Origin of the sequence: Dysgonomonas sp. (assembly GCF_035323175.1) — a bacterium.
Lineage (GTDB): Bacteria > Bacteroidota > Bacteroidia > Bacteroidales > Dysgonomonadaceae > Dysgonomonas.
On record NZ_DAOKYH010000001.1, the window covers coordinates 634,386 to 747,032 of the forward strand.

General features: G+C 36.9%; 90 protein-coding genes, 1 tRNA gene and 1 riboswitch (1 of these 92 cut by a window edge). Of the genes, 45 read left to right on the forward strand and 46 right to left on the reverse strand.

Annotated elements, in window-relative coordinates; all coding sequences use genetic code 11:
* A protein-coding gene (locus PKC55_RS02680) for an alpha-L-fucosidase (RefSeq protein WP_324371734.1) crosses the window boundary here: on the forward strand, positions 1-1,405 show its 3' portion. 23 nt of this gene lie to the left of the window's left edge; 1,405 of the gene's 1,428 nt are visible here — the last part of the coding sequence; the start codon falls outside the window, past its left edge; the stop codon is at positions 1,403-1,405.
* A gap of 37 nt (positions 1,406-1,442) precedes the next feature.
* Here PKC55_RS02680 and PKC55_RS02685 read toward each other — a convergent pair whose 3' ends face one another.
* The 8 genes from PKC55_RS02685 to PKC55_RS02720 form a co-directional block, all read right to left on the reverse strand.
* The gene (locus PKC55_RS02685) at positions 1,443-3,044 is read right to left on the reverse strand and encodes an ABC-F family ATP-binding cassette domain-containing protein (protein WP_291130901.1); all 1,602 of its coding nucleotides are present in this window, start codon (positions 3,042-3,044) and stop codon (positions 1,443-1,445) included.
* Between the two features lie 488 nt (positions 3,045-3,532).
* Positions 3,533-4,036 (reverse strand): thiol peroxidase, encoded by a 504-nt coding sequence (gene tpx / locus PKC55_RS02690; RefSeq protein ID WP_135105168.1) that lies wholly within the window; start codon positions 4,034-4,036, stop codon positions 3,533-3,535.
* 32 nt (positions 4,037-4,068) lie between these two features.
* A complete protein-coding gene (locus tag PKC55_RS02695; protein ID WP_291130896.1) occupies positions 4,069-4,704 on the reverse strand; it encodes a nitroreductase family protein in 636 nt (211 codons plus the stop codon).
* Between the two features lie 36 nt (positions 4,705-4,740).
* Positions 4,741-5,187, reverse strand: coding sequence for a MarR family winged helix-turn-helix transcriptional regulator (locus PKC55_RS02700; RefSeq protein WP_006842889.1), 447 nt, complete (start codon positions 5,185-5,187; stop codon positions 4,741-4,743).
* Positions 5,188-5,316: 129 nt separating this feature from the next.
* Positions 5,317-5,919 carry a DUF4230 domain-containing protein gene (locus PKC55_RS02705; protein ID WP_291130893.1) on the reverse strand — a complete coding sequence of 201 codons (603 nt, stop codon included), beginning with the start codon at positions 5,917-5,919 and terminating at the stop codon, positions 5,317-5,319.
* Positions 5,920-5,942: 23 nt separating this feature from the next.
* The gene (locus PKC55_RS02710; RefSeq protein ID WP_291130890.1) at positions 5,943-6,710 is read right to left on the reverse strand and encodes a TPM domain-containing protein; all 768 of its coding nucleotides are present in this window, start codon (positions 6,708-6,710) and stop codon (positions 5,943-5,945) included.
* 14 nt (positions 6,711-6,724) lie between these two features.
* Positions 6,725-7,321, reverse strand: coding sequence for a LemA family protein (locus PKC55_RS02715; RefSeq protein ID WP_291130887.1), 597 nt, complete (start codon positions 7,319-7,321; stop codon positions 6,725-6,727).
* 53 nt (positions 7,322-7,374) lie between these two features.
* Entirely contained in the window at positions 7,375-7,974 is a 600-nt protein-coding gene (locus PKC55_RS02720; protein WP_291130884.1) for a hypothetical protein, read from the reverse strand.
* 275 nt (positions 7,975-8,249) lie between these two features.
* On the opposite strand from PKC55_RS02720, the gene PKC55_RS02725 reads away from it, so the two are divergent.
* Positions 8,250-8,528: a hypothetical protein gene (locus tag PKC55_RS02725; protein WP_324371740.1), complete on the forward strand. Its 279-nt coding sequence runs from the start codon at positions 8,250-8,252 to the stop codon at positions 8,526-8,528.
* Between the two features lie 155 nt (positions 8,529-8,683).
* Positions 8,684-11,098 (forward strand): TonB-dependent receptor, encoded by a 2,415-nt coding sequence (locus tag PKC55_RS02730; RefSeq protein WP_324371742.1) that lies wholly within the window; start codon positions 8,684-8,686, stop codon positions 11,096-11,098.
* A 357-nt stretch (positions 11,099-11,455) separates the two neighbouring features.
* On the opposite strand, the gene PKC55_RS02735 is transcribed toward PKC55_RS02730, so the two are convergent.
* The 4 genes from PKC55_RS02735 to PKC55_RS02750 all read right to left on the reverse strand — a co-directional run bounded on the left by PKC55_RS02735 (position 11,456) and on the right by PKC55_RS02750 (position 17,748).
* The gene (locus tag PKC55_RS02735; RefSeq protein ID WP_291130875.1) at positions 11,456-12,235 is read right to left on the reverse strand and encodes an acid phosphatase; all 780 of its coding nucleotides are present in this window, start codon (positions 12,233-12,235) and stop codon (positions 11,456-11,458) included.
* A gap of 19 nt (positions 12,236-12,254) precedes the next feature.
* The gene (locus tag PKC55_RS02740) at positions 12,255-14,528 is read right to left on the reverse strand and encodes a TonB-dependent receptor (protein WP_324371744.1); all 2,274 of its coding nucleotides are present in this window, start codon (positions 14,526-14,528) and stop codon (positions 12,255-12,257) included.
* 32 nt (positions 14,529-14,560) lie between these two features.
* A complete protein-coding gene (locus PKC55_RS02745; protein ID WP_324371746.1) occupies positions 14,561-15,346 on the reverse strand; it encodes a histidine phosphatase family protein in 786 nt (261 codons plus the stop codon).
* 68 nt (positions 15,347-15,414) lie between these two features.
* A complete protein-coding gene (locus PKC55_RS02750; RefSeq protein WP_291128184.1) occupies positions 15,415-17,748 on the reverse strand; it encodes a glycoside hydrolase family 3 protein in 2,334 nt (777 codons plus the stop codon).
* Between the two features lie 218 nt (positions 17,749-17,966).
* On the opposite strand from PKC55_RS02750, the gene PKC55_RS02755 reads away from it, so the two are divergent.
* Positions 17,967-18,710, forward strand: coding sequence for an NUDIX hydrolase (locus PKC55_RS02755; RefSeq protein WP_135105180.1), 744 nt, complete (start codon positions 17,967-17,969; stop codon positions 18,708-18,710).
* A gap of 35 nt (positions 18,711-18,745) precedes the next feature.
* Here the strand turns inward: PKC55_RS02755 and PKC55_RS02760 are convergent, their stop codons facing one another.
* The 9 genes from PKC55_RS02760 to PKC55_RS02800 form a co-directional block, all read right to left on the reverse strand.
* Positions 18,746-20,044 (reverse strand): sensor histidine kinase, encoded by a 1,299-nt coding sequence (locus PKC55_RS02760; protein WP_291128182.1) that lies wholly within the window; start codon positions 20,042-20,044, stop codon positions 18,746-18,748.
* Positions 20,045-20,049: 5 nt separating this feature from the next.
* On the reverse strand, positions 20,050-21,417 hold the full coding sequence (locus tag PKC55_RS02765; protein WP_291128179.1) for a sigma-54-dependent transcriptional regulator: 1,368 nt from the start codon (positions 21,415-21,417) through the stop codon (positions 20,050-20,052).
* Positions 21,418-21,458: 41 nt separating this feature from the next.
* A complete protein-coding gene (locus tag PKC55_RS02770; protein WP_291128178.1) occupies positions 21,459-22,940 on the reverse strand; it encodes a TolC family protein in 1,482 nt (493 codons plus the stop codon).
* A gap of 21 nt (positions 22,941-22,961) precedes the next feature.
* Positions 22,962-24,218: an ABC transporter permease gene (locus PKC55_RS02775; RefSeq protein WP_291128176.1), complete on the reverse strand. Its 1,257-nt coding sequence runs from the start codon at positions 24,216-24,218 to the stop codon at positions 22,962-22,964.
* Positions 24,219-24,222: 4 nt separating this feature from the next.
* Positions 24,223-25,482 carry an ABC transporter permease gene (locus PKC55_RS02780; protein WP_291128174.1) on the reverse strand — a complete coding sequence of 420 codons (1,260 nt, stop codon included), beginning with the start codon at positions 25,480-25,482 and terminating at the stop codon, positions 24,223-24,225.
* Positions 25,483-25,508: 26 nt separating this feature from the next.
* A complete protein-coding gene (locus PKC55_RS02785; RefSeq protein WP_291128171.1) occupies positions 25,509-26,762 on the reverse strand; it encodes an ABC transporter permease in 1,254 nt (417 codons plus the stop codon).
* Between the two features lie 4 nt (positions 26,763-26,766).
* On the reverse strand, positions 26,767-28,050 hold the full coding sequence (locus tag PKC55_RS02790) for an ABC transporter permease (protein WP_291128169.1): 1,284 nt from the start codon (positions 28,048-28,050) through the stop codon (positions 26,767-26,769).
* A 34-nt stretch (positions 28,051-28,084) separates the two neighbouring features.
* Positions 28,085-28,753: an ABC transporter ATP-binding protein gene (locus PKC55_RS02795; protein WP_006842871.1), complete on the reverse strand. Its 669-nt coding sequence runs from the start codon at positions 28,751-28,753 to the stop codon at positions 28,085-28,087.
* A gap of 106 nt (positions 28,754-28,859) precedes the next feature.
* On the reverse strand, positions 28,860-30,104 hold the full coding sequence (locus tag PKC55_RS02800) for an efflux RND transporter periplasmic adaptor subunit (protein WP_324371754.1): 1,245 nt from the start codon (positions 30,102-30,104) through the stop codon (positions 28,860-28,862).
* Between the two features lie 259 nt (positions 30,105-30,363).
* Here PKC55_RS02800 and PKC55_RS02805 point away from each other — a divergent pair, with 259 nt between their 5' ends.
* A complete protein-coding gene (locus PKC55_RS02805) occupies positions 30,364-31,500 on the forward strand; it encodes an AAA family ATPase (RefSeq protein ID WP_291128164.1) in 1,137 nt (378 codons plus the stop codon).
* Complete coding sequence (locus PKC55_RS02810) at positions 31,500-32,216, forward strand: DUF4276 family protein (protein ID WP_291128161.1); 717 nt, start codon at positions 31,500-31,502, stop codon at positions 32,214-32,216. The genes PKC55_RS02805 and PKC55_RS02810 overlap by 1 nt, the downstream gene beginning before the upstream one ends.
* Before the next feature lie 19 nt (positions 32,217-32,235).
* Here the strand turns inward: PKC55_RS02810 and PKC55_RS02815 are convergent, their stop codons facing one another.
* Positions 32,236-33,090 carry a metallophosphoesterase gene (locus PKC55_RS02815; protein ID WP_291128158.1) on the reverse strand — a complete coding sequence of 285 codons (855 nt, stop codon included), beginning with the start codon at positions 33,088-33,090 and terminating at the stop codon, positions 32,236-32,238.
* Positions 33,080-33,703 carry an inorganic pyrophosphatase gene (locus PKC55_RS02820; protein ID WP_135105191.1) on the reverse strand — a complete coding sequence of 208 codons (624 nt, stop codon included), beginning with the start codon at positions 33,701-33,703 and terminating at the stop codon, positions 33,080-33,082. The genes PKC55_RS02815 and PKC55_RS02820 overlap by 11 nt, the downstream gene beginning before the upstream one ends.
* Before the next feature lie 574 nt (positions 33,704-34,277).
* Between PKC55_RS02820 and PKC55_RS02825 the strand changes: the two genes are divergently transcribed.
* The 4 genes from PKC55_RS02825 (at position 34,278) to PKC55_RS02840 (ending at position 38,428) form a co-directional block, all read left to right on the forward strand.
* Positions 34,278-34,727: a deoxycytidylate deaminase gene (locus PKC55_RS02825; RefSeq protein WP_006842865.1), complete on the forward strand. Its 450-nt coding sequence runs from the start codon at positions 34,278-34,280 to the stop codon at positions 34,725-34,727.
* A complete protein-coding gene (locus PKC55_RS02830) occupies positions 34,728-36,449 on the forward strand; it encodes a S41 family peptidase (protein ID WP_291128155.1) in 1,722 nt (573 codons plus the stop codon).
* 173 nt (positions 36,450-36,622) lie between these two features.
* Complete coding sequence (locus tag PKC55_RS02835; RefSeq protein ID WP_291128153.1) at positions 36,623-37,180, forward strand: 5-formyltetrahydrofolate cyclo-ligase; 558 nt, start codon at positions 36,623-36,625, stop codon at positions 37,178-37,180.
* Between the two features lie 108 nt (positions 37,181-37,288).
* The gene (locus PKC55_RS02840; protein ID WP_135105194.1) at positions 37,289-38,428 is read left to right on the forward strand and encodes a hypothetical protein; all 1,140 of its coding nucleotides are present in this window, start codon (positions 37,289-37,291) and stop codon (positions 38,426-38,428) included.
* 54 nt (positions 38,429-38,482) lie between these two features.
* Here the strand turns inward: PKC55_RS02840 and tsaD are convergent, their stop codons facing one another.
* Positions 38,483-39,499: a tRNA (adenosine(37)-N6)-threonylcarbamoyltransferase complex transferase subunit TsaD gene (gene tsaD, locus PKC55_RS02845; RefSeq protein ID WP_303888319.1), complete on the reverse strand. Its 1,017-nt coding sequence runs from the start codon at positions 39,497-39,499 to the stop codon at positions 38,483-38,485.
* 174 nt (positions 39,500-39,673) lie between these two features.
* Between tsaD and gldB the strand changes: the two genes are divergently transcribed.
* Positions 39,674-40,663, forward strand: a complete 990-nt coding sequence (gene gldB, locus PKC55_RS02850) for a gliding motility lipoprotein GldB (RefSeq protein WP_291124002.1) — start codon at positions 39,674-39,676, stop codon at positions 40,661-40,663.
* Positions 40,664-40,763: 100 nt separating this feature from the next.
* Positions 40,764-42,281, forward strand: coding sequence for a replicative DNA helicase (dnaB, locus tag PKC55_RS02855; RefSeq protein ID WP_135105203.1), 1,518 nt, complete (start codon positions 40,764-40,766; stop codon positions 42,279-42,281).
* A gap of 193 nt (positions 42,282-42,474) precedes the next feature.
* Here dnaB and secDF read toward each other — a convergent pair whose 3' ends face one another.
* The 4 genes from secDF to PKC55_RS02875 all read right to left on the reverse strand — a co-directional run bounded on the left by secDF (position 42,475) and on the right by PKC55_RS02875 (position 48,933).
* Positions 42,475-45,462: a protein translocase subunit SecDF gene (gene secDF / locus PKC55_RS02860; protein WP_324371763.1), complete on the reverse strand. Its 2,988-nt coding sequence runs from the start codon at positions 45,460-45,462 to the stop codon at positions 42,475-42,477.
* A 264-nt stretch (positions 45,463-45,726) separates the two neighbouring features.
* The gene (locus tag PKC55_RS02865) at positions 45,727-47,382 is read right to left on the reverse strand and encodes an AMP-binding protein (protein ID WP_252638123.1); all 1,656 of its coding nucleotides are present in this window, start codon (positions 47,380-47,382) and stop codon (positions 45,727-45,729) included.
* 42 nt (positions 47,383-47,424) lie between these two features.
* Positions 47,425-47,979, reverse strand: coding sequence for a helix-turn-helix domain-containing protein (locus PKC55_RS02870; RefSeq protein ID WP_006842856.1), 555 nt, complete (start codon positions 47,977-47,979; stop codon positions 47,425-47,427).
* A gap of 12 nt (positions 47,980-47,991) precedes the next feature.
* Positions 47,992-48,933 (reverse strand): RluA family pseudouridine synthase, encoded by a 942-nt coding sequence (locus tag PKC55_RS02875; protein ID WP_252638122.1) that lies wholly within the window; start codon positions 48,931-48,933, stop codon positions 47,992-47,994.
* Between the two features lie 213 nt (positions 48,934-49,146).
* Positions 49,147-49,328, forward strand: a riboswitch (cobalamin riboswitch).
* A 93-nt stretch (positions 49,329-49,421) separates the two neighbouring features.
* Between PKC55_RS02875 and PKC55_RS02880 the strand changes: the two genes are divergently transcribed.
* From PKC55_RS02880 to PKC55_RS02910, 7 genes are all read left to right on the forward strand, one after another.
* The gene (locus tag PKC55_RS02880; RefSeq protein WP_324371769.1) at positions 49,422-51,413 is read left to right on the forward strand and encodes a TonB-dependent receptor plug domain-containing protein; all 1,992 of its coding nucleotides are present in this window, start codon (positions 49,422-49,424) and stop codon (positions 51,411-51,413) included.
* A 12-nt stretch (positions 51,414-51,425) separates the two neighbouring features.
* Entirely contained in the window at positions 51,426-52,544 is a 1,119-nt protein-coding gene (locus PKC55_RS02885; protein ID WP_283687160.1) for an NHL repeat-containing protein, read from the forward strand.
* Between the two features lie 158 nt (positions 52,545-52,702).
* Entirely contained in the window at positions 52,703-52,924 is a 222-nt protein-coding gene (locus tag PKC55_RS02890) for a hypothetical protein (protein WP_291130201.1), read from the forward strand.
* Positions 52,921-54,348, forward strand: coding sequence for an MACPF domain-containing protein (locus PKC55_RS02895; protein ID WP_291130203.1), 1,428 nt, complete (start codon positions 52,921-52,923; stop codon positions 54,346-54,348). The genes PKC55_RS02890 and PKC55_RS02895 overlap by 4 nt, the downstream gene beginning before the upstream one ends.
* Positions 54,349-54,377: 29 nt before the next feature.
* Complete coding sequence (locus PKC55_RS02900; protein WP_291130205.1) at positions 54,378-55,523, forward strand: ABC transporter substrate-binding protein; 1,146 nt, start codon at positions 54,378-54,380, stop codon at positions 55,521-55,523.
* Between the two features lie 263 nt (positions 55,524-55,786).
* On the forward strand, positions 55,787-57,658 hold the full coding sequence (locus PKC55_RS02905) for an alpha-amylase family glycosyl hydrolase (RefSeq protein WP_291130208.1): 1,872 nt from the start codon (positions 55,787-55,789) through the stop codon (positions 57,656-57,658).
* Positions 57,659-57,813: 155 nt separating this feature from the next.
* Complete coding sequence (locus PKC55_RS02910) at positions 57,814-59,967, forward strand: S9 family peptidase (protein WP_291130211.1); 2,154 nt, start codon at positions 57,814-57,816, stop codon at positions 59,965-59,967.
* 80 nt (positions 59,968-60,047) lie between these two features.
* Here the strand turns inward: PKC55_RS02910 and PKC55_RS02915 are convergent, their stop codons facing one another.
* Positions 60,048-60,320: a hypothetical protein gene (locus tag PKC55_RS02915; RefSeq protein WP_006842849.1), complete on the reverse strand. Its 273-nt coding sequence runs from the start codon at positions 60,318-60,320 to the stop codon at positions 60,048-60,050.
* Positions 60,321-60,492: 172 nt separating this feature from the next.
* Between PKC55_RS02915 and PKC55_RS02920 the strand changes: the two genes are divergently transcribed.
* On the forward strand, positions 60,493-60,786 hold the full coding sequence (locus PKC55_RS02920) for a hypothetical protein (protein WP_135105206.1): 294 nt from the start codon (positions 60,493-60,495) through the stop codon (positions 60,784-60,786).
* A gap of 66 nt (positions 60,787-60,852) precedes the next feature.
* On the opposite strand, the gene PKC55_RS02925 is transcribed toward PKC55_RS02920, so the two are convergent.
* Positions 60,853-61,740: a helix-turn-helix domain-containing protein gene (locus PKC55_RS02925; RefSeq protein WP_135105207.1), complete on the reverse strand. Its 888-nt coding sequence runs from the start codon at positions 61,738-61,740 to the stop codon at positions 60,853-60,855.
* 298 nt (positions 61,741-62,038) lie between these two features.
* Between PKC55_RS02925 and PKC55_RS02930 the strand changes: the two genes are divergently transcribed.
* On the forward strand, positions 62,039-62,635 hold the full coding sequence (locus PKC55_RS02930) for an outer membrane beta-barrel protein (protein WP_291027347.1): 597 nt from the start codon (positions 62,039-62,041) through the stop codon (positions 62,633-62,635).
* Positions 62,636-62,724: 89 nt separating this feature from the next.
* On the opposite strand, the gene PKC55_RS02935 is transcribed toward PKC55_RS02930, so the two are convergent.
* Positions 62,725-63,930 (reverse strand): FprA family A-type flavoprotein, encoded by a 1,206-nt coding sequence (locus PKC55_RS02935; protein WP_135105209.1) that lies wholly within the window; start codon positions 63,928-63,930, stop codon positions 62,725-62,727.
* Between the two features lie 12 nt (positions 63,931-63,942).
* Positions 63,943-64,803 carry a prolipoprotein diacylglyceryl transferase gene (gene lgt / locus PKC55_RS02940; RefSeq protein WP_291127265.1) on the reverse strand — a complete coding sequence of 287 codons (861 nt, stop codon included), beginning with the start codon at positions 64,801-64,803 and terminating at the stop codon, positions 63,943-63,945.
* A 377-nt stretch (positions 64,804-65,180) separates the two neighbouring features.
* Between lgt and PKC55_RS02945 the strand changes: the two genes are divergently transcribed.
* From PKC55_RS02945 to PKC55_RS02965, 5 genes are all read left to right on the forward strand, one after another.
* A complete protein-coding gene (locus tag PKC55_RS02945; protein ID WP_291127263.1) occupies positions 65,181-67,154 on the forward strand; it encodes a glycogen debranching enzyme N-terminal domain-containing protein in 1,974 nt (657 codons plus the stop codon).
* A 73-nt stretch (positions 67,155-67,227) separates the two neighbouring features.
* Entirely contained in the window at positions 67,228-68,484 is a 1,257-nt protein-coding gene (locus tag PKC55_RS02950; RefSeq protein WP_135105212.1) for a glycosyltransferase, read from the forward strand.
* A gap of 18 nt (positions 68,485-68,502) precedes the next feature.
* On the forward strand, positions 68,503-69,927 hold the full coding sequence (locus tag PKC55_RS02955; protein WP_283687150.1) for a polysaccharide deacetylase family protein: 1,425 nt from the start codon (positions 68,503-68,505) through the stop codon (positions 69,925-69,927).
* 79 nt (positions 69,928-70,006) lie between these two features.
* Positions 70,007-70,480 carry a radical SAM-associated putative lipoprotein gene (locus PKC55_RS02960; protein WP_291127258.1) on the forward strand — a complete coding sequence of 158 codons (474 nt, stop codon included), beginning with the start codon at positions 70,007-70,009 and terminating at the stop codon, positions 70,478-70,480.
* Positions 70,480-71,583 (forward strand): TIGR04133 family radical SAM/SPASM protein, encoded by a 1,104-nt coding sequence (locus PKC55_RS02965; protein WP_291127256.1) that lies wholly within the window; start codon positions 70,480-70,482, stop codon positions 71,581-71,583. The genes PKC55_RS02960 and PKC55_RS02965 overlap by 1 nt, the downstream gene beginning before the upstream one ends.
* Positions 71,584-71,590: 7 nt before the next feature.
* Here PKC55_RS02965 and PKC55_RS02970 read toward each other — a convergent pair whose 3' ends face one another.
* Positions 71,591-72,340 carry an RDD family protein gene (locus PKC55_RS02970; protein WP_252638101.1) on the reverse strand — a complete coding sequence of 250 codons (750 nt, stop codon included), beginning with the start codon at positions 72,338-72,340 and terminating at the stop codon, positions 71,591-71,593.
* Positions 72,341-72,470: 130 nt separating this feature from the next.
* Between PKC55_RS02970 and PKC55_RS02975 the strand changes: the two genes are divergently transcribed.
* The 6 genes from PKC55_RS02975 to PKC55_RS03000 all read left to right on the forward strand — a co-directional run bounded on the left by PKC55_RS02975 (position 72,471) and on the right by PKC55_RS03000 (position 78,763).
* Entirely contained in the window at positions 72,471-73,460 is a 990-nt protein-coding gene (locus PKC55_RS02975; protein WP_283687147.1) for a stage II sporulation protein M, read from the forward strand.
* Positions 73,420-74,301 (forward strand): DUF7847 domain-containing protein, encoded by an 882-nt coding sequence (locus PKC55_RS02980; protein WP_291127253.1) that lies wholly within the window; start codon positions 73,420-73,422, stop codon positions 74,299-74,301. Before PKC55_RS02975 ends, PKC55_RS02980 begins: the two co-directional genes overlap by 41 nt.
* Positions 74,302-74,391: 90 nt before the next feature.
* Positions 74,392-75,075 carry a hypothetical protein gene (locus PKC55_RS02985; protein ID WP_291127269.1) on the forward strand — a complete coding sequence of 228 codons (684 nt, stop codon included), beginning with the start codon at positions 74,392-74,394 and terminating at the stop codon, positions 75,073-75,075.
* Positions 75,065-76,447: a DUF4350 domain-containing protein gene (locus PKC55_RS02990; RefSeq protein WP_324371784.1), complete on the forward strand. Its 1,383-nt coding sequence runs from the start codon at positions 75,065-75,067 to the stop codon at positions 76,445-76,447. Before PKC55_RS02985 ends, PKC55_RS02990 begins: the two co-directional genes overlap by 11 nt.
* Positions 76,448-76,457: 10 nt before the next feature.
* The gene (locus PKC55_RS02995) at positions 76,458-77,432 is read left to right on the forward strand and encodes an AAA family ATPase (RefSeq protein WP_324371786.1); all 975 of its coding nucleotides are present in this window, start codon (positions 76,458-76,460) and stop codon (positions 77,430-77,432) included.
* Positions 77,396-78,763 carry a DUF58 domain-containing protein gene (locus PKC55_RS03000; RefSeq protein ID WP_324371788.1) on the forward strand — a complete coding sequence of 456 codons (1,368 nt, stop codon included), beginning with the start codon at positions 77,396-77,398 and terminating at the stop codon, positions 78,761-78,763. Before PKC55_RS02995 ends, PKC55_RS03000 begins: the two co-directional genes overlap by 37 nt.
* A 47-nt stretch (positions 78,764-78,810) precedes the next feature.
* Here PKC55_RS03000 and hemW read toward each other — a convergent pair whose 3' ends face one another.
* On the reverse strand, positions 78,811-79,941 hold the full coding sequence (gene hemW / locus PKC55_RS03005) for a radical SAM family heme chaperone HemW (RefSeq protein ID WP_291128456.1): 1,131 nt from the start codon (positions 79,939-79,941) through the stop codon (positions 78,811-78,813).
* A 50-nt stretch (positions 79,942-79,991) separates the two neighbouring features.
* Positions 79,992-81,800 carry an AMP-dependent synthetase/ligase gene (locus tag PKC55_RS03010; protein ID WP_283687140.1) on the reverse strand — a complete coding sequence of 603 codons (1,809 nt, stop codon included), beginning with the start codon at positions 81,798-81,800 and terminating at the stop codon, positions 79,992-79,994.
* Positions 81,801-82,024: 224 nt separating this feature from the next.
* On the opposite strand from PKC55_RS03010, the gene PKC55_RS03015 reads away from it, so the two are divergent.
* The 6 genes from PKC55_RS03015 to PKC55_RS03040 all read left to right on the forward strand — a co-directional run bounded on the left by PKC55_RS03015 (position 82,025) and on the right by PKC55_RS03040 (position 90,440).
* Positions 82,025-83,542 carry an oligosaccharide flippase family protein gene (locus PKC55_RS03015; RefSeq protein WP_291128457.1) on the forward strand — a complete coding sequence of 506 codons (1,518 nt, stop codon included), beginning with the start codon at positions 82,025-82,027 and terminating at the stop codon, positions 83,540-83,542.
* A 223-nt stretch (positions 83,543-83,765) separates the two neighbouring features.
* Positions 83,766-85,895: a S46 family peptidase gene (locus PKC55_RS03020; RefSeq protein WP_291128458.1), complete on the forward strand. Its 2,130-nt coding sequence runs from the start codon at positions 83,766-83,768 to the stop codon at positions 85,893-85,895.
* 246 nt (positions 85,896-86,141) lie between these two features.
* Entirely contained in the window at positions 86,142-87,404 is a 1,263-nt protein-coding gene (locus PKC55_RS03025) for a carboxypeptidase-like regulatory domain-containing protein (RefSeq protein ID WP_135105227.1), read from the forward strand.
* 51 nt (positions 87,405-87,455) lie between these two features.
* Positions 87,456-88,007, forward strand: a complete 552-nt coding sequence (locus PKC55_RS03030; protein WP_303888395.1) for an RNA polymerase sigma-70 factor — start codon at positions 87,456-87,458, stop codon at positions 88,005-88,007.
* On the forward strand, positions 88,004-88,855 hold the full coding sequence (locus PKC55_RS03035; RefSeq protein WP_291128461.1) for a FecR family protein: 852 nt from the start codon (positions 88,004-88,006) through the stop codon (positions 88,853-88,855). Before PKC55_RS03030 ends, PKC55_RS03035 begins: the two co-directional genes overlap by 4 nt.
* A gap of 13 nt (positions 88,856-88,868) precedes the next feature.
* Complete coding sequence (locus PKC55_RS03040) at positions 88,869-90,440, forward strand: carboxypeptidase-like regulatory domain-containing protein (protein ID WP_291128463.1); 1,572 nt, start codon at positions 88,869-88,871, stop codon at positions 90,438-90,440.
* Positions 90,441-90,478: 38 nt separating this feature from the next.
* Here the strand turns inward: PKC55_RS03040 and PKC55_RS03045 are convergent, their stop codons facing one another.
* Positions 90,479-91,627 (reverse strand): iron-containing alcohol dehydrogenase, encoded by a 1,149-nt coding sequence (locus PKC55_RS03045; protein ID WP_291128465.1) that lies wholly within the window; start codon positions 91,625-91,627, stop codon positions 90,479-90,481.
* Positions 91,628-91,702: 75 nt separating this feature from the next.
* The gene (locus tag PKC55_RS03050; RefSeq protein ID WP_291128467.1) at positions 91,703-94,120 is read right to left on the reverse strand and encodes a TonB-dependent receptor; all 2,418 of its coding nucleotides are present in this window, start codon (positions 94,118-94,120) and stop codon (positions 91,703-91,705) included.
* Between the two features lie 556 nt (positions 94,121-94,676).
* Between PKC55_RS03050 and dnaE the strand changes: the two genes are divergently transcribed.
* Together dnaE and trxA are read left to right on the forward strand one after the other, a co-directional pair.
* Complete coding sequence (gene dnaE / locus PKC55_RS03055) at positions 94,677-98,426, forward strand: DNA polymerase III subunit alpha (protein ID WP_296946304.1); 3,750 nt, start codon at positions 94,677-94,679, stop codon at positions 98,424-98,426.
* 93 nt (positions 98,427-98,519) lie between these two features.
* Complete coding sequence (trxA, locus tag PKC55_RS03060; RefSeq protein WP_135105233.1) at positions 98,520-98,837, forward strand: thioredoxin; 318 nt, start codon at positions 98,520-98,522, stop codon at positions 98,835-98,837.
* A gap of 136 nt (positions 98,838-98,973) precedes the next feature.
* Here trxA and PKC55_RS03065 read toward each other — a convergent pair whose 3' ends face one another.
* From PKC55_RS03065 to PKC55_RS03075, 3 genes are read right to left on the reverse strand one after another with little or no spacing between them, the layout of a single operon-like run.
* Positions 98,974-101,778 (reverse strand): M16 family metallopeptidase, encoded by a 2,805-nt coding sequence (locus tag PKC55_RS03065; RefSeq protein WP_291128471.1) that lies wholly within the window; start codon positions 101,776-101,778, stop codon positions 98,974-98,976.
* Positions 101,779-101,797: 19 nt separating this feature from the next.
* Entirely contained in the window at positions 101,798-102,655 is an 858-nt protein-coding gene (locus PKC55_RS03070) for an endonuclease/exonuclease/phosphatase family protein (RefSeq protein WP_291128473.1), read from the reverse strand.
* Between the two features lie 45 nt (positions 102,656-102,700).
* Positions 102,701-103,090 (reverse strand): diacylglycerol kinase family protein, encoded by a 390-nt coding sequence (locus tag PKC55_RS03075; protein ID WP_291027390.1) that lies wholly within the window; start codon positions 103,088-103,090, stop codon positions 102,701-102,703.
* Positions 103,091-103,249: 159 nt separating this feature from the next.
* On the opposite strand from PKC55_RS03075, the gene PKC55_RS03080 reads away from it, so the two are divergent.
* Positions 103,250-103,600: a hypothetical protein gene (locus PKC55_RS03080; protein ID WP_006842816.1), complete on the forward strand. Its 351-nt coding sequence runs from the start codon at positions 103,250-103,252 to the stop codon at positions 103,598-103,600.
* A gap of 142 nt (positions 103,601-103,742) precedes the next feature.
* Positions 103,743-104,831 carry a chorismate synthase gene (aroC, locus tag PKC55_RS03085; RefSeq protein ID WP_291128475.1) on the forward strand — a complete coding sequence of 363 codons (1,089 nt, stop codon included), beginning with the start codon at positions 103,743-103,745 and terminating at the stop codon, positions 104,829-104,831.
* On the opposite strand, the gene PKC55_RS03090 is transcribed toward aroC, so the two are convergent.
* Both PKC55_RS03090 and porT read right to left on the reverse strand, forming a co-directional pair.
* Positions 104,770-105,129 carry a nitrous oxide-stimulated promoter family protein gene (locus PKC55_RS03090; RefSeq protein ID WP_291128478.1) on the reverse strand — a complete coding sequence of 120 codons (360 nt, stop codon included), beginning with the start codon at positions 105,127-105,129 and terminating at the stop codon, positions 104,770-104,772. The genes aroC and PKC55_RS03090 overlap by 62 nt on opposite strands.
* A 61-nt stretch (positions 105,130-105,190) precedes the next feature.
* Complete coding sequence (gene porT / locus PKC55_RS03095; protein WP_462677003.1) at positions 105,191-105,904, reverse strand: type IX secretion/gliding motility protein PorT/SprT; 714 nt, start codon at positions 105,902-105,904, stop codon at positions 105,191-105,193.
* 284 nt (positions 105,905-106,188) lie between these two features.
* Here porT and fdxA point away from each other — a divergent pair, with 284 nt between their 5' ends.
* On the forward strand, positions 106,189-106,356 hold the full coding sequence (fdxA, locus tag PKC55_RS03100) for a 4Fe-4S ferredoxin (RefSeq protein ID WP_006842812.1): 168 nt from the start codon (positions 106,189-106,191) through the stop codon (positions 106,354-106,356).
* A gap of 282 nt (positions 106,357-106,638) precedes the next feature.
* The gene (locus tag PKC55_RS03105) at positions 106,639-107,064 is read left to right on the forward strand and encodes a hypothetical protein (RefSeq protein WP_324371801.1); all 426 of its coding nucleotides are present in this window, start codon (positions 106,639-106,641) and stop codon (positions 107,062-107,064) included.
* Positions 107,065-107,207: 143 nt separating this feature from the next.
* Here PKC55_RS03105 and PKC55_RS03110 read toward each other — a convergent pair.
* Together PKC55_RS03110 and PKC55_RS03115 are read right to left on the reverse strand one after the other, a co-directional pair.
* Positions 107,208-107,279 (reverse strand) — tRNA-Met (locus PKC55_RS03110).
* A gap of 124 nt (positions 107,280-107,403) precedes the next feature.
* A complete protein-coding gene (locus PKC55_RS03115; protein ID WP_291128481.1) occupies positions 107,404-108,888 on the reverse strand; it encodes a DUF3078 domain-containing protein in 1,485 nt (494 codons plus the stop codon).
* A gap of 385 nt (positions 108,889-109,273) precedes the next feature.
* On the opposite strand from PKC55_RS03115, the gene PKC55_RS03120 reads away from it, so the two are divergent.
* Entirely contained in the window at positions 109,274-110,434 is a 1,161-nt protein-coding gene (locus PKC55_RS03120) for a matrixin family metalloprotease (protein ID WP_291128483.1), read from the forward strand.
* A 22-nt stretch (positions 110,435-110,456) separates the two neighbouring features.
* Here PKC55_RS03120 and PKC55_RS03125 read toward each other — a convergent pair whose 3' ends face one another.
* Positions 110,457-111,278, reverse strand: a complete 822-nt coding sequence (locus PKC55_RS03125; RefSeq protein WP_291128485.1) for an alpha/beta hydrolase — start codon at positions 111,276-111,278, stop codon at positions 110,457-110,459.
* Positions 111,279-111,379: 101 nt separating this feature from the next.
* Positions 111,380-112,402 carry an outer membrane beta-barrel protein gene (locus PKC55_RS03130; RefSeq protein WP_291128487.1) on the reverse strand — a complete coding sequence of 341 codons (1,023 nt, stop codon included), beginning with the start codon at positions 112,400-112,402 and terminating at the stop codon, positions 111,380-111,382.
* Positions 112,403-112,647 lie beyond the last annotated feature (245 nt).

The following is a 112,647-nucleotide window of genomic DNA, read 5'->3' on the forward strand; positions in this document are numbered from 1 at the left end:
TTTATTGTTGTCGATATTGATAACGTCAAATACATTTGCCCAAACTTTTGCTCACGGTAGGTCAGAGTCGTACACATGGCCTAAGGATGAAAAAGTATTGGATAAACTCGACAAGTGGCAAGACCAGAAGTTTGGAATGCTTATTCACTACGGATTATATTCTCAGTTGGGAATTGTAGAATCATGGTCTATTTGTGGAGAAGAAGAAGATTGGATTCCTCGTGATTCTACAATTACTTATGATGCCTATAAACGAAATTATTGGAATACGATAAATAGCTTTAAACCCGAAAAACTAGATCCGGCTTCTTGGGCTAAGTATGGAAAAAAGGCAGGGATGAATTATGTTGTTTTCACAACAAAGCACCACGATGGCTTTAACTTGTTCGATACAAAGCAATCCGATTTCTCGGTAACGAAGGGTGCATTTAAGAATGACCCACGTAGTAATATTGCTAAAGAAGTGTTTAATGCATTTCGTAGCGAAGGTTATATGATAGGAGCTTACTATTCAAAACCCGACTGGCATTCTCAATATTATTGGTGGGATAGATACCCGACTCCCAACCGTAATAATAATTACGATATTGAAAAAAATAAGTGGAGATGGAACAAGTTCAAAGAGTTTACCTATAACCAGATAGAGGAACTTATGAACGGCGACTATGGTAATATTGATATATTGTGGCTCGATGGTGGCTGGGTACGTCCTGCACGTAGCGGAGATGCCGAGCGTGCCGGTAAAAATTATAGAGGAGCACAAGATATTGATATGCCTAAAATAGCAGCGATGGCACGTCGTTATCAGCCCGGTATATTGGTGGTAGACCGTACTGTTCCGGGAGAGAATGAAAATTATCAGACACCAGAAAGGGGTATCCCCGAAACACAACTCGATCATCCTTGGGAGAGCTGTATTACCCTTGGTTGGGACTGGGGATATGTACCGACAGATCAGTATAAATCACCGGCAGCTGTAATACATACCCTCGTGGAGATTGTAGCTAAAGGAGGAAATTTATTATTGGGTATCGGTCCAAAACCTGACGGAACATTGCCGGATCAGGTAGTTGAACGATTGGAGAAAATAGGTGATTGGACAATCAAGAATGGAGAAGCGATATATAACACACGCATTACTCCTTTTTATAATGATGGTAAAACGTGGTTCACCCAAAGTAAAGATGGCAAAACGATATATGCTATTGTTTGCTTGGAAGAAGGAAAGCCTCTGCCTACTACTGTTGTATGGAAAGGTAATGAACCCGCAAAAGGAAGTAAAATAAAATTCTTGCAGACTGGGAAAACTGTAAAATGGAAGAAAACAGCACAAGGAATTGAAGTTTCAATCCCGGCAGGACTTCCTAAAGATCAGGCTGCTTTAGCTTTTTCTTTTGTAAAATAATGATTGAACGAATTATTGAGGATAGGAGCTGAAGGATTTAATGATCCTTCAGCTCTATTTCTTTTGTTATACCTATCTCTCTTACAAAGTATGCATCGTGTGATATCACCAGAAGAGTTCCTTTGTAATCTTTTATTGTATCGGTGACAATATCCAAACTTTGAATGTCTAGATTATTAGTCGGTTCATCCAGAATAAACATATAAGGAGCTTTTTTATCAACTTGCATACAGCAAAATACCAACCTCATTTTTTCACCACCACTCAAAATCTTGCATGGCTTGTTCCATGTATTATATGTAAACAAATATCTATGCAGTAAAATGCGTAATTCATCTTCACTCAAATGATATGAATTGAATTTTTGTAATTGTTCAAAAACCGTAAGTTCATTATCTATAATGGAATAATCTTGATCGATGTATAAGTACTGAAAATCCGATCGGATAATATATCCTTGCTTAGGTTCTAAATCTCCAAATATAAGTTTAAGCAGGGTTGTTTTCCCCGTTCCATTTTCTCCTTTTATAACTATCCTATCTCCACTTCTGATTTCGAAATCAAGAGGACTACTCCATAACATCTGACCACTATAGCCAAAATTGATATTTTGGGCGGTTACCAATATTTTCCCGATATGGAGATTCGCATCGTCAAAATTTAATTTGAGATCTTTTTTTTCGGGTAGCTGTTGGCGTAACTGTTTCATTTCATCGGCAATATTCTCCATTTTATTGGCATGAGTCTCTTGCAGCTTTGCTGCACTCGATTCCGCCCTGTTGCGTATAGTATTCAGCATGATACGTGGAATACCTTTATCTCCCAGATCTTTTTTGCCTCGTACATCGCGCTTTTGCTTTCTTTCTGCTGTTTCTTTGGCTATATATCGGGCTTTGCGAAGTTCTTTTTGCTTTTCTTCAAGTTGGGACTGTAATGCTTCCTGCTGTTCAGCTTTTTGGGTTTTATAAAATTCATAGTTTCCTCCGTAAACTTCAATCTGATTATGAGTGAGTTCAAACGTAAGGTCAATCAAATTGAGTAAAGTACGATCATGGCTTACGACGATTACAGTAGCACTACTATTTTTTATAAGATCATACAATTGCGCCCGACCAGCTTTATCTAGATGGTTCGACGGCTCATCCAGTAAAATATTGGCTGGAGAATGGATGTAAGTTCCTGCTAAAAATACTTTTGTTTTTTCTCCTCCGCTAAGGTTTCTCATCATCTCAGATAGCTGAATATGAGGTAAACCCCATTTTGACAGAGCACTATAAGCACGTTCTTCTATATTCCAATCATCTGCGAGGAGTGTAAAGTTAGTCGTGTTTGTATTTCCTTCTAATATTGCATGAAGTGCTCTCAATTTCTCACTGATTTGTAAAGCCTCGGCAACCGTGTGATGATCGTATTGACCAAAGTGTTGAGGTACATAATAGGGGCGTTCATCCTGATAGATAACTTTTCCTTCCGATGGTTGAATACTTCCTGCAATGATACCTAATAGTGTCGACTTTCCAGACCCGTTACTGCCAATCAACGAAACCTTTTGTCCTTTAGGAACAGAAAAATTGATATTATGAAATAAGGGCTCTTTATCAGGATGTATATATGATAATTGTTTTACGATAATACTCATAAACCTATTTTTTTAATAAATAATTAGCTAATTGTGTTTTATGGCATATGCCATGATAGTCGAAGACTTTGTTCAAAAGTTTGAACAAAATGCAACTTACATAAGAGTATCGATTGATACTTTTTATTCTTTAAAAATAGAGGATTACATGATATCTAAGTTTAGCAGACTGTGGATAGTCTGATATATTTGAATACTGATTTAACCAAAATGTGCCGGATAATCCGGATTTGACAAAATGGTTGTTACAACCATCGTATTACTTAGATATTCTCATTGGAGTATTTATTCGTTAATAGTATTGCAAAGGTAAGAATCTTTTAGAGAATTCAATAAAGCAATATTGTATAATCGTAAAACTAGCTCTTTTATATAAAGATTTAATTTACAAGCAATGCAAGTATATACTAAAAGCACAAGGCCTCTGCAAATATTGCAAAAGCCTTGATTGAAAAATACTTCTTATTGCTTTACAGCTATCTAGTTTTTTATTTTTTTAGAACACTTAAGGCTGCCTCATAGTTCGGTTCATTTGTAGTTTCTTCTACTAATTCATTGTATAGCACCTTTCCATCAGCATCAAGGACTACTACCGAACGAGCCAAAAGACCTTTCAATGGGCCGTCAACAGTTAATACTCCATAATCTTTTGCAAATTCAGCATTTCTGAAAACAGAAGCTGGTTCTACATTATCTATACCTTCTGCTGTACAGAAACGTCCAGCAGCAAATGGAAGGTCCGCAGAGATAGCCAATACAACAGTGTTAGGAAGACTTGCAGCTTCTTTATTAAATTTGCGAACTGATGCAGCACAAACTCCGGTGTCGATACTTGGGAAAATATTTAGAATTACATTTTTACCTTTAAGATCTTTCAATGTAACGTCTGATAAATCTTTTTTCACAAGAGTGAAAGCCGGAGCTACTGAACCTACTGTTGGTAATTGTCCACTGGTATTAACCGGAGATCCTTTAAATGTTATTTTTGCCATAATTTTTTGTTTTTAAGCGTTAGTTAATATTATTATTTTATTTCGATAAGAAAATCTTTTTTAGGATGACGCACTTTTTTTAGATTTACGAGCCAGTCATTATTTTCGTCACGATAACCTAATGGTAGTATTGTAACACTTTTGAGGCCACGTTCGTTCAAATTTAATAATTTATCTAGTGCATCATTCTCAAAACCCTCCATTGGAGTGCTGTCTACTTTAAGCTCTGCAGCCATTGCCATTGCGAATGCAAATGCAATATATGACTGACGCGCTGCATGCTCGAAGTTCAGCTCGGCCGGACGCTGTAAATACGCATTTTTTAGTCTATCTGTGTAATCTTTATACTGGTTGGGGTCCTGCTTCCGGCCGTCTGTAGTGTGTTTGTATATTGTGTCTATGCGTTCTGCTGTATAATTGTCCCATGCGGCAAACACCAATAGGTGCGATGCATCGGCTATTTGTTGTTGGTTGAATGCAATCGGAACGATCTTTTCTTTTAATTCTTGATTTGTTATTTCTATTACCTCAAAAGGTTGTAATCCCGATGAAGTAGGTGCAAGCCAAGCTGCATCAATAATATCGTTGACTAATTTTTGATCTACTTTTTTTGAAGAGTCAAACTTTTTTGTTGCATATCTCCATTCCAAAGATTCTATTAAGCTCATATTGTTTTTTGTTGTTTTATTATAATTAGAAAATATTTATAGCAATTTGGCATTGCATTTACTCGTTATATTCAGTATTTTTTTTAGATGCTCCCGAAGTGTTACCAATTCCTCATCTCCAATCTCCAATGCTTTCTTCATTGCCGGAGGGATAGATTCTGCTTCTTTCTCCAAAGCTTCACCTTTCTCTGTGATAAGAATATCAACTACTCTTTCATCTTCCGAAGAACGCTTGCGGATAAGGAATCCATTTGCTTCCATCCTTTTCAAGAGTGGGGTAAGAGTTCCGCTATCGAGCCAAAGTAATTCACCAAGTTGCTTTACTGTTACCGTTTTATATTCCCATAAAACCATGATGACGAGGTACTGTGGATAGGTGAGTCCTATCTTATCGAGATAAGGACGATATATTGCAGTAACTTGTCTCGATAAAGCATATATCGGAAAGCATAATTGATTATTTAATTTTAAACTATCATTCATTGTTTTAGTTTTCCTAAATTTGATTGTGTAAAATTAAATATTATAAAATATAATTGAACGCTTCTAATGTTAAATAAAATAGATATAGAATTAAAGTATGAGATATAGAGGTTGTTGATGAAAAGGGGTTTATCCTTTGCCCGATTTAGACCTGAATGTAATAACCACCTCTTCGAATCCCATCGCTTTTAGGATAGGTTTCAATAGGTTTACGGCATTGTCTCTGCTTTGGCTGAGCATATCCAGTTGTTTGGCCTTTTCGTTGAGCTGTTGTTCTGCAAAGGTGTATGCTTCATCAACTATATCCGTTGATTCCCATAGACCGAATTCCATGTCGTATACTCTCGATTTGGAATGATCAACTTTTACATGGCATATTTCGGGAGAGGGGAGTTGTAGATGTATTGTTTTTTCTGAAACAGTTATATCTTCGGGTTTTAGTTTGGTCAGGTCTACACAGCATATCACTTCTCCATATATAATTAGTCCAGTTTTTGCGTTAGGCAGCCATCTTCGGATTTTTTTATACTCCATCATATCCTGAATACTATACTTGGTTACTTCAAGATTGCCTAGACTTTCTATTTCTTGAAGTAACATATTGTGGGATATCTGTACCGTAGCATTCTTTTTTGTATTAATGAGGTACATCACCATTATACCCAGAATGATTCCTGTAGCAAGTATAAAGATCTGTGATCTTAATGTCTGAGGTCTTATATTGATTGCCATAAGAGTATATTTTATAGGATTTTTCAGAAACCTCTTCCGGCGCCACCGCCTCCGAAGCTTCCGCCTCCACCACCACCAAAGCCACCTCCGCTGCTCCAGCCACCTCCCGATCGTCCGCTACCCCAGCCACCATAGTAGCCACCGCCTCCACGGTTTCGTCCTCCCGAAGATGGACCTCCCTTATTGTTTCGGTAAGAAATATACAAGATAAAGAGGATAAATAATATGATAAAGATTTGTCCGACAAGAGAACCTTTATCTCCGTTATCTTCATCAGCTTGGAACTCTCCCGATAGATATTTTATTATGGCTCCGATAGCTCCTTTGTTTGCATTATAGTAATCCCCATTCTGAAGGTAAGGGACCATGTATTGGTCGATGATGCGCCCTACACGACCATCGGTTAAGATGTGTTCTACCCCATACCCAGTGGCGATAAATACTCTACCTCTTTCATTACCTATTCGAGGCTTGATAAGTATAAGCACCCCATTGTTTTTGTCTTTTTGTCCGATTCCCCATTTTTGTCCCAATCGGGCTGCATAATCAGAGATGTCGTAACCTTTTAGATCATCCACAGTAACCACATAAATCTGAGTAGAAGTAGAATCATTATAGGCGAGGAGTATCCTTTCCAAGTCTTCTCTCTGTTCACTCGTAAATGTATTACTGAAATCGTTTACCAGTCTGGGTGAAGGACTGGTGATGGGGTTTGGTAAATCATCGTCTTGAGCCAATAGTAATACCGGCACAAGCAATAATAAGGACAATATCTTATATGTATATTTCAAGTCTTTATATACTGTTATTTAGAGAAATCTACTTTTGGAGGAGTTTGTGCAGTTTGATCTGCTTCGAAATAAGCTTTCTTTTGGAAGCCGAAAAGTCCTGCAAATATATTTTTAGGAAACATACGGATAGTTGTATTATAATCCTTTACTCTTTCATTAAATTTATTTCTTTCTGTAGAGATACGGTTTTCTGTGCCTGTGAGTTCATCCTGAAGCTGTATGAAATTTGTATTCGCTTTCAGATCTGGATAATTTTCAGTAATCATCATTAATCGTCCCAAAGCAGAACCTAGTTGTCCTTGAGCTTCCTGATATTTTTTTATATTTTCTTCTGTCAACTGATCTGCATTTACTTGCATCTGTGTGGCCTTAGCACGAGCTTCCACTACCTCTGTCAGAGTCTGTTGTTCGTGTGTAGCATACCCTTTCACTGTTGCCACAAGGTTTGGTATAAGATCGGCACGACGTTGATATGCGTTTTGTACCTGAGCCCATTGAGAAGATACCCCTTCTTCTTGAGCTACCATCCCATTATAAGACGATTTACTGAAAAAGTATCCGATCAGAAGAATAAGTACTACTACGATAATTGCAATTACGCTTTTTTTCATTGTGAGTGTATTTTAGTGTTTAAATATTTTACTTCGATTATAAAACAAACAGATTATATATTTTGTTTCTTCCTGATTGAAAGTATTGAGTCTCTGGAAAGAAGCAAAACCTTATAGTATAAACTAGTAGAGTCGACCCTGTTTGCTATATTGCCACACGCAATTTGTACATCGTACAGTCCTTGTTTTGGACTAAAAACAGTATCTAGTCTTGTAATAGTCTCAGGAATTGAAAATAATCTATTACGAATGATTGTAATATCTTTTATTTTATGGCCTTTTGTACTGAAAATGTCTTCTCCAAGAGCCTTAATCTCAAGAGGTTTTTTTGATATAAAATGTTCTTTCGTTTCAAGGTCTACTATCATCTTCACTCTATAACTCGATAAACCAATACTGTCTCTAAAACGCGCATTGAGATAGAGCGTTTTGCCTATAATGAATGTATCTATACGAGGAGAATTTGTTTTAGTAGAATCATTCAAAACTATAACCTCTCCATTTTCAAGAAGTAAGGTATCATTGGCGTTGAATCTGACGTCGGAAACTGTCGGTTTTCCAGCTCCTTCATAGTCATCAATTTTAGCACATGAAGAAAACCATACGGCAGGAACTACAAGTACAATTATCAATGTTATACACAAATTTCTCATTCGTTCTATTATTAAGTTTTCAGATACAAATGTACATGATAAATATTAAATTATTCTATTTATAAGATATCTCTCTGATCTTTTTATTGGTAGAATATCAATATAATGCAGATCTTTTTACCAAATAAAAGTTAACTCTTTTATTTAAAAATAAAAGGACGAGTAATAGTTTGATTTATAATACTACTTTTGCTCCTCACAAGGAATCGAGTTAGATGATATCCCATCGGAAAATAGCAATTGTGTTTGTAAGTATTTTCGTCAGTATGATACTGATGAAGCCTTTTCACTTTATATTTACAGACCACAGCCACTATTGTGCAGAGTCCTCATGCTCATCGCAACAGGAATTATCCGACCAACATCATGATTGTAGTATCTGCCTTTTCTCCTTTTTCAATTTTACCCTTCAGAAGTTTGGAAATATCAGGCAGCTAATTACTGTTTATGTAACAACGCTTATTATTTCAGATCGGGTTATATTCTTACCCCAACTCATCTCCGATATATCCACACGTGGTCCCCCTGCCTATATTTCTTCATATACAAACTAATTTCTTATTTGAGTGTTCTCTAGCTTAGAACATTATTCTCGTATTAGGTAAAGCCTGATACGAAGATCAATTTTATATTATATATTTATTAACTCTATATAACTGCTTATCTGTATTGTGTATACAAGATAAATAGTTCCTATTCGTATATAATTATGAGAACAATATATACATTCATTCTTTTCCTTTTTACTGTTACTTCTATATTTGCAAATGTCCCTATAGATAGTAGGACATTAGCAGGGAAGGTAACTGACGGTATCGATGGCACTCCACTTATCGGAGTTAGCATCTACCTTCCCGAACTGAAAAAGGGAGCAATCAGTGATGAAAACGGAAATTATATTATAGCTAATCTGCCGGCTATAAAAACAACTATACAGGTCAATTATGTCGGACATCAAACAATTGTTGAAACTGTCGACCTTAAAAATACTTCTACTCTTGATTTCGTAATGAAAGAATCAAATGCGGAGATTAACGAAGTGGTCATCACAGCTCTTACGGGTAACTCGCTAATAAAACGTACACCCTCACCGATATCGTATATCTCTAAAAAAGAGCTTATGCAACAATCCTCTTCGAATATTATAGATGCTATAGCGAAACAGCCCGGCATAGCTCAGATAACCACAGGAAATGGGATATCAAAGCCCGTTGTAAGAGGACTTGGGTACAACCGTGTTGTAGTTGTCAATGACGGTATTCGTCAGGAGGGGCAACAGTGGGGAGACGAGCATGGTATAGAGATAGATGCTCAAAGCGTGAACTCTGTTGAAATACTCAAAGGTCCTGCCAGTTTGATTTACGGTTCTGATGCTTTGGCGGGAGTTATTAATTTCCTACCCGAACCTATCCTGCCCGAGGGAACAATAAAAGCCAATCTGATGAGTGAGTATCAGACTAATAACGGACTGTTCAACTATTCGGTAAATGCAGCGGGCAATAATAGCGGGTTCGTATGGAACTGGCGTTATAGTGATAAAATGGCTCATTCATATAAAAATAAGTACGATGGCTATGTCTATAATTCAGGATTTAGAGAACGGGCTGTGTCCGGGCTACTTGGTATTAACCGAAGCTGGGGCTATTCGCATCTTAGCCTGGACTATTATCACTTGACCCCCGGAATAGTAGAAGGTGAGCGAGACGAAGCAACCGGAAGATTCCTGAAACTAGCTATTGTAAACGGAGAAGAAACTGAAGTTGTGGCATCTGATAGTGATAGCAAATCATACGGAAAGCAGATGCCTTATCAGCAGATATATCACTACAAAGCAGTACTGAATAATAGTATTATAGTCGGAGAGGGGAATCTGAAAACAATTATTGGTTATCAACAAAACAGGAGGCAGGAGTTTGAAGAAATAGCAGAACCTGATACTTACGGGTTGTATTTCCAACTTCATACCGTAAACTATGACATTCGCTATACGCTGCCTGATATTGCGGGTTATAAATTTGTAGCAGGCATAAACGGTATGTATCAACGATCGTTAAACAAAGGATCGGAGTTTCTGATACCTGAGTATAATCTGTTTGATATAGGAGCTTTTGCACTGGTAAGTAAAAATATAGGAGCTCTTGATATTAGTGGCGGATTACGTATCGATCGCCGTTATAATAAGGCTAAAGCATTGTTTTTGAATGAACAAGAGGAGGTTGTTACTCCATCAACCCCCGATGCTGAAGAAAAGTTTCATGCCTTTTCCCGAAACTTTACCGGTGTTAGTGCCAGTTTAGGATTGACTTATCAGTTTTCGGACGAATGGAATACAAAGTTGAATGTGTCACATGGATTTCGTGCTCCAAATATGAGCGAGCTTGCATCTAATGGTGTTCACGAAGGTACAATTCGTTATGAAAAAGGAAACAGTGACCTAAAGGCAGAAAATAGCTGGCAGGCTGACTGGGGACTAGGTTACTCCTCTCCGCTTATTTCGGGCGAGTTGTCTTTGTTTGCCAATAGGATAAATAACTATATCTTTTCTCATAAATTATTGGACACTAATGGAGAAGACTTGCTTACCGATGGCTATAAAACATATCAGTTTGTTTCGGGTGATGCTCGTATTATGGGTGGTGAAATCAGTGTTGATATACACCCTGTGGAGCAACTGCATTTTCAGAACTCATTTTCGTATGTAAGTTCTGTACAGCTAAACCAGCCTGATTCTACAAAGTATCTTCCGTTTACACCGGCTCCGAAGCTTATATCTGATATTCGTTACGATCTGATACGTCACGGCAAGAAGTTACTTAACAATACCTATGTCTCTTTTGGTGTAGAAAGTAACTTGAAGCAGAGCAAAGTTTATTCAGCTTTTAGAACCGAGACGCCGACACCAGCCTATACACTTTTCAACGCTGCGATAGGTACTGACTTTATCCACAAGGGGAAAACGATAGCTTCACTTTTCTTCGCTGTGAATAATCTGACAGATAAAGCTTATCAGAACCATTTGAGCAGATTGAAGTATGCCGATGAAAATCCTGTGACAGGCAGGCAAGGGGTGTATAACATGGGGCGAAATTTCAGCTTGAAACTTCTGATCCCTTTGTCTTTCTGAACAGATAGGCTATAACTCCAATTTATAAAGAAGGCAGCTCGAGTGATATTGATTATCATCGGGCTGCTTTTATTATACACTTCGAATAGTTCTGATCTATACATCTTTTAATGAAAAAGGTGACAAAAGTAACAGTTATTTCACTTTTTTTATTTGTAACTTTTCTGTTCCTTTTTTCATCTATCGGTTTGTATATAGATAAATAATAAAATTAATTATAGTTGATTGTTATCTAGTGAGTCAACAAAAAAGAGGCTACTAAAACAGTAGCCTCTCTCCGTAATAAATATTTAATTTTATTTAGTTACACATTTGTATTATTGTCTTTTTACCGAACGTGTACCCAATTCTTTGAACTTACTTCTTGTCGCTAGGCTTTACCTTACCTGCTTTTTGAAGAGTTGCAAATTCATTTTTCGCTTTTTTAAGTTGTCCCATAAATGAATCATTCGCATGTAAGCGTGCTACAACTGCACTCGATACTAATCTGGCAGCATCAACATCACTCTGGAAATGGTATCCACAGATAACTCTGCTTTGTCCCATTTCATATCCACGTTTCAAAATTTCATTTTGTCTATCAACATTTATCTCAGCCAAAACAAGTGCCGTTGCCCAACCGATTGCTGTATGACCTGATGGATATGAGCCATTGGTTGACAGTGCGTGTTGATGTTCGGGTAGGCAAGTTTGTTCATTGTAAAAACTGAAAGGACGAACCCTCATATAATGCACCTTAGCATGACGGGTAGCCAAGTCTCCGGCATCCTCACGCATATTGATAATTAGTTTGTATATTTCAGGGGTCTGTTCTTGGGTGATTTCAATTCCAAAAGCCTCAGAAAAAGCCAATGGTACACCATTGCCACCTATCTGTGCGTCACTCACAGCCTGTTCTCCTCTAGGGGTATTTCTTTGCAGCTTTCCCCAGTCATGTTGAGCTTTATCGTATAAGAAAAGAATGCTATTCGCTTCGGGTGGAGGTGGTAAGAGCTCCAGACTATTTGCAACCTCCGATTCTTCCAAGTAATATAAATCAGGATTTGTTCTCTTATCTCTTATCTTTTTGTCTTGCGCAAATATATTCAGCGAAATTAAAGAACAAACTAAAATGGCTAATGTAATTCTTGCTTTCATAACTTTATAATTTAAATAGTTAGAACTTATACTTTACTCCAAATTCGGCTGTAAAAGGACGGATGTATGTACCCGACATTACAGTACCTTCTTTACTCTTCACATCTGCATCGGTAACGATCAGGTCTGCATCAGGAATAGAGCCCGAAACACCACGTTGATTCAGCAAGTTTACGAAAGTAGCACTTACATCAAAGTTTTTAGAGATTTTGTAATTTACACCTGCAAATGTCTCCCAACGTCCATCAAAGTATAGGGTATTCGGTTTGTTGAAATATTGCTTGCTAAAGTATCTTGCACTAGCCCAAACTCTTAAATCTTTCCAAGTATAACTAGGATCTATCTCTATCAATACCTTTGGAACTCCGGTTACTGTCTTATCTCCAAAATCGTAAGAAGAGACTGTTCCATCGGAGAATTTAAGGTCTCCGTTGAAGTTTTTATATTTTGGTTGTTGCAATGTCAATAGAAAATGTAAATTGAAGCTTTTCGCAGGAGTAAATAATACATCTGTAGTCCATCCTAATGTCTGTACATCGTATTGTGTCATCGCTCTTTCAACATCGGAGCTATTATTCGGATTTGAGAAATTCACAGTGGTACGGTAATTATTCCTGTTGATGTATGTTGCCTTTGATACTAAGCTAACAAACTTGTGATTGTAAAATACTCCTATTGCCGCCTCGGGAACTTTTGAGATTTCTAACTGAGGGTCTTTGCCCGATGAATATTTGTTTAAGTGAGCTCCATCTTCATTGTAAACAGCTTCTCCTAGCAAACCAAATTTGTCTGTCAACTTGATTACAGCATTTACCATTACAGCTTTTGTCAACCAATCATGTTTAATATCTGATTTCGGTGCATCACCAATCAAACGTATATTGCCATTTTGATCTTTTCTGTCGCCGCTTTTTATATAATTACCTCTTAAGTTGAAGTATTGCAGGCGAGCACCAAAGTCTAAAGTAACTACATTCGATACATCCCATTTGTCTAAGAAGAATAGTGCGGTTTTGTTCTCACTGCCATCATAGTACTCATAGTTTGCATTTAACCTCATATCTCCATTTGGATTTGTATTGGTGATTAGTTTTAGTTTCCTAGGATTAGGAGCTACTTCCTGATAATATTGAGATGATTCGGTCAGGAAATTATGAGTCTCAAAATACCACTGATCAATACCAACAGACCATTTGTGGTTACCCGATTTTCTTCCTACTTCTACTGTACCCATTAATGTATTCATCGGAGTTCTTCTCGAAGCCAGATTCATTACACTTTGTACATTTTCTCCGGCATAGGCACTTCCGTCATCTACATAATTTAACTTGCCGGAAAGGTTGGAAACATTCTCAACTCCTGTCATTACAGCAGTATACATACCTGTTTTTGCATAACGATAACGCAGGATGTAGTCAATGTTTAGGCCATTTGAAAGTGTATTTTTACCGATAATATCTAAAGTATGTGAAGCTGTTCCATAATCTTTAACCGGATCTCTTTTTACAGCTTGCCCTGTGTAAGCATCTTTCAACGTAAGTACGCCGCTTTGTTCGATATAAGAGTCTCGACCTAACCTAAAATTATCAAGTTCTGAGACCTTTCCATTTCTATCGAAGCGGAATGGACTATACTTATTGTTAATGTTGTCGATATTCGCATACTTGTAGAATGCAGTTATAGACCCTTTTATATTTTCTCCCTTGTACTCCTGCGTCAAAGCTGCCTTATACAACTGAGCCTTGTCGTTATAATACCTTGTAATACCTTTAGGTTTGAATGTACCCGGGTCGAAACTCCCGTATGCACCGACAGAGAATTTAAGTCCTTTCTGGTTTATGGGCCCGCTAAGATTAATATCTCCGCGCATCAATCCGAAGTGGTTTGAATTCAACGAGCCTTTGCCCTGAAATTTATCAGTACCCAGATTGTTGAAAGTACTTAACGATACTCCCACTTCTCCCACACGAACGGCAGTCTGTCCCAAGTCAAGCATTTTTCTTTTTGCAATTGATGCATCATTACGCCATGCTCGAGGTGGTAGTTCGGGCCAATAAAAGAATACAGTTGGTATACCATTCTCTAACACTGTTGTACCTCCAGTACTAGCCGGTAATCCGATATTAACATCGCGCGGCCCGGTATTGTTTGCTGCATTAAGCATCACATTGCGATCGCCTTCTTTGACCTCGCCGGCAGCTTCTTTTTTCGATTTATTTTTTTCCTGAGCATTCATTCCTACACCTGTAAAGGCAAGAAATAGAGCTAAGAAAAGATATTTATTTGTCTTCATTCTGTTTGTTTTAGTGTTTCGATTTTTTTTTACTAATTGGAGGCAGCTTTGCCCTTTTCTACATAACTCATATCACCTACCGACTCTACAGTGAATTTACCATCTTTGTAGACTACCTTGCTTACAGATGCGTTTCCAAGGTGGGTAGGTTGGATAAATTTACCCGAGCTATCTAAGTCTGATAGAAGTATCCCGATAAACATTCCATGAACGACAACTAATACATTCCCTCCGCCTAATTTTGCTTCTTTTTCTGCAATTGCTTTAAATGCAGCCTGCCCTCTCTTTTTTACGTCGTAATAGTTCTCAGCCATGCCCAATTCATCCAGATCCTTCAACGCCTGCATGGCATTGATGTATACTTGGTTGTCAGTCTTCATAGCTTCAAAAAACTCTTTCATGTTGCGTAGTCCGATTCTAAGAGCAGCGTCTCCCCACATTTTCTCATCTGGTTTGCCCTCGTAACTACCAAAACAAGCTTCCCGCAATCCTTCATCTTCTTGTAAAAGAAGGCCTTTCTGCCCCTTTTTTTCTAAAACGATACGGGCTGTTTGGCGAGCTCTACCCAAGTCGCTGGAATAAGCCGCTTTCAGAGGAACGTCTTTCATTCCGATACCCAAATATTCGGCCACAGCTACTCCGGGTGGAGTCAGAGGGGTGTCTGCCCACCCTTGAGCCTGCACTAAGGTGTTCAGTATAGTTTTACCATGTCTTGTTACATAAAAAGTAACAGTGTTATCTTTACTTGCATCTTGAGCAAACACGTATGGCGTTATGCATAGCAAGATAGCAGCAAAGAGAATTTTCAATTTGCTCATAAAATTTTAAAGGTTAAATAGGTTAATTAATGTGTATATTAAGGTGACTAATAGTTTCTGTGTCTGTATTAATTCTTTATATATTTCTGGTTGCGTGCATCTTTTATTACCCCTTTCCAGTTGAGTCCAAACCCGAAATCATAAGTGTTACCTTCTGTATCTGTGTGGCATTCCATATCGAAAGGAACATCTTCTTTCTGCTTTTCTACTGTAACCATATTAGCCGGCATTTGCACAGGAAGTAAACCCGAAGGTTCTGCTTTACCCGAAACAATATCCATTACCGCTTTGTCTGATACACCAAAACGAATGACTATACCTTCTACTTTGTTTTCGAATTCGTTAAATATCATCGGTCTGGTAGCATTTACAACAACTACAACAGGCTTGTCACCCATCTGTGTTTTTGTATCCAATATTGTATTCAAATCTTTTGTATTAACTACGGTTGTAGACTTTCCTTTGTATGATCTGTCTGTTATAGAAGGATCTACTACTGGGTCTCCTGCGGCGATACTGTGACTTCTGGCTTCTGTAGCTGTATAAGGCCCGTATTGTAGAGAAATAGGAACATATCCATTTCCTCCGGCTTTTCTATCTTCTTTATCATAACCTCCACCATCGCTATTGCTATGCGGAGAGTTTACAAAAACAAGAGCAAAATCTGCATTTTGAGGATTGTCTGTTACATTGTAATACTGTTTTACTAAGTCTAGATTTACAGGTATTGCCTCAGTTTCTGGAGTTATATTGCCCCACCAGTCTCTGACAGAAGGATTTATTTTCTTAGGAATGTATACCGTTTTCTTGTTATCCTTCACCGGTAATACTGTCGATTTATTTTTTAGTAATACGATAGACTTCAGTTGAGCTTCATAACCCGCCTTTATAAATGCTTCGCAACCAACTGTTGCTTCACTTTCTTTAGGATCGAGATACGGATTTTCGAAAAGTCCTACCCGAAAAATATTCTTTAATAAACGAACTGCCGATTGTTCGAAGCGTTTGCGCATAAATTCCTCTCCATGCTCTTTTACACCCATGCGATAAGCTTCTAATACAGGTTCTTTATCATTGTTGCCTCCAAACTGATCAACTCCCGCCATGATGGTTAGGTAATGTCTTTCGGGAATAGAAAGTTTTTCTGCTCCCCATGGTTTTCCAGCAAAATCTCCCGGAGATTTCCCTTCATCTCCTGTAATCAGCCAGTCGGTACAGACTACGCCATCATATCCATACTTGTCGCGCAGAAGGTCTGTTATGATATACTTACTAAATCCATTAGCATAGTTTGTTCCGTCTTTTGCCTGATTGTATGATATTGTATAGTATGGCATAACGGCTGATGCTTTATTCGTTTTGCCTTCCAACTTGAAAGCCCCTTCGAGAAATGGTGTCAGATGTGTTTCGAAATTATTTCCCGGATACACTGCAAATTTTCCGAATGCCCAATGCCCGTCACGGCCTCCTTCTTCGGGTCCTCCACTAGGCCAGTGTTTTACCATTGCATTTACACTGTTGTAGCCCCATCCGTCTTTAATCTCTGCATCTCCTTCCGAAGTTTGGAAGCCATCAATATAAGCGCGAGCCATATCTGTTGCCAATTCCGGACTTTCTCCAAATGTCATGTTGATACGGAACCAGCGAGGCTCGGTTCCTAAATCTATTTGAGGTGAAAGCGCAGTTGCTATACCTAATGCTCTATATTCTTTAGCTGCCACCTCTCCGAACTGTTTCACTATAGAAGGATCAAATGTAGCTGCCATAGCTAACCCATCAGGCCAAATAGATATGCGGTCTCCTCCTGCGTTGAATTCAGGATTCGAAGATCCAACCAATTGTCCTGAATGTCGAGGGTCTGAACTTGTGTTTCCCGGAATACCTAATCCAAGACCTTCGATGTAAGCTTGCATTTGATTGTTCCAGCGAGCTGCTACTTCAGGACTTTGGATACCCATAACTAATACGTGTCGCAAATTATCTTCTTTTAAGAATTTCTTTTGTTGATCCGTCAGATTCCAAGCATTCGCTCCGCTTTCGGTGAAGGACTTTCCATCGTATGTCCCTGCTAAAAACCCACTTTCCTTAGCCGGTAACGATTGGTGTGCACTGTATAGCATCAGGCCAGCTATCTGTTCTATAGACATCAATGAAGCGAGATTCTCTGCTCTTTCTTGTACAGGCAAACGCCAATCTTCATACTTATCCAGCTTTCCGTTTTTGTTGAGGTCTTTAAATTTTAGATCGTCAACCGTAATGATTTTTACACCTGATGCTGCTGAGTACCCCAGTGTGGGTCCACCTTTATTTTCTACAAGGATGTAATCATCGGTTTTAGTTGGCTGTGTACATTGCAAACTCAATATTCCGAGTAGGAATATTGGAATATACTTCTTTTTCATAATATTGATATTTATATTTAGGTGCGTTATGTAAACGCATGTATATTTTGCAAATATATTTATTGATTTTGAAGAAAAAAATTAATGTGCGTACAAAATACGCATATATGTTTTACAACACAATTTGACATTATTAATCATATTTTTATTCGGAATATATTCTCTAATTTTACAGACTCATTAATTTTGAGAGGATATAGATGCCTATTACTTAGATTATGAAAGATTTAACGACGTTGACATATGAAGATCATACCGCAGAGAACTCGCACCCAGGCTTTTCGGTAGATTGTGTTATAATAGCTTTTCACAAGGGGAAAATAAAAGTTCTGCTGAGAGATTTTGGCATAAACAATTATAAGGCTCTATTAGGAGGTTTTGTTTTTAATGACGAAAGTGCTGATCAAGCGGCACATAGGATACTGGAACTTTATACCGGGTTGAGCAATATTTTCCTAAAGCAATTTGCATTGTTTAGTGACCCTAACAGAACTATTATGAAACAAAATCTAGACTATGTAGCTCAATATAGCTCGGTAAGGAATGATGGAAAATGGCTGTTAAGGCGATTTATAACAATGGGCTACTTTGCTTTGGTGAAGTATGATGAGGTAAATGACTTTGTATCAGAAAAAAAGCAATTACATTGGTATGATATAAATAAATTGCCTGCTATGTATTCAGATCATGAGCTTATTATAAAAAAGGCACAAGAGTCAATCAAACTTTTAATGCCAATAATACCTATAGGATATGAGCTGCTTCCCGAGAAATTTATGATGACTGAATTGAGAAAGATTCATGAAATATTTTTAAATAAAAAGCTTGACAGGCGAAACTTTCAACGAAAAATACTTCAGGAAGGATTTGTTATTCAACTGGACGAACGAAAAAAAGGGAAAGAGTATAATGCCCCTATTTTATATAGTTTTATTTCTCCCGATATCAAGGATACGATGTGATCGTATCTCTCAGATATGAATACAAATGCCTGTTGTTAGAAAAAGATCTCGAATTTTGTCCAACCATTTTCAGACTTCAAGTCAAATTTGCAATTATGATTAAGCAAGACTTCACGAACAAACATTAATCCGATTCCCTGACCTGTCTGTTTGGTAGTAAAGAAAGGTGTGAATAGTTTTTGTTTTGTTTCTTCCGGTATATCTGGTCCATTGTCTTCAATAGTTATGGAAAGAGGCTGAGAGGTAGTAATGATATTTATATCTCCATTTTTGTCTATTGCTTCGTAGGCATTTTTTACAATATTGACTAGTACTTGTTCAAATTGTATACTGTCGATGCATGCTAAATCTTTCCCGGTAGTCAGACTCAATTTAAGATTTATATTCCTTTTTAAGCATTCTGCTTGGGAGAGGGATTCGACAGACCGTGCCAACTCATTTATACTTACATCGGATACCGACGGTTCCGGTATTTTTACAACTTCGGCAAAATTGCTGATAAAATGCCCCAAATGCTTACATCTGTCGAAAGATGCGTCTACAGCAGGCAATACATCGATCAATTCGCTGTTTTCATTCTGTTGTAATATATCCGAGATAACATTAAGAGTAGAACTTACTGCACCCACCGAATTGTTTACTTCATGTGCCATCATTCGGATAATGCCTTCGTATGATTTTTTCTCAATCTTTAGCAATTCATGCGTCAACTCTTCGATGAGGATAAAAGGGTGTGCAAAGCCCCTATCTATAAACGAAGAGCGGGAGCAACGATACATTGTTATACCCGAACTGCGTATCACTACATCTTCTCCTTGCTTTAGTTTGCTTAGTTGATCTCCTATATTTATTCCCGATTCATCGAGCTTTTTGTTTTTTACGTCATTGATATTGTTTATACTCAACAGGCGTAGTCCGGATGGGTTAACCTCTGTGATTTTATCGTCAAAATCTAAAATGATTACTCCTTGTGGGGATGCTTGTATAAGCAAATCAAGAAAATGATTTTTCTCTCTCACTTGCAGCCTTTCGTCTTTCAACTGATCCATCATCTTATTGAAAATCTCAATCAGCTTGTTGGCTTCGCTATCGGAAACGGGACGCAGACGCGTAGAAAAATCCTGTTCTTTTAGTAGTTCCATTCCATCGCTAATAATCTGGTATGGTTTTATAAGTCGGTAGTAAAGTGTGATAAAAAATATAATAGCAAGGATAGCTATTCCTTCTATAAGTAGAAACTTGTATAGGTCTGTTCTAAAAAAAACAAACCCTACAGTTAATAAAGAACCAAAAACAAGAACTGCTAATATCCAGAATAAGATTTTTGATTTCATAGCCCCTAATCATTTGTGCTTATTCCATATTTCTCCAGCCTTCTGTATAATGCTTGTCTGCTTACGCCTAGTGCTGTTGCCACCTTCGAGAGATTACCACCATATAGTTCCATTGCTTTTTTTATCATCTTTTTCTCCAACTCATCTAAAGGATAGATAGAGTCGGGGAGTGTAGATGATGAATTGGGGATTGCTGTATATTGATCTTTAAAATCGCTATCGGTAAGTATGTTTTTACCTGAGACGAGAATAACTCTGTCTACCAGATTTTTCAATTCTCTTATATTTCCGGGATATGGTAATCTTTTCAAGAAGCTAATCGCTTCCGATGTAAATTCAATATTTTCTAATCCGTTTATTTCGACTTGTTTTTTTGCGAAATGTTTTACAAGTAGTGGAATGTCATCTATCCGCTCACGCAAAGCCGGAACTCTTATTGTGATAAGGTTGATCCGATAGAACAGGTCTTCTCTGAATGTGCCTTTAGAGACCATGTCGGCAAGATTGCGATTGGTTGCACTAATGACACGTACATCAACTTGCTTTTGCTTGCTGTCACCTAACGATTCAAACGTTTTATCTTGCAACACTCTTAATAATTTCACCTGACATGCCGCATCTAATTCTCCTATTTCATCGAGGAAGATGCTTCCTTTATTTGCTAACTCGAAGCGACCAATTCTATCATAATGAGCATCGGTAAATGCTCCTTTTTTATGACCAAACATTTCACTTTCGAAAAGAGATTGTGAAATACCCCCTAGGTTTACCTTCACAAATGGATTCTTTTTTCTGTCGCTGTTCTCGTGAATAGCTTCTGCTATAAGTTCTTTTCCTGTACCACTTTCGCCTGTAATAAGGATAGAGGCATTGGTTTTGGCTACCCGCGAAATTGTATTGAATACATTTTGTAAGAGGGGAGACTTGCCTATGATTTTATCATTTCGGAAAGTCTCGTCGCTACTGATATGTGAGTTGTTTCCGGTTGCCTCTTTTTCACTTCCCTCTTTCAACTGTATCGCTGTCTGAATGGTGTTCAGTAACGCCATATTGTTCCAAGGCTTGGTGACAAAATCAAAAGCACCGGCTTGTATTCCCCTTACTGCAAGGTTGATCGATCCCCACGCCGTAATAAGTATAACAGGTACGTCAGGGCAATAAATTTTCACTTGCTTCAGTAAAGTAAGTCCTTCTTCTCCGCTTGTCCCTTTGGTATAATTCATATCCATCAGGATCAGGTCGGGAGATGTGGCTTTCACAAAAGCTATTGCCTCTTGAGGAGATGTTACATTCGCTGTTTCATATCCGGCCCTTTTTAATACTAAAGAAAGGGATGAACGTATAGCAGCATCGTCGTCACAGATTAGTATCATAAAAATCTTCGTTCTAGTGGATAAAAATAATGATTTTGAAGTTAATCAACAATCTTATTGTAATCAGCGGATATTTCTTTATTGCCTAAAAAATCGTACAGGGTCAGACTTCTTATCTGATAATAATATGACCATAGCAGATACATCTGTTCGATATAATTACGTCTGGCTTCATCTTTCGAAGATTGGGAATCGTTCAGGTTTAATACATCAATTTTACCTAATACAAACGCTTCGATAGAGGTATTGTAACGTTGCTGGGCAATTATATCTGTTTCTTTTGCCAGTTCCAATTGCTTCGACTGACTATTAAAGTTCTGTACACGAAGATATACATTTTGATTGAAATCTATCTGCTCTTTTTCTATCTTAGAGTTTTCTACTTCACGATTAGCTTCAGCTATTTTTACTTTTCCTTTGCTTTTGCCCCAATCCAAGATCGGTATTTTGATACCAACATTAACGACTTGGTTGTTTCTCCAGTTGTTGCTGTTGAAGGCTTGCGCAAAACGATCTTCCTGTCCCGACATTCCAAATGAAACAAATAATGTCGCATTCCAACGGTCTGCTTTTGCCTGGCTTACATCGCGAGACGCTTCCAGCATTCTTTTCTGGATATTCTGGGTAAAGGGGTTGTTTTCTCGTGCCAATGTTACCACCTGCGGATAAGACAAAACCGGCATTCTACTTAGAAGCCCTTCCGGTATAGCGGGCTTAATGATAATGTCTTCTCCATACCCAAGGAAGGAACGCAACTGAAACATTCGTGAACTTAAAGAGGCTTGTGCATCTGTGAGGTATGACTCCGCTTTTAGTAATGAGACTTTCAGTTGCAATAAATCATTTTCTGAAATTTGTCCTATTTTTCTTCTAGCTTCGGCTATCGTATAGAGCTTCTCTGTGTTTTTTAAATTCTGCTGCGCTATTTCCATATTTATCTGTCCCAAGAGCAAATTGAAGTAGTACTGGATTGCGGTATTAGATACATCTTCCATATCGGCAACCAATTGCTGTTTTGCTCCCTGATACTTTACCGGCTCTATTTTTTGTAACCATTTCACACGGTTGAATCCAAAAATAGGTTGTTGGAGTGTTATCGATCCCGGAATTGCCATGTATCTTGTAGAACCGTTGCCTCCGTATTGCTCTAATCTTTGAAAACTGCTTTCTACGGAGAGTGTAGCACCTGTTAATGGGATATTTTGGGATATGGATATTCCTGCGTCTATTTTACTATAGTCGTTGCTTACAAATGTGTATGTTCCGTCCGAATTCTGAAATGCATTGTATGATTTAGAATAGTAGGGCAGGGTTGTATTTAACGTTACTTCGGGTAACAATTCGGCTTTATATGTTCTATATGCCCAATAACTTGATTTAAATTGGTTGCGGGCTACGACAGCATCGACCGAAATAGAGACACTTCGTTGAATAGCCTCAGGCAGATTTACTGTAATCGTATCTTGTGCTCGCAAACCTGTAAATAAAGCCAGCAATAGGATAGAAGAAAAAATCTGTTTCATACTCTTTGTTTTGTTTCTGTTTTATTCGTCTCGCAGAGCTTCTGCCGGTTGTATCCTTGATGCCCTCCACGATGGATAAAGTACTGCCGATATTGATATTGTAATCAGGATCAAAGCAGTAAATAAATAATTGATAAAATATTGGCTTATCCGTATAGGCTCTTCTCCTCTATCTATGGACGGTACTCCAATATCTCTTAGTATATCCGCCAAAGCGATGTTTATGCATATCGGTGTGGCTATAAGACTGGCTAATAGCAATAAGAAGAGAGTTTCGAGAATAAATAAAGCTTTTATATTTATTCGGGTTGATCCTACAGCTACTCTCAAGCCAATTTCGTTACGTCGGGTCTGTATCCTAAACCAGAATGTGCCTACTACAGCGAGAAAGATATTTATGAAAAGGAATGATGATATAGAAAAAATACTCTTGAAGTTATTATCGTATTTGTTCCATTTCATAAAGTCTTTTCTAAGATCACTGATAGATGTCACAGACGATAGAAAATAAGGATCCATCGCAATTTGTTCTTGCATATCTTTTGTAAATCGCTCAATGAAATTTTTATCGGCTTCGGCTTTTACCCGTACACAAATTTCGATTCCGTCAAAATAGACTGTTTCCCTGTCGTTTGTCGATAATAATGTGTAAACTATCGGATTGTGTTCGTCAAACTCACTTCTCTTGGAAGATGCTGCAACTCCTATTACTTGTTTGTTTTCGTTATCTCCAGTTGCGAGTGATTTTATTTGTTTGGCATCGTGCTTCAAAAATTGATTATCTTTATTCCCACTGATAACTATATTATCCGTGTTATTCCAGTTCTCTACTTGTCCTTGTTGCAAGTTGATTTTAAAAACATTGAAATAGTCAGGACTAACCGATTTGAACTGAATGTAATCAACCATCGTATCCAAAGAGGCTTTATTGCTCATAAATGAGCCCGAATAAGGAACAGCAGCCGAAGAGAGACTTATATATTCTATATCAGGATATTTCTTTATACGATCTACGATAGTCCATACGATGTTGACTAATGAATCTTTTTGAGCATTCGTTCCATTATTTATAAGTACATGACCTTCTTCTTTTATACCCATATTGATGTTGTAAACGTGTTCTACATTATAGCCTGTCGGCTCTAAGTAACGCTTTGTGAAAAAATAGATGTAATCTACACAAAACCAAAGGATACAAAAGACCAATACGAGCTCGAACAATATCCAAATGTTGATTTTTCGCTCACTCCATATTATTTTAAAAATTTGCCTTATCATATTGTTACATGTTTTTTTTGTTCAAAGAATCAACGATGGCTGCTTTTGACGCTCTGTATGCCGGTATCCCTGCCGAAAGAAGGTTGAGCACAAAGCAAGCTAAGAATACACCGACTAATACAGGGTATGATATTAAAGCATCGATTGGTATAGCACTTTCTGCCCCCACATCGAGTAGCCAACTTTTGAGCCACATTACAATGAAGTATGACAATATCAATCCTATAATGCCTCCTATGAAAGTTGTAATTAGATTTTCGAACAAAATCTGAATCAGTATTATATATTTTTTTGCTCCGAAAGCTTTTCTTACTCCTATTTCTTCGATTCGTCTTTTTATTTGAGACATGCTAAAGCTGGATAAGTTAACTGCCGGAATGAGAAGCAAAACGGTAAAAATGAATATCATTTTTCTATTGGCTGTTTTTTCATCCGGTTTCATATCCCTGGTTTCTTCCATCGAGAGCTGTCTCTGATTGTAAGGACCATGAAACGTTATATTGTTTTCGGGGTCGCCACTATCAAATTTTCGTTGAGCTTTCTGTATTTCCTCCGTTAATGCCGTTGCGTCTTTTTTATCCTTCAATAGGTATAAAATATGATAGCTCCTGTTGTTGTACCCATTCTTCGAGGTATATGGTATATACGCTTCTCCGTATCCGTATGTAAAGGTCTGAGGCACGTCTTTTATAATACCGATCACTTTGTATAGCTTAAAGTCTATTTCTATATTTTTGCCCAAAGCTCCATTATTTCCAAAAACTTTTTTTGCAAGATTTTGGGATATCACAGCATTGCGTATACCTGATTTAAAGTCTTCTTCGGTAAATGGTTTTCCATCCAGAAAAGTAAAGGATAGTACTTTCCAGTAACTAGCGTCTACCATTTTGATCTCCGATAAGAAACGTTCGTTCGCATTCTCCTTTTTTACCATAAACTGATTGCCATTCCATGCTTTGTCAACAGCTGTAGTATATTCGGGCGTTTTAAATTCCGAGAGGTAATTTTTATACAATTCGTAGCTGATCGTACTTTGCCATATCCTGTTTTTAGTTTGATCTTTACTCTTTTTGGTATAGCGTTTCACGTAGAAGGTCTTGCTTCTGTTTACTTCAGGTGCTATATCTACATGCTTAATGGAGTCGGTCACTATGATGACCATAACCATCATTATAGCCAATGCTGTACCTGTAATAGTGATTATGCTGATAAACTTGTTTTGTTTCAGCATTCCCAAAGCCTGTTTGAAATATATTTTATACATATATTATTCTGTTTTATTCAAGATTTTTATTCGTTTCGCAATACTTCTGTCGGATTTATTTTTGTAGCCCTGTATGCCGGATACCATACACCAACAAGAATAATTAGAGCCATAATAGCATAGGTGATTGATATGCCGATTATAAAGCGTAAAAAAGTGAATGCTACCCAATCGAGATGTACTAGTTCAAATAGTCCGAAATTGAGCGCTATGATTATAGTAGGTATCATGACTGCAGATAGTAATAATAGACCTTCTGTGATAACCAGCAGTTGGAGTTTAACTTTTGATGAGCCTAAGGCGATACGTAGTCCGAGTTCACTTTTTCGTTGTTGTGTTCGTAAACCGAATACACCCGATACACCTAAAAAAATATTGATAAGAAGAAATCCTAAAAGAAAAGTTCTGACGAAGATCGTACTCTCTTCAGGCCCTACTGCGGCCTTTCTGATATAGGAGCTTGGGCGTACATCCATCAGATAAATATTACCTACCATAATCTTAGGTGCCATATCTTTTATAAATTTGTCGATGAAATCATTTTTTATGTCCGGTTTCACACGTATACACAGCTCCATTTGAGATAGGTTGTCAGAGTTTACATTCTTTATGATTTCCTCCTCAGACAGAAGTGTATAGAATGAGGGGTTAGCTTTAAAGTATTCAGTCCATCTTACAGGTACATACTCCCCTGTAATCTGTTTTTCTTCGCCATTCTCTCCTACAATGATATTCTTGCCGATAGCTTCCTCTCCCTTTAATAACTCAGTTGCAGCATTTGCAGATATTATCACAGAATGCCTATTCAACGCTTGTTTTAAATCTTTTTGAGTGATAGATTGTGTTTTAAAAACATCAAAAAAAGAAGGGGTAACTTTATATTCCTGAGCTGACACACCCATTTTATTATAAGACAGTTTTTTATAATATGCCTGACTATAAGGTGTAGCCGCATAAGGCTGTGACGCTATAGACAGCGATACTGATTCTATCGGTGGATACTGACGTATCAGTTCCATTATGCTTAATAGATCTTCTCCGCTAGTCGTTGTTTTTTCTTCGGGAGAAATATAATTTTCACTGTCTTCAAGGCGTTCATTTAAATCGATGCGATAAGTGTTTTCTATATTATAACCGAAGGGTATATTTCTAACTGATCTCAGCACCTCCATATAGTCAACTATATACCAAAGACATATCGAAACAAAGAGTAATTCGGCTACTATCCAATAATTACTTTTGCGTTGATTAATTATTATCTTGAAAATTTGTTTCAACATAGCTTTAGTCTTCTCTTAAAGATTTAATAATCGATGCAGATGACACTCTCCATGCGGGTATTCCTGCACTTAAAAGGTTTATAATTACACAGAAGATAAACGTCAGAAGAAACGTACCCGGAGTTATAAAAACAGAAGGGTTAAAATGAGGCTCAATATCCAAACCAAAGTAATTATTATAATTAAAACCATAGTCGCTTATAAAATGAACTGTAATGAATGATAGCAATAAACCTAAACCACCGCCAATAAGAGAATATACCATTTGTTCGCTCAATACTTGCCAGATGAGGGTTTTTCTAGTAGCACCGTATGCTTTTCGAACTCCCAATTCGACGATTCTTCTTCTCATGCGAAACAGTGTAAGACCAGATAAATTAATGGCGGGTACAATTAGAAGGATCAATATAAATCCGATATCCGATAAATATGACCTTTGCATATCCGGATATCCCGGTCCAAACCGATGATCCTCTACATATCGAGTGTCGGGTTGGCCGTAAAATTCTACATTATAGTTGGCTAATGTTGTATTATAGCGGCTCACCTGTTGATTTGTTTCTGCACGTATGGCATCAAAATCTTTCGAAGAATGGGCTATAATCTGACATTTGTACATACCTGTTATTCCTTCCATATCTGCACTTTGTGTTTTGTGTATAGATGTGAGGGGAATCCATGCATGAGCATAAGTGGCTACCGTTATCGGTGAGAGGTCTTCTACTATGCCAGATACTGTGTATGTAATAAAGTTTAGTTGCATTTGTTTTCCTACCACATTTTTTATGCTTCCGAAAATTGTGCGTGCCAATTTTTCACTGATAACGATTTTCCTTATACCCGAATCGAAATCTTCTTTATTATATCCCTTTCCATCAATGAATTTAAAGTCAAATGCTTTCCAGAAAACATCATCTGTATACAATACATAACATCTCTTCTGGTTGCTTCCTCCCGGTAAAGTAGCCAGATGAGAATGAATAAATGATGATATGGTAACAGCTTCGGGTGTTTTTAATGACTGAAAGCACTCCTTAATTGTTTTTAAAGACATAAAACCGTTAACGACAAAGTTTCCTGTGTTTTTTTCTTTCACTCCAACCCATTTTACATATAAAGATCGTGAGCGGTTGGTCTCCGGTTCAATATCCATTGTTTTAGCTCGTATGGCAACAAGTAACGATATAATTATGCCGATAGAAAGAGCAACACCCATGATGGATATAAAAGCCGAATAAGGATTATCCTTAATTGTTCTTATGGCTTGTTTGAAGTAGCTTATTTTCATTTTTTCCCTTCTAGCTTAGCTGATTTATTAAATTCTATTCTACACGTCTTCCGTCGAAGAAACGAACGATGCGTTTAGTCGTTTTTGCTATCAGCTCATCGTGCGTCACCATTACTATTGTTGTACCTTCGTTATTCAACTCAAACAATAGATCCATAATTTCCGTACCCATCTTGCTGTCAAGGTTTCCGGTAGGCTCATCGGCCAAAATGATTTGAGGATTGCCGATAATGGCACGAGCTATGGCTACACGCTGGCACTGTCCTCCGGATAATTGAGACGGGAAGTGTTTCATCCGGTGCGAAAGACCTACTTTCTCCAAAACATGCTTTGCCAATTCGCGGCGGCTGGTGTCTCCAGACTTGCGATAAAGAAGTGGAAGTTCCACATTGTCGAGTACGTTTAGTGAATTAATAAGATGGAAACTTTGAAAAACAAACCCAAGTGTTTTGTTACGAAACTCTGCCATTTCTTTGTCTTTCATCTTGTTTGTTTCTGTACCATTGATGAGTACTTTGCCATTGGTTGCAACATCGAGTAGACCCATGATATTTAGCATAGTACTTTTACCACAACCTGATGGCCCCATAACGGATAGAAAATCCCCTTTTTCGACTTCCAGATTTACATTTTCCAATGCTACTGTTTCTACTTCTTTCGTCCTATAAATTTTTGTAATCCCTTGTAAATTGATTATTGACATAGTGCTGATATTTTATGTATGATTATTTTTTATTTACTTTTATACTCTTCCTTCGATTAGGAAGAGTATAAAAGATCTCCCTAAAATTATATTACCTATTATAGAATTAATTTATTTTTAATTTTTGCTTGTTCTTGTACTGATTCATATCTGATATAATTACTTGTTCGCCTTTCTCGAGACCGCTTATCACTTCTACATATTCGAAGCTGCTTTCGCCTAGTTTTATTTTTTTCTTTTCCGCTTCTCCGTTTTTCACTACCCACAGTTCATATTCTCCGGCTCCTATATAATATGTCGAATTCGGAATTCGTAATACATCATCCTGTATCCCATGAGTAACATATACATCTGTTTTCAGACCACTTCTGAGACGTGAATTACCCGAGTCTTTTAGCATGACGGTGAAATTAATTACGCCATTCTTTACCGAAGGGGTTATATTTACGACCGTTCCTTCCAGCTGCAATTGTCCGATTTTTATTATGGCTTTAGCTCCCGAACTGAGTTTCTCGGCATAGCTGTCTGCTATTTCGGCCAATACCTTAAAGTGGCTTAGGTCTGAGACAATAGCTATTTGTGTTCCGGCAGAAACTTGCGAACCTACTTGGTTATTTACATAGGTAAGCGTTGCTCTCTGAGGCGATAATATACGGGCATCCTTTAAGAGACGGGCACTTTCTGCCAGCGATTTTTCGAATATACTCAGGTCGAGTTGTTGGACTTTGACCTCGGCCGATGCATTTTTCTTTTCATTCACTATTTGTTCTTTTAGCTGCTGGAGCTCAAGCTTTGCTACTTCATAGTTCAATGCTGCTTGGCGTACCTTGTCGGAGGTACTTGCCCCGATGCTATCCAGATATCTTTCGTTTTTAAGCTCGGTTTGTAGTTGTTTGAGCTTCATATCCTTTACCTGTAGTTGCATTTGAAGATCCGAAATTGTATTGTCGAGACTCACTTGAGACTGGATAAGTTTGCTTTTCTTCATTTCCTTTTCGTCCAGCTTCTGTTTGTAGTCTGTTTCTATCGAGGCCAGTTCGAGCTTTAAGATCGGTTCATCTTTGTTTACCGAATCTCCCGCTTCTTTATATACTTCCAGTATCCGGCTATTGATAGGCGATACAATAATTTCTTCGGTCAGAGGAATCACTTTGCCCGATGCATTTACCGTTACTTCGATCGTTCCTCTGTCAACAGTTCCTATAATTACATTTTTCGAAGAAATCGAACCTTGCAGAAAATTTACTACGATAATAACTACTATTGCCAAACCTACTATAATAGCACCATATCGTATGATCTGTTTACGTCTTTCTTTGCGTTGCTCACTTAATGGTATCTCTCTGTCCATTTCTAATGTTTTATTATTCTACTTATTTATATCAAGTCGTATGCCGAAAATGTAAATTCTATATAATCAGTTGTTTATAATTTTTGTAAATGTCCGATATCGGACGACTTGTTCGGAAGTAGTCATTCTTAAATGTTTGCTACAAAGAATAGGCAGGTGAATCTGTAATTGAATTCTCCATCGAAGATTATTTACAGAGAGAAAAAAGTGTATATTTGAGGAGGTAAAATTTTATACTCTTTGTAAAATATAGACCCAAATGATAATTCGTGCATTAAAATATATTCGTTATGCGGGTGAACCTCGCGAATGGAGTATCGTAGGCAGTAATGATGATTATGCTTACTTTGATAATCTAAATCTTTTGGTGGGCAAAAATGCATCCGGAAAAAGCCGGACATTAAATCTGATAAGACAAATTGCAAATCTATTTTCGGGACAGATTAGTTTAAAACAAACTGTTAGTCCTAGCGAAAACTTTGAAATCATTTTTACTGAGGGTGAAAACACATATAAGTATATACTTGCCTTCAAAAACAGGACTATCATCACAGAGGTTCTGATGTTTGATGAGAAAGTCTTATTAGATAGGGAAAAGAAGATATTCATCGATCTTGAAAATAATAGACTTGATGCGGATGTGTCAGATAATCAACTGGCCATTACTTTGCAAAACAGCGAAGGGAAATCCTATTACGAAAGTTTTGTAGAGTGGGGGAGGTCTCTCAGAAACTATATGTTTGCAAACCAGTTGGAGAAAAAGAAATTGGTGAAAGACTACGTCGGGGAGGAAAACAATAAAGATATTGATGACCCGGAAACTCTGATTCACGCTTTCTACAAGGGGAGAGAGCTGTTCGGTGAAGCCTTCATATCAGAGATTCTGTCGAGCATGCAGGATTTAGGCTATGATATTTCTAAAATCGATATAGAAGAGGTTGATGGACTTTACGGACTATGCGTTGAAGAAGATTGTAAATATACTGTTTCTCAACGTGAAATGTCTCAAGGCATGTATCGGGCTCTGTCTTTATTGATATTGTTGCATTATGCGAAATTGAAGAATATTTCATTTTGTATGTTGATTGATGATATTGGAGAAGGTCTTGATTTTGAAAGCTCTAAGAAAATAACAGACATCGTTATTAAGAAGGTGAACAAATCTAATATGCAATTCTTTATGACCACCAACGATCGCTACATTATGAACCAAATACCACTTCGCTATTGGTCTGTAATAGGTAGGGATCATAGCAAATCGATATTCTACGATTATACAAATTCGAAAGATACTTTTGAAGACTTTAAATATACGGGACTTAATAACTTCGATTTTTTGGCCACAGACTTTTACCAGAAAGGTTTTGGCATTATGGATGAGGATAATAACGTTTGATGAGACGCATTGCTTTTTTCGTTGAAGGACAGACTGAGCAGATTTTTATAAATCGCTTGATAAAGGAAGTCTTTGGCTATAAACAGATTAATATTATTCAGAAACAATTTCGTGGAGGTTCTAATATACCGAAACAAGAGATTGTTCGGAACTCGTCATTTTCTCGAAATCCGAAGTACGAAGTGCTTATTTTTGATTGTGGTTCAGACAACAGGGTAAAATCGGAGATACTAGATAACATTTCTAACCTTCGACAAAGAGGGTATGAAATGATCATCGGTGTCCGTGATCTTTATCCTATACCGATAGATGATTTGGAGAAGTTGGAAAAAGGTTTGCGCTTCTTGCCGAATAAACTGAGAGCAGATGCTCCATATTTTGATATTGTAATTGCAATACACGAAATAGAAGCCTGGTTTATGGCAGAAACGAATCACTTCAAGAGAATAGACAAACGGCTGACAGGACGATTTATAAAAGATAGGCTTGGGTTTGATCCTTATGTCATAAACTCAGAATCGAGAGTACATCCGGCTAAAGATCTGGATAATATCTACAGGCTTGTAGGCAAGTCGTATACAAAGAAATATAATGCTACGGTGAGAGTTGTAAATAAACTAGACTTTAATCGTCTCAGGCATCAGGTACGTTACGATGTCGGCTCTTTGAACAAGCTTTTAAGTGTGATCGATAACTTCAAAGGAAGTAAGAAGTAGGTAGTTTTTTACTCTTGTCTTATTTCTGCTCTAGCGTTATTTCTACAATTTCGGGTTGTGCGAAAAAACGGAATGGAAATCCGCCCATACCAACGCCCGAAGTAACATATAATTTTGTTTTACCCTTTTCTTTCCAACCATACCTGTATTTTTGTCCCGTTTGCATATATTCGGGATGATTGGTGGCCGGCATAATTGGAGCATACAATCCAAAAAGTGTTATTTGTCCCCCATGTGTGTGACCCGATAGCATAAGGTCTACAAGGTCTGTGTCTAGCAATTCCATGTAGTCGGGGTTATGAGACAGCAATATGCAGAAGTTGTTTTGCTTCACATCACTAATCGTATTGTCTATAATCTGCACATCTTCCCAAAGGTCTCCTACACCTCCGATTTTTATACTGTCATTACCTTCTTTTATCCAGTATGACTCATTGTCGCAGATATGAAAGCCACAATTGCTAAAGCCTTGCTGTATTAGCTTGGCATCTTCCCAGTGATCATGATTGCCCAATACAGTGTATACTCCGTATTTACTTTTCAGCTTTCTTATTTCGTCAAAGAAAGGCCGCGAGTATGTTGTGCTCTTTAGGGTGTTATCCCCTCCGATAATCACTATATCGGGGTTTCGTTCATTGATTCTCTCTACCAGACGTGCTACATCTTTGCCTGTAAAATATTTCCCGGAGTGAATATCCGATACGAAGATTATCTTCTTTCCTACAAAAGCTTCGGGGATATCTTTGCTTCGGAATGTCAGTTCTTTCAGTTTTATATTCCGTGCTTCCAGATAACCATATATAAGACAGATACTGGCAACCATTAAGGCTGCCAGCGAAAAATAAGCCAGATATTTCTTCCTCTTATTTGTCACTTCTGTATTTGTTATCGTAGTCTTTTATCGAGCGGCGTATAACCTCGTGTGCTGTTTTTACATCGTATGTGCCTGTAAGAATACACCGAGGAGACTTGTCTCCGGGTAAATCCTTATAGGTGGTAAAGTAGTGTTTCAGACGGTCTATTACCATTGGCGGTACGTCCGATATATCTTTGTATGCACCGTAGATAGCATCATTTTCGAGTACTGCAATAAGCTTATCATCGGCTTTGTTATGATCTAGTAATCTGAAACCTCCTATCGGTCTGGCTTTTACTATTATATCTCCATGTGTGATATCCTTTTCAGTCAGAACACAAATATCTACAGGGTCGTTATCTCCTTCTATATCAGTTCTTCCTAATTCATTGTTTGTAAGTTCTGCTACAAGGTCGGCACTATATGTTTGAGGGATAAATCCATAAAGGGCAGGAATGATATTTGAGTACTTCTGTGGTCTATCGATGCTAAGGTAACCGGTTTCTTTGTCCACCTCATATTTAACTGTGTCGGTAGGTACTATTTCTATAAAGCAAGTTACTACCTGAGGTGCATTGCTTCCGGCATTTATTCCATGCCATGGATGTGCTTTAAATTGATGGTCGTTCATAACAAATCTTAAAAACTTATAATGTATATCCTATTTTTTGCTGCAAATTTAAAGCAATATTTTTGTTTCACCTAAAATACCGACTTTTATAACTCAATACCTTTCGGTTACGAATTTCCAAATTCAAATCACTATCTATAAAAAGGTAACAATATTTACAATATTCTGCTTTGCCGATTATTTATTGTAACCGATTGATATATTACATCTTGATAGCTTTTCTGTTTGCAAAAGGTGACAAAAGTAACACCTTTCGAACCTTATTTCACTGTCACTTTATATCTACCTTTACACTTGGATGGATATTCGGGTAGAATTAATTTAATGATTTCTTATAATAGCGACGTTTTAGCTCACAATCTATTTCAATTATTTCAAAGACCTCTATAAGAGATAATTCTGATAAGAAAAAGCAATGTTGTCGACCTTCTTTTATCTATCATTTATAAATAAAATTTAATATGCCTCCACAATGCCCAAAAAGGTAATTTGTGGATTATATAAAAATTAACTAAATACTTTAAATCGTGAACTTTTCATTATCTTTGTGTTCGAATTTTTAGAACGTAATTTCATGAGCGATGACAAACAAAGGTTGCTCGACGAGCGATACATGAGAATGGCGGCTATTTGGGCCGAAAATTCGTACTGTAAGCGCAGAAAAGTAGGTGCCCTTATTGTAAAAGATAAAATGATTATATCCGATGGGTATAATGGTACTCCTTCAGGATTTGAGAATATTTGCGAAGATGAAAACAACGAAACCAAAGCATATGTTCTGCATGCCGAAGCTAATGCAATCACGAAAGTAGCCTGTTCGCATAACAGTAGTCTTGGGGCTACGATGTATGTGACTACATCGCCTTGCATAGAATGTGCAAAACTTATAATTCAGGCGGGCATAACGCGGGTTGTGTATAATCAGAAATATCGGCGTACAGATGGAGCTTCTCTTCTCGAACGTGCGGGAGTAGAGGTCGTATTTATAGATATAGAAACTAACACAGAGGGATCGGAAGATTAAATGGAAAGCGATAAGAACTTGAACAACAATTGGGAAGGGACAAACAGCAAAATGGCAGAGAACAATAATAGTAGTAAAACTAAAAAAGGAGGAAGGGGTATTTATATCTGGCTTCCGTTGTGCATTGCTGTAAGTGTCGCTGTTGGTATCTTTATAGGAAATGCTTATTCTATATTTGGTTCGGGAAGCGGATTTTTAGGGCGAAAAGGCAATAAGCTCGACGTTGTACTCGACTATATCAATAAGTCTTATGTGGATACGGTAAATGTAGATGCGCTGATCGAAAATGCTATACCAACCGTATTGGCCGGATTAGATCCACACTCAGATTATATTAGTGCAGATATTATGAACCGCAAAGATGACGAATTGGAAGGTCATTTTAGTGGTATTGGTGTTGAGTTTATCATATTGAACGATACGCTGACAATTGTAAAAGCCATACCGGGCGGACCTTCTGAAGCTGTCGGTATACAGGCCGGAGACAGAGTTGTAACTGTGAATGACTCTCTGTTTGTGGGCAAAGGAATAAATGAAAATAAAGTGTACAGCACACTCAAAGGGCCTGAAAAGACCCAGATCAAAATAGGGGTGAAGAGACAAGGGCGCGATGAGTTGATTCCATTTGTAGTAACCAGAGCCTTTGTGCCGGTGAAGAGTGTGGATGCATCGTACAAGCTTGATAATAAGATAGGATACATAAAGGTAAGTAAGTTTGGCAGCACAACATATAACGAATTTATTTCGGCAATAGCTAAATTGAAAAGTCAGGGTTGTGAATCTTTTGTTGTAGACCTCCAACAAAACACAGGAGGATACATGGAAGCTGCCATAATGATGGTGAATGAATTCCTTGCCAACGGAGAGCTTATTTTGTATACTGAAGGAAGAGCTTATCCTCGTGAAAATTATTATGCTGATAATTCGGGTACATGCAAGCAAAGCCAGATTGTGGTTCTTCTCGATGAAACAAGTGCATCAGCCAGTGAGATATTTGCCGGAGCTATACAGGATAACGACAGAGGATTGATCGTCGGTCGTCGTTCGTTTGGTAAAGGATTGGTACAGGCTCAATATAAGTTCAACGATGGTTCTGCTATGCGACTCACAATTGCCAGATATCATACACCGTCCGGTAGATGTGTACAAAAGGCATACGAAAAGGGAGACCGCCAGACATATAGTATGGATCTGTATAACAGATATAGCCGAGGCGAATTTGACAATAGAGATAGTATCAAGTTCGATAATTTACCTCTTTTCCATACTCTTTCGGGAAGACCTGTGTATGGTGACGATGGCGTTTTATCCGATGTTTTTGTCCCTCGCGATACGACAGGTATCAATTCGTACTACATGCGAGTAGCGAATAAAGGGTTACTCAGAGAGTTTAGCTATGTGTACACCGAAAAGAACAGAGATAAACTGAAGAGCTTTAAAACATGGACTGATGCTGCAAAATATTTATCGACACAGCCTATTGTCGATAATTTTGCAGACTATGCTTATACAAAGGGAATCCGTAAACAGCCATATTTGATAGATGAATCGCGCAAGCTTCTTCAAACACAGCTCGAAGCATTTATTATACGCAACTTCTTCAGCGAAGACAATTTCTATGAAATGTTCCAAAGAGATGAGCAGATGATAAAAGAAGCGGTAAGATTGCTTAAGGCTAATAAGGCTACGCCTGATGCCATAAAGAAAGGAGCATATAAATAATGTGGATTGGTTATGATATAATATAAAACAGAAGGATAAAAGTAGAACTCTACTTTTATCCTTTTTTCTTGTATTCGTTCTATTTAAGTAGAAATTAGAAAAAGAAATGTATTTTTGTTGAAGGAATTAATTATACAAACAAAATATCTCCAACGGAACAAAGAAAATAAAGAATGAATATAGCACAGCAAAAAGAAAAACTGAGAAAAGAAATATCCTTGTTAAAGAAACAATATTCAGCTGACGACTTATCCAATCGTTCGGAAGAAGTATTATCGGTTTTGGAAATAACAGGAGCATTTCAGCAGGCAAAAACTATATTTATTTATAATAGTATGGGGGATGAGGTACAGACCCTCGATTTTATCAACCGTTGGAGTGCTGAAAAGAATTTCTACTTGCCAGTTGTGGTTAAGGATGATATTGTTTTCAGAAAATATGTTCAGGATACCACTTTGAAGCAATCTTCGTATGGTATAATGGAACCATTGGGTGATAATTTTACCGATTATAAAAAGGTGGATTTAATTATTGTTCCCGGTGTAGCCTTCGATCGAAAGATGGGACGTCTGGGCAGAGGTAGGGGGTATTACGATCGCTTCTTGTCTCTCGTTTCGGCTCCTAAAATGGGTATATGTTTCGAATTTCAGCTTCTGGATACTATCCCTGTTGATACGAATGATATAAAGATGGATTATATTGTCTCTGAAAATGAATTTATTTGGAAATAAAGAAATATTATTTCATTTAATTATGAGTTTAAGGGGATATATTAAATAAATAAAAAATCCATATATTTGCGTTCTGAAAATAAGTTTATTCTCCATATTATTTAATCTATGTCTATAATCATTAAGGAGGTTAAAGAAGATGATAAAGCTTTGAAAAAAGCATTTATTAAATTTCCTACCGATGTTCTTTATAAAAATTCTCCATATTATGTACCTTCTCTTGTTCTGGATGAACTGGGTACGTTGAATGAAAAAGAGAATCCCGCATTCGATTTTTGTGAAAAACAATTGTTCTTGGCATATAGAGATGGCGAGATCGTTGGCCGTATTGCCGGTATTATAAATCACACAGCGAATGAAATCTGGAATCAAAAAAATGCACGCTTCGGATTTGTTGATTTTATCGACGACAACGAGGTTGTAGATGCTTTATTCGATGCGGCAGGGAAGTGGGCGAAAGCCAAAGGTATGAATGTTATAGTAGGGCCTATGGGCTTTACCGACTTAGATCACGAAGGCTTGCTGATTGAAGGTTACGACCGAGAGTCGACAATGTCTACAACATATAGTTATCCGTATTACAGAGATCAGATAGAACGCCTCGGATTTGAGAAGGATGCCGACTGGAATGAATATCGGATACCTGTTCCTGATTCTGTTCCTGAAAGACATCAGCGTATCGCTAACATGGTGATGCAGCGATATGGTCTGAAGGTACTTAAATTTAAAAGCCTAAAGCAAATAACACCGTACGTAAGTAAAATATTTGAACTGTTGAATGTTGCTTATAAGCCTTTATATGGCTTTGCTCCATTGACACAACGTCAGATAGATTACTATGTGAAAATGTATGTGCCATTGCTTCGCTGGGATCTGGTGTCGATAATAATTAAAGAAGATACCGATGAGGTGGTTGGATTTGGTATAGCTATGCCAAGCCTTTCTCGTGGACTTATTAAATCTCGTGGACGATTCCTTCCATTTGGTTGGATAAATCTCTTGAGGGATCTCAAAAGTAAGAAAAATCCTGTCGTAGACCTTCTACTGATTGGTATCTCGCCCGAATATCAAGGAAAAGGTGTAAATGCTATCATCTTTAACGATTTTATACCATCAGCGCATAAGTGTGGCTTCAAGTTTGCGGAATCAAATCCCGAGTTGGAGATGAATAACAAGGTTGCTTCTCTTTGGGACGGATTTAATGCCGAGAATCATAAGAAAAGAAGAGCATATAAGAAAAATATATAAATAGAAAAAGGATTGTCTCGGTAGGCAATCCTTTTCTTTTTCTACTATCTCTTTTTACATTACTACCCTCGAGTATGGAGCAGCATCCATAGAGCAAAAATCTTTGTCTAAATACTTAAAATAACCGGTAATGGCTATCATTGCCGCATTATCTGTTGTATATCCAAAAGGAGGGATATGTATTTTCCAGCCATAACGTTTTGCATGATCTTCGAAAGCTGCACGAAGCCCCGAGTTTGCAGATACTCCTCCGGCCACGGCAACCTCATTTATATTGTAATCTTTGGCTACTCGTCTGAGTTGTTCCATCAGTACATCGATAATTGTCTTTTGTAATGACGCACAAAGATCTTCTTTATTCTTATCAATAAAGTCAGGGTCTTTTTTCAGTTCATCCCTCAAGAGGTATAGAAAAGAAGTTTTCAATCCGCTAAAGCTGTAATTATAACCCGGTATATGCGGCTTATTCAATTTAAACTTGGTAGGATCACCTTCTTTTGCCAATCGGTCAACAACAGGTCCTCCGGGATAACCCAGTCCCATCACTTTCGCACATTTGTCAAAAGCTTCGCCGGCGGCATCGTCGATTGTTTGTCCTACGATCTCCATTTCTTTGTATGACTTCACAAGAATTATTTGTGAATTTCCCCCCGAAACCAATAGGCACAAAAACGGATATTGTGGTTGGTTGTCATCATCTTTATTCTCTTTGATAAAGTGAGCCAAAACATGTCCATGCAGGTGGTTAACATCAACCATCGGGATATTTAGTGCCGACGATAACCCTTTAGCAAAAGATGTACCCACAAGCAACGAACCCATAAGTCCCGGACCTCGGGTAAAGGCAATTGCGGACAGATCTTCTTTGTTGACTCCGGCCTTTTTTAAAGCCTGATCTACTACCGGTATAATGTTTTGCTGGTGTGCTCGTGAAGCCAATTCGGGAACAACACCCCCGTAACTTTCATGAACCTTCTGGCTGGATATTACATTTGACAAAAGCACCCCATCTTGTATAACGGCTGCTGCAGTATCGTCACAGGAAGATTCTATTCCTAATATAGTTATCATTCGTTGGATTTATTTTTTTTCTATAAGAGACTATGCTTATTACTTGCTCCAAAATATATAATATATTGTTACATTCTTAGTTATAACATTATACATATATGTTTGTTTATAAAGCGGAACAAAATTAAAAAATATAAATTATCTTCGCAAAGAAGAAATCTTAAAAGGGAATAAATGAAAAATATAACTTACTTATTAGGTTTTATTATAATATCTTTCATCGGCTGTTCGGGCACGGTGAAGAGCGACAACAGACATTCGGCGCAAGAGAGAGTAACCATTATACGCTTCGATAAAGATATATACAATTATATACAACACCCTGATGCCGCAACAGAAAAATCTCTGACCGAAAAATATCCCTTGTTGCTTCCTGCTTTTGGGCAAATCGCCATGAAGACTAGCGATCAAGCGACGTTTTTTCCTCAACTTAGAGATTACTTTGCGAATGAAGACCTACTCAAAATATATCAGGATGTATCCACTAAATATGCAGACGTATCTGTATACGAAGATAAGTTGACTGCGGTAAACGGTTTGGTAGAAGAAAATTTTCCCGGTAAAAAACTACCTCGGTTAGCGATGCATGTCTCAGGTTTCAGGGCAAATGTAATTATCGTAAACAATCTTATATCTCTCTCGATTGACAAGTACTTGGGTAGTGACTATCCGGCTTATCAAAGTTTCTTTCAACCATACGAACGCCTTCAAATGCAACCGGAGGATATTGTAAAGGATTATATCAAAGCTTGGCTGATAAGTGATATTATAAAACCTGCCGATCACGAAACCTTTCTGTCTGCGATGATAGATGAAGGTAAAATTTTGTATGCACTATCCATTCTGCTTCCGGGCGAGGATACCGATAATCTGATAGGATATACATCCCAACAATCAGCTTGGTGCAAGAATAACGAAAAAGATATTTGGCAAAAAATAGTAAAAGAAAATTATCTTTATTCTACCGACCACATGCTTATCACCCGTCTCACCAATGATGCTGCTTCTACAATAGTAGTATCACCTCAATCTCCGGGACGTGTAGGTGCATGGATAGGCTGGCAGATCCTAAATCAGTATGCCAATAAGAAGGGATTCTTACTGGAAGATATATTATCTATGGATGCACAAACAATTTTGAAAGGTGCAAAATATAACCCGTAAAAAAAAGTTATTAACAGCTCCTTGTTCAAAACTTAAGTCTCCATTCAATATTATTTATTTTATCTTTGAATAAAATTTATGGAAGGGGGAGTTCAGATAAATGGCAGAGTCAAATTTTAGGAATCAAGGAAAACGCAAACCAAAGGAAACAACTTTAGTTCCGGATATAGGAAAAATACAACCACAGGCCAGAGAGTTGGAAGAGGCCATACTCGGAGCCCTAATGCTAGAGAAAGATGCTTATTCGGTTGTTAGTGATATTCTTAAGCCAGAAAGTTTTTACGATTCCATTCATCAGATTATATACAGAGCAATAGTAGATCTGGCTGTGCGTCAGGCTCCGATCGATATGCTTACTGTTGTCGAACAATTACGCAAAGACGGAGAATTGGAGACAGTGGGAGGCCCTGTATACATAGCACAGTTGACCGAGAAAGTGGCATCTGCTGCCCATATCGAATTTCATGCTCGTATTATAGCTCAAAAATATCTTGCACGCGAACTTATCTCTTTTTCATCAAATGTAACAAGCAAAGCATTTGATGAAACCGTAGATGTTGACGATCTCATGCAGGAAGCTGAGAGCAAACTATTCGAGATATCGCAGGGCAATGTGAAGAAGGATGTGACGCAGATCAACCCGGTCATCAAAGAAGCCTTACATTTACTTGAAATAGCGGCAAACCGTCCTGAAGGGTTAAGTGGTCTGGAAACAGGATTTACTCCGCTAGACAAGATAACTTCGGGTTGGCAAAACTCCGACTTGGTTATTATAGCAGCTCGTCCGGCTATGGGTAAAACCGCATTCGTGTTGTCAATGGCCAAAAATATGGCTGTGTCTTATAAATATCCGGTAGCATTATTCTCTCTCGAGATGTCGAACGTACAGCTCGTAAACCGTTTGATCGTAAACACATGCGAAATACCGGGCGAAAAGATAAAGAATGGGCAGTTACTACCTTACGAGTGGGAACAGCTCGATTTCAAAATAAAAGAGCTTTACGACGCACCGTTATTTATAGATGATACCCCGAGTTTGTCAGTTTTCGAACTGAGAACAAAAGCACGCCGTCTGGTCCGTGAGCATGGCGTTAGGATTATCATAATTGACTACCTCCAGCTAATGAATGCCAGCGGTATGAATTATGGTAGCCGTGAACAGGAGGTGAGTATGATATCCCGTTCATTGAAAGGATTAGCAAAAGAATTGAACATCCCAATTATTGCCCTTTCGCAGCTTAATCGTGGGGTTGAGGGGCGTACAGGGGCAGAGGGTAAGCGTCCGCAATTGTCTGACCTCCGCGAATCGGGAGCTATTGAGCAGGATGCCGATATGGTATGTTTTATCCACCGTCCTGAATATTATAAAATATTAGAAGATGATAAAGGTAACTCTTTGATAGGGCTTGCCGAAATTATTATAGCAAAGCATCGTAATGGTGCTACAGGCGATGTGTTGCTACGCTTCAAGAGCGAGTTTGCCCGTTTTCAGAATATTGATGATGATTATAATTTTGGAGCAGGTCAACAATTCTCATCTAAGATCAACAATCACCCTGTGGCAGATCAGCCGCCACATCCTATGCAAGGTGGAGGGAATGACTTTGTTCCTTTCTAACACGAGCAAAATATATATTCACATTACATATTAGGTATATAAGAAAAATCCTTTCATATTCACTATGAAAGGATTTTTTTGTCGATAATCTCATTGAAGACCTAAAGATATATTCTTTAAGTTTCTACAAAAAAATAGAGGCTGATTACATTGTTTAATCAGCCTCTATATCGAAAAGACAATTTATTTAGTTTTATTTCGCTTCAATTGCAGTATCCTTATTCTTTTCTTCTTTCTTGAAGATAGCCCATGCTATTGGAGTAGCAACAAATACGGAAGAATATGTACCGATAATAATACCGATGAAGATCGCAAATGTGAAGCTTCTGATAGTATCACCACCTAATAAGAAGATACAGAATACAACCAACATAGAACTCAATGATGTATTCATCGTACGTCCTAATGTTGAGTTCAATGCCTCATTAATAGTTTCGGTTATATTGCGTTTTGGATACATGTTTCTGATTTCGCGGATACGGTCGAAGATTACAACCTTGTCATTGATAGAGTAACCTACTACCGTCAATACCGCAGCAATAAACGACTGGTCGATTTCCATCGAGAATGGCATTATCTTATATAGTAAAGAGTATAAGAAAATAACCAATACAGCATCGTGTGCTACTGCGAAGAATGTACCTGCCGAGAACGCTATGTTGCGGAAACGGATAAGGATATAGACAGCCATACATATTACGGCAATTACAACTGCGATTGTAGCAGCGGTCTTCAAGTCGTCGGCAACACTTGGCCCTACACGTTGAGAACTTTGTATATAGTTGTCGATTGTTGTATTTGGTGCCAAATATTCTTTCAATGCACTGGTCATTTTAGCTCTGATCTCTGTTTCTACAGCATCTGTTGCTTCTTCTACTTTGTAGTTTGTTGTAACACGCACCTGACTTGTTGTAGAAGATTGCGTTGCTGATCCACTAGTCAATACAAGAACCGTAGAACCTTGGAATTCCGGAACTAGTAGTTTTTCTATATCATCAGCATTTACATTCTTATCGAAACGAATCAAATAGTTTCGTCCACCTGTAAAGTCAATACCACCATTCAATCCATTGATAAATAATGAAGCCAATCCTGACACCAAAATGATGGCAGAGAAGATAACAACCTTTTTGGTCATTCCCAAGAAATTGATATTTGTATTCAAAAACAGTTTCTTAGAAAGAGATGTAGAGAATGTAAGATTTCTGAATTTACCTTTTTCGAACATATATTCATAGAATATACGTGTAAGGAATACAGAAGTAAGGAACGAAGCGATGATACCAATTATCAACGTTGTAGCAAATCCTTGTATCGGACCTGTTCCGAAGTATGCAAGAATGATAGCCGTAATTACCTGAGATGCGTGACCGTCGAAGATAGCAGAAAATGCATGTCTGTAACCGTCTACTACGGCAATTTTCACGTTTTTACCCGCTCTTAATTCTTCCCTTGTACGCTCATAGATCAATACGTTAGCATCCACAGCAAGTGCAAGTGCCAATACTAGCCCTGTTATACCCGGCAGTGTCATCACCGCTCCAAAAGCAGCTAGAATACCTATCGTGAAGAACAAGTTGACAATTAGTGCCGAGTTTGCGATTAATCCCGGTATCAATCCGTAAATAACGCAGATATAGATCATCAATAATACCAAGGCTAATAAGAATGAGAATATACCGGCAGTAATAGCTTCCTGTCCGAGAGATGGCCCTACAATATCTTCTTGTACGATATGTACACCTGCTTTCATCTTACCAGACTTAAGAACGTTCTCTAAGTCTTTTGCATCATCTACAGTAAAACGACCTGTGATCTGAGAACGACCACCTTCAATTTTGTTTTGAACGTTTGGTGCTGAATATACAGACCCGTCAAGAACGATAGCGATGCTTCTTCCTTGTTCAGCTCCTGTGATAGTAGCCCAACGTTGCGCTCCTGTAGTATTCATCTGCATATCTACTTCCCATGCAGAACCGTGTTGAGACTGGTCAGCTTTAGCCGAGATTACAACATCTCCATCAAGAGCCGGACCTTTTTTGATACCATCACCACGAAGTGAATATAGAGCAAATTGTGTTTCTTTTAGATCTTCAGCTTTGAAGCCCCAAGCAAATGTTAGGTCGCCAGGGTATAAATCTTGATATCTGTGTAAAATTCTATTTACGGCAGCTGTATCTGTTTTATTTACAAAACCTACGATAGCTCCACCTGCAAAGGTTGTAAAGTATGAACGAAGTGGTTTTGTAAATCCAAGATTATCGGTGCTTTCTACTTTTACAGAGTCTGTGGTTGCAGCAGCTAGAGAATCTGTAGCTACAGGTGCAGTAGTACCATTTGCAGCTAACACTTCTTTCGAACGCTGATCCATCAACTCAATATAGTTTTGGATTTCCTGTAGGTTGTATGTTTTCCAGAACTCAAGATTTGCGCTACCTTGCAATAGTTTCTTCACACGTTCAGGTTCTTTAACTCCCGGCAATTCGATTAGTATACGTTCTGCACGGTCTAGTTTCTGAATGTTAGGAGCAACTACCCCAAAACGGTCGATACGTGTACGCAACACATTGAATGAGTTGTCAGCAACGCTTTGCAATTCTGTTCTTAAAACAGCTACTACTTTATTATCATCATCGGTAGGAGATACCTGATCTCTCAGTTTTGTACTGAATATTGATGCTAATTTGTTATTACCGTTACTAGCTTTGAATTTATCAACAAAAATAGAGATATAGTCTCGGTTACTTCCTTTTCTGTTTTCGTCCGAAGCCTGTCCTAAAGCTGTTTGAAACGCCTCATTGTCGGGATCTCCAAGTGAACGAAGTACTGCGGCAGCATCTACTTCCACAATAACACTCATACCACCTTTAAGGTCTAGTCCGAGGCCAATTTCTTTCTCACGGCATTCTTTCAGAGTATAGCCGATGCTATCTCCAATGCCCAGGATACCTTTAGGCCAAACTTTCTCTGTAGACATTGAGTCTATGTAGAAAGTATATTGCTTATTATACAACTCATCATAGAGTAGTTGATCGCCTTTTGCATGCTCCGTAGCGTATGCAGCTGCGTATTCTTCCGCTTTCTTATCGTAACTTCTTGTTACAAACGTAAAAGACAAGTAAAACAAACAAACTAATGTTAGGAGTATTGCAAAAGTAATTACAAAGCCTTTGTTTTGCATTTTGGATTTTACTTTTTGTTATTTAATTATATTATTTCTATTTTCTTCAAAATTAATAAAATACACATATATCCCAGACACCTCTTTTCAATAAAATGAGGCCTAATGGAGATATATGCACACTTTTAGGCGTGCAAATATAATCTTTTATTCTTTACAAATCATAATAAATATAAAGAAATTAGAGATTAAGCAAATATGCAAATCGGTAGATAATAGTTTTATACTCTATGCCGATAAACATGTTCTTGCATCGATGTATTATTAATTTTCTTCCTGTTTTCTTATTTCCGCTCGTTTGATCTTTCCACTAATTGTTTTAGGTAGTTCTTCAACAAACTCGATGATGCGAGGGTATTTGTACGGAGCTGTAACCTTTTTTACGTGGTCTTGTATCTCACGCTTCAGGTGATCATTGGCCTTGTTTTTATAGTCCATAGCTAATACAATAGTGGCTTTTACTACCTGTCCGCGTATTTCGTCCGGTACTCCGGTAATAGCACACTCTACAACAGCCGGATGTGTCATCAAAGCGCTTTCTACTTCAAAAGGTCCGATACGGTATCCCGAACTTTTGATAACATCGTCTATACGTCCTACAAACCAATAATAGCCATCTTCGTCGCGCCAAGCCATGTCTCCGGTATGGTATACATTATCATGGTATACCTGTTTTGTTAGCGCTTCGTCACGATAATAACCCATAAATAGACCTAGCGGTTTCCACTTGTCGGTCTTAATAACAACTTCACCTACTTCGCCATCTTCTACCGAGCGACCGTCTGCTGCTATCAAGTCCATATCATACGCCGGATTGGGTACACCCATTGCTCCGGGTTTTGGTTCCATCCATGGGAAAGTAACAATAGTCGGCGTGGTTTCAGTTTGCCCGAAAGCCTCCATCATCTTTATTCCTGTACCTTTATAGAATGCCTCGAAAACAGATGGATTGAGAGCTTCACCTGCTGTAGTGGCGTACTCCAACGAAGATAAGTCGTAGTGAGACAGATCTTCGCGAATCATAAAGCGAAATACTGTCGGAGGTGCGCAAAAAGAAGTGATTTTATGTTTCTCTATAAGGTGTAATACCAATTGAGGTGTAAACTTTTCATGGTCAAATACCATTACAGCCGCACCAGCTATCCACTGTCCGTATAGTTTTCCCCACACGGCTTTTGCCCATCCCGTATCGGCAACTGTAAGATGCAGACTGTTTTCGTGCAGGTTGTGCCAATATTTAGCTGTTACAATATGCCCTAAAGGGTAAGCAAAATTGTGAATTACCATTTTCGGTTCTCCTGTTGTACCTGAAGTAAAATACAGCAGAGAAATATCATCATTGGTATTTACATGATCGGGACGTACAAAAGGTTTCGCTTCTTTTATTCCTTTATGGAAATCGTTCCATCCCGAAGGTATATTTTCCCCGCATGCAATAAGGCACTTCACTGTTGGCGACTCCGCCATTGCTTCATTTATGTGACTTATGACTGTTTCGTCATTTACACTAAGGATTGCTTTTATACTTGCCGCGTTATTGCGATAAACAATGTCTTTTTTTGTTAATAGATGAGTCGCCGGAATCGCAACCGCACCTATCTTATGCAGAGCTATAACAGCAAACCAGAATTCGTAGCGTCGTTTCATGATAAGCATTACCATATCTCCATGTCCTATGCCTAACGACTGGAAATAAGCAGCTGTACGGTCGCTCTGTTCTTTGATGTCTGCAAATGTGAAATCGATGTGTTCTCCCTGGTCATTACCCCAACAAATAGCTCTTTTAGTAGGGTTTATTCGTGCCCATTCATCAACTACATCATATCCAAAATTAAAATTATCAGGAATCTCAACGTGATAATGCTTTGCAAAATCTTCAGTTGAAGTAAAATGAATTTGTTTTACAAATTTTTCCAACATTATATAATGGTGATTAATCTTTTAGTAAATGAAAATACCAGCTTAAAGCACAACAGCAATAAACTTCACTCGTTTTCCGTCCAGAGCTTTCATTCCATGCGGCAGGCTTGAATCGAAGTAGATGCTATCACCTTCTTCCAATATCAAATCTTTCCCATTTATTTGTAAAAGCATCCGTCCTTCAAGGATAAGGTTAAACTCTTGCCCGGTATGTGTGCTATGATGTATCCTTACACTATCTTGCTTGGGTTCTACCGTAACTTCAAACACATCGGCCTTTCGATTGTTAAATCCACCGGCTAGCGTCTGATAACTGTAATCTGAAACACGCTTCACAGCTAAACCTTTTCCCTTGCGCGTCAAAAAATAGCTGCTCATGCGAGGTTCGTCAGCAAACATCAGTACAGAAACATCTATATTATGTTTCGATGCAATGTTTTTCAGTGTACTGATAGTCAAATCTTTTCTCCCTTCTTCATATTCGAGGTATACCACAGGATCTATACCACATGATGAAGCGAACTCTTCGGTCGTCATATCCAAAGCCTCACGGAGACCTTTCAGACGCTGACCTATCTGCTTAATATCTTCATTCATACCTAAAATGTATTAAATTGATTCCTCTTTTTCGGGCTTATCCTTTCTTTCTTTTTGTGTTTCGGATATTAGTATTTGCATTGCTTTAGGGATGCCGGCTTTAAATTCAAGCAATTCCCCTGTTCTTGGATGTTTCAAAATTAGTCCCCCGGCATGAAGGGCGATTCTTTTGATCGGATTATTTGAAGCACCATATTTCTTATCGCCAACAATCGGATGTCCGATCTGTTGCATGTGTACTCTTACTTGATTTTTGCGTCGTGTTTCAAGGTCAAAATCCAATAGTGAATAGCCGCCTTTCGATTTTTGTGTCTTGTAATGTGTAACAGATTTCAGTCCTCCGTTATCGATAAGGGAGGACATCATTACAAAATTCTTGTTTTCGGTAAGCCACGATGTTACAGTTCCATTTTTAGGATTCGGGCGTCCTTCTACAATTGCCATGTATGAATACTTAGGTACAAGGTTGTCCCAGTTTTTCTGAAAAATATCCTGTAGCTCCATGTCTTTCGCAAAGATCATTAGTCCCGAAACTTCTCTGTCGAGGCGATGCAGAACATAAACACGTGCTTTTTTATCTTTTTTCTTTACGTATTCATTCAGAGAGTTATATACAGTGCGTGACTTTTCCTTATCTGTAGCTACAGATAAAAATCCTGCTTCTTTTTCGATGACAAGTAAGTCGTCGTCTTCAAATACAATCTTTAATCCCTTCAATCTTTTTTCTTTTCGAGACTGATCGTATTTCATAACAGAGACCTTATCTTTTGCCTTCAGTTCGAAATCGAATTGAGTGATAAGCTTTCCGTTTACTTTGATTTGTTTATGTGCAAGAAGCGATTTAACTGCGTTGCGACTTTTACGCACTTCTTTTTGGACAAGGAAATCTAGCAATTGAGCCGGTTGATCAACTTTTATTTCCTGCAATACTTTATCTCTGGTTGTATTCCTCATTTCATTTATATATGAATATGAAACAAAGGTAAGCGTTTTTCTTTTAAGATAAACACAACATTAGATGTCGATTTACAAATATTAATTTAAATCATGGCTGCTTAAGGTTGGAGAACTTTAATGCATAGAGTCATAAAACACAGGATAATATCTTTCGCATGAAGCATGCTAGCGGAATTAACATTTATATTTTGTCTTTCAATATAATTTATCCTTACCTTTGCAGCACTTTGTTTCGTTTGTTAACGAATTGAAAGGGAATCAGGTGAAAATCCTGAACAGACCCGCTGCTGTAAGCTCTGTAAAGCTTGTGCAACATAGCCACTGTTATTCAAAATGGGAAGGCTGTACAAGTTGGAGTAAGTCAGAAGACCTGCAAAGTAATAGTTCGGACAGCTTTCGAGGAATAGAGCTTAAGAAACAGTGTCAAGATTATATAGTCTTTTCTTTGTTCTTATCGAAAGCATTTTATTGAATAATTTGTGAAGATGAGGACTTTTTTATTTTCCCTTATATTTTTATTTGTAGTAGGCTGTATGCATATGCAGGCTCAGATTAATGATAGTCTCAATGCAAAGAAACTGTCAGAGATAGAAATTTCTGCACAGATCAAACCATCTGTCTCACGATCTACAACTCCACTTCAAGTTATTGATAATACAGAGATTGAACGAATAGGAATACTGTCCGTATCAGATGCTGTCCGCCGTTTTTCGGGAGTTACAGTAAAAGATTATGGAGGTATTGGAGGCATGAAAACTGTTTCTATAAGGGGGATGGGGGCTCAACATACTGCAGTTAGTTATGATGGTGTTACGATGAGTAATGTTCAATCCGGACAGATCGATATCAGTCGTTTTTCATTGGATAATGTTTCTATGATAACTCTCTCTATTGGTCAGTCTGATGATATATTTCAGGCAGCACGATCATATGCATCAGCCGGCTTATTAGAGGTAATAACATCAAACCCTGCCTTTAAGAATAAATCATATAATGGAAATATACAAGTTAAAGCTGGTTCTTATGGGCTTTTCAATCCTACTGTCTATTATGCACACCGACTGAATAAGAAATTCTCTCTTTCGTTAAATACAGGATGGGAAAGAGCAGATGGAAGATATAAATTCACATTTAAAAATGCGGATCAAACCGAAGAGCGTAAGCGGAGGAATTCTGATGTTGATATCTGGCGTACAGAATTAAACCTCTATGGGAATATGGGCAAAGCCGGCGAGCTGAAATTTAAAGTAAATTATTATGATTCGGAAAGAGGTCTGCCGGGTTCTGTAATTTTCTACAGAGACGATAATGACGAAAGAGTATGGAACAAGGATTTGTTCTCCCAACTATATTACAAAAATAGAGTTAATGATAAAATAAGTATAAAAGGGCAATTAAAATTCAGTCGCAACCATTATAAATATTTGTCAATAACCAATAATACAGCAGAAAACAAACAAGAAGACCGCATCACTCAGTATGAATACTATGCATCTGTAGGTATGATGTACAAGCCTCTAAAATATCTATCCATAAGTTTATTTGAAGATATATTTCAGAATAAGTTGAATAGTAATTTTGAAGATGTGGACAAGCCGAAGAGAATTTCATCACTCACAGCTTTGGCTGCTCAATTTACTAATAAATATCTAACCGTAACCGGAAGCCTTTTAGCTACATATGTTGACGAAAGCGTTCTGACGGGAGACTCCCCTAAAGATAAGAAAAAGGTAACACCATCTATAAGTGTATCATACTTACCTTTCGAAGAAGCTAATTTAAGATTTCGTGGGTCTTATAAAAAGATATTTAGAGTGCCAACTTTTGATGATATGTATTACATACGTATGGGCAATATAAATCTGAAACCGGAATATGCAACACAATACAATGTGGGATTGACTTGGACAAAAAAAATATCTGAGACTATTGACTTTATGAGTATATCTTTAGATGGTTACAAAAATAAAGTAGATGATAAAATTGTGCCTTTTCCTACAATGAACATTTTTAAGATGCGTAATTATGGAAAGGTCGATATGACCGGAGTGGATCTGAATCTCCGTCTTCATACATTGTTAACATCCCAAATATCATTAAATATCACAGGCAATTATAGTTATCAGAGAGTTATAGATGTAACAGATAAAAATAGTAAAAACTATAAAGATCAAATCCCTTACACACCGCGTCATTATGGTTCGGCATCGGTAAGTTTAGAAAACCCTTTGTTAAATTTTGCATATACTGTTATTATATCAGGCAAACGTTACGCTCTTGATCAGAATATACCCAAAAATGAGATAGAATCATATACAGATCATAGTATTTCACTAAATAAGTCTTTTATATTAAATAATAATAGCTTACGCCTCCAACTCAATTTAATTAATCTGACAAACAAGAATTATCAAATTGTACAATATTATCCTATGCCGGGACGATCTTTTACAATATCAGCTAATTATAATTTTTAAATATTTATTCATATGAAAATAAATAAGATTTTTTACGCATTTCTCTTTGTAGCATTAGTTTTAGGATTCGCATCATGTAGTGATGACGAAGGCTATCCTGTTGTTGAACCACCTGTTGTTGAACCACCTATTGTTGAGCCACCTTTGGCAGGAACAGGATCATACATATTAAATAGTGGAAAAAGCGGAAGTAATAACGCAAATATTGCTTATTACGACTATGAAACAGGAAAGGTTACTTACAATGTCTTCGAATCAATAAATAGTAAAGGACTGGGAGATACTGGACAAGATATAATAACCTACGGAGATAGAACTTATATAGCAGTATCAGGATCTGCTGTTATTTATGTTTTGGACAAAACGGGTAAAATATTAAGTACTATAGAATCTACTAAAGATGGAAAAAAGCAACAGCCGAGAAATCTTACAGCTTATGATGGTAAAGTATATGTCACATATTTTGATGGGTATTTGGCCAAAATAAATCCGAATACTTTAAAAATTGAAGCTGAGGTCAAAGTTGGCCGTAACCCTGAATATGTACGAGCATCCAAAGGAAAATTATATGTCGCAAATTCAGGAGGGTTGGACTATAATACAGCTACTGGTTATGATAAAACAGTTTCGGTTGTAGATGTAGCGACTTTTACAGAGATTAAGATGCTAGATGTTGTTATAAATCCTGATAAAATGGTTGTAGATAGTCAAGGGGATATCTATGTAATATCAAATGGAAATTATAATGATGTTCCAAATACATTGCAACGAATAGATGCAGATACACAAGAAGTAACTCAGGTAGGAAATGCTACATGGATGACAATATGTAACGATAATATATACATTATATATTCTCAATACGATGCCAATTGGAATCAGATTATAACATATAGTGTATATGATGCTAAAGCAGAAAAGGTGTTAACTAATAACTTTATCACTGATGGTACAGTATTGAACAAACCATATAGTATATCATCAGATCCTGTGAAAAAGTATATCTTTATAGGTACATCAGACTATAAGACCGATGGAGATATGTATGTTTTCAATACAGATGGTAAATTAATTAAAACATTTGACACAAAAGGTTTGAATCCGATTGCAGTATATCCTACAGTCAAATAAGCGAAGTTCATACAAACTCATAGTTATATTTCTATGAGTTTGTATGATTAATAACTACAAATCAAATTAAAAATTTAGTAAATCAGAAGATCACTCAATTTGAACGGAATTATATTCTTATTAAAATAAAATATTGTATTTACTAAAAAATTTAAATTATGAAAAAGTATTTATTGTTAATCATTAGTCTATCGTTCTTTATTTTTTCCTGTGAAGATCACTATGAGAAGAATCAAGAAGCAGGTTATTCAATGGCAAATAACGAAGTAGTTTTAAAAGAAAGAGACCATAATATTCCATGGGTTCGTTCTGAGTATCAGTCAAAATTTTCTTCCGTAACTAACACCACAAAAACCGGAGTTATAGGTATTCCTAAGTGAAATACTTGGGGAGGTCATTTAGGAATAATTATTATCCTATTGAAGATTCAAGAAATCTTGGTTATTCAGTTATCGATTTTGATAAATTTTACAAAGACTATCGTTCGTACTGTAATTTCTGGAAAAATAATACAAGTGATGGTTCATATTTTTCATATGCTAACTTTGATAGATATACCTCTAATTCAACAATAACTAAAAATATAGGTGGAGGGTTTAAGCTTGATGTTGGTATTTTCTCTATTGGAAGTAAAAGTAGTAAAAAAGAAGTATTTACAAAATCACTTGTGGAAAATACAGATGCAGTTTTTGGTGAAGTTAATATCGTTGTAAGAGATTCTTGTTTTGAATTGCAAACTAGTTCAAACATATTAGAAAAGATTAAAGAGAATTATTTGTCTAAGGATTTCAAAGAAGAATTATATAAGACACACCCAAGTGAATTTTTTTCCAATTATGGAGGGTTTGTTTTGGCTAGCTTTGTTACTGGAGGGAAAGCATCTGCTCAATATGTGGGTTTATATAAAAAAACAGAAACCAGTGAGACAAAAGAAAAAAATATGAACCTCGAAATGGATGCTTCATATAAATTTAAGGGGGCCAAGGAAAATAGTTCTGCAGAATTGAACTTTGGAAGAAATAGTAACAGTAGTACATCCGTTACTAATGAATTCAGTTCTATTAAAATGTCTATTAAAACAATCGGAGGTTCTCCTGATTTTGCTTCTTTTTCTATAGCCAAAGAGGTTAAAAATACTAATTTAGACCTCTCTAGATGGGTCAGCTCTTTGAATGATAAAAGCACTCATAGTATTATTGAATTGGGAGATGGCGGATTAATTCCTATTACAGAGTTTATTCCGGAGTTCAACCTTAGAAAAATAATGAAAGGGTATATCGCTAGGGGAGTTAATAAAATAGAAAGATTACAAGAGCCTTATATAAAAATTGAGCTTGGATATATATATAGTCCGATTGCTCGAGATGCACTTGTTAATCTATATACTCGGTTTGGAGATATAATCTGTTTAAAGATAAATACAATATACCCTGGTGAATTCGACCAATATGCAACACAAGAAGCAAAAAGATATAGTGCTATGTTTGGTTTGAAAATGATAAAAAATACTAATACCTCAACAAGTCCCGGTTCAGAAATAATAGGATATGGTGGAACAACTATATTTAAAGAAGATTTATTAAAGAAATTTACGTATAATGGTGTTATATATATAGTATCTGATTATGATCCTCAAACAGATCGGAATGACGAGGACTGCGAATTCTGTGGTAGATTTGCGTTTTCTATACATGATGATAAGATATTAGACGAATATGGAATACGAGCATTAGTTAACCGTTTACCTCCAACTAATATCAGTATAGAAACACTTCTAAGGAAGTATCGTATTATGGCTTTATAGTAAAAGCCTTATAAATAATAAAACAACAAATGAAATCATTCAATATCACACTACTTTTCACTATCATTCTTGTCTTGACCGGCTGCAACAAGCAAAAGCCTGTCGGACAAGATGAGAGTGCTCTTCTTAAACAGACGGACTCTGTTTATACAGTCCATTATGCCAAAGGGTTTCAAGTGAAAAAGTATAATGATTATACCCTTGTTACTGTACGTGACCCGTGGGACACTACTCGGTTGTTACATACCTATGTGCTTGTAGACCGAGCAAAAGAATTGCCCGCCAACTTGCCGAAGGGTGTCGTTGTGAAAATTCCACTTCAGAATGTAGCGACATATTCTACTATCCATTGTTCATCTTTGAATGAATTGGGGCAAATAGATATTATAAAAGGTGTTTGCGAGCCGCAGTATATAAAATTGGATATAATTCAGCAGCGTGTAAAAAACGGCGAAATAGAAAATCTGGGGATGGCTAGCAAGCCGGATGTGGAGAAAATAATTATGTTGAATCCCGATGCTATTTTTGCGACACCAATACAGGGTTGGACATACGGCAATGTGGAGAAAACAAATATTCCGATGCTCGAAACTGTAGACTATACAGAATCTCATCCACTGGGACGCGCTGAATGGATTCGTTTTTATTCTTTATTCACAGGAAAAGAACACTGTGCCGACTCTCTGTTTGCTATTACAGAGAAAAATTATAAAGAAGTCAAAGAGATAGTAGCCAATGTAACTAAGAGACCTTCGGTACTCCCGGATATACCTTATCAAGGAAAATGGAATATGCCGGGTGGCAGAAGCTTTATGTCCAATATGTTGTCTGATGCTGGAGCAATATATCCATGGAATGAAGACAAATCAACATCATATATGCCTCTTAACTTCGAAATAGTTTTTGACAAGGCCGGAGAGGCTGATATCTGGATTATCAAATACAATACCCCGTCGGATATGACTTATACAAGTCTTGAGAAAGAATATAAGCCATATTCCTACTTTAAAGCATTCAAAAGTAAAAACATATATGGATGCAACACCGCTTATAGCAGTTATTACGAAGATTTGCCTATACATCCCGACTATATCTTAAAAGATATGGCCTATGTATTTCATCCGGATCTCTTCCCTGACTATAAGCCGAAATACTATAAACGGATTAGTGAATGATTATTTATATATAGGTAAGCAAAAGGCGTTGGAATCTTAATTGATCCGGCGCCTTTTCTATATTTACTCTCCTTATAATCTTATTTAATCGAACGCAACAGCATGCTTATATAGTGAGGAATACTAATTGTTTAGAATGCAAACGTTTGCATTCTTTTTTATGCAAGTAGTTTATTCAGGATAATAACAGTGGTATCAAAAGCCATAGATTTGTGATACGGATGGCTATTGTGCTAAAATAACCTAATACACTTATTAGTATCATGAAATTATTAAGATTCTTTTTCCCTCTATTACTATGCATATTTTTATCATGCAGTGATAATGGTCCCAACAATCCTGATATACCCGAAGTACCTGTAACGCCAACAATAGGGAGTCTTAGAGATGGTATTACTGTTATCAGTGACGACTCATTGGCTTTTGTTCTTTTTGCTCCCAAAAAACAAACGGTTCATCTTATCGGAGACTTCAATAATTGGACGGTTTCGGATAGCTATAAGATGAAAAAAGACGGGGATCGTTTCTGGATAAAAATAGGCAATCTCCAAAAAGGGAAAGAGTATATATGTCAATACCTCATAGATAATTCGATAAGGATAGCAGACCCCTATACATCTAAAGTTTCTGATCCGGATAATGATCGTTATATCTCTAATAATGTATACCCTAACTTGATACAATACCCTACGGGAAAGACTTCCGAGATAGCCATGGTAGTAAATACAGCTCCGGCTTCTTATTCTTGGAAAGTAAATACTTTTAAGGTTGATAAGCCGGATAATATGGTTATTTATGAGATCCTTATTCGTGATTTTACAGAGCAGGGAACGATTAAGGCCGTTGAAGAAAAAATAAGCTACCTTAAAAATCTTGGTGTAAATGCTGTCGAGCTAATGCCATTCAATGAATTTGAGGGTAATAATAGTTGGGGATATAACCCGTCGTTCTATTTTGCTACAGACAAAGCATACGGTACATCTAACGACTATAAAGCATTTATTGACGCATGCCACTCTAATGGAATTGCTGTGATAATGGATATGGTACTAAATCATAGCTATGGACAAAGCCCGATGGTGAGAATGTATCAGGGTAGCGATAAAAACCCTACAGCCGATAATCCTTGGTACAATAAAACATCCCCTAACTCCAGTTATTCTTGGGGATATGATTTCAATCACGAGAGTAAATATACTCAGGCATTTGTAGACAGTGTTTGTGCATATTGGATAAAAGAATACAAAGTAGATGGATTTCGTTTCGACTTCACAAAAGGTTTTACCAATACAAAAGGTGATGGATGGAGTAAAGACGACAGTCGTATAACGATCCTTAAAAGAATGGCTTCCGAAATTTGGAAACGAAAATCTGATGCAATTGTCATTTTTGAGCATCTTACAGCCAATGATGAAGAAAAAATACTGGCAGACTATGGAATTAAACTTTGGGGAAATATGAATTATAACTTCAATGAGGTAACGATGGGTTGGGGGGCTGAAGCCGGAGACAATGGTCTGAAAGGTGATGTTTCATGGGCTTCGTATAAGAAAAGAGAATGGTCGAAACCAAACTTAGTCGCTTACATGGAAAGTCATGATGAAGAAAGAATTATGTTCAAAAACAACTCATACGGAAAAAGCTATGGTGATTATAATGTGAAAAATTTAGCAACAGGATTAAAACGAACAGAAGCGGCAGCAGTTATCTTGATGTCATTACCCGGACCTAAAATGATCTGGCAGTTCGGAGAGCTGGGCTACGATGAGGAATTAAATAATGACCGCTTAGGAGAAAAGCCTCCTCATTGGGAGTATTACGATGTACCTGCAAGAAAGAATCTCTACGATGTGTTTGCTAAAATAAATAAACTTCGTAATACGAATACTACCTTTTATACGACTGACTATACTATTGATTTAGCAAATCAGTATAAACAAATATTATTAAAATCATCAGCAGAGTCTATCTGTGCCATAGCTAACTTCGATGTCACAGAATTAACTCAGAAAGTTAATTTCGGAAAAACAGGTAAATGGGAGGACTATTTTACGGGTAACCAGCTAAATGTATCTGATAATTCTATAGATATTACACTCCAACCGGGAGAATACCGGTTATATATAAGCAAATAAAAAAACACAAATAGGACTTTAAAAACTACGTATTACTTTAGGTGTTTTTACAATAACCTTTGGCCTTGGTCAAAGGTTATTTCTATTTAATGCGATATATCATTTACAACTCCCATCGAAAATTGATATATTTGTCAAAAATAAATGCTATTGATATGAAAAATGTTTTAGGATTGCTGCTTGCTTGTTTCTTCTTAACAACAGCAAGTGCGCAACGTTTAGACCTTATGGATATTAATTCCGGCAAATACTCTGCTCGAGGTGTTCAGCCGGTTGTGTCATCAGCCGATGGCGAATCTTATTTTCAGGCAGATAATAAAAATTCGATGATCATCAAGTATTCGTACAAAACAGGTTTGCCGACCGATACTCTGTTTAATGTTAATAAGGCACGTGAATGTACGTTTAGCTCATTTCAAGGATTTATAATCAGCCCCGATGAGAAACGCCTGGTAGTGTATAATGATTACGAACCGATCTATCGTCATTCATTTAAAGCGAATTACTATTATTACGATATTAGACGAAATTTAGTTCGAAAACTGACTGAAAATAAAGAAAAGCAATCGATACCGACTTTTTCTAAAGATGGAAGAATGTTGGCTTATGTTATCAACAACAATATATGGCTTGTCAAGTTTGATTATGATACAGAATCTCAGATAACAAAAGACGGAGCATTGGGTAAAATAATCAATGGCGGAACAGATTGGGTATATGAAGAAGAGTTTGCAACGACCAGTATTATGGATTTTTCTGAAGACGGGCGTTTGTTGGCATTTGTAAGATTCGACGAAACAAATGTGCCTGAGTATTCGATGCAGATGTATGAAAACAAACTTTACCCAACTTCATTTTCGTTCAAGTATCCGAAGGCCGGAGAACAAAATTCGAAAGTAACATGCAACGTATTCGATATTGACTCGAAGACAATACGGAAAATGAATATACCTGATAATGTTGAGTATATTCCTCGTATACAGTTTTTACCTACCGGGGACGATTTAGCAATAATGACATTGAACAGAGAGCAGAATAAATTTGATCTGTTTCTTGCAAATGCACGCTCATCGGTATGCCGCTCTATCCTTCATGAAGAGAACAGCAGATATATAGACTCAGAATTGTTAAACTATATATACTTCTTTGGAAATCAGTTTGTGTATGTTAGCGAAAAGGATGGATATTCTCATATATATCTTTATGATAAGAATGGTGCTCAGCAAAAGAAATTAACTTCAGGAAACTACGATGTAACAAGCCTATTGGCTGTTGATCCGGTTTCTAAAACTGTTTTTTATGAAGCTGCAGAAGACAGTCCTCTCCAAAGAGCAATCTACAAGGTGGATATGGTGAAAGGAATCAAAACTAAATTATCTACAAAGCAGGGAACTAATGCTGCAACATTTAGCAAAAATGGGAAATATTACATCAATAGTTATACCAATATCTCAATACCTCGGATTGTTACCGTACACGACGCTACAGGAAAGGAACTTCGAGTATTGGAAGATAATGCTAAATTGAAAAATACATTAGCCGGACTCAACTTACCTAAAAAGGAGTTTATTACTGTAAAAGCGGCTGACGGACAAGACCTGAATGCATATATAATGAAACCGGTGGACTTCAATCCATCACGCAAGTACCCGTTGGTAATGGTTCAGTATAGTGGACCTAATTCGCAACAAGTAGCGGATAAGTACGGTGTTGATTGGACAGATTACCTGACTACCCAAGGATTTATTGTTGCTTGTGTTGACGGACGAGGAACTGCAGCCAGAGGGGAAGACTTTCGTAAGTGTACATATATGAATCTGGGTATTTACGAATCGGACGATCAAGCAGCTGCCGCAAGACATTTTGCTTCTTTACCTTATATTGATGGAAGTAAAATTGCTATTTGGGGATGGAGTTATGGTGGATACAACGTGTTGATGAGTATGAGCCGGGGGAATGGCGTATTCAAAGCCGGAGTTGCCATTGCTCCTGTTACCGATTGGAAATTTTATGACTCTGTATATGCAGAACGTTTTATGCGAACTCCACAGCAAAATGAAGCCGGATATCAATCAGGCTCTCCGATTTTGCTCGCTAACAAATTAGAAGGGAATTTATTATTAATACACGGTTCTGCCGACGATAATGTACATTTCCAAAATACGATGGATTATGCTGCTGCATTAGTCAAAGCCAACAAGCAATTCGATATGTTTGTGTTCACGGATAAAGATCACTCTATACGAGGTGCAGCTAACAGAACTTATTTATTCGAAAAGGTTATTAAGTTTCTAAAGACAAATATGTAAATAAGACATTTCATTTATATCAAAAAGGAATGCTGATATCAGCATTCCTTTTTGTTTTTTATAAATCAGTAATTCTGGAGTTAGCTCTTGGCTTTATTTAATTTGTCCAAAACTTTCTTTTCCACTTCATCAGCCAATTCGCTTAATTGTTCAGACTTGTAGGCTGCACGTTCCTTTAGATATTCCAGTTGGTTTTTTCCAACATCGATACCATCTTTTATTTTTTTCTTAGCCTGACCTGATAATTTATTTAAGTCATCACATACACAATCTAGCTTACCACTTTCTGCCAACTTATAAATAACGAGCGCAAGACCTATACCGGCTGCTGCTCCGATTAATAGTTTCTTCATAATGTTTCTATTTTTATTTAATATTAATGTGTAGTATACTCTTAATTTTAAACATAACGAAGACATACTTTGTTCAAATATTAGTAATTTAGGATATTTAGGACACTTATAGCGCTTTATAGGACTTTTGACGATCATATATATTTATCAACTTTACCTAAAAGTTAATCTTATGAAAATAGCATTATTTCTTAAAAACGATAAGATTGACGATTCCGATATAGACACAATACCTATAATCGTTTTGCATACCGACAGTAATACAGTCGTGGAGATCGAAAAAGATATTCTAGTAAAAAAGGACGTCAATTATTTGGCTCTTTGGTTGTTGACTAAGCGAATCAAAGAGGTGTATGTTATGGATATTGATCCGCTTATCCGGCAACTATTCGAGAGGCTGGGGGTAGTAGTTCGCAAATATGATGATATGAAAAAGAACCCCTTACTAAGGAAGTTTATATCATGATATTTCGATTTTATCGCGAAACTCTTTCCCGTTTTTATGTTTTATTTTTCTCTTCCCCCTAATGCATTAAGTCTCTCTGTATTGTACGGGAGTTAGTCCTGTATGCTTCTTGAAAAATCGCCCGAAGAAAGAAGGATTGGGGAAATTTAACTCGTCTGATATCTGTAAAATTGTGTTCGTTGTTGTTTTTAGCAGATGTTTTGCTGAAGCAATCAAGGCTTCATTAATCCACATAAAGGCCGTTCTGCCTGTCCTGCTTTTTACAATAGTTGATAAGTATTTTGGTGTGAGACACATTTCACTCGCATAGAACTGTAACGATCGTTCTTTTTTGTGATACTGCAATAATAAATTAAAAAAGCGTGAGATTAATTCATCCTGATGCGAAGATGTATTCATGTTGTCACACTCGTATGTACTTACATCTTTGATCCGATTGTAGTATATATTACCTATTTCGGTTAGCATTGCATATAAGAGGCTTTTAGCCATTTCATTCCTGAATGGATGATCTCTACGCTTGTATTGTTTAACAATAAAAGAGTGGAACTCCAGATATTTGTTGGCTTCCGTTTCTGATATTTTTATACAAGAGTTTTGCATAATACTTCTCGATATGTCGAAGTTCGATATATTGGGCATTTCTGTGAGAAAGTCTATAGAGAAAATTAAAAACTCAAGCATCAGATCTTCACTACGTGTGATAAATTCTGTGACAAACTGAGGCATGATTGTAATAATCATGTTTTTCTCTATATCATATTCTTTGAAATTTATTTTTATACGAGCATTCCCTTTAATACAAATTGCAAAAGCTACGCCATCGAGTATAAACGGAAAATTGGAGGACAGAGGAGGAAATAATACTGCTTTATCGGATATAATAAAATTTTTGATTGCAAAAGGATCTATATGTTCTGAAATATCCTCTAGTTGGATTTTTGCCAATTTCATATTTTGAATTCTTTTTGTGTAAAAAGTCGATTAAGATGAATGCAAACATAGTCTATTTTCATTGAAATATAGAAAAAGTCGAAAGGAACTTTTGAACATATAATAAGAACTTTAGACTGTTTTTGTTGTCAACAATTTTTCAAAGTTATGCCTAAAAAGAATTTTAGAACATCTTTAAGCCAAAATAGACCTTTTGTCGTTCTCTATTTTGTTAGACCTTTGTCTTCATCAATAAGAGAATATCTTAAAAGATTGAGTTAATTAAATAAAGGTAAATTAAAAACAAAAATTAAAAGTTATGAAAAAGTTATTTTTTACACTTGCAATTATGTTAGGTCTAACAGCAACAGTTTCAGCTCAAGATGTTGGTCAGATATGGGTTGGAGGTAGCGTTGGTTTCAACAGCACTAAAATTGACGGTGGCGACAGAGTATCATCATACCGTATTCTTCCTGAAGTAGGTTATGCATTTACTAATAATATGGGAGTAGGTATCAGATTGGGTTATGCACACAATAAACCAGCATTAAACGGTTCTGTAAATTCCGATATTATTTTCAAAGATGCATTTACTGTAAATCCTTTCCTACGTATGTCATTCCTTAAAGGAACTATGGGTAGCCTCTTTGTTGATGGCGGTGCTGCATATACTTATGGAAAAACTGATTATATGGTATCTACAGGTCAGACTGCCGCTGAAAAGTATAAATTGAATGCTTGGGAAGTTGGTTTCCGTCCGGGTGTAGCAGTTAATGTTACAGATAAAATTACTTTAACAGGTAAATTCGGATTCTTAGGTTATCAACATGCAAAATATGCTGGAATCAAAGGTGATAATTTCGGATTCGATTTCGATCTTAGCCAAACAGAAATTGGTGTAAACCTTGTGTTCTAAGAATTTAGACTTATTCTATAATAAAACAAAAGCCGTTCTTTAAAGGACGGCTTTTGTTTTATATAATATCTACTTAATGTGCGAATAGCTTATCTGTCTTGTTTAAGTCTGTCGGCCATAGCCTTTCCCAGAGAAACACAGTCTTCATAAGTATTTAGGTTCATAGCTTGCTTCATTTCTACCGGCGAGCCTATGACTTCAAATTTACTGTCGCTTGCAAATTGAGCCAAACGCTTAACTGCTGCTCCCGCCCAGGTAAATGATCCGAAATACCCAAAATAACGATGCTTCATATCACGACCCTCAATTTTCGAGATTAGATATTCTACCTCAGGAAAGAGTTTGTTATTGTATGTCGGAGATCCGATGATCAAACCTTTGTATTTGAATATATCACGTATAATGTATGAATGTGAACGCTTCGATACATTATGTAATATAACCTCTTTTATCCCTTGTTGAGCCAGTTCGTAAGCTACTGTTTCAGCCATTTGCTCAGTGTTGCCATACATACTGCCATAAGCAATCACAACGCCTTCATCGCCTTCATAACGGCTTAGCTTGTCGTATATGCTTATTACTTTTTTTATCTGTTCGTCAAGAGTCCATATCGGCCCATGTGTAGAACAGATATATTTTATTTCGAGAGTATTAAGCTTTTCAAGTGCTTTTTGTACCGGAGAGCCAAACTTGCCTACAACGTTAGAATAATAACGCACCATCTCATCGTAGTAGCGTTCAGGATGTAATTGCGCATCGGTAATACCACCATCAAGAGTTCCGAATGTACCAAAAGCATCGCCCGAGAATATGATTTTATGATAAGTATCATATGTCATCATTGTTTCAGGCCAATGTACCATTGGCGTCAGATTGAAAATAAGCTTATGTTTGCTACCTAAAGACAGTTCCTCACCGTCTTCTATAATTTTTACTCCATCTGAGATTCCATAAAATCCTTGTACCATCTCAGCCGTACGTTTGTTACCTACGATCTGTACATTCGGGAATCTGTTTCTAAGCAATCCCAGAGAACCTGAATGATCGGGTTCCATGTGATTGATGATTACATAGTCAAGAGACTTTCCATTTAAGGCTATTTCCAACTTATGGAAAAAGATATCAGAATAACATACGTCTACTGTATCAAAAAGCGCTGTCTTCTCATCTACAAGAAGGTATGAATTATAAGATACGCCTTTAGGGAGTGGCCATAAGTTTTCGAAAAGATTCTTAGTGCGGTCATTTACTCCGATATAGTAAAGGTCATCTTCTATTGGAATTGGTTTTAACATACGAAATTACTTCTACTTCTTTATTGTTTTGCTTTCTATTGTTTCTTTTTTTCTTGTTGCATTCCACACCAGCCAGATACCCCATAGTACGAATGGGATACTTAGCAATTGTCCCATATTAATACCGAAAGTAGCTATCATATTAACCTCAAATGGCTCCTGTACATTTTTTATATATTCGATAAAAAATCTGGAAAGGAAAATCCCTATAAGTGAGACCCCTAATATCAGGCCTTGTTTGTTTTTTGCATTTGTTCTATAGAATAGATATAGTCCTACACAGAATATAGCGAAGTAAATGAGAGCTTCATATATTTGTGTCGGATGACATGGCAGCTCGTTTGAACCACCTTCAGCTATTGGAAAATGCCAGTGCGGATCGCGTACAAAATTGAAACCCCAAGGAAGAGTTGTCGTTCCTCCATATATTTCAGAATTCATTAAATTACCAAGTCGGATACATGTTGCACCAATGGCAACGCCTACTATCAAGCGATCGAGAGCCCATATCATACTTTTTTTGGTAACTCTGACCGAAAACAGCCATATACCTACAGTCATGCCTATTGCTCCTCCGTGGCTCGATAAACCACCTTCCCATACCATCAGCATCTTTAACGGGTTGCTTAGGTAATATACCGGGTCGTAAAACAAACAATGCCCCAATCGTGCTCCAATAATGAGGCCCGTGAGAACATAGATGAATAACGAATCGAACCATTTTTCAGGCAGCTTCTCCGATTTGTACATTTTTTGCACAACAATAGTTGTTAACAGTACTCCGGTAGCCCAAAGTATTCCATACCATCGTATTTCTCGTCCCAATATAGCAAAAGCATCAGGGTTTACATCCCAGGTAATAAATGAAAGCATATACTTGTTTTTATTTCAAAATTTTTACTTTACCTTTTTTCGGAGTACAAATATATAAAATACTTATCAATAGATATACTTTATTGAGATAAGTTAAAGGACTCTTTGTTAATATTTGCGTATAAAGTATTTATTGATAATTATTTGTGTGTTTTAGAAGGAAGAGTTTATTATATATAATTATTCTAAATAGAGAGACGTCTATTCATTTGAATATTAGTGTATATAAGGGAATGTTAATAAAATATCCTAAAGCTTCGCTTTTTGTTTACATTTTTCATATCTTTAAGAACAAAAAAGCTTGTTGTATAAACGAGTTTGAATTTATATAGCTTGTTTGTTGACATATTAAATACCGAAAATCTATCAGTAACATTATGGATTACAATTATAAAAAGACCAATGCTTACCTCAAATTTGATAAATCGCGGATGGTTAACCTCGAATACTCGCTTTATCGTGAGATTTTGAGAACAAACCGGAGGGGAGCATATCACTGTACAACATTAGTAGAGTGTAACACACGAAAGCAACACGGACTACTCGTTCTTCCTGTACCCCGTTTGGGTGATACAAATCATGTATTGCTATCATCCTTAGATGAAACTGTAATACAGCATGGTGCGGATTTCAACCTGGGGATACACAAATATGATGGAAATAATTATAGCCCGATGGGGCATAAATATATACGAGAATTTGATTGCGACTCGTTGCCGCGAACGATATATAGAGTAGGGGGGGTGATTTTATCTAAAGAGAAGATGTTTTCTTTAGAGGATAACTCTATTTTTATCAGATATACACTGATAGATGCTCATTCGCCTACAACGATGCGTTTCAAGCCTTTCTTGGCATTTAGAGATGTGAACGAATTAACGGAAGAGAATCCGATAGCAGATCTTGGATATAAGGAAGTGGAAAATGGCATCAGTATGTGTATGTATACCGGCTATCCCGATTTGTTTATGCAGTTTAATAAGCCTGTAAATTTCGTCTTTGAGCCAAACTGGTATAAAGGTGTAGAATATATGCAGGATATGAATCACGGATTACCATACAAAGAAGATTTGTATGTACCCGGATATTTTGAATTACCCATACAGAAAGGTGAGTCGGTAATATTCTCAGCAAGTGATATTCACGTAGATACGAGTAAGCTGGTTTTCTCATTTGAAAAAGGTATAAAAGAGCGTACCCCTCGTTCTTCTTTCTATAATTGTTTGAAAAATTCAGCACATCAGTTTTATTATCGTCCCACTAAAGATGAACTATATTTACTGAATGGTTATCCTTGGGGTGAGGTTAAGGCCCGAGAGCAATTTATGGCTTTGGAAGGACTTACGCTAGGTGTTGGCAAGAAAGATGCTTTTGAAGAGATCGTTGATACTGCTATTCCTACAATTCAGCAATTTATGGAGGGGAAGCCAATAGCCGGATTTATGAAGGATATAGGTGATGCAGATGTACTCTTATGGGTGATACGCGCCCTTAAAAAGTTTCAGGTGTATGACTCTGAGCGTTTTTATTTAAAATATGCAAGTTTGGTTAGCCAGATCGTAAGCTTTATACAAGAAGGCAATCACCCGAACTTGAAGCCATTAACGAATGGGTTACTTACTGTAGACAATAAAGTTGGTTATCCGAGTTGGATGCATAATAAGATTTCGGACGGACTTTATTTGGCTCCTCGTACAGGATGTTTGGTTGAGGTTAATGCGTTTTGGTATAATGCACTCAAGTTTAATGAAGAAATAGCACGCAATCAAGATAATCCGAAGCTGGAAAGAAAGATGGCTCTATTGGCTGAGATAACCAAAACATCATTTTTAGAAGTCTTTCTTAACGATGGTGGCTATCTGTACGATTATGTTGTAGGTAATTTCGTAGATTGGAGTGTCAGACCTAATATGTTATTGGCTATAGCTGTCGATTATCCACTGCTGGGTAAGCGACAAAGTAAAAGTATAATTGATATAGTAACTAAAGAATTACTTACACCTAAAGGCATTCGTTCCCTTAGTCCGAAGAGCATTGGTTTTCGTCCGAGATGTGAAGGCTCAATATATGATCGTCTCTACAGTGCTTTTAATGGTGCGGCATGGCCGTGGCTGCTGCGGGCATATCAGGAAGCTTACCTTAAAATATTCCAACAGAGTGGATTGTCTTTTCTCGACCGTCTACTGATTGGTGTTGAGGATGAAATGTCTAACGATGGCATAGGTTCTTTATCTTCTGTATATGATGGCAGTATCCCTTATTTCGGACATGGGCAGATTTCTTATGCCATAAATGTTGCCGGAATAATAACTGCTCTCAATGTTCAGAAAATGTTTGGAGATGAATATTGAATGATAAAGAATACCTCTTTATGCAATATGATTTAGATTATTAAATTTACAGAATAGTTTCGAACTAAAATATATGAAAGCATTAATGTTTGGATGGGAGTTTCCTCCCCACATATTAGGCGGGCTTGGGACAGCTAGTTATGGATTGACAAAAGGTATGTCTTTGCAGCCTGATATGGAGATTACATTTGTTATACCTAAACCCTGGGGCGATGAAGACCAGAGTTTTCTGAAAATAATAGGAGCATGCAATACCCCTGTAGCCTGGCGTGAGGTATACTGGGACTATGTGAGTGAGCGTCTGTCGAAATATATGGACCCTCAGGAATATTATAATCTACGCGATCATATTTATGGCGATTTTAATTATCTGCATACAAATGACTTGGGTTGTATAGAGTTCTCGGGACGTTATCCCGACAATTTGCTCGAAGAGATAAATAATTATTCTATTGTAGCCGGAGTGATTGCACGCACTCATAGTTATGATATAATACACTCACATGATTGGTTGACTTATCCCGCAGGAATACATGCCAAAAATGTTTTGGGAAAACCTTTAGTTATACATGTGCATGCAACAGACTTTGACCGTAGCCGAGGCAAGGTAAATCCGCAGGTTTATCAAATGGAAAAAAACGGCATGGACTACGCAGACCATATTATCTGTGTGAGTGAACTTACCCGGCGAACAGTGATTGAAAAGTATCATCAAGACCCGGCAAAAGTGACTACTGTACACAATGCTGTAGAACCATTAAGTGCCGAGATTGTCGCTATTGAGCCTCAAAAAGGTAAAGACAAAGTTGTAACTTTCTTGGGGCGTATCACGATGCAAAAAGGTCCTGAATATTTTGTGGAAGCTGCCGCTCGTGTACTTGAAAAGGCTAGACACATACGTTTTGTGATGGCCGGTAGCGGTGATATGATGGAACGTATGATTTATCTTGCAGCCGAAAGAGGAATATCAGATAAATTTCATTTTACTGGATTCCTTAAAGGAAAACAAGTATATGAAATGCTGAAACGGAGCGATGTATATGTAATGCCTTCGGTTTCTGAGCCATTTGGAATTTCGCCACTAGAAGCGATGCAGTGCAGTATTCCTACTATTATATCAAAACAATCCGGTTGTGCCGAGATCCTAGATAAAGCAGTGAAGGTTGACTATTGGGATGTTGAGGGCATGGCCGATGCTATATATTCTATTTGTACATACGATGCCATGTCTGAATTCCTAAGCAGAGAAGGGAAAGAAGAGGTGGATAATATAAAATGGGAATATGCCGGACAAAAGGTTAGGGATATTTATAATAGTCTATGTCAATAATAAAAAACAAAATACATTATGAAAAATATATGTTTCTATTTCCAAATACATCAGCCTCACAGGCTAAAGCGCTATAGATTTTTCAACATTGGCGGAGATCATTATTACTATGATGACTTTGCCAATGAGGATTTTATGCAACAGGTGGCTGAAGTGTCGTTTATACCTGCCAACAGGTTGATGCTTGAAATGATAAAAGAATACGAAGGCAAATTTAAGGTTGCATTCTCTATTTCGGGCGTGGCTTTAGATCAGATGGAAATATATGCTCCTGAGGTTATTGATGGATTCAAAGAGTTGGCAGATACAGGCTGTGTTGAGTTTTTGACTGAAACACAAGGACATTCTCTGGCTTCTTTGGTAGACCCTGAAGAGTTCAAGAAGCAGGTAAATGAACATAGCAATAAGATAGAAAGCCTGTTCGGACAACGTCCAAAGGTATTTCGCAACACAGAATTGATATACTCTGACGAAATTGGACACTTAGTCTATGAAATGGGCTATACAGGAATATTGACCGAGGGTGCTAAGCGAACACTCGGATGGAAAAGTCCTAATTATCTTTATCAAGCAGCAGAAGAGCCAAAACTGAAATTATTGTTACGTAATCCAAAATTCAGTGACGATATTGCAACTCGTTTTTCTAATTATAGCTGGAATGAGTATCCGCTTACTGCCGATAAGTTTATTTCCTGGGTGGCTAATACGCCAAAAGAGGAACAGGTTATTAATTTGTTTATGAATTATGAAGCATTAGGTAATTTTCAAAAGAAAAGCTCAGGTATATTCGAATTTATGAGAGTATTGCCTCGTTTTGCTGCTGAGAATAATATCGGATTTGCTACACCATCAGAAATATTTAAGACGATGAAGCCTGTTGATTCTATTTCGTCTATGCACCCTATATCATGGGTAGGGGAAGAAAAAGATGTTTCGGCATGGTTGGGTAATACATTGCAAGAAGAGGCATTCAATAAGTTGTATGAAATAGCGGAACGTGTTCGCCTAAGCCAATCACGACGGATATTACAAGACTGGATATACTTGCAGTCAAGTGATCATTTTTATTATATGGGAACAAAAAATGCGTTGCCATTTAGCCCATATTCATCTCCATACGAAGCATTTAATACCTATATGAATGTGTTGAGTGACTTCAAGGAAAGGGTAGAAGCCGAGTTTCCTAGTTCTATTGATAATGAGGAACTTAATGCGTTGCTTACCACCATTCACAATCAGGCAAATGAAATAGAAGAGCTGGAAGACAAAATTGGAAAGCTGGAAACTCAGTTAAAGCCTAAAACAAAAGCTACAACGGCAAAACCCAAGGCAACAGAGAAGCCTAAAAGTGTAGCAACTGAAACTAAACTTGAGAGTCCCAAGCCTGTAGCAAAGCCGAAGGTAAGTGCTAGGGGAAAAGCTAAGCCATCTGCAAAGAAATAATTATTCATGCAGCTTTCTGTGTCTTATATGCATCATAATATATAGACAACTAAATCTATACTTATAAAACAGATATATTATGAAAATTGGGCTTCTTTCTGCGTATTCAAGGGTTTTATCATTTGTTCTCATTTTTCTAGGTTTTCATTCATGCTCAACCGTTGATCCTAAAGTTGAGTATGGGACTCCATCTGCTAAATTTATTGTGAAAGGCAAAGTGGAAAATGGCAACAAAGAAGTTTCGGGACTGAAAGTTGCACTAGGGGTAATTAACGATGGTTATGATACAGGTAAAGTATGCTATGTAGATAGTGTGAATACTGATGTAAAAGGTTTATTTAAAGTATCTATTAAAGACTTTCCGACTAGTCAGAAGTTTGTTATAAAATACGAAGATATCGATGGGGAGAAAAACGGATTATTGGAAACAGTGATAGATACTGTGAGGTTTGATAATCCGAGCTTTACCAATGGTAGTGGTGGTTGGTATGTCGGCGAAACGACAAAGGATTTGGGTACTGTAAAGCTTAACTCATCTAATCCTGAAAAATAATGAGTGTAGACGACATTTCCTTCCGAAAGCGTTTAGGTTTAGAGCTGTTTCGTCAGCATAAAAAGAATCAGACATCTCTACATAAATTAAACTATCTCATTTGGGAATGTACCTTGCGATGCAATTTGGCATGCAAGCATTGTGGCAGCGATTGTCACAAAGATATGAGGCAAAAGGATATGCCCTTGGAAGATTTTCTGCGAGTGGTAGATGAAGTTACCCCTCATGTTAATCCTCATGATACAATGATTGTTATAACAGGTGGCGAGCCATTGATGCGTAACGACCTTGAGGCCTGCGGACGGGAGTTGTATAAAAGGGAATATCCCTGGGGAATGGTGTCAAACGGGTTGTTTTTATCCGAACAAAGATTGAAAAGCCTTCTTGATGCCGGTTTGCGATCGGTGACAATAAGCCTCGATGGACTTGAGGAGAGACATAATATAATGCGTGGAAATAAGAATAGCTTTCGTATGGCATTTAATGCTATTTCGATGCTGGCGCAAACTAAAGATATTGTATTTGATGTTGTTACTTGTGTTACGACAGATACATTTTCTCAGCTCAATGACTTGAAAAAGCTACTCATCGATACCGGTGTTAAATCATGGCGTATTTTTACTGTGTTCCCTATCGGAAGAGCTGTCGTTCATAAGGAACTACAATTATCCCCGATTCAGTTTAAACAATTATTTGAATTTATAAAACACACTCGTAAGGAAGGTCTTATAAACCTCAGTTATGGTTGCGAAGGTTTTGTTGGCAATTATGAAACTGAGATCCGAGATCATTTCTATTTTTGTCATGCCGGTATCAACATTGCATCGGTACTTGTAGATGGTTCTATCTCGGCGTGTCCTAATCTACGATCAAATTTTACTCAGGGAAATATATATAAAGACAGCTTTTGGGATATATGGTCGAATCGCTATCAGCCATTTAGAGATCGTAGATGGATGAAGCAAGGCGAATGTAAAGACTGTAAATACTTTCGTTATTGTGAAGGTAACGGTATGCACTTACGAGATGAAAACGGAGAATTGTTGTTTTGTCACCTAAAGCGTATAAAAGAAGGGGAGACTCTTGAACTTAATATTACCTGATAATTATTTATACTTCTTGTACCGCTAAATAATTGTAGTCGGTGACTACTTTTCGAAGAAAAATTCTGTCAGGGCCATCATACTCATAGCCTGTAATCGATTTTATTCTGTCAGCCAAACGTTGGTTAAAGTATTCGTTGTATTGCATGCGTTGGTCATCTATGATAGAAGTAATCGTTTGAATGTCTCTGTCGGATAACTTGTCAAGCACATCTTTATAGGTAACTTTATAGTCTTCATGAAAATCAAGATCAGAAAGCTTTAACTCTTTGTTTCGTGCATTCAATCTGAGGTCTATGACTGTTGTTCCTGCCAAATAATCACCCAACCGCTGCGACTTTTTTGTAACAGCAATCATTATAATAGCCAGAAAGCCCTCTGTAAACGTAAAATCAACTAAGCGGAATAACCATCTTAACAGGTAAGAACTTCCGGATGGAACAGTACCATCGACATTCACAACTCGTATTTTTACGATCATTTTGCCAATGCTTTGTCCTTTATTTAATGTTTCGAATAAGAGGTCATAGAAAAGTACAGGGGAAGCCATTATTATAATTATAAATATCATGGCAGTGTTTCCATCAAACGCACTCCATAATCCGGCTTGGGAGAAAAGAGATATAATTCCAATCCAACCTAAATACCAAATTAAAATTACAACCCAGTCGAGAATATAAGCTAAAAGTCTGTATCCGACACCGGCTGTTTCGTAGTCTATTGTTACGTTTTGGGTTGTTTGTACTTCTATTATCATAAACACTAAAAATAAAGAACAAATTTATGTTTTTTGTATGATTATATAGTATAAATTTTTCATTCTTTTTAACCAAAGAGCTATATTTGTGCTTAAACAATATATTATAAATGCAAACTTGTAGTTTTTGATGAGAGAGGCCGCATTTGTCAAGCAAAATAGAGATAAGTGGCAAGAAATAGATATCCAGACCAAGGAAAAAGATATTCCGGCTGAAATTTTAGCGGATAATTTCATTGAACTCACGGATGATTTATCTTATGCGCGTACGTTTTACCCGCGGTCGCAAACTGTAAAATATCTGAATCAACTTACAGGGCGCTATTTTATCAATATATACCAGTATAAGAAAAAAGATAAAGGACGCTTTTTCCGTTTCTGGAAAGAAGAAATTCCTCTTATCATGTACAAATATCGCAGACACATGCTTTATTCTTTTTTGACGATGTTTGCAGGTGTTTTATTAGGGATATTTTCATTAGAACAAGATTCTGCCTTTGCTAGTCAAATATTACCTCCTGAGTATGTGAATCAGACACTTGAAAATATAGAAAGCGGTGATCCGATGGCTATATATAAAAGCTCGGATGAGGCACCTATGTTTTTCAGAATAGCCACAAATAATATTGCAGTAGCATTTTATGCATTTATCGGAGGTATTCTGTTTTCTCTCGGAACTGTTTATGTTTTATTTCCTAATGGTGTAATGCTCGGCGTTTTTCAATACTTTTTCTTTAAGAAAGGTTTGTTGTTTACTTCGGCTATATCCATTTGGTTGCATGGAACATTAGAAATATCAGCAATCGTAATAGCCGGAGGTGCAGGGCTTATATTGGGTAATAGTATTTTATTTCCCGGTACATACAAACGCTTAGTGTCATTACAGAGAGGTGCAAAAGATGCTGTGAAAATAGTAGTTGCACTGATCCCCGTTTTTATTGTAGCGGCTTTTATCGAGAGCTATCTGACTCGTTTGACCGAAATGCCGGTTTACTTTAATCTGATAATAATTGGCTTGTCTGCCTTATTTATTATATGGTATTTTATCTATTATCCTTATTACATCAATAAAAAAACAAATGAAACAACAACAAAAGATCAGGTTATATCAAAGCCGTGACTTTAGCGGTATTTTTGATACTTCAATTGCATTCATTAAGCAAAATTATGGAGCAATCTTAAAGGGTATATTGGTATTTATACCTATTGTTCTTATTGCTACATATCTTCTTATGAATTTACTGTCTTTTTCGAATATGAATATGACTTCTATTGGACAATATGAAGATGATCCATTTGCAATTCTTCGATCTATATTTGATTGGCGATTTTTTCTTGGTATATTTATTATGATGGTAGCAGGATATTTAATGTCACTTTATCCTATGTGCTATATGGCATTATATGCCGAGTCCAAAGATGGCAGGGTAGATAGTAAGGATGTTTGGACAAAAGTAAAGCAAGTTGCACTTCCTTTGTTCGGTTATTCTATTATATTTGGTATTCTGACTTCTGCAGGTTTGATATTATGTTTGATTCCCGGTCTGATTATTTCGGTGTACTTATCCCTTTATTTTTATACATATATCATAGAAAGAAAGGGGCTGGTAGAAACTTTTCAGCGGAGTATTGATCTTGTTCGCCATCATTGGTGGATATCTCTGGGATTGATAATTATCTTTTATATTATAGTTTGGGTTATTAATTTTGTGTTAACACTTCCGGTATATGGCACGATGCTCGGTAATTTATTAGGAATAGATTTTCTTACCAGCGAAATATATATATATATAACATATTCTTTGAGTTATGCAGCTAATTTCTTGTTAAGTCCTATACTTACAATAGTATTGGGTGTTATGTACTTCAGTTATAGAAGCCAATTGGATGGTATTGAAGTTACAGACGAAATAGATATGATCGGTGTAAATAAAGAAGAAGACCAACCAACTCAATATTAATACTAATATTTGAACATATTCCTTAGGGTGGTAAATACAAATAAAAATATACACATATTCAAGAGCATTATATTAATGCTCTTGGTTTGTATGTGCATAAATCTTTTTGGTCAGGCAGACTCTACAGCAACAACAAAGCCCATACATATTCAAGAGAAGGTAAACATCCGCATACCCGATAAAAGTAAGATAGAGGAATATAGAAAAGATCCGCGATTTGAGTATAAAAAAGAGGAAAGAGGTCTGTCGTGGTGGGATAGAATATTGTTGGCAATCAATAGTTTTATCAATAATTTACTTGGCAGGGTCGCAGAATCAGGAATGCTGAGTATTGTAGTGCTACTCATCATAGTAGTTGTAATATGTCTGATTGTCTTAAAACTTATCGGAGTTGACTACAGAACATTATTGGGTAAGAAAGAACTAGATAAGTCGGATATAGATATCTATACAGAAAATGTGCATGAAATGAATTTTGATGCATTAATATCTAATGCATTAAGAAACAAAGATTACCGTCTGGCTGTCCGATTTCTATATCTGAAAAATCTGAAACAAATGTCTGATAAGGATATTATAGAATGGAGTGTCCATAAGACCAACTATAGTTATCAGTACGAGATACAGAATAGTTTGTTGCGCTCCAAATTTCTTGAAACTACATTAATCTTTGATTATGTATGGTATGGTGAATTCGAGTTGGATGAGAGTAAATTCACTGAAGTAGATTCTCGTATGGGCGAACTAAATAAAATGATAAACCATGAAAGATAAGAAACTAATAATTCTGATCGGGGTGATTATCCTTTTATTGATTGGTTTGTCGTATGCCCGAACCAAAGCTCCTAAGCCGGTAGATTGGAGACCTACATTTATAAATACCAAGACATCCCCATATGGAACATACATTGCATATCAACTGTTAGGGGATATCTTCTACAAAAAGAATATACGATCTACACGCACACCAATATATAATAATCTGAAAGAGAGTATGGAAGAATACTTCACCTATGACAAATCTTATGATTCGTATGGTTCAGGCTATTATGAAGATTCTGATGATGAATATGACTATACTGAAGAGTCTGATACAACTCAAGTAAATACCGACCTTGTAATAGATACAGTACTTGAGCAAGGGCTTGAGGAACTGACTTCTGACCCTACTGAATGGTATAAAAGTATTGATGCGGAAATAGATACTACAGCATATATATTTATCAATACCAAATTCACGCTGGATAAAGTAGATATGCAATATTTACTCGATTTTGTCGGTTTGGGAAATAACGTGTTCATCTCGGCAGAAAGCTTTTCTTCGAGCCTGATGGATACTTTGGGAATAAAGACAAAACATAGATATTTTGAAGCAGATACAGCTTATTATTTAATAGATTCTCCGCATCAGAAATATAATTTTGCAGGTATAACCGGTGAAACAAGGCTTAATACTGATAGTTGCAACTTGGTGTCACGTCCATTGGCTTTTAATAACAAAAAAGATACAGTGTTCTTAGATGTACAATATGGAAAAGGGCATTTCTATTTGCATACAATTCCTTCTGCTTTTGCTAATGTAAATCTACTGCAACTAAACAAATATGATTTTGCTTTCAGGTGCTTATCTTTTTTGCCACAGAATAGTAAAGTTATTTGGGACGAATATCAAAAGCAAGGTGGTACTGATGCGAATAGTAGTATATTCAAAGCGATGTTGTCTAATCCTTTGTTACGTATCGCTTTATATCTTATAATCGGCGGTTTGTTGCTCTTTGTGATCTTCAGGGCGAAACGGACTCAACGGATTATACCTGTCATCAAACCGCATATAAACTCTTCATTAGAGTTCCTGGGTACAATTAGCAACTTGTATTATCGCAAAAAAGATTTTAAAACCATTGCCGAGAAGCGGCATGCGTACTTTCTTGACTATATAAGGAAGAATTACTACATGTCGACAGAGAAAATTAATGATGACTTTTTGGATGTCCTGAGTGCCAAATCAGTAGTTGAAAGAGATAAATTGAGTAATCTATTTAATTTATATAACGATATAATTATATTGCCTTATGCTCCGAATGATATATTCTTGCAATATAATAGTTTGTTGGAAGAATTTTATAGAAAGGTAAAAAACAAATAAAATAAAATATATGTCGGATTTAGAATTTCAATCAAGGATAGATTTTTCCGAATTGAGCCAAAGTGTTCAGGAGATAAAAAACGAAATAGCGCGTGTTGTTGTTGGACAGCATCAATTGATAGAACAGATGATAATTGCTATCTTGGCAAATGGTCATGTATTGGTAGAAGGGGTTCCCGGTGTTGCTAAAACTTTATCTGCAAAACTTCTGGCAAAGACTATAGATGTCGCTTTCAGTCGTATACAGTTTACACCCGATCTTATGCCTTCGGACGTATTGGGGACAAGTATCTTTCTTCCGGGGTCTGCCAAATTTGAATTTAAGAAAGGGCCTATCTTCTCAAATATCGTGCTGATTGATGAAATAAACCGATCTCCGGCAAAGACTCAGGCTGCACTTTTCGAGGTGATGGAAGAACGTCAGGTTACAAATGATGGAACAACATATAAAATGAACTATCCATTCCTTGTAATGGCCACTCAAAACCCGATAGAGCAGGAGGGGACATATCGTTTGCCCGAGGCTCAATTAGATCGTTTCTTATTTAAAATTGTAGTTGATTATCCGAATATTGTGGATGAGATTAATATTTTGGACAGGCAAAACCGAGGGGAATTATCTCCTGAAATAGGTATTCGTCCGGTTCTGACGGCTGAGAAATTAAACTCTTTGCGTTCAGCGGTAGATAAAGTACTGGTTGAACATCAACTATTAGAATATATCGCTCAGATTGTATCAGCTACACGTCAGAGCCCATGGATAACGCTTGGGGCTTCGCCTCGTGCATCGCTTGCAATACTGAATGCCTCTAAAGCAATGGCAGCCATACGGGGACGTGATTTTATCACGCCTGACGATATCAAGGAAGTTGCTGTGCCTGTACTTAGACACAGGATTTTATTAACACCCGAAAAAGAAATGGACGGTACATCTACCGATACAATTATATGTCAACTGATAGACAAAGTGGAAGTTCCTCGATAAAATGGTTTTTTAAGAGTTTCTATCTCTCAAACCGTTTTTTCTTCACACTGGCTTTATGTGTGTTGGGATACTTCGTATCTTATATTTTCGAGGCATCACTTTTCATAATGACTGTGGTCATGAGCGTGTTGGCTGTATTCTTATTGTTGGATACCTTTACTCTTTATCGGCAGACAAGGGGCATACAAGCTTTTCGTAATTGTCCCGAAAGGTTATCGAACGGTGATGTAAACACAATCTCGCTTTCCGTATCCAATAAATATCCATTCAGGGTTGCAATCAAAATTATAGAAGAAGTACCTTTTCAATTTCAAAAAAGAGATTTGACATTTAGTACTTCGATAGGTGTACACAAATCAAAAGTCTTGTACTACGATCTTCGTCCCACCGAAAGGGGAGTGTATCAATTCGGAGCAATAAACGTTTATGTGGCAGGACTCTTGGGGCTCGTTACACGACGCTATATATTTGACGAGAATAAGGATGTTGCCGTGTATCCGTCTTTTCTCGAGATGCATAAGTATGAATTATTGGCGGCATCGCATCGTCTTACAGACTATGGTATTAAGAAAATACGACGTATCGGGCATGCTACCGAATTTGATCAGATCAAACATTATGTATTGGGTGACGACCCTCGTACAATCAACTATAAGGCAACAGCGCGTATGAGCCAGCTGATGGTAAATACCTATCAGGAAGAGAAGTCACAACCTGTATATTGCTTGATCGACAAAGGGCGTACTATGAAAATGCCATTCAACGGGTTGACGCTGTTGGATTATGCAATCAATACCACATTGATGGTAAGTACCACAGCGTTGAATAAAGGTGATAAAGCCGGACTAATAACCTTCTCCAAGAATGTGGATGAAATACTTCCGGCAGATAGGCAACGCCGTCAACGAGTAAAGATTTTGGAAACGCTATATGCGCAGAAAACAGATTTTAAGGAGTCTGATTATGAGCGATTGTACGCTACTGTTCGTCGCAAATTGTCGCAACGCAGTCTTATTGTTTTGTTTACAAACTTTGAGACTGTAAATGGAATGCGTCGCCAGTTGAAATATCTCAGCCACATGGCCAAAGATCACTTGGTGTTGGTTGCATTTTTCTTGAATTCTGAATTCAACGAGGTGTTGGAGTCTTCTCCTGCGGGATTGGAAGATATATTCAGGAAAGGAATGGCGGAAAAGCTATGGAATGATAAATACCTGATCGTAAAGGAACTCAATAGATATGGAATTCATACGATTCTCTCAAAGCCTGAAAACCTTACTATCGATTCTATAAATAAATATCTTGAATTCAAATCAAGAGGATTAATTTAATCTTCTTCAATATTACTGCCAGATAAAACCTTTGTAGAAACTCTAAATTATACCCACATCAGGTCGCTCATTATTCCATCGGATATAAAGATTCCTTGTCGGGTTAATTTTAAGATATTATCCTTTTCGGTTAAGAAACCTTGATCGAGATATTTTCGTGCGTTTTTCAGGCAGAATGCTTTCATTTTAGTGCCAAAAAGGGATTCAAGGTCAGAGAGGTTTACTCCCCATTTGGTACGCATACCTGTTAAAATAAAATCGTTGTATCTTGTGTTTTCATCTAATACCTCAATTTCAAGATTTGGATTTTCAGCCCTTATCCCTTCTATATACTTTGATATAGAGGCTACGTTCCACGAACGATTTTGGCCATCATAAGAATGTGCAGCAGGCCCTAGTCCCAGATACTTTTTTCCAAGCCAATAGGAGCTGTTATGCTTTGAGTATAATCCGTGGCGGGCAAAATTAGAGATCTCATAATGATCAAACCCTGCAGCGGTAAGTTTCTCTATCATTCGTGAAAACATGTCTACACTCAGGTCTTCGTCAACAGGATTTACGTCTCCCATTTTGAATAAACGATAGAGCCTTGTGCCCTGTTCATAGATCAAATGATAAGATGAAATGTGCTGTACATCGAGAGCAATTGCTTCTTCGAGGTTTCTTTCCCAAATCTGCATTGTCTGGTTCGGCAAACCATACATGAGGTCTATACTGATATTATCATAGCCTAGCGATTGGCAGATTCTGACAGCTTCTTTTGCTTTATCGGCAGAATGCCTGCGCTTCAAGAATTTGAGCTCTTCATCGTCAAAACTTTGAATTCCTATGCTCAGGCGATTGAACGGTAATTTTTCTTTAAGGGTTGCTAAATAATGAGGTGAGAGATCATCGGGATTAGCTTCCATTGTTATTTCGGCATCAGGTGTTATCCGAAATTCATGGCGTAAAGTTTCAAATATACGGAGGAAGTCACTCTCAGATAACTGAGATGGAGTACCTCCTCCAAAATATACTGTTTTTACATCTTCGTCTCCAATGTAGTTTTTACGTAGCTTTATCTCTTCACAAAGAGCCGAAACATAGTCATACTTCGGAGACATATCTGTGCGTGTATAGAAGTCACAATATATGCACCTTGTTTTACAAAAAGGAACATGAATATAAATTCCGGCCATTACGTAATTTTAAGCTATTAGAAAGAATTAATTAGTTGTTGCTAAAAATTCTATTCTTTATACATTTTGTCGATAATATCTTTGTATTTTTCTGCTACAAATTTACGCTTTATTTTGAGTGTATTGGTTAATTCACCACCTTCCATCGTAAATGGCTCGGCCAGCAACCTGTATTTTTTTATCTTTTCGTATGGTGCAAAATGAGCTTGCAAGAGTTCTATGCGTCCGTCCAGCATGCGAAGGATATCTACATTAGAAAACAAGTCCTCTACTTTGTCATACTTTATTTGGTGTTCATTAGCATACTCTTCCAATGCTTTATAATCGGGAACAATAAGTGCACTCACAAATTTACGCTCGTCGGCTATAACTGCAATCATATCGATAAACTTGTCTTCGGCTACGCGTGTCTCTATAGCCTGAGGTGCGATATATTTTCCGTTCGCTGTCTTAAACAGGTCTTTGATACGTTCGGTAATGTACAATACTCCGTTTTCCAATTTTCCTGCATCTCCCGTCCGGAAGAAGCCGTCTTCGGTGAAAACTTTAGTTGTTTCTTCTGGTTTGTTGTAGTATTCTCGCATCACGGTTTTTCCTTTCACAAGAATCTCGTTGTTTGTCTCATCAATCCTAACCTCAACTTCCGGCATTACGCTGCCAATAGACCCAATAACAAATTCTTTGTCAGGATAGAAGCTTACAGTTGCAGTTGTTTCAGTAAGACCGTAACCCACAATTATTGGAATATTTACCGACTGTAAAAACTCAATTATTGAATCAGATAATGGAGCTCCTGCACAAGGGAATATGTTTCCCTTCTCGATACCGATAACCAGCTTAAGAACGAAAAATATCGTATTGTTATATAGAGCAAATTTAATACGAGTACCAAGCGGGGCTCGTAGATTTTTATTTTTAAAGTCCAAATTATATCTTTTCCCTGTCTTGATGGCATCGGTATATAGCCATTTCATCAGACCTTTGGAACTCGATATTTTTTCGTGAACCCCTGCATATACTTTTTCCCAGAATCGGGGAACACTACACATGATAGTCGGATGAACTTGCTTTATTGATTTTTGTATTTCCTTAGCATCTTGATTAATAGCAATGGTCATTCCCTTATGGATAGCGTAATATGTCCATGCCCGTTCAAAGATATGTGCCAATGGAAGGAAATTCATAGACAGGTCTTTATTCGAAGTCATAGGCAGACGCATGTCGTGAATACGGAAAACCTGAGAGAAACACGAATGTGGTAATACTACTCCTTTCGGTTCGCCGGTTGTACCCGAAGTATATATAATACAAGCTATATCATCTTCTCTTCTCGATTTAAGGCGTACTCGCACGATAACTTCTGTGTGCGAATTTTCTCCGGTAGCGATAAAATCGTCAAAATAGACAGAAGTCTTATCATCGGGATGAAATTTGACATTATTATCGAATACAACAATTTTCTTCAATACAGGCGAATTTTGTTGCACTTTAAATGCATTATTATATTGGAACTGCTCTCCGGCGAACAGTAACTGTATACTGGCATCCTTTACGATATATTCTACTTGCGACGGTGATGATGTTGCATAGATAGGTACCGAAATGCAACGGTTGGCAAAAGTACCGAAATCCGCAAAAAGATATTGTGGCATATTCTGAGAATACACAGCGATCCTAGAGCCTTCTTCTACACCCATTTCAGCCATTGCCCAGGCTGTTTTCATTACATTGTCCGAAAACTTATTCCATGAAATATTCTTCCATTTCTTTTCGTACGGGTTCCTATATTTCAGAGCTGTTCTCTTACCATACCTGATAGCCTGACGATGTACCAATATAGACAGATGATAATAATTCATTTGGACTTCCTTTTTTATTTATTATTATCACAAAGGTAATTTATAATATTAAAAAATGATTATTTAATTTCACTTTTTATAGTTGCTTAGGCATCTATTGTAGCCACTATCAGGGGATTAAGTAATGTGTCTTAACGAGTAAAAATATGGAATTAACTAGCAGGTTATAAAATACAACTCATGATTTATTTTTACTACTTTTGTAGCCAACTAAATATATCTATATGGCAGGGAGTGGAATGAAGAGCTTAGCAAAAGATACTGCAATCTATGGATTGAGTAGTATTGTTGGCCGCATATTTAATTGGTTGCTTGTTCCTTTACACACTTATATTTTTACTGATACTATCGAGTATGGCAAGGTAAGCTATATATACGGCTACACTGCGTTATTCATGGTTTTGCTGACTTACGGTATGGAAACGGGATTTTTCCGCTTTATGAACAAGAAAGAAGAGAATCCTGATAAAGTATATGCTACATCTTTAATCTCATTAGCTACAACATCTCTGCTGTTTATTCTATTCTGTTTTTCCTTTATCAATCCTATTTCGTCATGGATGGAATATACCGATCATAAGGAACATATCTGGATGATGGCTATTGTAGTGGCACTGGACGCTTTTATGACAATTCCTTTTGCTTATTTGCGCTATCAGAAAAGACCTATAAGGTTTGCTACATTGAAGCTAACGTTTATAGGGTTTAATATATTTTTCAATCTTCTGTTTTTGGTTCTATGTCCTTGGCTATACAAAAATTATCCGGACCTGGCTATTAATAAGTTCTTTCATCCCGAGATCGGTATCGGATACATCTTTTTGGCAAACTTGCTGTCTAGCTTGGTGGTATTGATACTATTGATACCGACAACAATGAAGAATGTGAAGCTCCAGTTTGATAATGCTCTGATCAGACGTATGCTGATATACTCATTCCCTCTTTTAATATTGGGGCTGGCAGGAGTTATAAATCAGACTGTAGCGCAATTGACTTACCCTTTTTTATTTGATAACCCCGATGAAGCTTTCAGCCAATTAGGTATATACAATGCTTGCCTTAAGATAACGGTTATTATAACAATGTTTACACAGGCATTCCGATATGCTTACGAGCCATTCTTCTTTAGCAAGGATAGGGAGAACAGCAGTACAAAACCGTATGCCGATGCTATGAAGTATTTTGTAATATTTGCTTTACTCGTTTTTCTGGCTGTGATGTTTTATCTGGATATATTGAAGTATATAGTCAGCAAAAACTATACAGTAGGTACAGTCATTGTTCCTATTGCCATGATGGGTGAAATATTTTTTGGGATGTACTTCAACCTTTCGGTATGGTATAAGCTGACCGATAAGACAAAATACGGAGCCTATTTCTCTGTTTTCGGATGTATCCTTCAGGTTGCGATCAATATCATCTTTGTCCCTGTTTATGGCTATATTGCCAGTGCATGGGCTACGCTGATTTGTAATCTGATTATTATGAGTATATCTTATTTTATAGGACAAAAATATTATCCGATAAAATACGACCTGAAGCGTATTTTCTTATACTTTGCTTTGGCTGTCGCATTTTATATTGCTGCCATGTATCCACAGATAGACAACGAAATCTTACGATTGGCATATCGTACGGTATTCCTTGTTGTATTTACGGGCGTTATAATAAAGAAAGATCTACCATTAAAAGAGATTCCTGTCATTGGTAAATATATTAGCAACAATAAAAAAAATAAGTGACACTTTCTTATTTCATCGTGTTGTGAAAATTAAATATAATTATCTGTATATAAATGGGATGTGTGCTCTGTGGAGAATAAAAGGTTACACTAAAAAAAGCAGATAAAAACTGTTACTTTTGTCACCTTTTTGCTGTATCTTTCAGCCAGACAGTAGATTATGTAGGTGTGGCTTAAAGGCGATTAATTATAAAATATATCATTAATTAATAATAACTAAAACGATGAGAAAACTATTTTTAATATTAGCAATTTTCCTTACTGTTGCCGGAGTAAAGGCTGACGAAGGAATGTGGCTGTTGAAAGAACTCAACAGGCAGAGTGCTGCCCGCATGAAAGAGCTGGGATTTAAGTTCCCTATTGATAGCATATACAGTGAGACTAATCCATCGCTGAAAGATGCTGTAGTTATTTTTGGTAGAGGCTGTACCGGAGTATCGGTATCTCGTCAAGGGTTGATATTCACCAACCATCACTGCGGATACGATGCAATACAAAAGCTTAGTTCCGTAGATCATGATTATTTGAAAGACGGTTTTGTAAGCCAGTCATTTCAGGAAGAATTACCAGCAGAAGGTTTGACTGTTGCTTTCTTACAAAAGACCGAAGACATTACAGATTTTGTAACCTCCACACTATTGCCTACTGACAGCGAGAATGTACGTGAAGAAAAAATAGACTCTTTGTCGCAAGTATATCTTGAAAAGTATAAAGACAATAAGTTTCTTAGAGCGCAAGTAATACCTTTCTATACACACAACAAATATTATGTTGTTGTATACGAAGTATTCAGAGACGTAAGACTTGTATTCACTCCTCCATCTTCTGTAGGGAAATTTGGTGGTGAAACAGACAACTGGATGTGGCCTCGCCATACAGGCGACTTCTCTGTATTCCGCGTTTATGCTAACAAAGACAATGGTGCAGCAGAATATAGTGCAGATAATGTACCTTACAAACCTAAATATTCAGTTCCTGTTTCACTAAAGGGTTACAAGGAGAACGATTATGCCATGACGATTGGTTATCCGGGAAGTACCGAACGCTATATGACATCGTGGGGTATCAACCAAATGGTAGAATCGGAACATAAGCCTCGGATTGAAGTTCGCGGAGCAAAACAGGATATCTGGAGAAAAGATATGAATGCAAGCGATGCTATTCGTATCAAATACGCGTCTAAATATGCAGGAAGCTCCAATTACTGGAAAAATGCTATGGGTATGAACGAAGCTATTGCTAAACTAGGCGTTATAAAAGATAAAGAACAACTTGAAGCTAAATTTGCACAATGGGCTGCGTCAAAACCGGCATTGCAAGCAAAATATGGAGATGCTCTTACGCTAGTGAAAGAAGGCTATACTGAAACAATGGAAACATCTAGAATCCAGACATATCTGTACGAAACATTCTTCAATGGAATTGAGATTATCCGCTATGCAAATACGGCACTCCTTGTAAATAGAATGGATCCTGACAAAAATAAAGGTGAAGAATTCACAAAACGTTTAGCTCCGCTTTATAAAGATTATGAGCCGGCTCTCGATCGTAAAGTAATGCCTGCATTACTAAAAATATATGCAGAAAGAGTTCCTGCTGAATACTTGCCTTCGGTATATACAAAGATTGCAAATGAATTTGGTGGAGACTATGATAAATTTGCCGAGTGGTTCTACAACAATACTAAATTTACCAATCTGGAAGCTGCTACAGCTCTAGTAAGCAGTGAAGATCAGGAGGCAATCAATAATGACCCTGCAATTGCATTCGCTCAATCTTTAGAACCATGCTTAAACCTATTACGTCAGGCATCTGCACCTTATTATCCTCAGATAGATAAAGGCAGCCGTCTGTTTATGGCGGGATTAATGGAAATGGAGCCGAATAAAGCTTTCTACCCGGATGCTAACTTCACTCAACGTTTGAGCTATGGCTCTGTGGGCGGATATAAGCCTGCCGATGCGGTTACTTACGACTATTATTCAACATCTCAAGGTGTATTGAATAAACAAGTTCCTAACGATCCAGAATTCGGTGTGCAACAATATATATTGGACGATTTGGCAAGTAAGGACTTTGGACAATATGCAAACAAAGCGGATGGAAAAATGTATGTAAACTTCTTGTCGAACAACGATATTACAGGAGGTAACTCAGGTAGTCCTGTATTTAATGGAAACGCAGAACTAATCGGACTTGCTTTTGATGGTAACTGGGAATCGCTGAGCGGTGACATCTTGTTTGAACCAGAGTTGCAACGTACAATCAGTGTAGACATACGTTACGTACTTTATATAATAGATAAGGTAATGAACTGCCCTCGTCTTATCAACGAGCTGAAAGTGGCAAAATAAAAATATAAGAGTATAAGGAAAACAAAGGCTTGTGATTTTATTATCACAAGCTTTTGTTTTGTAAGTGGCAGGTTGTTAGTTTTTTATTGTGGGATTTGTATCGTTTTTATTGATGTTCAGATTTGTTTAAAACTAAACTTTCATTCATTAAATGTTAAATATCAGATAAAGGATAGGGTTTTCATTTTTTGAACGATCATAATAGTACAACCGGTTTTATTAATCATCATTAAAAACAATATAGCCATGAGAACTAAATGTTTAAAATTGATACAAACTGTATTTACAGTCCTTATAATTTGGAGTGTAGCACTTCCAACTTATTCGGCCAAAGATCCGGGATATATTACAATAACCGGAGTAGTGAAGGATATAAAGTCAAAAAAGACTCTTGAATATGTAAGTATATCTGTTCCCGGAACGGGTATCGGTACTATATCGAATGCGGATGGAGGATTTACCATTAAGGTCAGAGATTCCCTGAATGTTAAAACAATAGAAGTTTCCCACATAGGCTACTTCAACCAGCGGGTACCTCTATTGGATCAGGATATGAGTAATATTACGATCTTCCTTACACGTAACGAGAACAAATTGAAAGAAGTCGTTGTCGAATCTACTGATCCGTTGCAATTGGTAGAAAAAGCTATAGATAAAATAGGTGATAACAATAGTTTGATGACAAATCTTTTAACCGGATTTTATCGTGAAACTATACAGAAAAGACGAAGCTATATAAATATTTCCGAAGCTGTTATAGATATCTACAAGACCCCATATACGCAATCGGATGCAGGAGATAGGGTACAAGTGTTGAAGGGCAGAAAACTACTCAGTCCAAAACCCGGCGATACCCTGCTTGTTAAATTTGTAGGAGGTCCAAATTTATCTACTTACCTGGATATTGTAAAGAATAGGGATATAATGTTAGATAAAGCTTCTCTTCATTACTACAAGTACAAGATGGAGAACAGTGTAATGATAAACGAACGTCTTCATTATGTGATAAGTTTTGAGCCTCAGGTTGTCATGCCTTACGCCCTGTTTTATGGTAACTTGTACATTGATCAGGAAACATTAGCTTTTTCACGGGCAGAGTTTAATTTGAGTATGGACGACCGCAATAAAGTTACACAGGCCATTCTTCGTAAAAAACCGTTCAGATTACATTTCAAACCTGAAGAGGTAGCCTATTTGGTTACTTATAAGCAGCAGAATGGAAAAAGCTATCTGAATTATGTTCGTAACGAAGTTCGCTTCAAATGTGATTATAAGCGCAGACTGTTCTCTACCAACTATACAATTATATCAGAGATGGTTGTTACCGACAGGCAAGAAAATAATATAGCTAAAATTCCGGCTAGAGAAGCATTTAGCGACAGATATTCGTTATCAGACAAAGTGAGTAACTTCTATGATGCCAACTTCTGGGAGGGCTATAACATTATAGAACCTACAGAGTCGCTCGAATCGGCAGTAAATAAATTAAAGAAACAACAAAGTAACTGATAAATTCGTAATGATTTATTATATTTGGTCTTACTTGTGATTGTACTTATTATGCTGAACGATGTGCTTATATTCAAGAAGATAAAGGATGGTGATATAGAAACCTTCGAACAGGTTTTTCGCCAGTACTATCTGCCTTTATACATGTACTCGTTTGGCATAATTGGTCGTAAAGATGCAGCCGAAGAGATTGTTCAGGAATTATTTTATGTATTGTGGCGCGACCGAGAATCTTTGAATATTGTCCGTTCGATGAAGAGTTATTTATATGGAGCAGTACGTAACCAGTCGCTTCAATATTTCGAACATCAGTATGTAAAAGAACGTCACAGAGAAAATGTATTAAGCAGGAAGCTTGAAGCATCGGAAACGACAGCGCAAGAACAGATTGAATATAAAGAGTTGCAGAATATTATAAATCGTACGCTGGAACAGTTACCGGAACGACGACTTCGCATTTTCAGAATGCATCGGATGGAAGGTCGTAAATATAAAGAAATTGCACAATTGCTTTCTGTGTCAATAAAAACGGTAGAGGCAGAAATGACAAAAGCATATCAGATATTAAGACAGGAAATAGAAAAATATACACACGCATCATGAATTTGAAAGAAACAAATAATAAGATTACAGATCAGGCTTGGGATCGCCTTTATATGCGGCTCGATCGGGACGGATTGCTGCCGGAGAATAAATTAGCGAAAAAGGCAAGCATACGTACATCTTTGGTAAGATGGGGGGCTGCGGCTGCAATTTTATGTATTTGTGCCATTTCAGTATTCGTTATATGGGGACAAAAGACCAGCCATAAGGAAATGTTGACAATCAATAACGAAAAGGATGCTCCAACTCTGATCTCTACTTTAGAAGATGGATCGGTAGTATATCTCTCAGATCAAGCATCTTTGCAGTATCCGAATCGTTTTTCGGAAGACAAACGAGAGGTTGTTTTGGAGGGAAATGCATTTTTTGATATCAGTCGAAATCCAAGTAAGCCATTTGTCATTGAAACTCAACAAACGATTATTGAGGTATTGGGCACTTCATTTAATGTGAAGAGTGAAAATAAAAATTCATTTTCTTTATCAGTACGGCGTGGAGAAGTAAGAGTCACTTCAAAATTGAACGGGCAGACAGTAAATGTAAGGGCCGGAGAAACAGCCCTTTTGGAATCTGATAATCTACATAAGGTTAAAACCACAGATGTTTCACAGTTTGAATCGTATCTCAAAAGGGTTCATTTTAAAGATCAGCGATTGTCGGATATTGTGAGAGTTATAAATATGAACTCCGATGCAGAGCAGCTAACTGTGTCACCCGAACTGCAAGATCGCCTACTGACAGTTACCTTTTCGGGGGATACTCCATACACAATGGCTGAACTGATTTGTCTGGCTCTTAATTTGCAGTTTAAACAGCAAGATAATGTGATATCTATATCACAAAAATAATATATTAACCGCCATGAAATATACGGCTGAAAATACCTTTCATCGTATTCTTGTATCGTTATTGCTAATGATGGTAGCAGTGATCTTACAGGCAGATGATGGCGCAGTGCTAAATAGGAAGATACAATTACCAAAAAGTAAAGAGAGTGTATATAAGCTGCTGAGGCAAGTATCCGACAAGTCGGGTTATTTATTTATCTATGATAGCCAGATTATAAACAATGACAAGAAGGTTAAGATTGCAAAAGGCGAATATACATTGCGGGAAGCCATATATGCAATCACCGGGAATAATCAACTAAAGATTTCCGTTGTTGGAAATCATATCTTGTTACAAGTTACAGATCGGACAAAAGCACATACTGTAATTTCAATAGAAAAGGTAGATAGTGTAGAAAAAAAGTTCTTTACTTTTAGTGGTGCAATATACGACCAGATAACGGATGAGCCTTTAGCTTATAGCGCAGTAGGAATCAGCAACTCAACAATAGGAACGATTTCTAATCAGGATGGAGAATTCAAATTGATATTGCCTGATTCTCTTCGTCACTCCAAGGTAAAGTTTACTCATGTAGGTTACGAAAGTCAGGAAGTAGAAGTCGGACTATTGGCCGGACAGCATATTCGTTTTGCCCTCGAGCCCAGAATAATACCATTGCAAGAGGTTGTAATTAGAGTAGTTGAGCCTCAAGAAGAGATCAACCGTATGCTGGAGAATCGTAAGAATAACTACTCAACCTCGCCTGTTTATCTTACAACCTTCTACAGAGAGGGCATAGACCATAAAAAAAATAATATAGATGTAACTGAGGCGGTGCTTAAAATGTATAAGACCGGCTATGATGTAAATGTAAATCTTGACCAGGTAAAACTTATAAAGATGCGTCGTATTAAGAGCATTCAGGAAAGTGATACAATCTTTACAAAAATGAAATCCGGTATTAATTCTTGTCTGATATTGGATTTGGTGAAGAACTTACCTGATTTTTTGAAGCCTGAAGAACAAAATAAATATGAGTATGGGCATACAGATATTACAGTTGTAGATGGCAGAAGGGTGAATATTATTTCATTCTGTCAGAAAGAATATATCGATGAACCTTTGTTTAAAGGACAATTGTTTATTGACGCAGAGAATTATGCATTGATAGAAGCTCATTTCGAGATCAATCCCAAGTTTGTACAACAGGCTACAGATCTTTATGTTCGAAAAAAAAATAAGGATATTCGGCTAACATTACAACAGGCTCGGTATAATGTCTCGTATAAATTATCCAATGATGGTATTTATTATGTGAACCATATTCGCGGAGACCTCGAATTTAAGATGAAAAGGAAGCGAAAGCTTTTTAGCACTCCATTATATCTGTGGTTCGAAATGGTAAACTGTATGGTAGATACAACAGATGTAAATGCATTTGCCCGAAAGGAAAGAATACCTACTCAAAACATATTCTCAGATACTAAGTATCAATATGACAGAAATTTTTGGGGTAACTTTAATGTAATATTGCCGGAAGAAAAGCTAAAAGAATTAATAATAAATAATTTAAGCGAGGTTTCCGAAGATCTGATTATAAAATAAGCCGATATAATTATCGGCTTATTTTCTATATTTGCGACTTATTTTCTTAAAGTCAAAATGTCTTTGATTACATCCGCAGTAATATTATGACATTCACCGAGTTTCCATCCACGGTTTCCTAATCGCTCAGCTACTTTATTTATAGCCTCGTCGCCCAATCCGTAGTCTGACAGATGAGTTTTTACACCCATCGATTCGAAGAAGTCTTCCACTGCTTTAATCGTTCTATCTATTGCATCGCTTCCTTGGATGCCAAACACCTCTTTTCCAAGACGAGTGATCTTTCTTCCTTTCTGATCTTTTAGTACAGTCATTACTCCCGATAATACAATAGCAAGAGTTTGGGCATGATCAAGTCCATAGAAAGCTGTAAGTTCATGTCCGATCATGTGAGTAGCCCAGTCTTCGGGCACACCGCAGGCAATCCAGCCATTCAGTGCCCACGTTGAAGCCCACATCAGATTGGCACGAACGTCATAGTTGTTAGGTTCTTTCAGTGCTTTAGGTCCTTCTTCTACCAATGTTTTTACAATAGCTTCAGCCATATTATCTTGCAGCAAAGAATCTCCTTCGTTATATGTCAGGTATTGCTCCATTACATGTACAAAAGCATCTACAACTCCATTCCCTGTCTGGCGGGGAGGTAATGAATATGTTACAGTCGGATCAAGTACAGAAAACTTAGGGTAGGTGAGGGGAGAACCAAATGCAAGTTTTTCTTGAGTTTCGGCACGGGTTATTACAGCTCCGCTATTCATTTCTGATCCTGTAGCAGGCAATGTAATAATGTCACCAAAAGGCATAGCTTTCTTTACTTTGCTGCCTTTAGACAGTATCTGCCACGGATCTCCCTCTTCGAAATAGACTGCGGCAGAAATAAACTTTGTAGCGTCAAGAACCGATCCGCCACCTACGGATAATATAAAATCGATACCCTTTTCTTTGATTACAGCGACAGCCTTCATGCAGGTTTCATAGTGTGGATTTGGTTCTATTCCTCCAAACTCATGCCATTCGTAGCCGCTTAAAGCTTTTACAGCCTGATCGTACACTCCGTTTTTCTTTATACTGCCTCCTCCGTAAGTCATCAACACTTTACTGCCTTGAGGTATTTCGTTTGTAATCTCTTTGATCATTCCTTCCCCGAATATAATCTTTACGGGATTTGCTAATGAAAAATTTTCCATAATCTCTTCGTTTTTGATTGATAGTAAAGTTATATTATTTAACCTTATATGATTGAATTCAATTTATTAAATAAGCTAAAATTCGATTAATAGTTTTGCGTTTACTTGGCGTCCGGTCAGATAATTTGGTACGGCATATTGGTGGTTGTAGATATCTGTAATCCAATAATACGTATTTGTATTTTGCATGTCGAATATATTAAAGATATCTATTCCTAGCCAGATGTTTTTTAGTGCTTTACATAACGAATTTGTATTTCGTATAGCAAAGTTTTCGCCTAGTATTTGCCACGAAAAACCGATATCTACACGCTTATATGCCGGTGTGCGGAAATATCCGTTTTCATACCCTTTGTATGGCGCAGAAACGGGTAAGCCTTGAGACCACAGTCCCCTAAGGCTCATTTTTAGGCGTTCATATCCCGGCATATAATCTTGATAAAATAAGGCAAAGTTGAAACGTTGATCCGTGGGTAGAGGAACTTTTTGTCCATCTATTTCCTGTTGCGTTTTCATTATTCCCAGACTAATCCAGCTATCTACACCCGGAATAAATTCTCCGTACAGCTTCATGTCCATCCCTAGAGCAAAGCCTTTGGAAATATTTTCTCCTGAATAACGTATTTTTACATTGTTTACTGTATATGGAATCAGATCAGATAATTTCTTATAGTATATTTCTCCTGATAACTTCAGTGGTGGAGAGTTGTGTTCGCCTCCTCCTCCAAAATAATAATCACTTCCTAGTACGACATGAATCGATTTTTGTGATTTAATATCTTTATTCAGCTCGATAACATTGTTCCCATCTACATTTACTACTTTTTGGAATTCTTTGTAAAAAGGAGCCTGATAATAAATGCCTCCCGCTAGTCGTATCGAGAAGTTTTCGATTCCGCTGGGTACAAAAGCTATAGCTCCACGTGGGCTTACTATCAGTTCTTCATTGAAAGTCCAATAGCTCGCTCTCAATCCGGCATTTATGATAAATAAGCCATTGTCTGTATTGAGTTTATAAGTGTCTTGTATATATCCGGAAAAACGAGAAGGCTTGATTTTGTTATCTGCTTTCAGGTTCGAATACAGATTGACATCTATTCCTGTATTTGGTAGAGAGTAACCCGCAGAATCTCTCATTTCCCACTCTTTGATCTTATCTCTTACATTTTCTTGTTGATAAGTGAGCCCCCATTTCAAGAGGTTACTTCCTATTTTTAAATCTCCGAAATGACTGATTGTATATACTTCCGATTTTACCTGATTGCGTGCATGTTCAATATATCGTCCTATCCCCAACAGAGAGGACTCGTCAAAGGCTTCATTCCCTTCTACAATGTTCTGCTCTTTCAATATATAGTTGCCTTCTATATCATAACGCTCTCTCTCGTCAGAAGAGAATGTAGAGCCGGTAATACCTATATTTAGATTTTCATTTATTCTACCTTTTAGTGTCAACGCTGCTTGGTAAGTAATAAATCTGTCTTTCTCCCATCCATCAAAATATACCGTAAAGTTGCGAGGTGTGGTAAGCGTACCAAAACTAGTACTGCGGGTTTTGGGCGTATATTCATAAGTATTGTGCGCATAGTTTCCGAGCATACTAACTTCCCATTTGGGCGACAATTCGTACGTTATATATGTTTGAGCATCAATAAATGAGGGGTCGTATTCGGCTTTAGTATCGGTAGAGCTCAGTAGGGAGTGAGTCGTTTTATAACGAACTCCCGTAATCTGCGAGAATTTTCCTGTCGAATTACCGATATGAACACTTCCTCCTAGAAGTCCGGCTGAGGCAGACGCTTCAAACTCTTTAGGTTTTTTATATGTAATATCAAGCACTGATGACATCTTATCTCCATACTCTGCACTATATCCTCCGGCAGAAAAACCGACGGTTTGCACCATGTCAGGATTTATAAAACTTAACCCTTCCTGCTGAGCTGAGCGCACTAGGAGAGGACGATAAATCTCATTCCCATTAACGTATACGATATTTTCATCAAAGTTCCCTCCGCGTACCGAGTATTGCGAACTCAGTTCGTTTGTGGAACTTACTCCCCCCATCGTTGCGAGGAGAGATTCTATACTTGCCCAAGGGTTTGAAGCTCGTCTGGTTGCTAAGTAGTCAATTCGTTCAATAACTGTGGTAACGGTTTGTTGTCCTTCTATAGTAATGGCTTCTAAAGTATTATTATCTTCTTTTAATGTGATATTCAATCTCAGGTCACTTTTCGGTTTAGGGATTATATATTGGTGACGTTGATAGCCTATCAGAGAGAATATGATCTTAATCGAATCTTTAGGCTGTATAGATAATACATACTCGCCTCTCTCATTTGTTATTACTCCATTGCGGCTATTCATCTCCGAAACAGAAACGTACTCCAAAGATTTTCCTTGTTGGTTGGTAACTTTTCCTGTGATTTTTATTTGCTGTGAATAAGCAAGAGATGTTATAAATATGAGAAGTAATAATATGTTTTTCTTGATCATACGGTCAGTTTTGTGCACACAAATTTAGGTATATATTTCCTGTGTACCAATATATTGTTAATTATAAAATCATATTCCTATAAATTTGAATTTCTACTTTATCAGAAATCAAACACAAGATATTTGAGTAGTGTAAGATGTAGAAAATGGTAAAATCCTAGGGATCTTACCATTTTCACGTTTTGTAAAGTTTGTTAATTCAATGAGAATGTTCTCAGTTAAAGCTAGGAAGCTGTTTAGTCTGATTTAGCATCTGCTACAAAAATATATGAATAGATTTAATAAACTGTCAGTATTTATAATTTCTGACCACATGTTTTATAAATGATGTTTTTAATTATTGTATTGTCTATTTTAAGGTGCTTTTGGTTAGTTGTTTACGTTATGTTCAGAATATTCTGATTTTATGATTAGCTGCCAGCGTATCTCTATCTCGGTGACTACAAGGGTATAAAACCTAACGTATATTATTTGTTGAAAACTGATACATATTTTTGTGGTAAAGGCATGCTATTTATAGTAACTTTACAAATTGTGAAAAAGCAAAGATTGAGATATGAATAATTTTGTACACTTACATGTTCACTCCCAATATTCACTGCTTGATGGTCAGGCTAGTATTCAAAAGCTAGTAGATAAGGCGGTTGGTGATGGAATGAAAGCCATTGCATTGACCGATCATGGCGCAATGTTTGGGATAAAAGAGTTTTTCAATTACGTAAAAAAGAAAAATTCGAAATATGATGCTGCTATTAAGGAATTAAAAACTGAGATAAAGAAATTAGAGGCAGATAAAGAATCAGACAATTCGATTCAGATAGGAGATTTAAAAACCAAAATAAAGGAAGAAGAGGCTAAGAAGTTTAAGCCCATTATAGGTTGCGAATGTTATGTAGCACGTCGGAGCAGACATCTGAAGGAAGGCAAGCCGGATATGAGTGGTTGGCACTTGGTGGTTTTGGCCAAAAATCTTACCGGGTATAAGAACCTTATCAAAATGATTTCGTACGGATGGACAGAAGGTTATTATATGCGTCCTCGTATCGACAAAGAATTGCTTGAAAAATATCATGAAGGACTTATTATCTCTACAGCATGTCTTGGAGGTGAAGTATCTAAAAAGATTATGTCTGATGATATAGAAGAGGCTGAAAAAACTGTTCAGTGGTTTAAAAATCTCTTTGGGGAAGATTATTATCTCGAGTTGCAGAGACATAAGACAAACCGTCCCGATGCAAATGCAGAAGCATATCCTTTGCAGGAAAAGGTAAATAAAGAACTGCTTCGTATCGGTGAAAAGTACGGAGTTAAGGTAATCGCAACAAATGACGTTCACTTTGTCGATGAGGAGGATGCCGATGCACACGACCGACTGATTTGCTTGAGTACAGGAAAGGACTTTGATGATCCTAAACGGATGAGATATACAAAACAGGAATGGTTGAAAACAACAGCAGAGATGAATCAAATCTTTGCAGATCATCCTGAAGTATTGACCAATACGCTTGAGATAGCAAATAAAGTAGAATTTTATTCTATAGATTCGGATGCATTGATGCCTTTCTTTACGATCGATGCCTCATTTGGAACCGAAGAAGGGTATAAAATTATGTACTCCGAAGAAGACCTTATTCTCGAATTCGGAGAAAAAGCATATCACCGTTTGGGAGGGTATGATAAGGTTATTCGTATAAAGCTGGAATCAGACTATCTGCGACACCTTACAGTCATAGGAGCAGATAAACGATATGGAAAAGACCGAAGTCCGGAGATCGTAGAACGGCTCGATTTTGAGTTGAATACAATGAAAACCATGGGGTTTCCGGGATACTTCCTCATTGTTCAGGACTTTATTGCTGCCGCACGCAGTATGGGGGTTGCTGTAGGTCCGGGACGTGGTTCGGCTGCGGGTTCGGCAGTAGCTTATTGTTTGGGTATAACAGATATAGACCCTATTAAATATGACCTCCTGTTTGAGCGTTTCTTGAATCCCGACCGTATATCAATGCCCGATATAGATATCGACTTTGATGATGATGGGCGAGGCAAAGTATTGAAATGGGTAACAGATAAATATGGTCAAGAACGTGTGGCACATATTATCACATATGGAACTATGGCGACAAAGTCGGCTATAAAAGACGTTGCTCGAGTACAAAAACTGCCTTTGTCTGAATCTAATCGTTTGGCAAAGTTTGTACCCGATCGTATTCCTGATAAGAAAAAAGTCACACTACGAGATGCAATCGAATATGTTCCCGAGCTGAAAGAAGCAGCAAACAGCTACGATCCGATAATGCGCGATACAATAAAATATGCGCAGATGCTAGAGGGAAATGTCCGCAATACAGGTGTACATGCATGTGGTATCATTATCGGACAGCAGGATATTTCAGATATTGTACCCGTTAGTACGGCTGAGGATAAGGAGACGGGAGAAAATATCTTGGTTACTCAGTATGAAGGTACTGTTATTGAAGAAACCGGACTTATCAAAATGGACTTCTTGGGGTTGAAAACCCTTTCGATCATAAAAGAGGCAATTGAAAATATCAAACATACAACAGGTAAAGATATCGATATAGACAGTATATCTTTGGAAGATCCTGTAACATATGAACTATACAGTCAGGGAAAAACGACAGGTACATTCCAGTTCGAGTCTGCCGGTATGCAGAAATACCTGAAAGAGTTGCAGCCATCCAAGTTTGAAGACCTGATTGCGATGAATGCTCTTTATCGCCCGGGACCGATGGATTACATTCCATCATTTATTGCCCGAAAGCATGGAAAGGAAGAGATCAGTTATGATATTCCGATAATGGAGCGCTATCTGAACGATACGTATGGTATTACCGTATATCAGGAACAGGTCATGTTACTTTCTCGTCTATTGGCAGATTTTACACGTGGACAATCTGATGAGCTACGTAAGGCTATGGGTAAAAAGCTTATAGACAAGATGAATGCCCTAAAGGAGAAATTCATTGCGGGAGGAACAAAGAACGGACATCAAAAGAAGACACTGGATAAGATATGGGCCGACTGGGAGAAATTTGCTTCGTATGCATTTAATAAGTCTCATGCGACATGTTATTCTTGGGTTGCATATCAAACGGCTTGGTTGAAAGCGAATTATCCATCCGAATATATGGCAGCGGTTCTCTCTCGGAACTTATCTAATATTACGGAAATAACGAAGTTTATGGATGAGTGTAAAGCCATGAATTTGAATGTTTTTGGTCCTGATGTGAATGAATCTTACCTTAAGTTCTCGGTGAACAAAGAAGGAGATATTCGCTTTGGTTTAGCAGCCGTGAAAGGTGTAGGAGAGGGGGCTGTAATGAATATCATAGAAGAAAGGAGAAATAATGGCCCTTTCAAAGATATCTTTGATTTCGTAGAGCGTATCAATCTTAGTGCATGTAATAAGAAGAACATAGAATCTTTAGCCTTGGCCGGAGCATTCGATAACTTTCCGGGAATGACGCGGGAGCAATTCTTTGGAATGAATGGTAAAGGTGAAACATTTATTGATATGCTTATTCGTTATGGAAATAAATTTCAGATAGATAAAAATCAAGCAGCAAACTCCCTGTTTGGAGACGATGCTTCGTTTGATATTGCTCGTCCCGAAATTCCAAAAGTAGAGAAATGGTCAGATCTGGAACGTTTGAATAAAGAGCGGGAACTGATCGGTATCTATTTATCAGCCCATCCACTTGATGAATACAAGATCATCCTAAATTATGTATGTAATGTAGGTATGTCTGAAATAGAAGATAAGGATGCGTTGAAAAATAAAGAAGTTACTTTTGGGGGGATGGTCAGTGGTATGCGTGAGGGCATCACCAAAAATGGGAAGCCATATATGATATTGCGTATAGAGGATTTTACAGGTAGTGGAGAGATACCTCTTTTTGGCGATGATTATATCAATTTTAGCAAATATGGCCGTCCGGGTTTATATGTATTTGTACGGGGGCGTGTGCAAGGGCGTAAGTACGATGCAAATCAGATGGAGCTAAAGATTAATTCAATTCATTTGTTGCCCGACATAAAAGATACCTTGGTAGAGAAGATAACTATTACATTGCCTCTGCATGACATGAATACTCAGATGGTAGAAGAATTATCAACTTTAACTAAAAACAATCCGGGTAATTCATTGTTATATTTTGAAGTAGTAGACGGAGAGCGAAATATGAAAGTAGACTTGTTCTCACGAAGCTATAAAATAAATGTAAAACAGGAACTTATTGATTATCTGGTAGAAAACGAAAGTTTTGTCTTTAAGGTAAATTGAAATTTTTATATCTAAAATAGATTATTTACCTTTGCAGAGGAAAAAACAAAATAGACTTAATGTATAAAATATATAAACAAATAGACAAAAGTTATGGCTTTAGAAATTACAGATGCAAGTTTTGAGGATGTTCTAAAATCGGACAAGCCTGTCGTTATTGATTTTTGGGCAGAATGGTGTGGCCCATGTCGTATGGTCGGTCCAATTGTTGAAGAATTGGCCGGTGAATATGCCGATAAAGTAACCATTGGTAAAGTAGATGTAGATAACAATGACGAGATTACCTCTAAGTATGGAATTCGTAATATCCCTACTATACTTTTTATTAAAAATGGCGAAGTAGTTGATAAACAAGTTGGTGCAGCACAGAAATCTGTTTTAGTAGACAAGATTGAAAATCTATTGAAATAAATTCTGATTTTCATAGAGTGCAATAATGAATTACAGATATTGACAGTAATTTAGATATTGAAGATATAAATAACAAAGCCGTCTGATATTTTCAGACGGCTTTCTTTATTTTGAAGTGAATTCTAAAAGTCAGCTTTTATTTTTTCGGGTTCATAATTACTTCTATATGATTTCCTTGAGATATCAATTGTTTAGTTAAAGCTTTGATATCATCTTTGGATAGGGAGTTCACAAGTGCTAGATAACTTGAATGGTTATCTTCTCCGTAGAAATACTTAGAACCTAATATGCCCACCCAATAGCCGTTTTGTTTTTCATCCTCTTGGAATTTCTTTACCATATATTCTTTTACTTTCAGGAAGTCTGTATCTTCAGGGCCATTCTCAGCTATCTTATTTATTTCGCGGCTGATAATAGGAGTTATTGAAGCGACTCTTTCAGGATCAGTATCAAAAGACATCTGCAATACACTCTGACCTGCCGGAATTCGAGAGATCCAAGAGCGTACCCCAACGCCATACGTACCGCCGGCTTCTTCTCTTACTGTACGCACATATACAATATCCAATATTTGCTTAAGTGCAGATAATGCAATTTGATTTTTTTGCTCATAGTTCAGAGTTCCGCTATACATTTCGAATGCAGATGTTTTTGGTGTTTTCATCTCTTGTTCAAAGACATTTTCAACGTGTCCTTTACGTATATTCGAATCTACATTTTTATATTTGGCATCTTTGTTTCCTGATGGTAGCGAAGCAAGATATTGCTCTACTAATGGTTTCAGAATAGCTTCGTCTACTGTACCCACAAAGTTGAAAACAAATGAACCCGGATTTGCATATATTTCTTTGTATATTTCAATAATGCGATCGTAGTTCAATTTTTCTGCATCTTCTAACAACATAACTTGCATGCGCGGGTTGTCTCCATACATGGCTTTAGTCTTGTTGATATTCAAGATGAAGGAAGGTTCGGATGTCAGGTTCTTCAGCTGATTTTTGATCAAATCCATAATGTTGGAGTAGGCGCCTTCATCTTTACGTGGAGCGGTAAAATATAGATAAGTCAACTGAAGCATTGTTTCCAAATCCTTCATGTTTGAAGATCCATTGAACCCTTGTGTATAAACAGATATATTATTGTTTACATTCGCTGATTTGCCAGCCAATACTTTCTTGAGATCTGTAGAGCTGAAATTGCCAATACCGCCTACTGATGGAACCATTGAAGCCATATTTGCATTATAGATATCAGCGTCAGGAACTATAGAAGTTCCTCCATAAGCATGAGCAGACATCAGTATCTCGTCATCTTTAAAGTCTGTTTTCTTAATAACTACTTTCATGCCGTTTGATAGTGTCCATATCGTAGTCCCTAGGGTGTTGTCAGCTTCGGTTTTTACGATAGATCCCGGTTTTGGTAATTGGCTTACAAGAGGTTCGTTGGATACGGCTTCTTGGTATGCTGTAATATTTTCGGCTTCTACTTTCTTAAATACATTCAATAACTCATCTGTTGTAGGATATACAAGTCCTTCTTTCTCAGGGCCTGTTACGGTAATGATAATGTTCTTATCCGCAATCAGTTGTTTTACAACAGCGTTAATCGCCTGAGCATTAATAAACGGAGCAAACTTCTTAACGAAATCATATTCGTATTCGATACCCGGTATGCCTTCATCGCCGGTAAAGCTTCTTACATATTCTTGAACATATCTGTTGTTAAGCTCTTTATTTCTGTTGTTATACATATTTTCATATTGTTCCAATAAAGTAGCTTTCGCTCTTTCTACTTCAGCATCAGTATATCCGAATCTTTTGATGCGTTCATTTTCTCTTATCAGGCTCGCTAAAGTCTCATCAACCTTTCCTTCCTTACTTAGAGCAATAGTGGTCCATGCATCTTTTGTTTTCGATACGAAGAACTCTCCATCGTATGCATAGGATGCAGCAAAGGGAGCATCTCCTTTTTGAGATATTTCCTCTAAGCGATCTGATAGCATATTCGAAGCAAGGCTTTTTATGAAGCTAATAATCAGGCCTTCCTGAGTTTGTTTGGTCTCAGCCGGTATTACATCGTGCTTAATATACAGAGTAACTTGAGTTCTTACAGCCTCGGGGTCGGTAATAACAGATACAATTGGTTTATCATTATCCGGAACAGGGAAGTAAACTCTTTCTGCTGGATTAACCGGTTTGGGGATATCAGACCACATGGCTTTTATCTTAGCCTCTACCTCATCTACATTAATGTCTCCAACAATAACGATTCCTTGCAAATCGGGACGATACCATGTGTGGTAGTAATCACGTAATGTCTGATAAGGGAAATTTTCTACAATTTCCATTTTGCCAATCGGCATGCGGTCGGCGTATTTACTTCCTTCGAAGATAACAGGTAGCTGCTTATCCCATATACGGTATTGAGCACCGCTACGGGTACGCCATTCTTCCTTGATTACAAGCCTTTCTTCATCAATCTGCTCATCTTTCAGAGCGATAAATCCAGACCAGTCGTGCAATACCATCAAGCATGAGTCAATGATCGCATCACGTACTACGGGGACGTCATCCAAATTGTATACAGTTTCGTCAAACGAAGTGTATGCATTTACATTTGCGCCAAACTTAACTCCGATTGACTCCAGATAGTTTAACATAGTCTTTTTACCCGGAAAGTTTTTTGACCCGTTGAAAGCCATGTGTTCAAGAAAGTGAGCCAATCCTGCCTGATTGTCTTCTTCCTGCATAGAACCTACTTTCTGAGCGATATAAAAGTTAGCTCGTCTCTCTGGGTAGGCGTTATGACGGATATAGTATGTAAGTCCGTTTTCTAACTTCCCATATCTAACCTGCGGATCGATAGGTAGTTTTTCCATTGTTTGTGCTTTGACAAGTCCGGCTATGGCAAGTAAAGCGATAAAAATAAAAGACTTCCTCATATTATTAATGTTTAAAGTGTTATTCTATAGTTATTTTAGAAAGTACCGGCTTATGATCGGAGACGAAAGTTCCGTTTAAAGTGTCGGGCAAGACTACATAATCTTGTACCTTTATTTGTTTACTCACAAATATATAATCAATTAGAGGACGTTCGCTTTCAGCTAGTCTGCCAAAGTTGTGGAATGTCCAGTCTGTACCTGATGCTTTTAGGGCAATCGTTTTACTGTCTAACAAGTGATTGGTCTTTGAAGCATCTGTAATATTCTTAATCGCTTCCGATTGCGGAGTATCATTAAAGTCTCCTGTAAGTACTATCGGCAGACCTTTTCCCAATTCTTCAGCTTTCTTTAATAGTAAGTTTCCGCCTTCTTTTCGGGCAATCAATCCATCGTTATCAAGATGTGTATTAATAGCAAATATTTCTTTACCCGTAGCTTTTTCTTTTAGTATAGCCCATGTTGCCACACGTATATATGATGCATCCCAGCCTTTAGAACCTGCTACTTCGGGCGTTTCGCTTACCCAAAATGTACCGGACTCTATAGCCGAGAATCTATCTTTTTTATAGAAAATGGGGCTGAATTCTCCTTTGTCTGCACCATCTTGACGTCCTACGCCTATTGTTGTATATTGGGGTAGGCGTTCTTTCAGGTCATTCATCTGGTTCAACAAAACTTCTTGCATGCCGAGTATATCCACATCATTCATCCGAACCATTTCAGCGGCATTGTCTTTTCGGTATTGCCAGCTGTTAAGACTGTCGCTGGGAACATCCAAACGAATATTGAATGTCATAACATTCAGCTCTAAAGGTTTTGTTTTACAGGATGATATGAAAAGTAGAGAGGGTAGTAATAAGTAAATTAATTTTTTCATTTTAAGAACGTTAATTGAATGAAACTATTTATTGGTATTTGAAATTTATGTAAATAAATTATACAATTTGGGTAAGAAAATAATAGCTCCGCAGATGACAGATATTACAGACGATACAAAAACTGCAGCTGCGGCAAGGTCTTTTACTTTTTTTATAACTTCGTTCCACTGAGGTGATATATAATCACATATATTCTCGATGGCAGAATTTATTATCTCTAGGCTAAAAACTAACGCTATCAGAATACATATAACAAGCCATTCTGTATTTGATATTTTCAAAAGAAATCCCGCCGTAACTACTACTATTACAATAGCTATATGTATACGGGAATTATGCTCTTCCAAAAATAATACTCTCAAACCGTTTAGTGCATATAAAGCCGATTTAGAACGCTTTTTTAGCGAAAATTTCTCCGAACCTTTTTTGCTCATTTCAGGCAACCCTTAAATTGGAATACATTTGAATCGCTAATTTAGTAACAAAAAAATGATAAAAAGACAGTTCCTGCTTCTTTTTGGCAAATAACTTTTGCTTTTTATTTGTTTCTGATATTCGGTTTCTGTAATTTTGAATAACAAAATCTGAAAAATATGAAAAAGTACATATTCTTTTTATTATTGTCTATCGGATTGACTTCTTGTAATTTGAGTTATCAAAACAATCTGGAGAAAATGGGTGATGCTGTAAGGCAGCACATGAGGTACAGGGATGCAGATAATGGGACTATAACCAAAGTGGAATACTTTAAGCCGATATCGTACGAAAAAATAGCCAAAGAAAAACGTCAGAAACCTGATGAGGCTTACTTATTGCGGGTATACATTCAGGGTACATGGTCTTATGACAACAGTTATAGGATATATAATATCAATGACACTGTCAATTGTTATCTGAACGAAGATAAAAAGGTGTTGAGGATGGATGAGAATAAAGAAAACTAAGAAAACTATCTTCAATATATAGAAAATAAGAGGGTGTTTCTTCTTTCATTTTAGAAAGGGAAATTGCCCTCTTTTAATATATCTGCTCGATTATTGAATTATTTCATGTAATTTTGTATTATTATCATATTTAAGATTATCGATGAATACTTTTGGAAATATATTCAGACTTACTTCTTATGGAGAGTCTCATGGTGCTGGTATCGGAGGAGTTATTGATGGTTGCCCTGCAGGGATAACCGTAGATATGGAGTTTATACAAAACGAACTAACCCGCCGTCGTCCGGGACAATCTAAGATAACTACTCCTCGCAAAGAAGCGGATGAAGTAGAGTTCTTATCAGGGATATATGATGGTAAAACTACCGGAGTACCGATAGGTTTTCTTATTCGAAATAATAACCAGCATTCGTCAGATTACGACAACCTGAAAGATATTTATCGTCCCTCTCATGCAGACTATACATATTCTCAGAAGTATGGTATACGTGATCACCGTGGAGGAGGCAGGTCGTCGGCCCGCGAAACTATTGCTCGTTGTGTAGGCGGGGCATTAGCTAAGCTTGCGTTGAAGCAATTAGGAGTGGAAATATTGGCTTATACTTCGCAAGTAGGACATATAAAGCTCGAAAAACTATATAAGGATTATGATCTGTCACTTATAGAATCTACGCCTGTACGTTGTCCCGACCCCGAGAAAGCGCAGTTGATGATAGAACTTATCGAAGAGGTTAAGTCGAAAGGTGATACTATTGGCGGCGTTATTTCGTGCGTTATAAAGGGGGCTCCTGTAGGATTAGGCGAGCCTGTATTTAATAAGTTGCATGCAGCTTTGGGGAATGCTATGCTTGGCATAAATGCGGTGAAAGGGTTTGAATACGGCGATGGATTTGATGTCAATCACAGAGGATCGGAGGTCAATGATGTATTCTATAACGATAATGGTAAGATAGGAACCAAAACAAACCATTCGGGTGGTATACAAGGAGGAATATCAAACGGGCAAGATATTTATTTTCGTGTAGCTTTCAAACCTGTGGCAACAATTTTGATGCATCAGGAGACTGTAAATAAAGATGGAGATAGTACAGACCTTAAGGCTCGCGGACGTCACGATGCTTGTGTTCTGCCTCGTGCAGTGCCAATTGTTGAAGCTATGGCGGCGATGACTATTTTAGATTATTATCTTTTGAGCTGTACGAATCGTGTTTTCTTGGATAAGCTTTCTTAGGTGATCTCAGCCCTTTGATCAAGTGCTTAGTTGCTAAAATGGGATTGTGAAGTAGCATTCGTGGACCGGAGTACTTCATGATCTCTTTTATTCTTTCTCTCATTTCCGAGCTATAGCAATGAACTTTACAGTTTTGGCATGTAGGTTTATCCTCACCAAATATGCATTTCGTTAACTTTCTTTGTGCGTAATTGTTCAGTTCAGCGCAAGATGAGCATAAGGCATGACTTGTACCATGTTTATCTTTACAGTACAAGTGAATCATCTTTCCGATGGTCTTTTTTTCTGTAGTATTCATTTACAAAGAGTCTCCTATATAGAAGATAGGTATAGTGATTATGATCAAAATGATCGCTCTATTATTCAAAGTTAAACACAAGTGATATCATTCGTGTTTTTCCCGATGAAATCGCTTGGGTATATTTAATTAAATCTTTATCTGATAGATCTGATCTGTCTTTATTTACAACATCCGCTAGTCCGAATGAAAATTTTAATTCAGGACACAGTTTGAATAACGGTAAATACAAATTACACCCAACGCCAAATTCCAAACCATAGTCCATCGACTTGAAGCGGAGTATATCATTCTTTTTTTGTCCTATATTTAATGCTGTATATACCCCAGCAAGCAGGTAGGGTCTGAAATTTCCTGTACGGTCTGCGCTAAACTTGAGATAAAGAGGTAGTGTTAAATAATTACTCCTCAAGGCTGATTCGTATTCTTTGCCTGATGTTTGCTCTTTAAAAACAAAACGCCTTTCTCCAAAATGTAGAGAAGGTGTGGTCCGAAGATTGAAGTATTGATTCAAATATCTGTCGGCTATCATACCTACACTAAACCCTACCGAATAGGACGGTATTTCCGTAAACCAAGCTTCACCGTTATCTCCCACATAGCCCGAATGTGATATAATAAGGTCTTGTGCTTGGAATCCAACCATAAAGCCCAAATGATACATCTTTTGATCTGCAAAAGGTAGGTTTTGCGGTTTACGAGTCTGTGCCTGCATATTAATACCGAACAGGACAATAAAAGATAGGTATAATAGTATTAATTTCTGCTGTTTCAAAATTCAGTATTTATTTCTAATAACGTAATTTGCTGTTAGTTATTGCAAAGTACTTATTTTAATCTAGAAAGCGTAAAAATAGTAATTTCTTCATCTTATTGATGTAAAACAAAAACTATTCATAATGAGTTTATTGCCAGGTAAATAATGTTGAGCGAGCCTTTCGTAAATAGATATAAACAATATAAATATTAATAATATCTAATCCTATCTATTTTAGATACAGAAAAAACTCATTATATTTGCCAAATCAAAGTTAGTAATAATATTAAAAAACAAAAATCATGGCTTACGTTATTAATGAAGATTGTATTGCTTGCGGTACTTGCATCGATGAATGTCCTGTAAATGCAATATCAGAAGGAGACATCTACAAAATTGATCCAGATGCATGTACTGACTGTGGTACTTGTGCTGATGCTTGTCCAACTGAAGCAATTCATCCTGCTTAATTAGAATTATCAGGATAACAAAATATAAAGGAAGCTAAAAAGCTTCCTTTTTTGTTTTTATAGTAGTTATCATGAGAAGTCTTAGTCCTTTCTGTTCCTTATTGAATGCTTTATTAGACTATAAAAGTGATTTGTTTGGGAATTTGGGGTGATTGTTATGGAATTATTCCAGATTGAGACTCCATATGATATAAATAATATGATATGAGAACTGTATTGCTGCCATCTATCTTTATGCTTATTTTTATACTAATATCTTGTAAAAAAAATCAAGATCAATCAATGATAGGGAATAGAGAAAAAAAATCTATATGTTGGAAAACTCTTAGAATTGAATCTCAAAATCAGATAATAGTTATTGATAAATATGAGAATTATGGAGTTCGAGATACATGCGACCTTAAAGAGGTAAGAATCAATGAATCTGTCATCGAATATAAGCCTATAGATAGAGGACAAGAATATTTTGACATAACAGAACAAGAGAAAGATTCAGTGTTTTATTATATCTACGATATTGTAACAAATCCTGTTTATACAGCACAATTCGCGACCTGCTATGTAGGTAATATTTCTATTGGATTTAGTACAGGGAGTGTAACTCAAGTATGTAAATATAATTCCGTTGGCAATTGGACTACAATATCACTTTCAACAGAGAAGTTGTATAATTTATTGAGAAGAAAAACAAAAATTTCAGAGTATTAGATTTCTGTCGAATGATAGAATGATTTTCTTGCATTCTTCAATGCTTGGTTTCACTGATCATACATTTGCAAGTATTGTAAAATATTCCAAAATCAATATATATAACAGAAAAGCAATCTCATTTGAGATTGCTTTTCTGTTAGTTGCGGAGACCGGATTCGAACCGATGACCTCCAGGTTATGAGCCTGGCGAGCTACCACTGCTCCACCCCGCGATCTTGTGAGTGCAAAAGTATAGAAATAATCATAACATTCCAAATAAAAACGGGTAAATAAATAAATTATTTCTATACTTGTGAGTTACTTATTGATTACAAGGATGTTAAAAAAGGAAATATTTTACCACGTATAAGTAAGTCCAAAACCTACCATCTCATTATATTGAAAATATCCCCAATCTCCTTTTTTAGTCGGAGGTACACCATCGTCATAGCGCAAGTAGAAATAAATAGAAGTTGATAAAAATCTATTTAGGTTCATTGTGTATTTATTTTCACATTCAAATAGTATTTTCTCATAGTTTGTAAAATACATAATTCGACTTGTGAATTTGTTATATCGGTTAAATGAGTATGATATATCTGCCTTAACAGTAGACCCTAAATCCAGTTTACTTTTCTTCCCTTCATCTACTCCATATCTCGACTTGTCCACCATTGTATCAGCTACTAAAGTGTAGTTAATAGAGGCTGGAGATAGTTCTAACGACAAGTTTAATCGCTTGTATTTATCTTTAGGTGATATGTTTTCTGTAGTGTATCGCATACCAATACCCGAATTGACAACTAAAGGAGAAAATAAAGATCTTACTCTTGATTCACTGTTTACAGGATAACCTCTGAATATTGGTGTTTCTATCTTTAAGTTGACATTGTATGACCATTTTTTAAATGCAGTTATTCCAAAAAGACTACTGTTTCTTACATAATCTTCAATGATACTAATTTTATGGAATTTGTCGGCAGGTGTTCTCTGAACATTTAAACGCCATTCGAAAGAGTTTTCAAAACTAGTCTTGTTTTTCTTATACTTTACATTCAGCTTGTGATAATTAATTATGCTAAAGTTGCTATTCCCTCCATTGTACCAATTGTCTGAAAGCTCATTCTGATTTATCTGCAATGAATGTTCTCCTGTTCTGATCCAATACACAGGTTTTATTCGTATTTTCTCTACTTCCGGTTTATTGATGCCTATCGGATCATCAGTTGTAAGTAAATCTTGGAATATACTCTTTTTCTCGACTATAGTCTCCTTCAAGAGAGGAATATCTTTAAAATGAAACGCATTCAATTTAACCCTTTGAGGATTATTCATGTAGTACTGTCTTCTTTCAGCCTCTATCTCCTTAATCCGTGCAAGTTTAGGCGCAAAAGTACTATCCGGAGATATCAAATGAAACTCGCTTGTAGTATCATTTTCTGATTTTTTTGATAAGAAGTCCATATCTGATGGTAATATCTTTCCATCAAAAACAACAGGTAAGAATACCGGATCAAAAATCACCGTATCTCTAAATGATACATGATCATCAAATGGCATCCAATTATTTTTTAGAATAAGCAGTCCTTTTTCATCTCTTAAAGGTTGCAGATTACTCGCATTTAATCCTTTTGCATAAGCAGAGTCGATTCTTAACGGAGCCGAAAATCCTTTGGTTGTATCTCGTGTTGAAATCTTCTTGAGTTGCCTGTCTATATTTGTTATATCTTTCAAAATACTATCTTTCTGTTGCCTTACAAGACCTGTATTCTGTGCATTTACAGATGTAGAAAATATAAACAAACATATAATAAAACAGAGGTAGACTTTATTTACTCTCATTTTACTTATCTTTTTCAGAGAAAGTTATCCTTAATAATTTTCATTTTATAAGATGCAAATTTAGTAATTAAATCCTATATTTAATGCTTTAAGTAATCTAAAACGTTTATTGTCGTATGTCGTCCAGGCTGAAAGATGTATTGCAAAAAGCTGATGAAAAGAGGTGGATATTATCTTAAGTATGACACACAGTTTTTTTATTGGTATATTATCATTAGCTTTGAGTAAAGTTTATTAAATAAATATTGTAGATATATCTTTTAGAATTTCACAGCATTTACAAAACACTCTACTAGATTCTTCAATTTTAAATTGCAAAAGATTAATATACATTATATTAATTTAATGTTAAACCGAAATATTACAAACTTAAAAACTCATTATCATGAAAAAAATATTTTTATTCTTATTGTGTGCCTTTTTTTTATTTTCCTGTAGTCAAGAAAATATAGATCAGCTATCAGAATCAGAAAATTATAATGCTCGAAAAAGTGAAAATATTTATGTTTGTACCGCTGACTTTTATGAAGGTAATGATTTTCCTTCAAATCAAAAAGCAGCGATTCTAAAAACGAAGAAATGGGAAGATGAAAGTATTATTACTATAAAGTTTTTAAATGGTAGTCCTTCTCTTGAAGATAAGGTTATGAAATATGTATTGGAATGGGGGAAACTTATTAATCTTGAATTTAGGAAAAATCCTAGAGGAAATGCTGATATCAAAGTGGCTTTTAAATGGAATGGAGATAAGACATCATGGTCTTATCATGGGACTGACAGCAAAACAATACTTCAGGATCAACCGAGTATGAACTTTGGATGGCTTGATGAAAGTACTTCTGAAGAAGAGTTTAGACGTGTAGTTCTTCATGAATTTGGACATGCATTAGGTTTAGTTCATGAACATTTACATCCAATAAATAATATTCAATGGAATAAAGGCGTTGTATATGCATATTATGCACAGCAAGGATGGAATAAAGCTACTGTTGATCGCAACATTTTTAATAAATTTACGACTACGCAGACAAATTATAGTACATATGATAAATATTCAATTATGCACTATGATATACCTTCAAGTCATACTTTAAATAATTACTCTGTTGGCATAAATAATGTACTATCCCAAAAAGATATTGAGTTCATATCCCAGCAATATCCCATAAAAACGGCAAAAAATGCACTATTCTATGGGAAAGATCATATAAAAGTAGGTGAATCTAGAACATCTGAGAATGGAGTATATTCCCTGGCCCTTGAAAATACAGGAGATCTAATTCTAAGAAAGAATAACAATACTATTCTTTGGTCAATTGAAACTGGTTATAATGATGTCACAGCAGTATCTATATCAATTGTTAGGTTTCAAATAAATTTAGATTTTAAACTGAGTTCTATCAGTACACCTCTATCAGTACCTCTTTATATTGGAGATCGAATCTCATATGATTCATCGTTAAATCTTCGGATAGAAAATAATGGAAATCTTGTACTCGATACTGGAAATAAAATTATATGGAAGTCCAATACGGATGGGAAATAATAATTTCTTATAGCATACCTTTTTAATTCAAATTTCCAAAATTATATTTATATAATATTTTGGAGATTTTCTCTTTATATTGTTCATTATATGTTATACCATTATGTCCTTCATTCGTTAATATGACTAACGAATCTTCTTTTTTGAACAAGGAGCTGAGCATTATCGAATTCTTATAATTTATAACCATGTCTGCGTCTCCATGAAAAATAACAATGGGCATTTTACAATTAGTAATATATTTATATGTCTCTAGTTTATATTTTACCAAAAAGCGAGGGATGACGGGGCAGATACCTTGAATGATACCAGTCATAGAATAGTACGGAGCTTGTAGAATTAATAAGTGAGGATTATTGACTGATGCCAGCCAAGTTGCGGGGCATGTACCTATCGAATAGCCTAATACAATGATGTTATCTTCATCATACAATTCTTTCATTTTATTATAGGCCGTTTGTACATCTTCAAATAATCTTCTCTGACTACGAATCTCTCCTTCACTTTTGCCAAAACCTCTATAATCCAATAAAAATACATCGTACCCTAACTCTGTATAAAGAGAAACCACACTTCCCCATGAATCTAAAGCTCCGGCGTTGCCATGCAGATAGAAAATTAACCCTTTAGATTCATGTGCTCTGAAAAGTAGTCCATTCAGCTTTATCCCATCGTCTGTTTGTATATATAGCCCCTCAAAATTTTCTTTAAAATTGAATTTATAATCTTTGCCTAACTTATCAGGATAGAACAAGAACCTTTCTTGGAAAAAGTAGAAAGCACCGCAAAATATTATATAAAAAGCTAATGCTATAGCAAGAAACCGAATCGCAATTTTTACCATTATATCGTATCCGTTATGTAATCAATAGGTAATAAAAAAGCATACATGGATAATTCATGTATGCTAAGTTAATATTAAATATAGAAAAGAATAAGCAGATATTACAAATTAAACTCTACACTGACAAATAAATATCTTTGTGATTTTGAATGATCAGGATTCAGATTTCTAAAGTTAGGAGCAATTTTCAATTGCTTTACCGGTTGAAATTCTACTCCGATCATCATCAACTGACCATCAAGACTATTCCATGCTGTATTAAAACTATTCGGAGCCGAAGAGTCTACAAGATCGTAACGAGCAAATGTTCTCCATTTAGGAGCCAGTGCGATTGATGTATAGACAGAATACCCGAAATAATCTTTCTTCTCAACAAATCCTTTGTTAAAAACGCGGTTGTATTCAGCACCGGCAGAGATTTTCTTGTCCTTGTATCCTGCAAACACAGCCATTGTGTATTGATCTTTAAAGTTTACATCTGTAACTCCTTCGGGTAAAGCATCTCTCAAGTTTTCACTTTCATTATAAACATCTCCGTATATGCGGAGTATCGTATTTTTTGTAGGGTGAAGGCTCAGCCCGGCAGCATATTTCATACTATTATCCTTTTTAATCTTCTTATATCCTTCTCCGTTAGTGATCCCTAAATCTGCCGATATATACGGATTGAACGCATATTCTGCCGTTACTCCCATATCTACACTTGGCCCCATTTTGTTTAAGTCCTGAAATGATTTCATCACATAACGATGCATCCAGTATGTTTCTTGTACGCTAAATCCCATTAGTCCAATTAATCCGGCATTAACACTAAAGCCTTTATCACTCCAGTTTACAAAAGCATTTCGTAGATATACTTCGAGCCCATCGGAAGATGTTTTTCCTGCAGCACCATCAATAACGACTTGAGCCTGTAAAGTACGTGTGAATTTATAATTATATCCAAGGAGAGCTCTTGTGATATCAAACCCTGACTTGTCATCATCACCAAAACCTTTACTAAAATCAAGAAAGCTTCGAGCAATAATCTTCCCCGATGGCTTAAAGGCTAAAGAATCCTGAGCATAAGAGGTGACACTACAAAGTATAGAAAATAGAAAGAAAACAGAAAAATATCGTTTCATACTCACAATTTATAATTTCTCACAAAGTAAAATGAAAAGATTTGAAAATATAATCTTCACATTATTAATGTTTTGTTAAGATAATATGACGAAAAATATACAGAATATGTATATTTGTGTATTACGCTGTATTCTAAGTGAATAGTAAGTGCTTTTTATTTTATTTAAAATCACAGAAAGATTATTTGTTGCTGTGTAAAACTAAATCTAAAAAGCAAAGACGACTTCATTATAAAACACTACTT

Coding starts and splice junctions, on each gene's coding strand:
- PKC55_RS02880 (WP_324371769.1), top strand. CDS start 49,422: ATGAGGACTTTTTTATTTTCCCTTATATTTTTATTTGTAGTAGGCTGT.
- PKC55_RS02790 (WP_291128169.1), bottom strand. CDS start 28,050: ATGAAAATAAGCTACTTCAAACAAGCCATAAGAACAATTAAGGATAAT.
- PKC55_RS03070 (WP_291128473.1), bottom strand. CDS start 102,655: ATGAAAAAATTAATTTACTTATTACTACCCTCTCTACTTTTCATATCA.
- PKC55_RS02810 (WP_291128161.1), top strand. CDS start 31,500: ATGAGACGCATTGCTTTTTTCGTTGAAGGACAGACTGAGCAGATTTTT.
- dnaE (WP_296946304.1), top strand. CDS start 94,677: ATGAATAATTTTGTACACTTACATGTTCACTCCCAATATTCACTGCTT.
- PKC55_RS02900 (WP_291130205.1), top strand. CDS start 54,378: ATGAAATCATTCAATATCACACTACTTTTCACTATCATTCTTGTCTTG.
- PKC55_RS02870 (WP_006842856.1), bottom strand. CDS start 47,979: ATGAATGAAGATATTAAGCAGATAGGTCAGCGTCTGAAAGGTCTCCGT.
- PKC55_RS02890 (WP_291130201.1), top strand. CDS start 52,703: ATGAAAAAGTATTTATTGTTAATCATTAGTCTATCGTTCTTTATTTTT.
- PKC55_RS02775 (WP_291128176.1), bottom strand. CDS start 24,218: ATGATAAGGCAAATTTTTAAAATAATATGGAGTGAGCGAAAAATCAAC.
- PKC55_RS02765 (WP_291128179.1), bottom strand. CDS start 21,417: ATGATACTAATCTGTGACGACGATGCTGCTATACGTTCATCCCTTTCT.
- PKC55_RS03040 (WP_291128463.1), top strand. CDS start 88,869: ATGAAATATACGGCTGAAAATACCTTTCATCGTATTCTTGTATCGTTA.
- fdxA (WP_006842812.1), top strand. CDS start 106,189: ATGGCTTACGTTATTAATGAAGATTGTATTGCTTGCGGTACTTGCATC.
- PKC55_RS03090 (WP_291128478.1), bottom strand. CDS start 105,129: ATGAATACTACAGAAAAAAAGACCATCGGAAAGATGATTCACTTGTAC.
- PKC55_RS02805 (WP_291128164.1), top strand. CDS start 30,364: ATGATAATTCGTGCATTAAAATATATTCGTTATGCGGGTGAACCTCGC.
- PKC55_RS03050 (WP_291128467.1), bottom strand. CDS start 94,120: ATGATCAAGAAAAACATATTATTACTTCTCATATTTATAACATCTCTT.
- PKC55_RS03105 (WP_324371801.1), top strand. CDS start 106,639: ATGATAGGGAATAGAGAAAAAAAATCTATATGTTGGAAAACTCTTAGA.
- PKC55_RS02745 (WP_324371746.1), bottom strand. CDS start 15,346: ATGAGCAAATTGAAAATTCTCTTTGCTGCTATCTTGCTATGCATAACG.
- PKC55_RS02945 (WP_291127263.1), top strand. CDS start 65,181: ATGGATTACAATTATAAAAAGACCAATGCTTACCTCAAATTTGATAAA.
- secDF (WP_324371763.1), bottom strand. CDS start 45,462: ATGCAAAACAAAGGCTTTGTAATTACTTTTGCAATACTCCTAACATTA.
- PKC55_RS02970 (WP_252638101.1), bottom strand. CDS start 72,340: ATGATAATAGAAGTACAAACAACCCAAAACGTAACAATAGACTACGAA.
- PKC55_RS03045 (WP_291128465.1), bottom strand. CDS start 91,627: ATGGAAAATTTTTCATTAGCAAATCCCGTAAAGATTATATTCGGGGAA.
- PKC55_RS02920 (WP_135105206.1), top strand. CDS start 60,493: ATGAAAATAGCATTATTTCTTAAAAACGATAAGATTGACGATTCCGAT.
- PKC55_RS02975 (WP_283687147.1), top strand. CDS start 72,471: ATGAGAGAGGCCGCATTTGTCAAGCAAAATAGAGATAAGTGGCAAGAA.
- PKC55_RS03025 (WP_135105227.1), top strand. CDS start 86,142: ATGAGAACTAAATGTTTAAAATTGATACAAACTGTATTTACAGTCCTT.
- PKC55_RS02760 (WP_291128182.1), bottom strand. CDS start 20,044: ATGAAATCAAAAATCTTATTCTGGATATTAGCAGTTCTTGTTTTTGGT.
- PKC55_RS03035 (WP_291128461.1), top strand. CDS start 88,004: ATGAATTTGAAAGAAACAAATAATAAGATTACAGATCAGGCTTGGGAT.
- PKC55_RS02700 (WP_006842889.1), bottom strand. CDS start 5,187: ATGAATGATAGTTTAAAATTAAATAATCAATTATGCTTTCCGATATAT.
- PKC55_RS02840 (WP_135105194.1), top strand. CDS start 37,289: ATGTCTATAATCATTAAGGAGGTTAAAGAAGATGATAAAGCTTTGAAA.
- PKC55_RS02755 (WP_135105180.1), top strand. CDS start 17,967: ATGAAAGATTTAACGACGTTGACATATGAAGATCATACCGCAGAGAAC.
- PKC55_RS02735 (WP_291130875.1), bottom strand. CDS start 12,235: ATGAAAGCAAGAATTACATTAGCCATTTTAGTTTGTTCTTTAATTTCG.
- PKC55_RS02875 (WP_252638122.1), bottom strand. CDS start 48,933: ATGAGGAATACAACCAGAGATAAAGTATTGCAGGAAATAAAAGTTGAT.
- PKC55_RS02830 (WP_291128155.1), top strand. CDS start 34,728: ATGGAAAGCGATAAGAACTTGAACAACAATTGGGAAGGGACAAACAGC.
- PKC55_RS02825 (WP_006842865.1), top strand. CDS start 34,278: ATGAGCGATGACAAACAAAGGTTGCTCGACGAGCGATACATGAGAATG.
- PKC55_RS02950 (WP_135105212.1), top strand. CDS start 67,228: ATGAAAGCATTAATGTTTGGATGGGAGTTTCCTCCCCACATATTAGGC.
- PKC55_RS02965 (WP_291127256.1), top strand. CDS start 70,480: ATGAGTGTAGACGACATTTCCTTCCGAAAGCGTTTAGGTTTAGAGCTG.
- PKC55_RS03065 (WP_291128471.1), bottom strand. CDS start 101,778: ATGAGGAAGTCTTTTATTTTTATCGCTTTACTTGCCATAGCCGGACTT.
- PKC55_RS02865 (WP_252638123.1), bottom strand. CDS start 47,382: ATGTTGGAAAAATTTGTAAAACAAATTCATTTTACTTCAACTGAAGAT.
- PKC55_RS02935 (WP_135105209.1), bottom strand. CDS start 63,930: ATGTTAAAACCAATTCCAATAGAAGATGACCTTTACTATATCGGAGTA.
- PKC55_RS02990 (WP_324371784.1), top strand. CDS start 75,065: ATGAAAGATAAGAAACTAATAATTCTGATCGGGGTGATTATCCTTTTA.
- PKC55_RS02795 (WP_006842871.1), bottom strand. CDS start 28,753: ATGTCAATAATCAATTTACAAGGGATTACAAAAATTTATAGGACGAAA.
- PKC55_RS02800 (WP_324371754.1), bottom strand. CDS start 30,104: ATGGACAGAGAGATACCATTAAGTGAGCAACGCAAAGAAAGACGTAAA.
- PKC55_RS02985 (WP_291127269.1), top strand. CDS start 74,392: ATGTGCATAAATCTTTTTGGTCAGGCAGACTCTACAGCAACAACAAAG.
- PKC55_RS03075 (WP_291027390.1), bottom strand. CDS start 103,090: ATGAGCAAAAAAGGTTCGGAGAAATTTTCGCTAAAAAAGCGTTCTAAA.
- PKC55_RS02925 (WP_135105207.1), bottom strand. CDS start 61,740: ATGAAATTGGCAAAAATCCAACTAGAGGATATTTCAGAACATATAGAT.
- PKC55_RS03010 (WP_283687140.1), bottom strand. CDS start 81,800: ATGAATTATTATCATCTGTCTATATTGGTACATCGTCAGGCTATCAGG.
- PKC55_RS03015 (WP_291128457.1), top strand. CDS start 82,025: ATGGCAGGGAGTGGAATGAAGAGCTTAGCAAAAGATACTGCAATCTAT.
- PKC55_RS03130 (WP_291128487.1), bottom strand. CDS start 112,402: ATGAAACGATATTTTTCTGTTTTCTTTCTATTTTCTATACTTTGTAGT.
- PKC55_RS02785 (WP_291128171.1), bottom strand. CDS start 26,762: ATGTTGAAACAAATTTTCAAGATAATAATTAATCAACGCAAAAGTAAT.
- tsaD (WP_303888319.1), bottom strand. CDS start 39,499: ATGATAACTATATTAGGAATAGAATCTTCCTGTGACGATACTGCAGCA.
- tpx (WP_135105168.1), bottom strand. CDS start 4,036: ATGGCAAAAATAACATTTAAAGGATCTCCGGTTAATACCAGTGGACAA.
- PKC55_RS03115 (WP_291128481.1), bottom strand. CDS start 108,888: ATGAGAGTAAATAAAGTCTACCTCTGTTTTATTATATGTTTGTTTATA.
- PKC55_RS02685 (WP_291130901.1), bottom strand. CDS start 3,044: ATGAGTATTATCGTAAAACAATTATCATATATACATCCTGATAAAGAG.
- PKC55_RS02835 (WP_291128153.1), top strand. CDS start 36,623: ATGAATATAGCACAGCAAAAAGAAAAACTGAGAAAAGAAATATCCTTG.
- aroC (WP_291128475.1), top strand. CDS start 103,743: ATGAATACTTTTGGAAATATATTCAGACTTACTTCTTATGGAGAGTCT.
- PKC55_RS03030 (WP_303888395.1), top strand. CDS start 87,456: ATGCTGAACGATGTGCTTATATTCAAGAAGATAAAGGATGGTGATATA.
- PKC55_RS02695 (WP_291130896.1), bottom strand. CDS start 4,704: ATGAGCTTAATAGAATCTTTGGAATGGAGATATGCAACAAAAAAGTTT.
- PKC55_RS02960 (WP_291127258.1), top strand. CDS start 70,007: ATGAAAATTGGGCTTCTTTCTGCGTATTCAAGGGTTTTATCATTTGTT.
- PKC55_RS02980 (WP_291127253.1), top strand. CDS start 73,420: ATGAAACAACAACAAAAGATCAGGTTATATCAAAGCCGTGACTTTAGC.
- PKC55_RS02750 (WP_291128184.1), bottom strand. CDS start 17,748: ATGAAAAAGAAGTATATTCCAATATTCCTACTCGGAATATTGAGTTTG.
- PKC55_RS02885 (WP_283687160.1), top strand. CDS start 51,426: ATGAAAATAAATAAGATTTTTTACGCATTTCTCTTTGTAGCATTAGTT.
- trxA (WP_135105233.1), top strand. CDS start 98,520: ATGGCTTTAGAAATTACAGATGCAAGTTTTGAGGATGTTCTAAAATCG.
- PKC55_RS03125 (WP_291128485.1), bottom strand. CDS start 111,278: ATGGTAAAAATTGCGATTCGGTTTCTTGCTATAGCATTAGCTTTTTAT.
- hemW (WP_291128456.1), bottom strand. CDS start 79,941: ATGGCCGGAATTTATATTCATGTTCCTTTTTGTAAAACAAGGTGCATA.
- PKC55_RS03120 (WP_291128483.1), top strand. CDS start 109,274: ATGAAAAAAATATTTTTATTCTTATTGTGTGCCTTTTTTTTATTTTCC.
- PKC55_RS02730 (WP_324371742.1), top strand. CDS start 8,684: ATGAGAACAATATATACATTCATTCTTTTCCTTTTTACTGTTACTTCT.
- PKC55_RS02780 (WP_291128174.1), bottom strand. CDS start 25,482: ATGTATAAAATATATTTCAAACAGGCTTTGGGAATGCTGAAACAAAAC.
- PKC55_RS02905 (WP_291130208.1), top strand. CDS start 55,787: ATGAAATTATTAAGATTCTTTTTCCCTCTATTACTATGCATATTTTTA.
- PKC55_RS02995 (WP_324371786.1), top strand. CDS start 76,458: ATGTCGGATTTAGAATTTCAATCAAGGATAGATTTTTCCGAATTGAGC.
- PKC55_RS02930 (WP_291027347.1), top strand. CDS start 62,039: ATGAAAAAGTTATTTTTTACACTTGCAATTATGTTAGGTCTAACAGCA.
- PKC55_RS02915 (WP_006842849.1), bottom strand. CDS start 60,320: ATGAAGAAACTATTAATCGGAGCAGCAGCCGGTATAGGTCTTGCGCTC.
- dnaB (WP_135105203.1), top strand. CDS start 40,764: ATGGCAGAGTCAAATTTTAGGAATCAAGGAAAACGCAAACCAAAGGAA.
- PKC55_RS02715 (WP_291130887.1), bottom strand. CDS start 7,321: ATGAAAAAAAGCGTAATTGCAATTATCGTAGTAGTACTTATTCTTCTG.
- PKC55_RS03020 (WP_291128458.1), top strand. CDS start 83,766: ATGAGAAAACTATTTTTAATATTAGCAATTTTCCTTACTGTTGCCGGA.
- gldB (WP_291124002.1), top strand. CDS start 39,674: ATGAAAAATATAACTTACTTATTAGGTTTTATTATAATATCTTTCATC.
- lgt (WP_291127265.1), bottom strand. CDS start 64,803: ATGCTTTCATTTATTACCTGGGATGTAAACCCTGATGCTTTTGCTATA.
- PKC55_RS03000 (WP_324371788.1), top strand. CDS start 77,396: ATGTCAACTGATAGACAAAGTGGAAGTTCCTCGATAAAATGGTTTTTT.
- PKC55_RS02955 (WP_283687150.1), top strand. CDS start 68,503: ATGAAAAATATATGTTTCTATTTCCAAATACATCAGCCTCACAGGCTA.
- PKC55_RS02770 (WP_291128178.1), bottom strand. CDS start 22,940: ATGAAACAGATTTTTTCTTCTATCCTATTGCTGGCTTTATTTACAGGT.
- PKC55_RS02705 (WP_291130893.1), bottom strand. CDS start 5,919: ATGGCAATCAATATAAGACCTCAGACATTAAGATCACAGATCTTTATA.
- PKC55_RS02720 (WP_291130884.1), bottom strand. CDS start 7,974: ATGAGAAATTTGTGTATAACATTGATAATTGTACTTGTAGTTCCTGCC.
- PKC55_RS02740 (WP_324371744.1), bottom strand. CDS start 14,528: ATGAAGACAAATAAATATCTTTTCTTAGCTCTATTTCTTGCCTTTACA.
- PKC55_RS02820 (WP_135105191.1), bottom strand. CDS start 33,703: ATGAACGACCATCAATTTAAAGCACATCCATGGCATGGAATAAATGCC.
- PKC55_RS02910 (WP_291130211.1), top strand. CDS start 57,814: ATGAAAAATGTTTTAGGATTGCTGCTTGCTTGTTTCTTCTTAACAACA.
- PKC55_RS03080 (WP_006842816.1), top strand. CDS start 103,250: ATGAAAAAGTACATATTCTTTTTATTATTGTCTATCGGATTGACTTCT.
- PKC55_RS02725 (WP_324371740.1), top strand. CDS start 8,250: ATGAAGCCTTTTCACTTTATATTTACAGACCACAGCCACTATTGTGCA.